The organism is Hoyosella levis, from assembly GCF_026008515.1.
In the GTDB taxonomy this organism is placed as follows: domain Bacteria; phylum Actinomycetota; class Actinomycetes; order Mycobacteriales; family Mycobacteriaceae; genus Lolliginicoccus; species Lolliginicoccus levis.
The window spans coordinates 1-114,107 of sequence record NZ_BQYM01000006.1 but is presented as its reverse complement, the minus strand read 5'-3'; the positions used below and the strand labels follow the sequence as shown (position 1 = coordinate 114,107).

Genomic DNA, 114,107 nt, shown 5'->3' with positions numbered 1-114,107 from the left:
GGAGGAAGGCTTGCCAGTCCTCGCATTGCTCGGGAAACTCAGCAAGGGTCACGGCCCGGTCGATGGCATTGCGAACGAGATCATCACGACCGCTGACATATCGGTACAGCGTGGCATGGTTGACGCCGAGACGCTGGGCGACGGAGGTCATGGTGATCGCCGCGACGCCCATCTCCAGCGCGGCAGCTGTGATCTGTTCGCTGGTCACCATTGCCGGGCGGCCCCGGCGGCGCCGTGCATCGGTTGGTTGCCGCGCGAGCTGCAGCGCGGACGGATCAGTCGCAAGCGGACTGTGGCCTTCCCCGGCGTGTTGTGCCATACCTCACAAAATACCGGACAAGTCCGAAATATCCGAAGATGCGCCCCCTATTCAGGGGACATTTCATGCGCGTCCCCTGCAGCTACTGCCCTGCAGCTACTACCCGGGCGCGCCGACCACCTGCTTGTCGAGGATTCCTGTCTCGTTGGGGCCGCAACCACTTTCGATGCTCAGGACGAGCATCCCTGCTCCTGACGGAGCGGGCACTAGCACCCGAAACCTGGCAGGAGATCCTTCCCTGGGACCATCCGTAGGTCGGATCGCCTCGACACCGATCACCTCGATGCTGCGCGGCAGTCCCGCCGCCTCGAGGCACCGGTGCAACCGCTCCCCCGCGAGCAGCCCAGCACTTTCCTGCCCCGGCTCCTGTCCGCGATTCTCGAACCCCCACGGGCCCGTGGTACTGGCGCCCGGCGGAGTAGTGGCATCGCCCGAGGTGCCGAGGAGATCGCTGATCCGGGGTGACAGCACCATCATGCCCGCGACAGCGGCAGCGCAGGCGACCGCAGCGACCACGTAGCGATAAGATCCATTCCCCCGCGGCCGCCGCGGATCCCGGGGTGCCCTGTCGCGCTCGCGCGCCGCTTCAGCCAGCGTCGAGTCGAGCTGCCGGGACAGGTGCGCGGGCAGATCATCGCCCCTCGCTCCGCTTCCGGGATGGTCCGGCGAGAGCTGACCGAGCATCTGCTGCACCTCGTCGAGCTCGCCGAGGAAGGCGCAGGCCTCGGGGTCGAGGTGCAGCCGGTCCCGGATATGCGACGCAGTAGGTCCGGCAAGCACGCCAGCATGCAGTTCGCTGATCAGCTGCCGGTCATAGGGCGGCTCGGGAAGGACTGGTTCCCGTTGTGTCCGGGTTGGCAGCGATCCACCTCCTGGTGACGAAGCTGGGCGTGCCTGGTTCTTGTTCACCACACTATGTATTGACGCGCGGGAACGCTGATCGGTTCCGTTCCGGATGAAACTCCGAAAGAATTTCTGCAAGCTTCAACCTTCCACGGGCGCAGCGGCTCTTCACCGTGCCAATCGGAATCCCGAGCACCTCCGCCGCCTCGGCCACCGGGTACCCCTCCACGTCCACGGTGACCACGGCCGCGCGCTGCTCCGCTGGAAGCAGCATCAACGCGCGATCGATGGCCTCGGCAACATCATCGCCGGAATGCGGGCCCTCCACCAACCCCACATGGTCCACGATCGATGCATTGAGCGGAATCGCAGGACGAACCCGGTTCCGGCGCATGCGGTCGAGGCAGGAATTGACCACGATGCGGTGCAGCCAGCTGCGCACAGCAGCATCCGCCCGGTATCCCGCGGCCATGCGGAAGGCCGAGAGCATGGCCTCCTGCAATGCATCGGCCGCGTCCTCGTCGCAATAACTTGTTCTCTTCGCCACTCGCCACAAGTACCGCTGATGACGATGGATAAGTTCAGCGAAAGCCTGAGTGTCCCCCGACACATGTGCGGCAATCAATTCCCTATCCGACATCGCGGACGTGGCGACCCCCCTTGTGTGTCGCACAGCACCAGAATATCGCGAAGCGGGGCCATGCACGAGTCGAGGCGTGCATAGCCCCGCAAAAGCGCTCGGGCCCCCCACGTGGGAGGGCCCGAGCAGGAACACGGGAACTATTGCTGCGCAGTCACTTCGATCTCGCTGATGTCCGCCTGCAAGCGGCCTTCGGCATCGCTGAGCTGATCGATCCATACGAGGAGGTACTGGCCGCGCGCGGCCGGATCCAGCGTGAGCGTTGTCGATTCCTCCTCGAGCACCGTGGAGCCAACCACAACCGTGTCCTCGAGCACGGGATCAGCCTCGTCGGCCACTCGGATCTCGATCCGTGACCCAGGACGAGTCGTCTCGAGCTCGACCTCCGAGAACCCGTACTCATCGTTGAAGGCGAGGACCAGTCCGACCCCGTTCTTGAAAGCCGGGAACTGCTGGAGATACTCGGAGGTCGACCACGAGGTGCTCGGGTCTCCGTCGACGGCACTATCCGCGGTCCCGGGGTTGTCTGGCTGCTGCTGGGGCGAATACACCGTCACCTCGTTCGGGGTGACCTGGAACGATACGGAGCGCCCCCCGTCCGCCTGATCGGGGCCCGGGACGCGCGGCTCGGCTGTGAACCCGAGCGGTTGCCGCTGCACCGGCGTGCTGGTCCCATCCATCAGTGCCTTGGTCAGCTGCGTCGCTGCGATCGACAGGATCACCACGGTCGCGATAGCCAGCAGTGACAGCACCAGCACCACACGGCGGGACCGCTTGCGCCGCTCCTCCGGGGTCATCAGGATCGACTGGGGCTTGATCCGGACCGCGCGGGGCCGCACATTGGCCTGGGTGGCGCGGATGACGGGGATCATGTCGGTCGATTGATCCGCCATGGTTGCCTGGTCGAGGATCTGGTGCACAGTAGCGGCCGTGCGGATCCCGCTGCTCGGATGCAGTGCCCGCAGCGCGACCGCCGAGATCTCATAGGGAACCCCCGCCCGGAGGCTACGTGGATCCGTCGGGCGTCCCTCGCCATCGAGCTCGGGTGCCGGGAGCCCGCCGATGCTCGTGCCTGGCTGAGCGAACTCGGCCCCGGCAGCCCGGCCTCGGACGAGGAGGGCATCCCCGGGCTCGGCGAGCGGCCAGAACCCCGTGACGAGCGCGTACAGGGCAGCGCCGAGGCCATGGACATCACGCGTCTGATCGGCATCGGCCGCCGTGCCCGGGAACGCGAGCACCGCGTCGCCCGCCGTATTGATGCGGATGCGGTCGGGATGATCGATGGACAGCGCCGTGCCTGATCGGTGCGCCGCCTCCGCGGCCGCGGCGAGCGCGCGCACCGCGCGCGCGGCTCCTACAGCGGCAGGCTTGCTGTCGGCGATCTCGCGCAATGGCTGCCCCAGCGTCCACTCCGAGATGACAATGCCCCCGGCGCGCCCCTTGACCACATCGAGCACCCGGGCGACGCCGGGCGAATCGATGCGGGCGAGGCGCAGTGTCCGCGACAGCAGGGCATCATGGCTCTCGGCCTCGTCGGTCTCCGCGTCATCGGATGCCGGAGCCATGACAAAGGTCAACGCGACATCGCGCTCGAGCTTGAGGTCCTGTGCCTGCCAGAAGAACAGGCCGCGCGCGCGGCCATGCTCCTCGAGGAGGCGATAGCGGCCACCCGCGACTATCGTGCCGGGCGTGAGCCGGGGCCGCCTGCCGTGGGATGGGCCCGAGCCCGCATCGTCGTGACTGCCGGTGTCAGGGTCGGTCAAGGTTTCCGAGGCGTCGTTCATTCTCTTTCCTTCAGTCAGACCAGGTGACACGTCGCCGGTTGCGTCGCGGTGCCCATGCGAAACAGAGTGCTCGGGGCCAGAGTACGACAGGTTAGCGGCAATCCCGGCGCGCTGCTCCGGAGCGTCCGGCGATTCGTCCTTGGTTGCGCTTGCCGGGGCGCCCGCAGGGGTGCCCGCGCCCCTCCGCAGCTTGCCCGCGACCCTGCCGAGCGCTCCGAAGACAACTTCTACTTCTGGCACTCCCAGCTTGTAGAGGATGGCGTAGGAGACCCCTAGGATCAGCACGGTGGCCGCGATCAGATCGATCCAGGCATTGAATCGCCCCAGGAAGTCGAGCGGAACGATGAACCTGCGGAGTATCAGGTATCCGAAGTAGGCGGCCGCGCCGGCCATGGACGCAGCGAACACCATGAACATCGAGCTGAAGGTATAGCGCAGGCGGAGGGGGCCCAGCCGGCGGCGCAGCAGCGCCGCGCCCACGATGGCCCCCGCCACGAAACCAGCCCCGTTCGCGAAATGCAGGAACGCCACGACCTGGCTGGGGTCGTTCGCCAATCGCGGAGCGAGCAGCGAAAGCCCGACCTTGACGGCCGTGATGCCGATGACGATCCACGTGGGCGTCCAGCCATCGCTGCTTGCATAGAAGACGCGCAGGTGCAGCAGCACGAGGGCATACGGCACGAGGGAGAACGCGGCGAGGGACAAGGTGTCGGCCAGCATGGCGGCATCGTCGGTGCCGAAGTTTCCGTACTGGAACAGCACCAGCGAGATGGGTGTGCTCGCCACCGTCATCACAGTGATCACGGGGATCATCGCGGCCATCGTCATGCGGGTCGCCATGGTCAGGTCGGAGATCACCGCCTGGCCATCCTGCTGGGCAGCATTGCGGCTCATGCGGGGCATGATCGCGGTGAGCACGGCCACGCCGAGCACCCCATAGGGCACCTGGAGCAGCAGCCACACGATGTTGTAGATCAGCGCCGCGCCCTCGCTCGAGCCAGATGCCACGTTGTAGGTGACCACGAAGCCGACCTGGCTGATCGCGACATACACCACGATGGCCGCGGCCATGCTGCCGAACTTCTTGAATCGCGGATCGAGGCCCCACAGCGGGCGGATGGGCACTTTGGCGCGACGAATGCTCGGAAGCAGGACCATCGCCTGCGCGACCACGCCGAGCGTGGTGCCGATGCCCAGGAACAGGACGGCGGCGGTCGACATGTTGCTCGGATCCCGCCAGATCAGGTAGAAGCCGCCGAGCGTCGCGATGGCGATGATGTTGTTGGCCACCGGTGCCCAGGCCCCGGGCGCGAAGATCCCACGGGTATTGAGGATCGCGGCGAAGACAGCGGTGAGGCCATAGAAGAGGATCTGCGGAAGCAGGAGATACGCGAGCGCCTCGGTCAGTCCCCGGTCCACCACGGAGCTACCACGGTTGAGCATCAACGAGACGAGGAACGGGGCGGTGGCCATGGCGACCACCGTTGCCCCGAGGAGGATCGTCGTGGCGAGGGTGAGCAATTGCCGGGTGAACCGCTCTCCCCCATCGCTGTCCTCGTGCTCGGCCCGCACCAGCATGGGCACGACCACCGCGGCGAGCACCGCGCCGAGCACGAGCTGCTCCACGAGGTTCGGCAATACGTTGGCGATGGTGAAAGCGTCACCGACAAAAGTGCCGAGCACAGCGGCGATGAGCACGGTGCGCAGGAATCCGGTGCCGCGGCTGATCATCGTCGGAACGGCCATCGAGCCGGTGTTGCGCATCATGGTGGTGTCGGCCTGGTCATGCCGCGATGTCGCGTTGCTGGTCCCTGCTCCCTGCCCGGCGCCGACCTCGGGCATCTTCGCGGGCATGCTTCTGGTCTGCGGGTTTGTTGATTGGTCAGGATCCGCGGGCTGTATCGGCGACCCGCCGGTCATGTCCACGGGCAGGGGTGGGAAGCTGCGTCCGGCTGGGGTCGCGCGCCTGCCCGGGTCCGTCATGCGAGGGCCCGGCGCACCGGTGCTCCGCTCGCGATGAAGCGATCGGGGGAAACGCTCCCACGGTGCCCGGGGCGTGCGGGGCCGGTCCTGCCCGGTCTCGGATCCGTCAGGGGGGTGCGTTCCATCCGTCATGGGTGCTCGTGGCCTTCGTCAGCTGGATCGGGTTGTCCGCGGAACCGGTGCCAGAGCCGGCGTCCCGCGAGGACGAGCAGCAGGGCACCTGCGGTACCGGTGAGGATCGTCATTATCCGCCCGTAGGCAGTGGAGCGGACCGAAATGCGGATGGCCTCGCCGAGCAGATGACCGTCAGGCGTGGCGAGCTGGACGTCCACGGCGAACTGGCGATTATTGGTCACCCTCGTCGGGATGGATAGTTGCCGCGAGCCGCGGGGTGGAAGCTGCTGGATGCCTAGTTCCTCGAAGGCCACGCCAGGCGGTGCCTTGGCCACGATGCGGACGCGAACGGGCACCGGCAGATCATTGCGGGCAACCAGCAGCAACGGGCTCTGGGCCGAGGCAAGCGTCTGGACACCGCCGGGATTGAGGATCGTGATCTGCTCGTGCATCCTCGCGATGGCCTGGCTGACGGATTCGGCACGCCGTGCCGCTGTGCGGGCCGCCGTCCCGGGGTCATCCCGGCCCGCTGTGGTCAGCGCGCGCACGAGATCGGCGCGCAGCGGAGCGAGGAACTCATCCGGAGTCAGTGGATTGTTGCTGTCGGACACGAGCGCGGAGGCAAGCTCCCCCACCGAGCGGGAGGCGCGCAGCACGTCCTCGAGCACGCTATCCGGAACCCGCACGTCCTCATGGCGCTGCGGGTACTGCACGGTCCCGGTGGGATGGTTCGCCCCGGGCTGGCGTGCCTCCTCGGCGATCGCGCTGAACGGGGCCGGGATGGCGTTATTAGTGAGCATCAGGGTCGCGATGGAGGACATGATCGCATCGCCCTCCGCCGGGCTGATGGCCCACTCACGAGGCGGGAGCAGCAGCGTCGCGGCAGGCGCGCCCTGGGATCCGTCACCATCGCCAGCGATGCTGGGCCATGCGATCGTGCCAATGGTGTCCTGGAGCCGGGCGAGCCGATCCTTGCTCGCGGGGTCCGTTCCCGTGGGCTCGGCGAATACCGGCACCGTGGGCTGCTCCCCCGTCGCCGCGAGCACCTGGGCCTGCCCGCCGTCGAGGAGAATGGCCGGCAGCATGGCACCACCATCGGCGGCAAGGGCTGCGAACCGCTCCCCTTGCGCTGGCCGAGCATCGACTAGCGCGGCATCATCGCTGATGACCACCGCATTGGATGGCGTGCCCGCGAGCATGTCCGCGGCCTGCGCGCTGATGACCGCCTCATCGGGAACGGTGATGCCTTGCACGGGCTGTGCCTCGAGGATGTTGGCGAGGACATCGCTGCCCCGCGTGAGCGCGCGCGCCGTGAGGCCCGGGTGCTGCAGGCGGGCCAGGGCCTCGAGATCGGCCTGGGCCGCGGGCGCGGCAACGATGCATACGTCCCGAGCGACGACGCGCAGCCGGTCGAGCCATCGTCCCGCGAGCCCCGCTCCGTTCCCGGGCGCGGTGTCACCGCCGACGAGGGATACCTGGTAGCCAGATCGCATGGCGTTGATCGTGGAGATGAGGTCGGGATCGAGCAGCAGGCAGAGCGAGGAGGAGACGAGGGCACTGCCCGGGGCCGTGGGGGCGATCGCGCGCTCGACCACGGCGAGCAGGACGTCGAGACGGCCGCCGGGCGCGAGCGACTCGGCGAGCTGGTTGTCGACGAGCGTCGGGCCGTCCTCCCCCGGAGTGCTGCCAGCCGCGATGCTCGGTTCGTCGATCAGTGGCCACAGCACCGTGAGCGGAACCGGATCGCGCTCCGCGGGGGCCGCCTCCGTTTCCCCGCGCGCATTTTCCTCGCTCTCGCGGGAATCATCTGGTGTGGGCTCGGCAGCAGGGAGCTCGAGCACCGGCAATAGGAACCGCGCCGAATGATCCCGGATAGCGAGCCCCTCATGCTGGGCCGTCACGTTCACAAGGATCGGGAAGAGCCCGGGCTCGCGCACGTACAGGGAGTCACCGTCCCCGGGGCGCAGCGGGAACGACGCGGTGAATGTCTGGCGCTCCCCTGGCTCGAGCATGTCCGTCACCGGGATGCTCGGCGTGAAGATCGGGTACTCGGCGTCGGTGAGCGACGCGGTGGATAGCAGCTGCGATCGGTTGGACACGCGTGCCGCGCGCTGGAGCCGGACCGAGAGCGCGCTGGCCGCTGAGCTGGAGGTGTTGGTGATGGTGCCCGCCACCGTGAGATCGGGGCCCGTGGAGCCCGTGACGGTCGTGGGAGTGATCGAGTCCAGCTGCACCGCGAGCGGACTGGTCATGCCCGGGCCCTGATCGGGCACCGGCTGCGCGGTGGTGATCGCGGGAGGCGAGAGGATCAGTACCAGCGCGCTCGCGAGCAGAGCAAGCAGGAGCCGGGTAGGTGCGCCAGCGCGCGAGGAACTCATGACGTCGTGGAATCCCTTGTGGTGCCAGGGTTGCTGCTGGGGTTGCTGCTGGGCGGGGGCTCCGCCGGCTTGTCCTCGGTGACCGCCTCGATGCCCGCGTCGACAAGATCCTTCATGCTGGCGATCAGCTCGCTGGCCATGCGGGCGAGCTTGCGCTCATCGGCGTAGGCGAGGCGGGAATCGAGCTCGGACAACGGAACCCAGGCGACCTCGGTCACTTCCATGTCGGCGTCGGACAGCTCGCCGCCCAGGAATCGCAAGAGGTAGTGATGCACGGTCTTGTGCACCCTGCGTCCTTCGGTGACGAACCAATAGTCGATGCTGCCGAGCGACGCGAGGACACGGCCCTGGATGCCAGTTTCCTCGGCGACCTCCCGCATTGCCGTCTCCTCGGCGGTCTCCCCTAGCTCGATATGGCCCTTCGGCAGCGACCACAGCAACCTGCCACGCCGGTCGAGCCGTCCGATCAGGGCAGCCCGGAGCATCTCGCGGCCACCCTCCCATCCGGTGATGACAAGCCCCCCGGCCGAGGTCTCTCGGACAGTGCGCAGGCGGCGCTTCCGGGCCGGCTTCTCGTTGCCCTGGTTCGAGTTCTTGGCCGGGTAGCGGTTCCGTCGCCCGCCCCGCGCGGCGCCACGTGCTGATCGGCTCTGGTCCTTGCTGCTCCCCCGGCCCTGGCCGGGCTGCGCGCCGTCGTGGTTCTCGGAACGGTCCTGGGAAGGTAGCGGCTTCACGTGGTGGGGCTGGCGAGCGGCATCCCGCGGGGTCCGCTGAACTGGTGCTGGCGCGCCGCCATCCGCTTGGGGCTGGGCCGCACCCCCCTGGCGTGGCTGACCACCTTGCGGCCGCGGGCGCCGGCGCCGCTGTGGTACACGTTCGTCAGGAGACACTTAGCCATGGTACCGGTAAGCACCGGGTGCACCGGTATGACGCAGCCATGCACTATTGAGCAGATCAAGGCCGGTGACGTGGATGCTGCGGGCAGCCCGCGGCCCGGTAGGGTGTCATGCCGTGGTGCCACAGTCCCGGAAAGACCAGCATGCGCGCGCTCTCGCGTCCGCGGTGATAGCCCTGCGACCGCACGATGCGATGCTGCGCGAGCTCGGCGAGCGTTTCCACGCCAGCGGCCACGAGCTGTTCCTGGTAGGCGGATCGGTGCGGGATGCCGTGCTCGGTCGCCTGGGCAACGATCTCGACTTCACCACGGACGCGCGGCCGACAGCGGTGCAGGAGATGCTGCGTGGCTTCGCTGACCGGCAGTGGGACACCGGTATCGAGTTTGGCACGATCAGCGCCGTCAAGCAGGGCACGCAGATCGAGATCACGACATTCCGCTCGGATACCTACGATGGCCAGTCCCGCAACCCCGAGGTGCGCTTCGGCGAGAGCCTCGACGCTGACCTCGTTCGGCGGGACTTCCGGCTCAATGCGATGGCCGTGCGGATCACGTCCACGGGAGTCGGCGAGTTCATCGATCCGCTCGACGGCCTCGAAGACGTTGTCGGTCGGCGCCTCGACACCCCCGCGGCTCCCGAGATCTCGTTCAACGATGATCCCTTGCGCATGCTTCGCGCGGCACGCTTTGCCGCCCAGCTGCGCCTCGAGGTCGCTCCCCGGGTGGTTGATGCCATGCGCGGCATGGCCGATCAGATCAACCGAGTGACGGTCGAGAGGATCCGCACGGAGCTCGACAAGCTCATGCTCGGCGCGGATCCCATCGCTGGCATCGAGATCCTCGTCTCCACCGGACTTGCCGACCACGTGATTCCCGAGATCCCGGCGATGCAGCTCGAGATCGACGAGCACCACCAGCACAAAGATGTCTACCGGCACTCGCTGACCGTTCTGAGCCAGGCGATCGACCGCGAGGACGACGGCCCGGACCTCGTCCTGCGCTGGGCGGCGCTGCTCCATGACATCGGCAAGCCGGCCACGAAGCGCAACGAACCCGCGGGCGGCGTCAGCTTCCATCATCACGAGGTGGTGGGCGCAAAGATGACCCGCCGCCGCATGCGCGCGCTCAAGTACTCCAAGAGCATGATCGAGGATGTCTCCAAGCTCGTGTACCTGCACCTCCGGTTCCATGGATACGGCAAGGGCCAGTGGACCGACTCGGCGGTGCGGCGCTACGTCACTGATGCCGGTCCTCTGCTCGATCGGCTCAACAAGCTCGTGCGTGCTGATTGCACCACCCGCAACAAGCGCCGGGCCAATGCCTTGCAGCGCGCGTACGACGATCTCGAGAGGCGGATCGTCGAGCTGCAGGAGGAAGAGGATCTGGCGCGGGTCCGTCCTGATCTTGATGGCAATGCGATCATGGAGCTGCTCGGCATCGGGCCCGGCCCGCAAGTCGGGCAGGCGTGGAGCTTTCTCAAGGAGCTACGGCTCGACCGCGGGCCCCTGGATCGGGACGAGGCCGAGGCGGCCTTGCTCGCGTGGTGGCAGGAGCGATCAGCGGAAGGGTAGTCGACGCACCCAGTGGCGAAACAGGTTCAGCGAGCGCTCGGCAGCCGAGCGCGGCGGGGCCGCCCGCGCCTCGTTGAGGGCAATCAAGGCGATCGCGAGCACATACGCCCCGGCGCCCACGAGCACGATGGACAGTGATCGCCCATCGGCGGCGATGCCGATGGAGGCCGCGGCCATCGCACCGACGAACAGCACATTGAATAGCATGTCCTGGAGGGCGAACACGCTCCCCCGCTCCCTGTCCGCGATCTCGATCTGCATAGCGGCATCGCCAGAAAGCTTGATCATCTGGCCCGCGATGCCCAGCAGGAATGCCGCGATGACCAGCGCATCATGACCGAGCATGCTCACGATCATGACCTGGGTGACCGCAGCGAGCAGCACCGCTCCCACGATCGTGCGGGTCCTGCCTAGCCAGGGCACGATCAGCGGTGCGAGCACCGCGCCCACGAGCATGCCCCCTGCAGTGACCGCGACGGCGAGGCCGAATCCAGCGAGACCACCGGGGAGCATCGAGCCGGGATCGGGTGATCGCAGGACGAGCACCATGATGAGGGTGTTGATGCCAAAGACAGCGCGATGGGCGGCGAGGGCAAGGAGCGCGGCGGTGACGCCTTTCGAGCGCCAGGCGGCGCGACCGCTCGTCGCGAGACCGGAGGCAACTGCCCGAGCCTCCCGCAGGAATCCCGGTTGGTGCCAGCGCTCCCCCGTGCGACCCCCGTGCGGGCCCAGCAATCGTGGGGGGAACCCCCACGCGAGGAACACACCGAGCGCTAGCGGCGCGACCGCGAACAAGACAGTCGTGCCCGAGCCGGTGTCCCCTGCCCCTGCCCACGTGGCGATCGCGATGGAGACGGTGGCGCCGAGCGCGGCCAGGGCCGCCCCCACGGTCACGAGGATCGAGTTGACGGGCACCAGCATCGTGCTCGGGATGGTGTTCGGCAGGGCCGCGGACATGCCCGCGAACATGAACCGGCTCGTGCCGATCGCGGCTAGCGCGATGAGGATCAGCGCCGGGCCAGGGATCGACGCTAGGAGCACGTAGCCGGCAGCGACGGTGAGCACCATGCGCACGATCATTGCCCACACGAGCACCCAGCGCCGGTCCCAGCGATCAAGGAGCACGCCCACGAACGGCCCGATCAGCGAGTACGGGAGCAGCAGCAGCACGAAGCCCGCGGCGATGGCCCGCGGGTCGGTGTTGCGCTCGGGATTGAACAGGATCGCGCCCCCGAGGGCGGCCTGGAAGAAGCCGTCGCCGAACTGGTTGAGCCATCTGGTGACCGCGAGGCGTAGCAACGGTGGTCGGCTCCGCACGGCCTCGGCGAATGCGCGGATGCGCCCTGTCAACCTGGATCCTTACGGTGGTTCGCGCGTGGACAGTCGCGAGGAAGCCCGTCGATCGGGGTGCTCCGCGCGTGGTGTGATGCCATGATAGTTAGTGTGTCGACCTGGGATGAGCATGAGGAGGAGCACACTCGGTCCGGTCGTGCTCCGTTTCCGGGCGCGCTGCTGATTGCCTCGACGGAGCTCAATGAGCCAACTTTTCGCCGGAGCGTGGTCTATCTGATCGACCACGATGACTCTGGCACCCTCGGGGTGGTGCTCAATCGGCCAAGCGAGACGGCTGTCCATGATGTGTTCCCGCAGTGGGCTCCCCTGGCGGCCAGGCCGCAAGCCTTGTTCATCGGCGGGCCGGTCAGCCGCGAGTCCGCGGTGTGCCTGGGAACAGTCCGTCCGGGGCTGTCCGCTGATGGCGTGGAGGGCCTCAAGCAGATCGAGGGCCGGACTGTGATGGTCGATCTCGACGCGGATCCCGAGTACCTCGCTCCCCTGCTGGCCGGTATCCGGGTGTTTGTTGGCTACGCGGGCTGGTCGAGCGGGCAGCTCGGGAGCGAGCTGGCCCGTGATGACTGGATGATGTTCCCGAGCCTGCCCGCGGACGTGCTCTCCCCTGCCCGCATCGATCTGTGGGGGCAGGTGCTGCGGCGGCAGTCCGACCGGTACTCGATGTTGTCGACTCATCCGATCGACGTGGATCGCAACTGATCCTCGACCGCTCGCCCGAGCGCCGTGACCGCGAGCTGGAGCTCCTCGATGCTGGCGGTCAGCGGTGGACGGAACCGCACTGACCGCTCCCCGCAGCCGATCATCAGCACGTGATGCTCCTCGCGGAGGGCAGCAATGGTCGCATCCCGGATGAGGGTGCCCGGTAGGGTGACCGCGCAGATCAGGCCCCGCCCGCGGGGATCGGTGACCGCGGGGCAGGCTGTGGCGAGCGCCTTGAGCGCGGCGAGAAGCCACTCCCCCTTGGCGCGGGCCGCTCCGATGAGGTCCTCGGATTCAAGGATCTCGAGTATGCGCTGGCACCGCACCATGTCGACGAGGTTGCCTCCAAAGGTGGAGTTGATGCGGGAGGGAACGGTGAAGACGGTGTCGGTGATCTCGTCGATCCGTCCGCCGGCCATGATTCCGCAGACCTGCGTCTTCTTTCCAAACGCGACGATATCGGGCGCGAGGCCGAGCTGCTGGTACGCCCAGGCCGTCCCGGTGGCCCCAGCTCCGGTCTGGATCTCATCAAGGATGAACAGGGCATCGTTGGCGTGGCATAGCTGCTGCATCCCGCTGAGGAAGCGAGCGGGCAGGTGATGATCGCCCCCCTCCCCCTGTATGGGCTCCGCGATGAACGCAGCCACGGAATGGGGCTGATCGCTGAACACTGACCGGGCCTGCTCCAATGATCGTTCGACCAGTTCAGCGGTGTTCCGGGCATGCCCATCGCGGTCAGTGCCCGGGTAGGGCGATCGGATCCGTGGCCAGTCGAACGCCGGGAACCGGTCCGTCTTGATCGGATCGGTGTTGGTGAGCGACAACGTGTATCCGGTGCGGCCGTGGAACGCGTCGGTGAGGTGCATGATGGACAACGCCCCGCCAGGCCGTCGTTGATGCTGCTCGTTGTGGCGTGATTTCCAGTCGAACGCCGCCTTGAGGCCGTTCTCCACGGCATTGGCTCCCCCATCGATGAAGAACAGGTGCGGCAGCCTGGGGTCACCAAGTACTCGTGCGAACGTGTCGACGAACTCCGCGTAGGCAGTCGTGTAGATATCTGAGTTCGTGGGCTTGTTGAGCGCTGCCGCCATGAGCTTTGCGCGGAAGCCGTTGTCGCGGATCAGGCCCGGATGGTTCATGCCGAGCGTGCTCGAGGCATAGAAGCCGAACATGTCGAGGTACGTGGTGCCGTCGCGCGCATCGACGAGCCAGGTGCCGTGGGAGCTCTCGAGGTCCAGCACGATGTCCAGTCCATCGACGAGGATGGACCGCCCAAGGATGTGATGGACTCTCCGGGGCGCCACCATCCCTCCATGGTATGCCCGGTTTGGGCAGGTGATCGAATCCCCGGAACGAGCCTGACCGAGGGCATGCCCAGCTAGATGAGTGTCACGTGCCTGGTCTGTGTTCATGCTGTTCATAGGCATGACCGAGCCGGTTCGCAATGATCGCGCAAGTGATCAGCTGGATCTGGTGGAAGATCATCACGGGCAGCACGATCATGCCCAGCGATTGGCCGTCGAACATGACCGCGGCCATGGGCAGCCCGCTCGCGAGCGACTTCTTGGATCCCGCGAAGAGGATGACAACCCGGTCCGCTCGATCGAACCGCAGGATCTTGCCGATGCCCGTGCTGAGCAAGAGCACGAGGGCGAGCAGCGCGATGCTGATTCCGATGATCGCCATGATGTCACCCGCGTCGACACGGTCCCAGACATGCTCGCGGGCACTCTCGCTGAATGCCGCGTACACCACGAGCACGATGGATCCACGGTCGGCCAGGCGTGTTATCCGGGCATGACCGGATAGGAAAACAGCAAGCCAGGGACGGGCGAGCTGACCGACGATGAAGGGGAGCAGGAGTTGCAGGCAGACACCGATGATTGCGCTGGAATCGACTTGGGCATGACCGGAGGAACTCATGAGCATGATCACGAGCATGGGGGTGACCAGCACGCCGAGCAGGTTGGAGGCCGAGGCGCTGACGATGGCTGCAGCCACGTTCCCCCGGGCAATGGAGGTGAATGCGATGGATGCCTGGACGGTGGACGGGAGCAGGGTGAGAAACAGGACGCCCGCATAGAGCTCGGGCGCGAGCAGGCGACCGGGCACCTGTCCGATCAGCAGCCCGAGGAGGGGAAACAGGATGAACGTGATAGCGAGGATCGTGAGGTGCAGCCGCCAGTGCGCGAGTCCGCGAAGCGCGTCCTGTGGCGTTATCCGTGTGCCGTAGAGAAAGAACAGCAGGGCGATTCCGATGCGGGTGAGCCAGGTGACGATCTCGGCGCTGGTCCCGGTAACGGGGGCAACGGTTCCGATGATGGCTGCGATGAGGATGGCGATGATGAAGCCATCGATCCCATACCGTGCTAGTCGCTTCATGCTTTGACGCCTCAAGCTAGGGATTCAGGGATGGTCGGCGACTTATATCGTCACTTGACGAAATGTGGGGGCCGGTGGTTGCGAGCCCGAGCGGACTGGAATAGCCACAGCGGCGCCGGTCATGCTCGCGAACACCCACCTACCAGCGACGATCAGTGACCAACTGGCTCGACCGCCTGCCCGGCCATGCGCGCGGACAGCCTAGCGGGCAGTCCGCGATCCTGCCGTGCTCAGTGCTCAGCCTCCGGCTGGCAAGCCTGTGCGAGGGAGCAGCCGCTGCACGAGGAGCAGGCATCCGCCGCCGGGCGCGAGGCAGACGCCTGGATTCCCATCGAAGCGCCCATGCCCGCGACCATGATCGCGCCCACGACCGTTACGGCGGCAACGACGGCCCCGAGCCACCAGCCGAGCATGACCGCGGCGGCCGCGCCGGCAAGGACGATCACCGAGGCGGCGATCATCGTCGGGCCAGCCACGCGGTTGGCGAGCGCGAACGACTCGTCATCGCGGAGCGTCTCGGGCGAGCGGACGCCGAGGAACCGATTGCGGGGGAGACGCCCAGCCACGCCAGCGATTCCAGCCAGCATGAGCAACGTCGCGAACATGACCAGGATTAGGGCAACTACGAGCACGGTTACTAGCATACGTTTGTGGGGCGCCATCGATGAATCGGTCCCGGCTGCGACTATCCTGGACACCTGTCGGCGCGCCCCCGGTAGGCCCAGCGCCGACCCGTCTCGCACTTACGTCGAACATTGAGGTAGAAGCCCACCGTGACTCAGTCGTCCACAGCCCCAAGTGACAAGACGCCCCAGCATCGCTACACGGCGGAGCTCGCGGGCGAGCTAGAACGTCGCTGGCAGAACGAATGGAGCACCCAGGGCACCTTCGATGCGCCGAACCCCACCGGGCCGCTCGCGGGGGACGTTCCGGCGGACAAACTCTTCGTCCTTGACATGTTCCCGTACCCCTCCGGCGCGGGACTGCACGTCGGCCACCCCCTCGGATTCATCGCCACTGATGTATATGCCCGGTTCCACCGCATGCAGGGCCACAATGTCCTGCACACCATGGGCTTCGATAGCTTCGGCCTGCCTGCTGAGCAATACGCCGTGCAGACGGGCACGCACCCCCGCACCACTACCGAGGCGAACATCGAGCGCTATCTCGCGCAGATCCGCCGCCTGGGCCTCGGGCACGATGAGCGGCGCCGTGTCGCGACCACTGATGCGAGCTTCTACAAGTGGACGCAGTGGATCTTCCTGCAGATCTACAACGCCTGGTTCGACCCCGAGCTCTGCCGGGCACGCCGGATCGACGAGCTTATCGCCGAGTTCGAGTCAGGTGCCCGGCAGGTGCCCGGTGATCAGGCCTGGTCAGAGCTCTCTCATGGTGACCGCGAACAGGTGCTCGAGCAGTACCGCCTCGTCTATCACTCCAATGCGATGGTCAACTGGTGCCCCGGGCTGGGCACCGTCCTCGCCAACGAGGAGGTCACCGCTGACGGCAAGAGCGAGCGCGGCAACTACCCCGTGTTCCGCAAGCACCTCAGCCAGTGGATGATGCGGATCACTTCCTACGCGGACCGCCTGCTCGACGACCTCGACGATCTGGACTGGCCGGAGAAGGTCAAGACGATGCAGCGGAACTGGATCGGTCGCTCCCGCGGGGCCACCGTCCGGTTCGCCACCGAGACCGACGCCGGGATCGAGGTCTTCACCACCCGGCCCGACACGCTCTTTGGCGCGACCTACATGGTGCTGGCTCCCGAGCATGCCCTTGTTGACACCCTCGCCGCCGATGCCTGGCCCGCCGGAACTGATCCTCGCTGGACCGGGGGAGCGGGCACTCCTCGCGACGCCATCGCCGCGTACCGCGCTTCGATAGCGTCCAAGTCCGACCTCGAGCGGCAGGAGAGCAAGGAGAAGACGGGTGTCTTCGTCGGCTCCCATGCGATCAATCCGGTCAACGGCCATCGCATCCCGGTGTTCATCGCCGACTACGTGCTCACTGGCTATGGCACCGGTGCGATCATGGCCGTGCCCGCCCACGATGACCGCGACCACGAGTTCGCGACCGTCCTCGGGCTCGACATCGTTCCCGTCGTCGCTCCGCGCGGGCAGCAGGCTCCGCCCGAGGGGGAGGCATTCACCGGGGATGGCGAGGCCATCAACTCGGCCAATGACTCTGGCCTCGACATCAATGGCCTCGCGGTCGCGGACGCGAAGAGGGCGACCATCGACTGGCTCGAGGCCAAGGGCGTGGGCCGCGGCACGGTTCAGTACAAGCTGCGCGACTGGCTCTTCGCCCGGCAGCGCTACTGGGGCGAGCCCTTTCCCATCGTCTATGACGAGGATGGGGTCACCCATGCCCTCCCCGAATCGATGCTGCCCGTGGAGCTGCCGGACCTGACCGACTACGCCCCGGTCACCTTCGACCCCGACGATGCCAGCTCCGAGCCCTCCCCGCCGCTGGCAAAGGCGGTGGACTGGGTCAACGTGGAGCTCGACCTCGGCGACGGCCCCAAGCGCTATCGGCGGGACACCAACGTCATGCCGCAGTGGGCCGGCAGCTCGTGGTACCAGATGCGCTACATCGATCCCGCCAACGAGGTCGAGTTCTGCGCGAAGGAGAACGAGCAGTACTGGGTCGGTCCACGGCCCGAGCTGCACGGACCACGCGATCCCGGCGGCGTGGATCTCTACGTCGGCGGCGTGGAGCATGCTGTCCTGCACCTGCTCTACGCCCGCTTCTGGCACAAGGTCCTCCACGACCTCGGACATGTCACCTCCAGCGAGCCCTATCGCCGGTTGTTCAACCAGGGCTACATCCAAGCGTTCGCCTACACCGACGACCGTGGCGTCTACGTGCCCGCTGAGGAGGTTAGCGAATCGGACGGGCAGTTCACCTGGACCAACCCCGCGGGCGAGACCGTCGTCGTGCACCAGGAGTACGGCAAGATGGGCAAGAGCCTCCGGAACTCGGTCACGCCCGATGAGATCGCGGAGGATTTTGGCGCCGACACGCTTCGCATGTACGAGATGTCGATGGGACCGCTCGACGCATCGCGGCCTTGGGCTACCAAGGACGTGGTGGGCGCCCACCGGTTCCTCCAGCGGGTTTGGCGGCTCGTCATCGACGAGAGCACCGGTGGCATCAAGACCACAGACGTCGAGCCGGATGACGAGACCCAGCGGATCCTGCATCGCACCATCGCGGGAGTCTCCGATGACTACGCCGCGCTGCGCATGAACACGGCTGGGGCAAAGCTGATCGAGCTGACCAATCACCTGACGAAGCACAGCCCGGATGCACCGCCCCGTGCTGCCGTCGAGCCGCTGGTGCTGATGCTTGCGCCGCTCGCGCCCCACGTCGCGGAGGAGCTGTGGAGCCGACTGGGCCACGACGATTCCCTCGCGCATGGCCCGTTCCCGATCGCCGATGAGAAGTGGTTGGTCGACGATTCCGTCGAGTATCCGATCCAGGTCAATGGCAAGGTTCGCGATCGCATCACGGTGGCCGCGGATGCCGACCGAGCGACGGTGGAGGCAGCAGCGCTCGCGGCTCCTCGCATCGCGGCAGCGCTTCAGGACAAGAAGCCCAGGAAGGTCATCGTCATTCCCGGGAAGATGGTCAACGTGGTTCTCTAGCTGCGCTTGGGGCGCAGCACGATCTCGGTGGGATGGCCGTCCCCCGGAGTGCGGATCGCATTGGCCACGGCCTGCGCGACCGTTGCCGGACGGAGGAACTCATCGGGCTCGTACTCGCGCCCCTCGCTCGCGACGATCGCCCGCTGCATATCAGTATCGATGCGACCAGGGAAGACGGACGTCACGCGCAATGCTGGTTCCTCGAGCCGCAGGGCATCAGCGAAAGCGCGCAGCGCGAACTTGGAGGCGGCGTAGGCGGACCATCCGGCATTGGCGCGCAAGCCAGCACCAGAATTGATCAGCACGACATGCCCGCCAGCAAGCCGTAGCGCTGGCAGCAGCTCCTGGGTGAGATGCACGATCGCGAGGAGATTCACCTCCATCGTGCGCTCCCAGACCGACATCGACGTGTCCTCGATCCTGCCGATGTCGGCCATGCCCGCGTTGTGCACCAGCACGTCGAGTGACTCGAGCTCGCTGGCCGCCTCGGAGACCGCGGCACGGTCAGTGAGGTCCACTGTCCACGGGGCAGCATCGGGCAGGTGGTCCGCCAAAGGCTGTAGGGCTGCTTCGTCGCGACCGCCCAGCAGGATCCGGTGCGTGGACTCGAGCTCCTGGGCAATGGCGGCACCGAGGCCCCGGCTCGCTCCAGTGATCAATGCAGTCGGCATTCCTACAGGCTATCGGTTGGAACGCTGCAGCACGCGCAGCGGGGCTGGCCTCCTCCTAGGGTCTGATACAGGATTACGACCGTGGTCCGATGAGTCCCGGCCTAGCTTTCCCTAGCGTTGTGATCATGCCACGCAACCAAGATGCCGAGCCCCGCATGAGCGTTCCAGGACCCACTATCCCGGCCGGGAGGGTGGGCAGTACCACCCGTCGCCTGACCGGGATCGACCTCGCGCGCGGGATCGCAGTGCTGGGCATGATCGTTGTGCACACGGGCATGCTCGCGGTCAGCCCCGGGGTGAACGCAGTTTTCAGCGGCAGGTCGTCGATCTTGTTCGCGGTTCTCGCTGGCGTGTCGCTCGCGCTGCTCTCGGGCGGGGAGAGAGTCCACGTCGGGGCGCGGCTAGGCGTGGATAGGGTGTCGATCGCGGTGCGCGGTGCCATTCTCCTGGTTCTTGGCATGCTGCTCGCAGTCGTGCCGAGCCACGTCCTGGTCATCCTGGTCACCTACGCGGTGTTGTTTGTCCTGGCCCTGCCCGTGCTGGCGTGGAGCTGGCAGCGCCTCGCCGGGACCGCGCTCGCGTGGGCCATCATCGCGCCGATCGCATCGTTCGTGCTGCGCGCCCACGTGCTGCCCCAGACCGACACGATCGGCGGAACATTGACCGCGCTCGATCTGCTTGATCCCGCATCATTGCTCGCAGGACTGCGCATGACGTTCATCGACGGCACGTATCCCGTCCTGACGTGGGTTCCGTTCCTCCTGCTGGGGCTGTCAGTGGGGCGATGGGGCGTGGATCGCCGCGATGCCGGCTGGAGGCTCGTGGTCACGGGCCTGGTGCTGGCGGTGATCGGATACGGCAGCTCAGCGATCGCGATGATGGCGGGTGCCCGTGATGCTCTGATCACGTCAATGGACGAGCTTGCCCCCGGCCAGGGTGCCGAGCTGCTCGAGGACGTGGCGCGCACGGGCTTCTTTGGCGCGGTATACCCGACCGATTGGCGTTGGCTGCTCGTGGACTACCCGCACTCGGGCACGACCTTCGAGATCGTCGGCAGCGGGGGAGTGGCGGTACTGCTCATCGGCTCGGCCCTGCTGGTGGCACGCTGGGCCCCGCGAGCGAGCGCGCCCATTGCAGCTGTTGGCCGGATGCCGCTGACCATCTATGTCGGCCACATCCTCGCTCTCGGCATGATGATGGTGCTTGATGTACTGACGCTGGACCTGACCCAGTTCATCCTGTTCCTGGTGGTGCCAGTTGGGGTCGCGATGGCATGGTCACGCTGGGCGGGCAGGGGACCGCTGGAGCGCATGATGACGGCGAGTTCCCGCGCGGTCACGAGCCGGATCACAGACAATAGGTAGGGGAGGTGCTCCATGCGAGTCGGGATCGCGCAGGTAGCAGCGTCGGCGTTGAGCGACGACCTCGAGCTGAATCTCGCGATGCTGCGCTCGCTCGCTGACCGCGCTGCCGAGCTGCATGCGGACATCCTCGTGACGCCCGAGCTGATGCTCACGCGCTACAAGCCGGAGGGGGCCGCGAGCCTTGCTGCGGAGGGAGAGCGACTCCGCGAGGCCGCCGCCCGTATCAGTGCGGATTCTGGGGTTGCCCTGGTGGTGTCTACCCCCGAGGTCGCCAACCAGCAGAGATTCATCACAGTGACATTGCTTGCTGGAGGCTCGGCCCTGCTTCATCACCGCAAGACGATCCTCTATGGCGCGGCAGAGCAAGCGAATTTCGAACCGGGCCGGAAGCCCACAGGAGTAATGGAGCTTGCCGGCGCGCGAATCGGTCTTGCGCTGTGCTACGAGATCGAGTTCCCCGAGCCCGCTCGCGCGGCAGCCCGTGCCGGTGCCGAGCTCCTGTGCGTGCCCACCGCCCTGACCAAAGGAGTGCCCGGTCAGGTGTCCGAGCAGGTGCCGGTGACGCTTGTTCCCGCCCGGTCGATCGAGAATCAGCTGCATATCGCCTATGCGAACTATGCCCGGCCAGAGTTCATCGGGCACAGCACGGTCACCGGTCCGCTGGGCACCCTGGTTCTCGCGGGGGCAGACCCCGACCTCGTCGTGCAAGACATCGACATCAACGCTGCTCGCGCGGGGCGAGTGGTCAACACCTACCTGCAGGATTTGCCATGAGCATGTCCATGCTGGTGCCCGACTTCCCGTTCTCCTACGACACCTACCTGGATCACCCGGCAGGGCTCGGCAGCCTGCCCCGCGATGCCCACGGCACGCCCGTCGCCATCATCGGGGGCGGGCTCGCGGGAATCATCTGCGCCCACGAGTTGCTCAAGCTCGGCGCGCGCCCGGTGGTCTACGAATCGGCGACGCTCGGTGGCCGGATGCGCACCGCACGGTTTCCCGATGCGCACGCCCCGCCCGCCGATCTTGGTGCCATGCGCTTCCCCCGATCGAGCCGCGCCTTGTTCCACTACATCGATCAAGCGGGGCTACGCACAGCGCCCTTCCCGAACCCCCTCGCGCCCGCGACACCGAGCACCGTGATCGAGCTCGGTGGAGCGCGGCACTATGCCCGGACCGCGGCGGACCTGCCCCCTCTGTTCCATGAGGTATCGCGTTGCTGGGAGCAATGCCTCCGTGCCGCGAACGGGGACGCGCTGCGCGCGGCGATAGCGCAGCGCGATCACCAGGCCATCAAGGACCTGTGGAACCCAATGGTGACAGAGCTCGATGACCAATCCTTCTACGGGTTTCTTGCCCGCTCACCTGGGTTCGCCGACCGACCGTTCCGGTACCGGGAGATGTTCGGCCAGGTGGGCTTCGGCACCGGTGGATGGGACACCGACTTCCCCAATTCCATCCTCGAGGTGCTGCGCGTCGTCCTCACCGGTGCCGACGAGGAGCACCATCGCATCATCGCCGGCGCTGACGCGCTCCCGCGAGCCATCTGGCAGCTTCCCTCTGACCACTCGTCCCACTGGCCAGCGGGAACATCGGTGGCGACGCTGCATCCCGGAGGTCCACGGATGGGAGCACGGCGCATCCACCGCGACGAGCACGGCGAGATCGCCATCACCGACATGCTCGGCAACACAGCGTCCTATGCGGCCGTCGTCGTTACCTGCCAGACGTGGCTGCTGTCCGTGCGCATCGACTGCGACGAGGGCCTGTTCCATCACGACATGTGGTCCGCGATGGAACGCAGCCACTACATGCAATCCTCCAAGACGTTCGTGATGGTCGATCGCCCCTTCTGGCGCGATATCGATCGAGGCACGGGGCAGCACGCGATGAGCATGACCCTCACCGATCGGCTCACCCGCGCCACGTATCTCCTCGAGGACGGGCCGGGCCGTCCCGCCACGATATGCCTGAGCTACACCTGGAACGATGACGCCCTCAAGTGGCTGGCGCTCGATCCGCCCGAGCGGGTGCGCCTCATGCTGCACTCGCTGCAGGCCATCTACCCAGGCGTCGACATCGCCTCCCACATCCGCGGCGAGCCGATCACGGTCTCCTGGGAGAACGACCCCAACTTCATGGGTGCCTTCAAGAACAACCTTCCGGGCCACTACCGGTACCAGCAGCGGCTGTTCACGCACTTCATGCAGGACGGCACGGCGCCGGAGCATCGCGGGATCTACCTGGCCGGGGATGACATCTCGTTCACCGCCGGGTGGGCCGAGGGAGCGGTCACAACAGCTCTCAACGCGGTCTGGGCCGTGCAGCGCCAGCTAGGAGGCCGCACCCACCCGAGCAACCCGGGCCCCGGCGACGTCTTCGATCAGCTCGCCCCCCTCGTGCTTGGCAGCTAGCCGGGCAGCAGGTCACAGTCCGGCCAACCACGGGCGGCAGGGAGCATCTGGTGTGCCACGATCAACCCGTCCCCGGAAAGCCTGGGGGCGACAGCGTTTCGATGACACCCGGAAGGTGTGATTATTGATGAAGGGGATCCAGCGTGCCCTCGCGACCGGTGCATGCGGCGCGGCGATCACCGCGGCCGCGCTTGCAGGTGGCGCGGCCACGGCGTCGGCCCAGCCGGTGAATTGCAATCAGCTTCCGATGGGAGTCGCGGGCTTGTCGGTGTGCTTCGAGGGGTTCGGTGAGCACCGGCTTGTCATGGACTGCGTGCGCGAGGTGTTCCCGCAGTTCGGGGGAAGCAGCCACGGGTTCACCACCGTGCGGGTGGAGGGGCCCTGGATGCCCGTGGGCATGCCCTCGTTCGCCACGTGCTTCGGGGAGAGCGGATGGCTGCCCATCCACCAAACGATCACCACGGAGACGCGGGGACCGCAATAGTCTGTGGAGTCTCAGCGTCTTGGGGGCCCGGCGAGTGTGCGAAGAACGACAGCTCCAGCGCGAGAAGCTGTCGTAGATCGCACACTCGCGACCCGCGATGCTAGAGCAGCAGCTAGTCCTTCCAGGCCACCACGACTGCCGAGCGGGGCTGCGCGCCGCCGCCCTCGGGCCAGTGCGAGGCAGGGTTCTCGATCGTCGCGTCATCGAGCTCGCCGGGATGCTGCACGCACACGATGTAGCGATCCTCGGTGACGATCGGGCCGCAGGTCTCCGCCCCGACCGGCACCGACAGGAACTGACGTGTCTCGCCCCGCCGCGGGCCGTCGAGCACCACGGAGAACAGCCCGTCGTTCGCGCCAAGGGCGTTGCCGTCGGTGGAGATCCATAGGTTGCCGTCCGGATCGAACGCGACGTTGTCGGGGCACGAGATGGGGGAGACCTGTTCCTTGTCGAACCCGCCGTAGTAGGTGTCGGCGGTCGCGGGATCGCCGCACACCAGGAGAAGCTTCCAGGTAAGACTCGTGCCGGTGTGGTCGTCGGTGATCTCGAGCACCTGGCCGTTCTTGTTCTCGTTGCGGGGGTTCGCCTCGTCCGCCCCGGCGTAGTCGTCCACGCCGCGGTTCTTGTTGTTGGTCAGGGCGCAGTACACCTTGCCGGTGTGGGGGCTGGCCTCGATGTCCTCGGGACGGTCCATCTTGGTCGCGCCGGCCTCGTCCGCGGCGAGGCGGGTGAACACCGCGACCTCCTCGGCGGTGAAGCCGTCGACGAGCGACTCGGCACCGTCGGCAGTGGCGCGCAGCAGCGGGACCCAGGTGCCGGTGCCGTCGAACGCGCCGTCCTGGGGCAGCGCGCCGGAGCCGTCGAACTCGCTGGCGGGGGAGTTGCCGTCGAAGCGCGCGACGTAGAGCGTGCCCTCGTCGAGGATGGTCATGTTGTGGCGCATCGCGGCGGCGCCGTTGCCCTGCTGGATTTTCTTCGAAGAGACGAACTTGTAGATGTAGTCAAAGCGCTCGTCATCGCCCATGTAGGCGATCACCGATCCATCGTCGGTGACGTGGATCGTGGCGCCCTCGTGCTTGAACCGGCCCATCGCGGTGTGCTTCACCGGGGTGGAGGCGGGATCCCAGGGGTCGATCTCCACGACATAGCCGAAGCGATTGGGCTCGTTGGGCTCGCTCGTCACATCGAAGCGCGAATCAAAGCGTTCCCAGGCGCGCTGCGAGGCACCCTCGGGCATGCCATAACGGGCGAGACGAGTGGCCGCCGGCTCCTCGGTGATCTGGTCGGCGTTGGCGAAGTACTGGTTGAAGTTCTCCTCGCCCGAGAGGATGGTGCCCCACGGGGTGACGCCGCCCGCGCAGTTGTTCAGCGTGCCACGAACCGTGGTGCCCGATGGGTCAGCGCTGGTGCGAACGAGGTCGCTGCCCGCGGCGGGGCCGACGAGCCGGAAGTCGGAGGTGGCGGTGAGGCGCCGGTTGTACTCCGAGCCCGCCGGCGCGAGCCGTCCATCGCTGGTGTTGCCGCGGACCTTGACCACCGAGATGCCGTGCGCCGCCCACGCGGTGCGGACCTGCTCCTCGGTGGGGTTCTCCTCGTTGTATCCGGGGAACATCGCTGGCTCGTTGGTGTACTCGTGGCTGACCACGAGCAAGAACTCGTTGGGGGAGCCCTCGATGGGCAGCAGGCCAGCAAAATCGTTGTTGTAGCCGAACTGCCGCTCCTGCGCCGCTGCCGTCTGGTTGGCGAAGTCCCAGGCAGGCGCGCCGTCGAGCACGGGGTCGCCCCAGCGGATCACCACATCGCTGGAATAGCCGCTGGGCACGCGCACCGCGTCCTCGGTGTTCGGGGGGACCGGCTCGAAGTCCAGGCCGCGCGGCGGGGGCGGCAGCTCGTTGCCATTGCCGCTGGTGGGGGAGGCGCTGGCCTGTGCTCCCGTTGCCGAATCGCTGGTTCCGCAAGCGGCAAGAACGGTGCTGGCGCCGATGCCGAGGGCGGCTACCGCGCCACCATGCAGCACCCGGCGACGGGTCACCGCCGCGCGCACCACATCGCCGAAGTACTCGTTGCTCGAGGTGTTGGGGATCTCCTTGGAGCACGCATCGCCGCACCGGTAGACGCAGGTGGCGTGAGCGCGGGCGGACTGGCCGTCATGCTTGACGAAGAGGGACAAGGGCTGGAGCTTCACCATGGGTCTCCTTGGGGGCGGGGGCTGGCGTGACGTTCCTGAGGGCTGCTCCTCGGGGACGCTAGAGACGCGAGGTGAGCACCAGGCACGGGGAGGGTGAACGCTCGGCTAACGCTGGCAAAGCATCGCTGGAAGCAAGCTGAACACTCTGGAACAGCAGGCAGAACGCGTGCAAGGACGATTCGGGCCTATGTCGCGAACGGGGCGCGTGTCGCAATCGCAACCGGCATCGACGCCGATTCGAGATCGAAATGCCAGGTTTGCGCGCACGGAACAGGCACACTGTTCCCGACGGTGCTGGTCCCCGTGGACGGTGGGCACCAGCAACACGAACGTGACGGAACACGCCCCGCTGATCGGGCGTCGCAGAACTGGAGTGGTAGATGTCCTACATCCCGCGCGCGCTACTTGCCGCCGCAGCGGCCGGAGCATTGATGCTGACCGGTTGCTCCAATCCACAGAGCGCGGACCAGGCCGCGGAGCAGAACCTCGACGGGCGTGGCCCCATCACCTTCGCGATGGGCAAGAACGACGCCGCCGTGGTCCTTGAGGTCATCGAGCGCTGGAACGCCGAGAACCCGGACCAGGAAGTAACCTTCGCCGAGCTGCCCGGCTCCGCGGACGACCAGCGCAACGCGCTCGTCCAGAGCCTCCAGGCGCAGGACGGCCAGTACGACGTGATGGCCCTCGATGTGGTGTGGACCGCTGAGTTCGCCGCCAACGGCTGGGCCCAGCCGCTCGAGGACGAGCTCGAGCTCGACACCTCCGGACTGCTGCCCGCCACCGTGGAGAGCGCCACCTACCGCGACACCCTCTACGCCGGCCCGCAGAACACCAACGGCGCGCTGCTGTACTACCGCACCGACCTCGTCGATGAGGCCCCCACGACGTGGGCCGAGCTGTCCGACTCCTGCGGCGCCGCGTTCGATGCCGGCATCGACTGCTACGTGGGCCAGTTCAGCAACTACGAGGGTCTCACCGTCAACGTTTCCGAGGCGATCAACGCCTTCGGTGGCGATATCGTCGGCGACGATGGCCAGACCCCGGCCGTGGACACCCCCGAGGTGCGCGCGGCCCTGCAGACCCTCGTCGACGCGTTCAACAACGGCGTGATCCCCAAGCGCGCCACCGGCTTCACCGAGGAAGAGACCAACCTCACCTTCGTCGACGGCGACGCCATGTACGCCCGCAACTGGCCCTACATGTATGCCAACGCTGCTGCCGAGGATTCTGCGGTCGCTGATAACTTCGGCATCGCGCCGCTGCCCGGCGAGGACGGCATCGGTACCTCGACGCTCGGCGGCTACAACAACGCCATCAACGTGTTCTCCGAGAACAAGGCCACCGCGCGTGACTTCATCGCCTACATCCAGAACGAGGAGAGCCAGCGGCAGTTCATGGAGGCCGCGTTCCCGCCCGTGCTCGCTTCCATCTACGATGATTCCGAGCTCGCCGAGGAGTACCCGTACCTGCCGGTGCTGAAGCAATCGCTCGAGAACGCCAAGCCGCGCCCGGTGACGCCGTTCTACGAGGCGATCTCGAAGGCAGTGCGCGACAACGCCTACGCCGCGATCAACGGTGATGCGACCGTCGACGAGGCGATCACGAACATGCAGGCCGCCATCGACGCCGCGGGTCGCTGACCCCCGACGCTCAAGGAGACACGGGATTGGCTCGATCAGCAGGGGCCGGGGACAGTGTTCCCGGCCCCGTGCTGGATGACACGCGACGCAGCAAGCCTGCTCCGGTGTCACCGGCACGGAAGAAGCGGGACTGGCGACCGGTATACCTGATCGCCCCCACCATGGTGATCCTGGCGGTTGTCATCGCCTATCCCGTGATCCGGGCTGTCTATCTGTCCTTCCAGTCTGACCAGGGCTTCGACCAGGAGACCGGACGCTTCGTCGATGGTGGATTCGCGGGGTTCGCGCATTACACGAAGTGGATCCTGCAGCAGACGACCAACTCCCTTGGCGAGACGATCGCGTGCCCGCCCGGAACCCTCTGCTCCAACTTCTGGGAATCGGTCGGCATCACCTTCTTCTTCGCCGTCGTCACAGTGACGATCGAGGTGGTGCTGGGCTTCTGGATGGCCATCATCATGGCTCGGACCTTCGCCGGCCGATCCTTGCTCCGGGCCAGCGTGCTCATCCCATGGGCCATCCCCACTGCGGTCACCGCGAAGCTCTGGTTCTTCATCTTTGCCGACCAGGGCATCGCTAACCAGATCCTGGGCCGCCGCATCGGCTGGCTCACCGAGGAGTGGCCAGCCCGCTTCGCCGTCATCATCGCCGACGTGTGGAAGACCACCCCCTTCGTGGCGCTGCTCATCCTTGCCGGCCTGCAAATGATCCCGAAGGACGTCTACGAGGCCGCGAAGGTGGACGGCGCCAACACCTGGCAACGCTTCACCCAGATCACGCTGCCGCTGGTCAAGCCCGCCCTCATGGTCGCGGTGCTCTTCCGCACCCTCGACGTCCTGCGCATGTACGACCTGCCCGCCATCCTTCATGGTGCCGGTGGTGCCTCGCCGACGACCACCGTATCCATCCTGGTGGTGGCCGATATCCGGCAAGGCAGCTTCAACAGTGCCTCAGCGCTATCCACCCTGGTCTTCCTCATGATCTTCGCGGTCGCGTTCATCATGGTGAAATGGCTCGGCGCCAATGCAATCCGCACTCAGGAAACCCAGCGGAAGGGGGCATGATGCCACGCACCAGCCAGGCCGACATGTCCTCCCGAACCACGGCTACCCGCCGCCGCCGATCACAGGCCCTGCGCACCTACATCGGAGTCGCCTTCATCCTCGTATGGGGCCTCGCGCCGTTCTATTGGATGATGGTCACCGCCTTCCGCGACCTCCGCTTCACCTTCAGCACCACGCCGTGGCCCTCCCACGTCACCCTCGAGAACTTCCGCAACGCGCTCTCGACGAGGGGCGGCAACGACTTCCTCAGCGCGATCATCAACAGCCTCATCATTGGCACCGCGACCACGCTCATCGCGCTGGGACTGGGCATCTTCACCGCCTACGCGCTGGCGCGGCTCGAATTCCGAGGGAAGTACATCGTTACGGGCGTCATTCTCGGCGCCTCCATGTTCCCCGTGGTCTCCCTGGTGACACCGCTGTTCCAGCTCTTCACCGACATCCAGTGGATTGGTACCTACCAGGCGCTGGTCATCCCCAACATCTCCTTCGTGCTGCCCCTCACCGTCTACACCCTTACCTCGTTCTTCGGTGACCTGCCGTGGGAGCTCGAGGAAGCAGCGCGTGTTGACGGAGCCACCCGAGCGCAAGCGTTCCGCATCGTCATCCTGCCGCTCGCCGCGCCTGCCTTGTTCACCTCGGCGATCCTCGCGTTCATCATCACCTGGAACGAGTTCCTCCTCGCCAGCCTGCTCTCCAACCGCTCCACCGAGCCTGTCACCGTGGCGATCGCGCGCTTCGGAGGCGACGATCCCTTCGTGCAGCCCTATGCCGCGATCATGGCGGCCGGCACCCTCGTGACCATCCCGCTCGTCATCATGGTGCTCATCTTCCAGCGGCGCATCGTCTCCGGCCTCACCTCGGGCGGAGTCAAGAGCTGATGCATCCCGTCGCCCTGCGCCAGCGCCTCGAGATCCTGCTCGGCTTCACTGGATTCTTCACAGCCATCGCCCTGCTGGGCGCTATCGCGGGGATCATCCAGGGCGAGACCGGCCTCGGACCGTCCCTGGTACTCCTCGTCTGTGCCACCCTGTTCCTCATCACCTACCGGAAATGGCAGCGCCACGCGGACCCAGCGTCGAGTGCTAGCAGGACATAGGGATAATCGAGAAATGGATCTCGCATACCGCGTCACAGGTTCCGGCCCCACCCTGGTGCTGCTGCACGGAATCGTCCACAACCGGCACGCCTGGAAGCCAGTGGTGGACCGCCTTGCCCGGGAGCGCCGCGTGGTCACCGTGGACCTGCCGAGCCATGGCGATTCGCCGCAGCTCCCCGCCTCGGACCGCATCCTGCAGACCCTCGCGGATGCGGTGGAGGACTTCCTGCCCTCGGTCGCGCCAGACGGCGAGAAGGTCCATGTGGCGGGCAACTCCCTCGGCGGATGGCTGTCGCTGGAACTGGCCGCGCGCGGTGCCGTGGCCTCCGCCACCGCGCTCTCGCCCGGCGGGTTCTTCGTCAACGATCTCGACCAGCAGCGCGCGACGCGGACTTTCCTCGGACTGCGCGCCGTTGCCCGCGCGCTCGGCCCAGTCGGCGCCCCGGCGCTGCGCAACCCCCTTGTCCGCAGCGCCGCGCTCGGGGTCTTCTTCGGCAGGCCCTGGCGCATCAACCCGCTGGAAGCGGCGCGGGACCTGGAATCACTGAAGACCAACACCATGATCGACGCGATCCAGGGCGCGGACTGGACCATCACCCCGCCCGTTGATCCCTCCATCCCGATCCTCGTGGAGTGGGGCGGGGGAGACCTCATGCTGCCGATCTACGAGATGGCTGGCGTACGGAAGGTCTTCCCCGAGGCACGGCTGATCGTGCTGCCCTGGGCCGGGCATGTGCCGATGATCGACGATCCCCGCGAGATCAGCAGGATCCTGCTGGAGGGCAGCGCGGAGCGCTAGCGTCCTCGGGCTCGAGCGTTCTCCGCCCCCCCGGGCCGCGAGAGTGCGAAAAACGACAGCTCCCGTGCTCGAACCTGTCGTTTCTTGCACAGCCGCGGGTTCTGGTCGGGCACCTACCCGTTGATGCTGTCCCGCCAGGCGACCGCCTTGATCACGGGCGTGAGGTCAAAATCGGGGCCGTTGACCGGAATGGTGAACAGCGTGGCACCGGCGTCGACGAACTCGCGGGCGTCGCTGATGTCCTCGGGAAGCTGGATGGAGCGCTCGATCTCGGCGGGATCCCGGCCCACATCGGCGCAGTGCTCGGCGAGCACGCCGGACTTGTGGGCGAAGGTCTCGGCATCGCCGAAGGAGTGCCAGATGCTTGCGTGCTTGGCGACGAGACGGAGGGTCTTGCGCACTCCGCCGCCGCCGATCAGCACGGGGATATTCCGGGTCGGCGCGGGGTTGAGCTGGGCAAAGCGTTGCTCGATGCGGGGCAGGCTTGCCGCGAGATCGTTGAGGCGGGAGCCCTTGGTGCCGAAGTCGTATCCGTACTCGGTGTAGTCGCGCTCGAACCAGCCGGAGCCGATGCCGAGGATGAGGCGCCCGTCCGAGATGTGATCGACGGTGCGGGCCATGTCGGCGAGCAGCTCGGGGTTGCGGTAGCTGTTGCACGTCACCAGAGCGCCGAACTCGATCGACTCGGTCTGCTCGGCCCAGGCGGCCAGCATGGTCCAGCATTCGAAGTGCGGCCCATCGGGGTCGCCGTAGAGCGGGAAGAAGTGGTCCCAGTTGAACACCACGTCGGCACCGGCATCCTCGACGCGCACCACGGCATCGCGGATGAGCGCGTAATCGGGCGCGTGCTGCGGCTGGATCTGCACACCAATACGTATCGGTCGCTGCATGGCTTCCAGTGTGGCAGCGGGCACACGATCGCGCAGCACCCTGGCGGCTTTTCCTAGTCGGCACCGGCGACTGTGGCGAGCGCGGGCACCTCCCGAGGATCGGGGTCGCATACTTCTGATTCCCGGTATGCCAGAACGAGGGCGGCGGCAACGCAGGCGATGGCGGCGACGAGCATGGGGGCCCGGTCGGTGCCGGTCCAGATCGCGATGTGGCCGACCAGGGTGGCGGCGATCGCTCCGCCTGCCCAGCGGCAGAAGTTGTACCCGGCGCTGGCGACTGCGCGCGGGGAGCTGGTCGTGCTCATGGCGATTCCGGTGAACAGGGTGTTGAGCACGCCGGAAGCGAGGCCGGAAAGGACCACCGCGGCGATGATCACGGGTGTGCTGCCGACGGCGATGGTGAGCAGCAGCAGCGCATAGACCAGGACCACACCGATGGTGGTGTGCCGCTCGCCGAACCGGTGCGCGAGGCGGGGGGCGAGGATGACGCCACTGAGGGCGACGGCGATGCCCCAGGCGAAGAAGATGGCGCCGATGAAGAAGGGGCCGCGGTGGAGGATGAAGGGCACCCAGGCGAGCACGGTGAAGAATCCCGCGGTGTAGAGGGCCGCGCCGATGGACGTGGAGAGCAGGGCCCGGTCCCGGAGGGCGAGCAGGGGGTCGCGGAGCCGGATGGGGGTCCGCTCGCCGTGATCGCGGGGGAGGAGGAGCGCGCTCATGATCAGTGCAGCGCCCATGAGAATGGCGGTGCCGGCGAAGGGGCCGCGCCAGGAGAGGGAGCCGAGGACAGCGCCGACGAGCGGGCCGACGGAGAGCCCGATGCCGAGCGCTGCCTCGTAGAGCAGGATGGCGCCTTGCTGCCCACCGGACGCGGCACCCACGATGATCGACAGCGCTGTAGCGATGAAGAGCGCGTTGCCGAGTCCCCAGAGGGCGCGGAGGGCAACGAGCTGGTCGATGCTGCTTGCCGCGGCGCAGAGCCCGGCGGCGAGCACGATGAGGGCGAGCCCCGCGACGAGGGTGCGCTTGGGGCCGAAGCGGTAGGCGGCTACCCCGGTGAGGAGCATGGCGATGACCTGGACACCGAGGTAGGAGGAGAACAGGAGAGTGGTCTGCGCGGGGGTGGCGCCAAGGCTCTCGGAGATCGACGTGAGGATGGGGTCGACGAGGCCGATGCCCATGAACGCGATGACGGCGGCGAAGGCGGTGATCCAGACGGGGAGTGGCTGGGCGCGGAAGACCTGGGAGAGTGATGGGTGCTCGTGTGCGGTGGTGGTTGCCATGGGCTGCTCCTGGAAGCGCGATGGGGTGCTATGCCCCTCAGCTTAAATAGATAGTTAGACTATGCAAATACGATGTGGCGAACCCCATAGGCTCGCGCCCCGAATATCCGGTATTGACACCGGATGATCTTGAGGAGCACCGTTAGATCAACTACGGCGCATCCCGAGGTGGCCCATGCCCAACGAGCTGGTCGAGAAACTTCCCACCGCGCTTCTCGAGGTCTCCCTCCTCCTCGGCGCGGCCGTATTGATCAGCCTCGTCACCCGGCGAGCGCATATCCAGCTCACCATCGTCCTCGCTGTCGCGGGGCTGCTCGCCACCGAGATGGGCGCCGACCTCGTTGTCGCCGACTTCCTCTCCGGGGATGGGTTCAAGGAACTGCTCATCAACCTGTTCCTGCCGATCCTCATCTTCGAGGCAGCGCTTGGCCTCTCCACCCGCGAGTTCATGCGAAACCTGCTCGCTATCAGCGCGCTCGCCTCCGCCGCGCTCGTCATCTCCGCGACAGTGGTCGGCCTCAGCCTCACCGCGCTGCTCGGCACGCCCATCCTCGCGGCGCTGCTCTTCGGCGTCCTCATCTCCGCCACGGACCCCGTCGCCGTCGTCGCGATCTTCCGCGAGCTCGGCGTGCCCAAGCGGCTCCTCACCCTCGTCGAGGGGGAAAGCCTGCTCAATGACGGTGTCGCCATCGTGCTCTACAACATCCTTGCCGTCGCCGCGGTCACCGGCACGCTCTCGGTCGGCGCCGGGATGTTTGACTTCGTCATCGTCGTGGTCGGCGGAATCCTCACCGGAGCCGTCGTCGGCACGCTCGCGGTGATGCTGCTGCCCTTCCTTGATCGGCTTGCCGCGGCCGCCATGTCCATCGCGGTCGCCTATGGCTCCTTCGTCTTCGCCGAGGCCATCCTTGAGGCGTCCGGGGTCATGGCCGCTGTCGCCGCCGGCATCACGGTTGGTGGCCTCCTCGAGAGCCGCGCCCAGCACGCCGCCCGCGGCCTGCTCCGCGAGCTGTGGGAATCGCTCGGCTACATGGCCAACGCGCTGCTATTCCTCTTCATCGGCATCGCTCTCGACTTCGATGTCCTCCGCGAGAACCTCCTCGCGATCCTCATCGGTCTCGCCGCGGTGCTCATCTCCCGGCCCCTCGGAGTCATCCCGGTCGTCATCACACTCGAGCGGCTCGCCCGGATCCCCAAGGTCGGTAACCGCAATTCCGCCGTCGTCGTCTGGGGCGGGCTGCGGGGAGGGGTCGCGCTCGCGCTCGCGCTATCGCTGCCCGGCGAGCTCGAATGGCGCGACGAGTTCATCGCCATGACCGGTGGAGTCGTTCTTGCCACGCTGCTGGTCAACGCCACAACGATCTCGTTCGTCGTGCACGCGCTCGGCCTCGACAAGCCCAGTCGCACGGACGAGTACCTCGAATCGCTCGGCCGCATGGTCGGCGTCCGCGCGGCCCGCGACAAGCTCGACGACCTCAACTTCCACGATGAGCTCGTCGCCGCCCACCTCGATGTCGCCGAGGCTGATGCCCGCGACCAGCTCAACCGCACCGATCTCAGCGGGGAGGAACAGGTCAACGTGCTCATGCTGCGTGGCCTGCACATCGAGCGCGAGACCTACCAGAGCCTCAGTGATGCTGGCCTCCTCCCGCCCATTGCCACCCGCACCCTCATGCAGGAGATCGACGACGAGATCGAGGAGGTGGACAGCGGAAGCCTGCGCATCGACGATGCGCGCCGTGCCCGCCTGCCCTGGTACGCGCGGCTGCATCGCTGGTCCCTCGGCAAGCTACCGCCCCCGCTCGGCGAGGACCTGCACGAGGTGAGCTACATCGAGATCTCCGCGCGCCGGCTCGCCGCGCACAAGGCAGCAGACGAGCTCGAGCTGTTCAAGACCCTCCCCAACGTCGAGGTCGCTAACGTCGACGCTGCCAATGATCTCTTCATCCACTGGGAGCAGCGGGCCAGCGAGACCCTCGAGGACATGGGCACCAGCAGCGCGCTCGACGAGCGGGTGCTGCGCCGTCGGCAGGCCAAGGCCCTCAGCCTCATCGCCATCGTCGAGGAACTCCATCACATGGCGGATTCCGGGGTGCTCTCGCGACAGGTCGCCGACGAGGCGGCAGAGCGCGTATCAGCCGAGGTAAAGCAAGCGGGGGAGTAGGCGGGAGCGCCTAGCGGTCGTCCCCGCTATTGCTCTCCAGCTGCTTGGCGACGGCTGGATTGCGGTTGGCCTTTTCGTCATCGTCGACGAGATGCTCGAACGCTGTTCCCGCTACGGCGCCATTGGTGCCTGGCATCACGCTGGGCTGGCCCAGGGATGATTTCTCATCCTCGCCCTCGTCGTCCTCGTTCTTCTCCGAATCATCCGCGGCCTCGTCGCTCTCCGGAGGCTGCGAGGTGGACTCGCCGTCGTCCGCTGTGCTGCCCACGGCAGGTTGCTCCTCGCCGGGCACAGTGCTGTCGTCTGCGGCGAGCCGCTCGGCCTCGACGTTCTCTCGTGCATCCTCGGGTGTCGAAGCGATTGGATCCCCGCTGGTGATGTCCTTGCGGTCGCGTGGCGCGTGGTTGCTCATGATGCTCCTTCCCATGCGCTCATAGTGTGCGTCAGAGAAGGAATGCCCCCCTCTGTCCGGTCCCAAACATCGGTGCTGGCCAGGATCTCAGTGACCCCGGAACGGCAGTGCCCCGAGGCCTTTGCAGGTCCCGGGGCACTGATCATGCGCGGCCAGCGTGCGCTGGCGCTGCATCAGGTGTTGATGAAGTCCTCGAGCTGGGCGCGCGCGACATCGTCGGCGAGCTGCTTCGGGGGGCTCTTCATCAGGTACGACGAGGCCGAGAAGACCGGCCCGCCCACGCCGCGATCAAGGGCGATCTTCGCGGCCCGCACGGCGTCGATGATGATGCCGGCCGAGTTGGGGGAGTCCCACACCTCGAGCTTGTACTCGAGGTTGATGGGCACATCGCCGAAGGCGCGGCCCTCGAGGCGCACGTACGCCCACTTGCGGTCATCGAGCCACTCGACGTAGTCCGAAGGGCCGATGTGGACGTTGCGGTCGTGGACCTTGCCGGACAGCGAGCCGCTCAGGTTCGAGGTGACGGCCTGCGTCTTCGACACCTTCTTGGACTCCAGGCGCTCGCGCTCGAGCATGTTCTTGAAGTCCATGTTGCCGCCGACGTTGAGCTGGTAGGTGCGGTCGAGCGCGACGCCACGGTCCTCGAAGAGCTTTGCCATCACGCGGTGGGTGATGGTGGCACCGACCTGCGACTTGATGTCGTCGCCGACGATCGGGATCCCTGCGTCCTCGAACTTCTTCGCCCAGACCGGGTCGGAGGCGATGAAGACGGGCAGGGCGTTGACGAACGCTACTCCAGCGTCGATGGCGCACTGCGCGTAGAACTTGTCCGCTTCCTCGGAGCCCACGGGCAGGTAGGAGACGAGGACGTCGGCCTTCGTGTCCTTGAGCGCCTGCACCACGTCGACGGACTCGGCGTCGGAGAGCTCGATGGTCTCCGCGTAGTACTTGCCGATGCCATCGAGGGTGGGGCCGCGCTGGACGGTGATCCCGGTGGGCGGCACGTCGGCGATCTTGATGGTGTTGTTCTCGCTGGCGTTGATGGCCTCGGAGAGGTCGAACCCGACCTTCTTGGCATCGACATCGAACGCGGCGACGAACTCCACATCACTGATGTGGTACTCGCCGAACTGCACGTGCATCAGTCCGGGGACGATCGAGTTGGCGTCAGCGTCCTTGTAGTATTCGACGCCCTGCACAAGCGAGGAGGCGCAGTTGCCTACACCCGCTATGGCGACGCGTACCTTTTTCTCACCCATGGTCGGGTTCTCCTTCTGTCTGGTGAAGCTCGCTCGGTGGCGTTGTCGAGTTGTGGGACCGGGGGGTGCTGGTCTCGGTGGAGATGAGCTCGTTGAGCCAGCGGACCTCGCGCTCGCTCGATTCGAGCGAGAGCTGGTGGAGCTGCCGGGTGTACCGGTCATGCCCGCTCATGCGGGCGATGGTCTCGCGGAGGCTCTCTCGGCGTTCCTCGACCTGTCGGCGGCGGCCCTCGAGAATGCGGATCCGCGCGTCGACCGGTGTGCGATTGAAGAACGCCAGGTGGACCCCGAAGCCGTCGTCGCTGTAGTTCTGCGGGCCGGTGTTCGCCACGAGCTCATCGAAGCGGGCATGGCCCGCCTCGGTGACCTGGTAGACCTTCCGGGCTCGCCGACGCAGTCCCTGGCCCTCGTTGAGGGGATCCTCAGCGATGAGGCCGTCCGCTTGCATTCGGCGGAGAGCGGGGTACAGCGAGCCGTACGAGAAAGCGCGGAACGGACCGAGGAGCTCGGTCAGGCGCTTGCGCAGCTCGTACCCGTGCATGGGGGACTCCTTGAGGAGGCCTAGCACTGCAAGCTCGAGCACGGCTCCCCCTCACTGGTCCCGGTGTGTTCGATCCCGCTGCGAATGCAGCGATGCGTAAGGCAACTGTATCGCAGCGATATATTCGATGCACGTATTTGTTAGCCACGGCATAACCTTCGCGCCATGATGTGTCAATCACCGCTCCATGGCCTCGTTACCAGGGCTGTCCCGGCCGGGGCCCGTGGTGCTGCCCATCACACCGGGCGCTAGGCGTGCAAAGGGCCACCAGGCCGAAGGGCGCGCGGGGCGCCGACGTACTCTGGACTCGTGCGATCGCAGCGGCAGACCGTGGACTACGCGCTCCAGCGTCGCTCCGTTCTCGCCGACGTCTACGCGGGGAGGACCGGAGTCGCCGCTGCCTGCGATGCGAGCCCCTACCTCCTGCGGGCAGCGAAGTTCCATGGGCGCCCCAGCGAGGTTGTCTGCCCGATCTGCCGTAAGGAACAACTCACCCTCGTATCGTGGGTGTTCGGTGATCGGCTCGGAACGGTCTCGGGCTCGGCACGCAGCGACGAGGAGATCGCGAGGCTCGCCCTGGTGCAGGAAGAGTTCACGGTCCATATCGTGGAGGTGTGCCGGACATGTGGATGGAACCATCTCGTGCAATCCCACGTGCTGGGCGAGGCGCCGCCGCGCCGATCCCGCCGCAAGCAACCGCGACCATCGGCCCGCACCGCGAGCGAATAGCCGCACCAAGAGCCGCCGCTAGAACGGGAGTCCAGAAGTGAGCTCGTCGAAGAAGCCCTCATCGAGGGGCAGCGCAGCCCGTCGCAAGAAGTCCCGGCTCGGCCTGGCCCTGCGGCTCCTCGCGGTAGCGCTCGTCCTGATCATCATCGTCCCGATCGCCACGTTCATGGTGTTCTACATGGCGGCGAGCGTGCCCAGGCCCGGTGACATCCCGACCAAGCAGGTTGCCACCATCTACATGGATGATGGCGAGACCGAGCTCGCGCGCATCGTTCCGGCCGAGGGCAACCGCACCGAGGTCACGATCGATGAGATCCCCCAGCACATGCTCGACGCCGTCATCGCCGCCGAGGACCGGAACTTCTACACCAACCCCGGGTTCTCGGTCTCCGGCCTTGCTCGCGCGGTCCGCGACAACCTGCTGGGCAGCGAGAACGCCGGCGGTGGATCCACCATTACCCAGCAGTACGTCAAGAACGCCCTCGTCGGCTCCGAGCGGACGCTGACCCGCAAGCTGCGCGAGCTTGTCATCGCGACGAAGATGTCCCGCGAGTGGGCGAAGGACGACATCCTCCTCGCCTACCTGAACACTATCTACTTCGGCCGCGGCGCCTACGGCATCGCCCTGGCCTCGGACTACTACTTCGGCAAGGACGTCTCCGAGCTCACCCCCGAGGAGAGCGCTGTCCTCGCAGCAGTCGTCCAGCAGCCCTCGCGCCTCGATCCTGCCCTCAATCGCGAGGAGGCCGAGACACGATGGGGCTACGTTCTCGACGGCATGGTGGAGATCGGCTCCCTCAGCCCCGCCGAGCGGGCAGCTGCCGAGTACCCCGAGTACCGGGCCCTCGAGGATGTGGGCGAGGAGAACCTCACACCGGGCCCCAACGGGTTGATCCGCACGCGTGTCATCAGTGAGCTGCGCTCGCTCGGCATCAACGAGACAACGCTCAACACACAGGGCCTGCAGATCACCACCACCATCGATTCGCTCGCCCAGGACGCGGCCGTCAATGCCGTGGACAACGCGCTTTCCGGGCAGCCCGAGAACCTGCGCTCCGCGGTCGTCTCGATCGATCCCCGATCCGGCGCCGTGCGTGCCTACTACGGCGGCGAGGACGGAGCAGGCTTCGACTACGGCCACGCCCCGCTGCAGACCGGCTCCACGTTCAAGGTTTTCGCCATGCTCGCGGCGCTCGATCAAGGCATTCCGGTCACCCAGCCCTACGACAGCAGCCCGCTGACCCTCAATGGGATCACCATCAACAACGTCGCCAACGCGAGCTGCGGACGCTGCTCCATGGCCGAGGCGCTCAAGCAGTCATTGAACACGTCCTTCTACCGCGTCATGCTCTCGCTGGACAACGGCCCGCGTGACGTGAAGGAGGCGGCCCACGAGGCCGGAATCCCGCGCGAGATCCCCGAGCTCGATTTCGAGGTCCTCACCGAGCAGGGCGATCCGCCCAACAACGGCATCGTGCTCGGCCAGTACCAGGTGCGTCCCATCGACATGGCCTCCGCGTACGCGACGATCGCCGCTTCCGGCATCTACCACGAGCCGTACTTCGTCGAGCGCGTTGTCGACGCGGAGGGACGGCTCCTCTTCGAGCGCGACGAGCCCGACGGCGACCGGCGCCTGCGCGAGGCGGTCGCCGACAATGCCACCTCTGCGATGGAACCGATCGCCGCCTACTCCAACGGCAACGCCCTCGCTGGTGGCCAGCCGTCCGCCTCGAAGACGGGCACCACCCAGCTCGGCGACACCGGAAACAACCGCGATGCCTGGATGGTCGGCTACACGCCCTCCCTGTCCACCGCGGTGTGGGTCGGCACCAATAATGGCGAGCCCCTCCTGACGTCCTGGGGCGGACAGGTCTACGGCTCCGGGCTCCCCGCCACGATCTGGAAGCAGACCATGGATGGTGCCCTCATCAACACCCCCTGGGAGGACTTCCCCGAGCCCGATCCGATCGGTGGAGTATCGGGCGTGCCCGTCTACGTACCGCCTTCCACGACCGAGGAGGAGGAGGAGACCGAGACAGAGACCGAGACAGAGACGGGTACAGAGACCACGGAGGTCTCCATCCCGATCGCTCCCGGCCTGACGATCGAGGTCCCCGTCCCCGGCGGTGGCAATAGCGGCCAGAACAACGGCGGCGAGGGCAATGGCGGCCAGAACAATGGCGGGAACGAAACCGGCGGCAATGGCGGCGCGGGGGAGGGTAGCGAGCCCGGTCAGGGCGGCACCACGCAGGGCGGCCAGGGCGGTACCAGCCAGCAGCAGAACCCCGGCGTCGGGGGCGGGCCGGTCTCCGGGCGCAATCCCGCGAGCAGCCAGGCGCCCGGCACCGCAGCGGCAACGGCTGGCGATCCCGACGGCGCCACGACTGCCTCGGGCCAGCCGCTCACCACCGCCGCGCGTGAGCCCATGGAGGACTCCACGGATACGGATGAGCAAGCAGCCCTGGCCACCGAGGCCGGCACGGGATAGTGGACCCGAGGAGCGCGGGTGCCTGAGACAGCAGGCGCCCGCCCGGCCGCACCACCAGGCTTCGGCGCCGATCAACGCGACCGGCCCACGCTCGCCCACCCCGCGGCAGCCCAGCTGAGCACCGCGATCGGAGGGCCCGCGGGCCAGCACGCCCACGTCGGCGGCGCGCGATTCTGGACACCACTCCGAGTGGTGCTCGCTCTCGCAGTGCTTGTCCTCGCTCTCGCCTGGACCGGCAAGGCGGCGTGCATCCAGCAATTCCCGGGTGGCACGGATGGTGCCCAGGTGCTCGATTGGCGCGATGGCCGCCAGTACGTGGCGCTGTGCTATTCCGACACCGTTCCGCTCTACGGCGCCCACCGGCTCAACGAGCTCGCGCTTCCCTACAAGACATCCTGGGAGCAGGAGGACCCTGACGGCACGGTAGGCCTCCGGTACATGGAGTATCCCGTCGTGACCGGCATGTACCAATACGCTGCCGCAGTGGTGGCCAGCGTATGGGCCGAGGGCGCGCGCCAGGGATGGCTGCCCGGCGCCCTCCCCGTGGTCCTCTACTTCAACGCCGTCGCGCTCGGGCTCGCCGTGGCCTGGCTGGTCACCGTGCGCTGCACCCTGGCGCTCGCTGGGCGCCGACCGTGGGATGCCGTGCTCGTCGCGATCTCTCCTATCGCCATCGTGCATGCATTCACCAACTTCGATGCCATCGCCACCGCGCTGACCATGCTGGCCATCCTGGCCTGGAGCCGTGGCCGACCGACCATGGCAGGCCTTCTCATCGGCATCGGAGCTGCCTCGAAGCTCTATCCTGTGTTCCTGGTGGGCGCGTTGCTCGTGCTTTGCGTGCGAACCGGGCGGCTGGGGCACTGGGCACGGATGCTCGTCGCTGCCATCGCGGCATGGCTGGCCGTGAATGTTCCGGTGCTCGCGCTCTATCCGCAGGGGTGGCTGGAGTTCTTCCGGCTCAACAACGAGCGAGGCATGGACCCCGATTCGATCTACAACGTGGTCAGGTCGTTCACTGGCTGGCCGGGGTTCGACGGCGTGCTAGCGGCGGGGGAGCGCCCGGTGATCCTCAACGCGGTCTCGCTGGGCGCTTTCCTGCTGGTGTGCATCGCGGTGGCGGTCATCGCGCTCACCGCTCCCCGGCGGCCACGCGTGACGCAGTTGATGTTCCTGCTCGTGGTCGGGTTCCTGATCACCAACAAGGTGTGGAGCCCCCAGTTCTCGCTGTGGCTCGTGCCGCTCGCGGTGCTCGCGGTGCCCCGCTACCGGCTGCTGCTGGCCTGGATGACGATCGATGCGCTGGTGTGGGTGCCGCGCATGTACTACTACCTCGGCACCGGGAGCAACGGATTGCCAGAGCAGTGGTTCACCGCCACGGTCGTGCTGCGCGACATCGCGGTGCTCGTGGTGTGCGCCGTGGTGGTCCGGCAGATCTACCGCCCGGGGGAGGACCGGGTGCGCCTGCATGGCCGGGACGATCCCGCGGGCGGGGTGCTCGACCATGCGCCCGATGCGCCTGCTCGCTGGCTGCCGCGCGTGCTACGCCCGCGCGGGTTCCAGCCATGGCAGGCGAGCGAGACCTAGGGGCATGAGGAGCGCGGCACGCGCCGCGGCTCGGCCGGCCCGTCGCTAGCGAGCGCATCGATGGCCAGGAGCTGGGCGACCGGGTCGGCGGCGAGGGTCTGGAAGGTGATCTGGCCAGTCCTGACGAAGGTGTCCCAGGTGGTCTGCAGGGTCAGTGCCTCGGGGGAGTAGGGCCCGCACACATCCTGGGTGCGAACAATCCTTAGCGGCGACTCCGGATGGGGCAGGAGATCGTCGACGGTGTGCGCCAGGCCTACCGCATCGGTGCCGCTGACGATGAAGGTCGTCTCGAGGCCGGTGGACCGGGCATTGCTCAATGTCGTCCGGTTCCGGGGATCAAGATCCGGGGATATCGCCACGAGATCCTTGATGACATGTGCTGCGGCTGGCCACTTGCCGATCGCGAGAATGCTGGGCAGGGCTCCTGATCCGATAGTGACCACGCTGATCTTGTCGCTGTGGATCTCGATCATTGCGCGCAGGGTGTCGAATACGTGCTGGCTCGCTCGGGAAGGGCTGGCGGCGTCCGTTCGCGGGATCGCGAGAATGCACGTGGTGTGCCCGGAATTGATGAGCTCGGCGATGAGAGGATGGTCGCTCGGAATGGTTTTTTCCGTCGGTGGCACGAGCAGGACTGGTTCGCGCATCGTGGCGGGGCTCACAGTGAGATCTGCGTCGCAGTGGACGTTCGCGCCCTGGCGTGGACTGGCCTGGCGGGGGGCTTCGCTTGGTCCCGCGAGGGCGGGAACGGGCGAAGCGGCGAGGATCGTGGCGAGAACGGCGGTGATCGCGCATGCAAAAAGGCTGCGTCGCTGGATCGGCGGCGAATTCTCTTGCTGCACGACATCCTCCACCTTGAGATGTGTTATAGGTCACACTATCAGCAGCATTGCTGAAGCGAGTTGATTCATCTCCTCTACCCCGATGGTGCGCTTCCGAAACGAGACGCGCGCGTTGCAGGGCCTTTCTGGCCCCCGATGGCGCATCCCTGGCGACGGCCGCGGGCAGTGCATCGCTCCCTGCGGGGCGTGTAGGTCATTCAAATGACAATGCATCTAGGGTATTGCGCTACCACGATCGCGGCCGTTCAATATAGGTACGCCGGTTGATATTTCGAGGCACGACAAGATCATTTTCTTTCTCGATGCTCCGTGTGCCGATAGGTTAATTTGTCATTCGCTACCGCGAAGCGTCTAGGTTGTCGAAAGGTGCGTTCTTTGTTCACGGACGAACTCAGCAAATCCCGCGGGCGAATTGCCATCGCCGGGCGCGGAGATTTCATCGATGATGCCGTCTGCGCGCTACTCGCCGCGCAGGGATTCCACGCGACGACCCAGATCAGCCTGGAACCGGCATGTCGCTACGACCTGATCGTCATCCGGCCCCCCGAGGCATTTCGGAATCCTGACATCTTCACGAGGGTGGCAGCGGCCGCGCCCCGGCACCTCATACTCGGCCAGCCAGACCCAGCAACGATCGCCAGGTTTCCCGCAGCGCGCTGGCTGCCGAGCGACATCGATCGCGCGACCTTCGTCAACACCATCATCGAGCTCATTGGGGCATCGCACCCCGCTCAGCCGCGCCACAGGCCCGGACTGTCTGCCCGCGAGCGTGCTGCCGTCATCCACTACGCGCTCGGCATGACAGTGCGGCAGGTCGCCGAGGAGCTTGGAGTGGCTCCCACTACGGTTTCGACGCACCTCGACCGTGCCCGCGCGAAGTACGTCGCAGCAGGCCGTGGAGCGGAGGGCAAGATCGGGCTGCTTCGATGCGCTCTCGAGGATGGGCTCATCCCCTGCCCGTGCAGCCGCGGTGCAAGCACCGACAATCTCCTCGCGGTGGGCTAGCGCGCGCCCATGGCTTCGCCGGAGGCCGACGGACCGCGTGGCGCGTCCGCAGTCAGGGTTCCCGATGCTCGGGGATCGGCAGCCATCCGTCCTCCACAGCACGCTTGAACAGGTCCGTCTTGGTGGGAGCGGGCCGTCCTGCCTCGGAGTACTTCTGGCGTATCCGACCCAGGTAGTCGTGCACGGTCTGCTCGGCCAGCCCTGTCAGGTGCGCCACGCGGGCCGCCTTCTCCCCAGAGGCATACAACGCGAGCACCTCCTGCTGGCGCGGGCTCAGTCCGACATCCGGCAATTGCGGATCGCCATCGATCGCTGCTGCCCAATCAGTAGTGACCACCTGCTGCCCGGCCGCTGCCATGCGCATCGCCTCGACGACCGCATGAGCCGGCTCGGACTTGCGCACCACACCGAGAACCCCGGCCCGGGCAGCGGAGCGCACCAGGTAGGGATTCTCCGCGCCCGTGAACGCGAGCACCGGCTTGCCATGCTCGCGCAGCCTCGTGACGTTGCTCATCGGGGACGAGCCATCGCCGAGCCGCAGATCCAGCACCACCAGATCCACCTCGTCGATCCGCGGGAGAAGGTCCTGCACCGTGCTGACGGTGACCACGAGCGCGAGGTCAGGTACCTCGGCGAGGATCGTCGCCAGCCCGATCGCCACGGATTCGTGATCCTCGATCAGGCCGATGCTGCGCAGCGGCATCGGTGTCGCTGGCTCGTTCTCGACAGGCATTGCGGCGCGTCCCCCTTGGTCGATCTCGCGGTTCTCGGGTCCCGGCGGGCTGCCCGGTTTGCCGGAGTGCCCGGTCATCGTAGCGCGAGGCACCCGTCACCGTATCGGAACGCGACCATGCTGGCCGGGCCACGAGAAACGCCCCCGCGAGGAGCACGAGCCCGGCCGCCCGGCCCCACACTCCGACCTGCACCACCCACAGCGAGCCGCCCGCGGGATCGATCCCCGCGCCGAGGTCATAGAAATACCGGAAAACGCCGATGCCGATCGCGAGATCAGCGAGCACGTACGCGCCGATCAACGTCCAGGGCACGCGAAGCAGCACCAGGAATGGCAGCAGCCACAGCATGAACTGCGGCGAGTGCACCTTGTGCAGCAGCAGGAACCCGCAGAGCATGGTCGCCGACACCGCGATCCACGGGTACTCGCCGGTCCGGCGCAGGATCCACCATCCCGCCGCCAGCGCCGCGGCGAAGCTCGCCAGCGCCAGGGCGGGCGAGGCCGTTCCCACGATCAGGTCATAGGTCTCGCCCTCGCCGATCAGCGGGCGCAGGCCCCAGTACCAGATCGAGTTGGTCGTGATATCAGCCGTGCGCAGGGACTGGAACTCGAACGATGCCCGCCACCCCTCGAAGCCCAGCACGGCGAACGGCGCATTGATCGCTACCACCACGAGAGTTGCCACGCCTGCCACGCCCGCGGCGCCCGGCACGTCCCATCGCCGCCGCGGATCATCCCCGCCCGTCAGCGCCCACAGGAGCAGGGGGGCGACGAAGAAGCCGGGATAGATCTTCACGCAGAAGCCCACCGCAAGGATCACGGCGGCCACCAGCGCGCGCTTGCGGGTGCCCCACCCCTGGCAGCGGACCACGATGTACACCGCCGCCACCGCGGTGAGGACGACAGCAAGATCCCAGTTGTGGAACCCATACATCACGAGGGCCGGTGCCGCGGCGAACAGCAGGGCCCGCCAGCCCGCCAGCCGGGCGAGCAGCCACGCGGTGGCCAGCCCGAACGGTGCCAGGATGATGCTGGACCACAGCAGGAAGCTGGCATCGTTGCTCGCTGGGAGCGCACCGAGCCACATCAGCAGCCCCGAGAGGACGGGATACTCGACGGTGCCGTTGAAGAGAAAGCCGTCCGGCGTGATGCTGCCGTGGATGTAGGGGAAGACCTTGGACTCGATGCCTCGGCCGAGCCAGAGCAACTGGATGTCGGAATAGCACACGGCCTGGTTCTTGAGGACGTCGAAGTTCGCGCTGCGACCCGCGGCATCGAAGACCGGGCCGGTGCAGCGCGCTTTGTTCGCGTAGGCGAGAAGGAGCGCGATGGCCGCCACGAGGAGGACCAGGGCGGGAGCGAGGTAGCGGCGCGCGAGAACAGGCATCGTGGACATTGTTGCGGAAAAGCCGGCTTGCTGCGGGCACGACTGCCCGGGGACCGGTTTCGTGTTGGCGCTAGCAATTAGCTTCTGCTGGTGCGAACTGGTAGTTTGCTGAGGTTACTGACGTAACAACCCTCCTGCCACGGACCGTCCGTGGCCGTTGAAGCCCATGGGAGGTGATGAGGTCCCGTGCGTCAATACGAAATGATGGTGATCCTCGATCCGCGTCTGGACGAGCGCACCGTTGCTCCTTCGCTCGATACTTTCCTCAATGTGATCCGCCAGGGTGGTGGCACGGTCGATAACATCGACATCTGGGGCAAGCGTCGGCTCGCCTACGAGATCAACAAGCTCGGCGAGGGCATCTATGCCGTCGTCAACGTGACTGCTGAGCCCAGCACCGTCGCGGAGCTTGACCGCCAGCTCGGCCTCAATGAGTCCGTGCTGCGCACCAAGGTTCTCCGGCTCGGCCGCTGAGCAAGCCTCGAGCGCGTGAATTGTCAGGGGTCGCGGGTAACCATGCATGTGCGGCTCCCGCGGCGCATCCCATGAAGCCCGGATAGGTCACGACATCGGCAAGCCCCAGGGCATGTCGCTGATCCTGGCCATACATCTGTGTGACATTGGATCCCCCAGGACATTCACGAACAACCAGGCTGGCTCGTCCATCCACCAGGAGGAAACATGGCAGGCGAAACTGTAATCACGGTCATCGGCAATCTCACTGCGGATCCCGAGCTACGGTTTACTCCCGCAGGTGCAGCAGTAGCGACATTCACTGTCGCGTCGACCCCTCGTCGGTTCAACGCTCAGTCGAACCAATGGGAGGACGGCGAGGCACTGTTCCTCCGGTGCAACATCTGGCGCCAGGCGGCGGAGCACGTCGCTGAATCCCTCAACAAGGGAATGCGCGTCATCGTCAACGGCCGGTTGCGGCAGCGCAGCTTCGAGACCCGCGAGGGCGAGAAGCGCACTGTCATCGAGCTCGAGGTCGACGAGGTGGGTCCTTCCTTGAAGTACGCCACCGCGAAGGTCAACCGGGTCAGCCGTCCCGACGGTGGACAGGCAGCACAGGGTGGACGCGGCGGCGGATTCGGCGCGGCCCCGGCAGCGCCGGCGAATGATCCGTGGGGCAGCGCACCACCGGCCAGCGGCTTTGCAGGTCAGGGCGACGAGCCGCCGTTCTGATCGGTCCGGGCGCCCGCCACGGACACAATCGGCCTGGGTGGGAACACCCTTCCAGGAGTTGAGCTACCAGCAGATGAGATACCTGGTGCAGCAGGAACGCGGGGGTGCGCGTTCCCGACAGCAACAGGAATCAATCGGAGAAAGACCATGTCCCACGCACGCTTGCGTATGACAACACAACAGTCATGCGTGTTCTGCGCCCCGGCGGGAGCCCGCATCGACTACAAGGATGCGGCACTGCTCCGGACATTCGTCAGCGATCGCGGACGAATCCGGGCACGCCGGGTCACTGGCACCTGCGTCCAGCATCAAATGGACGTGGCTGCCGCAGTCAAAGTTTCACGAGAAATGGCCCTGCTGCCGTACACCTCGACGGCACGCTAAGGAACGGGAGGACAATAGAATGAAGCTCATCCTCACCGCTGAAGTTGAGCACCTTGGCGCTCCTGGCGACACCGTCGAGGTCAAGGACGGCTACGGCCGTAACTACCTGCTTCCGCGAGGACTCGCAATCCGCGCCACCCGTGGCGCCGAGAAGCAGGTTGAGGAGCTGCGCAAGGCCCGTGAGTCACGCGCGGCCCGCGACCTTGACATCGCCGAGGAAGCCAAGGCGACGCTGGAGAAGATCGGCGCCATCACGATTCCGGTTCGCACCGGCGCGGGTGGCAAGCTCTTCGGTTCGATCGCAGCCTCGGACATCGTGTCGGCTATCAAGTCGGCCGGTGGTCCCACGGTGGATCGGCGCAACGTCGAAATGCCTTCAGCGCACATCAAGTCGGTTGGCAAGTACATCATCGTTGTCGGTCTGCACTCCAAGGTGTCAGCCCGGCTGAACGTCAGTATCGTGCCTGCCTGACATAGCAGATAGCGCCTAGCCCCAGGGGTCCTCGACCCCTGGGGCTAGACGTGTAGTTGTCCACAAGTGTCCTGTGGATAACTTGGGGAACTAGGCGAGGAACATTCCCCAGCGCCACGAAAAGGTGGCGAGGTGGCAAACAGCGCGTGGATAGCTAACGCACAACACGGTGCGACACGCCAGGAATCACAATCTGGCGACACGCCGTGCACAGCGTTGTCCACAGTGTGCACAGCCAAAAAGTGCAGTGTGAGCTGGTGTTATTCGCCCATCCTTCTCCTGGCTCCCGAAACTGTCCACAGGTTGTTCACAAGATATCCCCAACTATCCACAGGGTTATGCACAGAACTGTGCACAGGCAACTCTCACGTCATGCTTGAGACTCGTCCGGGTCCGTGAATCCGACACGCGGCACACCCTCGCAACCGTCGGACCAAAGCGGTACAACAAGAACGCGGCATCCACGCCGCACCGAGCCAGCACCACCCTCAGGAGGCACCAGTGGCCGCGGACGACCGGGCACCACGCACTAGCGACCACGGCCCCGCCAATGACCACGGGCCCGGCGACGACCACTTCCGCCAGCCGCCCCAGGATCTCGGCGCCGAGCAAGCCGTGCTCGGCGGAATGCTGCTCAGCAAGGACGCCATCGCCGACGTCATCGAGCGGCTCCGCCCCGGGGACTTCTACCGGCCGGCCCACCAGGATGTGTATGACTGCATCCTCGACCTCTACGCGCGCGGCGAACCAGCCGACCCCGTCACTGTCGCTGCGGAGCTCGAGCGTCGCGGCGATCTCCGGCGCATCGGCGGCGCCCCCTACATGCACACCCTCATCTCGACCGTTCCTACTGCGGCCAACGCTGGCTACTACGCCGAGATCGTCGCCGAGAAAGCCATCCTCCGCCGACTCGTCGAAGCGGGCACGCGCATCGTCCAGTACGGCTACACCGGCAGCGAGGGGCAAGACGTCGCCGCCATCGTCGACCGCGCCCAGGCCGAGATCTTCGAGGTCACCGAGCGTCGCACCACCGAGGACTATGTCGCGCTCGAGGAACTCCTGCAGCCCACCATGGACGAGATCGACTCCATCGCCTCCCGCGGCGGCATGTCCCTCGGCGTGCCCACAGGATTCGTCGAGCTCGACGAGCTCACCAACGGCCTGCACCCCGGGCAGATGATCATCATCGCCGCCCGGCCCGGCGTGGGTAAATCCACTCTCGGCATGGACTTCCTGCGCTCGTGCTCCATCAAGCACGGGATGGCGAGCGCAGTGTTCTCGCTCGAGATGAGCAAGACCGAGATCGTCATGCGACTGCTCTCGGCCGAATCGAAGATCAAGCTCGCCGACATGAGGTCCGGCCGCATGACCGACGACGACTGGACCCGGCTTGCCCGCCGCATGAGCGAGATCAGCGAGGCGCCCCTGTTCATCGACGACTCGCCCAACCTCACCATGATGGAGATCCGCGCCAAGGCCCGCCGGCTCAAGCAGAAGCACGACCTCAAGCTGATCGTGCTCGACTACTTGCAGCTCATGAGCTCCGGGCGCAAGGTTGAATCACGGCAGCAGGAAGTCTCCGAGTTCTCCCGCAGCCTCAAGCTCCTCGCGAAGGAGATCGAGGTTCCTGTCATCGCCATCAGCCAGCTCAACCGTGGTCCCGAGCAACGTGCCGACAAGAAGCCGCAAGTCTCCGACCTGCGCGAATCGGGTTCCCTGGAGCAGGACGCGGACATGGTCATCCTGCTCCACCGCCCCGATGCGTTCGAGCCCGATGACCCCCGCGGCGGCGAGGCCGACATCATCATCGGCAAGCACCGTGCGGGCCCTACCGCCACCATCACTGTCGCTCACCAGCTCCACTACTCCCGCTTCGTCGATATGGCGCGGGGGTAGGTCGCGGGGCGGGCTTGCCGGTGGCGCGGGCCCGCGCTGGAGGGGGCGCTGGCGCGCCTGGATTGCGCCGCTGGTGGCGCTGGCGCGCCAAACGCGAGGGAAAACGCTTCCCCATCGGCGTGTTGCAAGGGCGTGTCGAGCAGCTTCTATCGCGTTTGGAGTCGAGGGCGGCGAATGCTCGGCTTCCTTGGCCGAGGACTCCCGCTGCGGACAGCAAGGAGAATGCTTCACCGGCGCCGTTATCCGAGCGTTATCTCTACTTTATCGAAACGTGACTATCGCTGCGGTGGCGCTGTGACACCCGGAGCGCATCGTAGATAACGTCACCGCAGTTCAGGAAGCCGATTCGCCCGACCCACCCGCCCCACGCAGTAGCAGCGAAGAGGTTGCCTGACTGCGGTGACATCATGCTCGACACCATTTCCGATCAGGCCTGCAAACCAACCTCGGGCCCGATCGACCCGCTTCCGGAGGGAGCTTCGCGCCATGCTCGCTAGCCCCAATGTCGCCATCAGCATCGAGAACCTGTGCGACGAGATCGACGTCGTGCACATCGCGGGGGAGCTCGACGCCCTGGCGCTGCCGCGCCTGTTCACCGTCCTCGGCCACCTCGACGAGCCTGAGCAGGTCATCATCGATGTGCGTAGGGTCCACTTTCTGTCCCGGACCGGGATGAGCGCACTCTCGGACCTTGCCTCCCTGTCGTCCCTTACCGGCGCATCGATCGCGATCATTGCGTCCGAGGGCGTGCGGCAGGCGCTCGCCAAGCGCGACGGTGCACCGCTGGCCTGCGGGTCGCTGCGGGCGGCCTGCTTGCTCCTCGCTGCGGAACCAGCCCAGCCCGCCCTGCGGCTCGTGTCCTCTGCCTCGTAGCGGCAGGATCCGAGTCGCGGCCGCAGGGCCGCCAACCCCGCCAGCGCGCGAAGCCAGCCGGATCTAGCGACGCGCTCCCGAGAACCGGTCGAGGATGGCGCGGGCGCAGCGCACGGCGGTGGCGCGATCCTGGGTGAGCACGTACTCGAACTCGCGGTCCTCGTCGCGCTCGCCGCGGTGCAGGTCGCGGGCGGTGAGCACGCTGCAGAAGTGCGGGGCGAGCACTACGACGTTCCATTCCTCCACCAGTGGCTCGCCTGGCTCGAGGGGCGCGTGGTGCACGCCGTCCTCCACGATGGATCCCATTCCCACCCCGTAGACGCCGGCGAAGGCGACGCGGCCCGCTAGCGATTCCCATCGTCGGCGCGTGCGGGTGGTGAAGTTGCGGACGTGCTGGAAGGTTCCGAGCAGGATGGTGTCGCCGCCAGCTGTGGCTGCCTGGTTCTCCAGGGTGGTGCTCAGCTCGACGAGCAGTGTCTTGCGGCTCCAGTGCGTGCGGTGGTCCTCCGCGGCGATGGCGAACGGGAGCCTTCCTTCCCGCGCCGGCGCGGTTCCGATGCGCAGGGGAGTGACATTGGTCGTGTCGAGTTGCGCGGGCGAGGCCGCGGGGGGATAGGCCTGGCCCATTCCGTGGCTGGCGCCGAGGCCGATGGCGCGCTCGTGGTGGATCATCGAGTCGATGCCGTCGGCGATGACGATGGTGGTGCTGTGCTCGGCCTGCGCCGCGACGGCCTGGGCGACGTGGGCCGTCCACGCGTCGGGCTTGGTGGCGATGAGCGTGGCGGACAGGATGATGATCTCGGGCTCGATGAGGGGCAGCAGCGCCAGGGGCTTGTCGCGGGCCCCGACCTCGTCGACGGCGATGGCCTTGCCGGATTCCCGCGCCGCGGCGATAAGGCGCAGGGCGCGCGCCGGGTCCGAGGCGAGGGCGTGATCGGTGATGACGACGATCTCTTGGCGGTCGCCGCGTGGTTCGGCGGTCGGCTGGAGCTGCTCGAGCGAGCCTACGTCGACGGTGACGAGCGCGGGCACGGCGCTGGCGGGGTGCCCGTCGAGCGCGTGGGAGCGCATCCTGTCGAGGGTGGAGGTGTCGCTCATGGCCCGGGCAACGGCGCGCAATGCCGGGGACGCGGCGAGGGGCCCGTCGCCCTCGCCGCGCAGCTGCACGTCCACCGCTGCGAGGTGGCCGGTGCCGAGGTGGTGGACCGGCGCGAAGGTCGTCCGGACCGGGAGTCCCGCGTATTCCATAGCCTTCAGGCTTGCACCTGGTGCGGCGCGGGGTGCGGCCAGGTCCGCGATTGAGCGCGGATCTAGACATCCATATACCCCACGGGGTATATTTCGGGGTAGTTCCCAACACCGAGAAGGAGTCACCATGTGCTATCCCGTCAAGTGTCGCCAGTGCGGCAAGACCACCTGGTCCGGCTGTGGAATGCATGTCGATCAGGTCATGCGAGGCGTCCCCAAGGGCGAGCGCTGCGAGGGGCACGAGCCTGCCCCCGGTGTCCAGGGCGGATCATTGCTCACCCGCATGTTCGGCCGCTGAACCCCTGCCTAGCACGAACCCCTCCCGGGCTCGGGCCCTGGCTGAGCAAGAAACCTGGCCTAGCTCGGGCCCGCACCAATGAGCAGGAATCCAGCCCGGTCCGTCCGAACGCCATTGACCTGCAGTGACAGGCCATGATCGCCGTCGTAGTACCGGCGCGTACTGATCGGCTTGAACCTGTGGCTCCGTGCGATATCCCAGGATTCGCCAGGCTCGAGGTCACGGATCCCCAGCTTGAACACCTTCTCCCGCTCGTCTCCCCGCGCGCTAGCGAAGTGGAGGACATAGTCGACGGCGACGCGGGCACGAGCGGAACCGCCCAGGGTGATGCGGCAATCGAACGCCAGTTCCTCACCCATCGCGACTACTGGCGTGCGCACCGTTGGCCCGGTGACGTCTATCGCCGCGCGCGCATCCACCCCGATGCACGCCAGAGCACCGGCATGGGATCGCTTGATCAAGGTCCGCAACGCATGCCGCACCACCGATGCTGTGTTCTCATCGGGTTCCGCGAGCCACCCTTGCGCGATCCGCACGGCTAGCTCGGGATGGTCCCGGCTGATGTCGTTCACGCAGTTCGCCACCGAGCGGCGCACATACTCCGACTCATCCCGGTACAGCGCATCGAGGACCGGGACGATCGGCCCGGGGTCGTCTACCAGCCTTCGTGCTTGCGGTGCCCACGGCAGCCGTGGCCGCACCCCCTCGCTCGCGAGCCGTCGCACGTGCTCATCGTGATGAGTGGTCCACTCCATCACGATGCGGAGGCAGCGCTCGAGATGCTCGTCGAGGAACCAGCGCAGGGCTGTCTCCGCCGTCGAACGCGGCGTCAGCTCGGCCAGCAGCGCTAGCGCGTCCTCTACCTGGTCCCGTCCCCGGATGGCGACCGCCTCGGTGATCGGAAACGTCATCCAGCCCGTGAAGCGGGTGTCGCGCAGAGCGGCCCGCACGGGGCCTGCCAGACGATCGAGATCGCCAGGAAAGTCTTCGAGCACGGCATCGCGGGTGGCATTCACCCGCTCCCGGAAGCCCAGTCCATCAAGGGTGCCGGCGACTGCACGCAGCCGGGGCAGGCTGCCATCGCCACCGAGAATGGTGGCCAGTCCGGCTACAGCTTCGCGACCAAGGAGCTCATCGGCGTAGGGCATGGCAGCGATTGTGCACCGGGCCCCTGACAAGTCGGGCCCTGACAAGTCGGGCCCTGACAAGTCGGGCCCTGACAAGCCGGGCCCTGACAAGCCGGCCCCTGACAAGCCGGCCCCTGACAAGCCGGGCTCCTGGCAAGAAGCGGCCTACTCCTGCGCCTCGTTCTTGCGATTCTCCTCGCGGTAGCGGCGGCGCTGCTCCTCGGCTCGCGCCCGGCATTCGCGGAGGAACGCCTCGTCGGAATGCTCGTCCTGGGCGATATGCCGGCCTGGCCGCTCGTACTCGGGGAAGCCGGTGCTCCGGTAGCGGGGAGCGTCGTCCGCGTAGGGCCTGCCGGCGACGAGCCAGGCGACCATGCCCGCGAGCGGCAGGATGATCACCAGCAGGATCCACGCGACCTTGGGAAGGTTGCGGATACGGCTGTCGTCGGTATTGATGATGTCGATCAGGCACACCACAAGGATCACGAACGACAGCAGGAACAAGTACGGCATGGATGGCACCTCCGGATCGAGATGATCACAGCATGCTGGCGGGCCGCGCGCAACCGGAATGCAGTACGCGTTAGCGATCTTGTCGCTGGCGATGCTCCTGCCACGAGACCCGGAGGAACTGCTCCACCACGGCGAGCGTCCGGACCGACCGCCACGAGGGCAGCACATCGAACGCGTGCTGCCCGCCGTGCACCTCCACGTAGTAGGTGGGTTCGCGGGACAGCTCGCGGAGCTTCCGCGCGAACCCGCGGGCTTCCTCGATCGTCACCAGCGAGTCCCGATCGCCGTGGACGACAAGGAATGGGGGAGCATCGGCGGTGATCCGGTGCAACGGCGATGCCGCGCGGAACAGGTCGGGCTGCTGCTTGCGACGTGCGCGGAAAACGCTGCGCTGCAACAGCGCGCCGAGGGGGCGGAAGTGGTGCCGATCCTCATCGAGCAGGTCATACACGCCGTAGAAGGGCACGCACGCCGCGACGGACGTGTCGGCATCCTCGAAGCCTGGCTGGAAGAGCGGATCACCCGGCGTCAGGGCGGCCAGCGCGGCGAGATGCCCGCCAGCGGAGCCGCCGGTGATGGCGATGAACCCCGGATCGATGCCGTATTCGCTGGCATGCTCGCGGACCCAGGTGATGGCTTGCTTGACGTCGACGATGTGGTCGGGCCACCGGGACCGGGGGCTGAGCCGGTAGTCGATGTTGAAGCCTACCCAGCCGTTCGCCGCGAGGTGCGTGAGCAGCGGGATTCCCTGGTCCTTGCGGGAGCCCACGGTCCAGCCACCCCCGTGCACCTGGATGATCGCGGGCCTGCCCGTCGCCGGGGCATCGTCATCGCGGGGCAAGGTGATATCAAGCTTGAGCCCGAGCTTGCCGTGCCGCGAGTACACGACGTTGCTGATGCGTTCTACATCGCGCCTGCGCCATGGCAGCCACGGCAGCAGGACGTGCGACCCGGGATAGGGCCGGCTATCCCCCACGTCGACCTCTGGCACAGGGGGCTCGGCGGTGATCGTCGTGCCCCGGGCCAGCAGCGCGAACCGCGCCAGGATCGCAGCGCCCATCCCGAACATGATCAGGCCGGCGAGCCCTAGCGGATGCACGCCACCCACCGCGAGCAGCACCACGACGGCGATGCTCCCGCCGAGCAATGCATGCAGGGGCAGCTCGATCGCGATCCAGGCCGCCGGCCAGCTGACGATCACCGAGCGTCCCGCCGTGCGTGGCCAGAGCGCGTTGAGGGCAAGGGCAAGCATCGCTGCTCCCGTCACCAGCAGCGCGAGAGAGGAGAAGAGCTCGAGGCCGCTCACAGCGCCGCGATCACCTCGCGCGCGATCAGCTCGATGTGATCCAGGTCGTTCACATCGAGGATCTGCAGGTAGAAGCGCTCCACCCCCTCGCGGACGAATGCTCCGATCCGGTCCGCCGCCTCGCTGGGCGTGCCACAGATCCCATGCTCGCGCAGCTCTTGCGGATCACGGCCGATGATCGCCGCGCGGCGCCGGAAATCTTCCTCGGTGCTGCCCACGCAGGCCACGAGCGCGGCCGAGTAGACCAGGTCATCAGGATTGCGCTCGAGCCGCTCGCAGGTATCGCGGATCGTGGCGTAGCGGCCCCTCACGGCATCGAGCTCGGGGAACGCCGCGTTGTACTCGTTGGCGAACCGGGCGGCGAACTCGGGCGTGCGCGTCGGTCCGTTGCCCCCGATGATGATCGGCAGCTCCGACTGGAGCGGCTTGGGCAGCGCGGGATTGTTCTCCAGGCTGAAGTGCTCGCCGCGGAAGGTGAAGGTCACGCCGTCCGGGGTGTCCCACAGGCCAGTGATGATGGCGAGCTGCTCCTCGAACCGGTCGAACAGCTTTGGCGGGAAAGGGATGCCGAACGCGCGATGCTCCGCCTCGTACCATCCCGCGCCGATCCCCAGCTCGATGCGCCCGCCGGACATGTGATCGACCTGCGCGGCCTGCACCGCGAGGATCGCCGGGTGCCGGAACGTCGCGGACGTCATCAAAGTGCCCAGGCGTATCCGGGACGTTTCCCGCGCAAGGCCGGCGAGGGTGGTCCAGGCATCCGTGGGGCCTGGCAGGCCGTCCGAGCTGCCCATGCGCAGGAAGTGATCGGACCGGAAGAAGCCGTCGAAGCCATGCTTCTCCGCCAAGCGGGCGGCCGCGAGGAGAGCGTCGTAGCTCGCTCCCTGCTGGGGCTCAGTGAAGATCCGGAAATCCACAGTCATGAAACGTCCACCCTCCCAAGCGCTCACCGATTCTCGGTCGACCTAGACCGAGTCTGCCACGGCCTCGGGGATCGTGGTTGCCCCACGCGTCAACAGCAAGGTCGTGCCCACCGTGGCCGGCGCATCGATGAGCGCCGCCACTACCGCGGCAACATCGGCGCGCGGCACCCCGCCCTTCGGCAGCGGTGGGGCGGACAGCGCGACAAGGCCCGTTGGGGGATCGTTCGTCAGGCGGCCAGGTCGCAGGATCGTCCAGTCCAGCCCGTCGCGGCCGCGCAGGTCCTCCTCCGCGGCGGTCTTGGCCCGCAGGTACGCCGTCCACACCTCGCCGGCGTCGTCGGGGATGGGCTCGCCGGCGCCGAAGGTGGAGATCTGGATGAACCGGCGTGCTCCCGCGCGCTCCGCCGCGTCCGCGAGCAGGACCGCGGCCGCGCGATCCACGGTGTCCTTGCGCGCTGCTCCGCTGTTCGGGCCGGCCCCTGCCGCGAACACCGCGACATCGGCACCTTCGAGGGCGAGGGCCGCCTCGTCGACCGTCGAGTGCTCGAGGTCCAGCAGGATGGCCTCGCCGCCGAGCGCATGAATCTCGTGGGCGTGGCTCGGGTTGCGGATCAGTGCGACCGCGGAATCTCCCCGGGCGACGAGCAACTCGATCAGGTGCTGGGCGATCTGACCGTGACCACCGGCAATGACAACACGATGCGACATGAAGAGCCTTTCCATCCAGAGAAGCGTGCAATTATCCTGACGGGGATCACCAGGGGCGGGCGCGCAGCACCACGTCGACGGCGCTGCCCTTGGGGGTGCTGCGGAACTGGTGGTGCAACTGCTCCACGCGCAGTCCCGCAGCGGCATCCGCGAGGAGCGGTATGGTCGGCAGCACCGTGGGATCGGGCGGCCCGCCCACCCCGTGCTCGAGGTTCTCTCGCGCATGACCCAGATAGACCATGGTGCCAGTGGGTTCCAGCCACCGGCCCGCCGCCCCGACCACGGCGGCCAGCGTCTCCGCCGGCAAGTGCAGGTAGGACATCAGCACCAGGTCCACAGCTTCCCCTGGCTGCCACGTCGTCGCGTCGGCGACCATCCACTCGACGCGACCATCCGGATCGGAATCATGGGCATTGGCGATCGCCTGCTCGGACGAATCCACCCCGATCACCCGCCAGCCCAAGCTTGCCAGCCAGCGCGCGTTGCGCCCTTCCCCGCAGCCCAGATCGATCGCCGACCCTGGCGCGAGATCCTCGACGAGGCCGGGCAGCAGTGCCGCGGGCTCCCCGCCCCACGGCCGCGGCTCGGTGCGATACCGCTCGTTCCAATCCACGACTACCGAGGCTACTCGTTCCTGGTTCCCGTGCCCCGGCTGCTAGTCGAGCAGCGCGAACTCCGCCATCTCGAGGAGGCCATCAAGGGCGTCGGAGAGTGCGAGGGAGCGTTCGTGAACGCCCGGGGCGGTGAGGAGCTGATAGCGGTCGACGTCGCCCAGAGGGATGCAGTCGGCGAGCTCGTAGAGATGCCGCGCGGGAGTCTCGGATGCGCCGCCGAGCAGAGGCAGCTCGGGCATGGCGAGGCCGCTTCCGGGCATGTCCTGCCTCTCGGCGAGCTGCGCGAGGAGGCTGTAGAGCTCGGCGATGCGCGCCGCGAACGTGTGGAAGCCGGGCTCGACGGGTCCGTCGTTCTCGTCGGGCCAGGGCTCGATCTCCGCGCGCGGGAACGGCGCGTCATCGAGCCACTCGGTGACCCGGATGCGTTCGCGGCCGCGGCAGTCGAGCGCGTGCTGGCCGGGACCGATCTCCACGTGAGCGACGATCTCGGCGAGGGTGCCGACATCGTGCCGCTGCTCGCCGCCGCCGACCTCGGTGCCCCGCGCGATGAGCACCTGCCCGAATGTCGGCGCGCTGGCCTTCTCGAGGCAGTGGCGGACCATCGCCTGGTACCGCGGCTCGAACACGTGGAGCGGCATGGCTCCGCCGGGGAGCAGGACGGACCCGAGCGGGAACATCGGTGAGACGGTCATGCGGGAAGGAGCCCCGATATGGCGTCGATGAGCGGCGCGCCCACTAGCATCTCGGCATCGTTGTGCCCAGCTCCGGGCAGCACGACACGGGAATGCAGGTTGCGGGCGGAGTCGGCAACCTCAGCGCTCATGGAGGCGGGAATGATCTCGTCCGCGGTGCCGTAGGCGACAACAGTGGGGGCGGTGATCCGCTTGACGGCATCGAGCACGCGGAACCGATCGCGCAGCAGGCCATGCGGAAGGTAGGGGTAGTGGAGGCGGCCGACCGCCGCCAGGTCGGTGAAGGGCGAGCGCAGGACCAGGCCCGCCGGTGGATAGCGGAGCGCGAGGGAGGCCATGACGCCGCAGCCGAGGCTCTCGCCGAAATAGATCAAGCGCTCAGCCGGAACCGAGCGTTCCCTCCGCAGGTACCAGTAGGCGGCGCGGGCATCGAGCGCGAATCCCTCCTCGGAGGGGGAGCCTGGGTTGCCGCCGTAGCCGCGGTAGTCGAGAAGCAGGCTCGCGAACCCTTCGCGGGCGAGGGCTTCCGCGAGCGGCGCCCGGTCCGCCCGGTTTCCAGCGTTGCCGTGGGCGATGAGAACGGTGATGCCGCGCGGGGCGGTCCCGGGCACGGGCGATACATGCCACGCGTCGAGCGCGAGCCCATCATCCGTGTTGAGGCGTACCTCCTCGGCGGTGGGGAGCACGGAATGGGCGGCGGGCACTGCCGCGCCGTCGGGATAGTAGATGAGCTTGCGCTGCATGGCCCAGGCCACCGATCCCGCTGCTCCAGCAACGGCGAGCCCGGCTCCGCCCACGGCGAGGCCCCGCCCCCACAACCCATCGGTCAGTCCCATCCTGGTCCACCTCTCGGTCGGATCGATCACTCGCTATCCGAACCTACACCGGTGGTGGCAGGGTTGGCCTCATCATGGCGGCTGGCTCAGCCCTGGGGCGCGGCACGGAGCAGCTCGTGCGGCTTGTACTTCATGAAGCCCCGGTGCCGGGCAGACTTGACGGCCTTGACGCGGAACGCCGGGTGGTGCCGCAGGATGTCGGCGAGCTCGCCATCGACGAGGATGTCCCCGCCGGGCGCTGCGCTCGTCAGCCTGGCGGCGGTATTGACGACTTGCCCGTACAGATCGCCGAAGCGGGTGAGCGCGACGCCGTAGGCGAGGCCGATGTGCAGTAGGGGGAGCGACTCGTTGCTGTTGATGGCGCCCTGCAGGGCGATCGCGATGCGGGCGGCCGCGGCGGGCTGCTCGACGGAGAACATGATCTCGTCGCCAACGTTCTTGATCACCGAGCCGCCGTGCGCGGCAATGATCGAGGTGACGGTGTTCTCGAACGTGTTGAGCAGGCTGGCCAGGCCGGTGATGCTGTTCAGCCGGGTGAGATCGGTGTAGCCGACCATGTCGGCGAATCCCACGACGAGGGCCTGGCTGGAAGTGTCCTCGTCCGGCCCGGCGAGGTAGCGACCGGCGCGAGCAGCGAGGTGGCGGCGCCACACATAGGTCTGCATGGCGTGGACCACGGGAACCCACTCGCGGACGAGATCGGCCGCGTCGTCGAGCAGCTCAGTGGGGGAGAGGGGCGGGTCGAGGGCCATGCGTTCCTCCACCAGCTCGAGGACCCGCTCGTTGAGCAGGGGCACCTGCCATTCGGCGATGCGCGAGAAGGACTGGCCGAGGGCGCGGGTCATGCCCACGGCCAGCTCCGGGGTGAGGATCCCCGCGGCCTCGAGCTGGGCGAGGGTGCGGACCGCATTGATGTCGGACTCGGTGTAGAGGACGGAGTCGGCGTTCGGGGCCGTGGCGAAGCCAAGCGCGCGCCACAGCTCCTGCGCGTACTCGGGGCTCACGCCGGCGCGCTCGGCCACCTGGGACCGGGTGTAGCGGCGCGCCTCGCCGAGGAGGGCCTTCTCCACCTCGGACTGGATCAGGCGCATGATCAATGGCCGGGGCTCGGTCTTCTCGTCGCCGCTCTTTGTCCTGCGTGGTGGCACGAACAAGGGCTCGGTGGGCGCGTTGGCGTTCGCGTCGGCGATGTCGTCAAACGATGCCATCTCTGCCGTCCCTGGTGGTTGTCCGATCGATGAGTGCCAGTGGCCTCTATCGTCGATGATGCAGTGGGCAAACCCGTGTATTTGCCGCGTCGGCGGCGTCACGCCGCTGCGGCACGCCGCTGCGGCACGTGATCCTCGTCCCATTGGGGCCCGGATCCCGTAACAAGATCATCCCTGTGCTCGATCACCGGAACAGATAGTGATCGATATGGCTCCGGATGCGTGAACAGCGCATCGAGCAAGGAATCAGGGGTGCAGGCATGAACAGTGTGCAGGTGATGATCGACGTGTGGTCGCGGGTCGACGGACCCATGACCGTCCTCGCGGTCGGGCTGCTCGCGATCTGCGCCGCCATTTCCGCGATCGGGCTGATCGTCGATGAGGGTCACCGGGCGCGCTGGGCGTTCCCGCTCGGCCTGATCATCGCAGGCGTAGCAGGCTTCCTCGCATCGATCTTCCTCGTCGTGCCCAGAGCCTCCGCGGGCGACAGCCTCCTGCCCGAGCTCGCTACGCTTGTGACGTTCGCCGGCGTGCCCGCCACGGTCTTCGTCCTCGTCACCAGTGGCAGCATCTACCTGCTCCGGTCCGTGCGTGACCTGCTCGCCGAGAATGGCCAGGTCCACGCGCACGCCTCCTAGCGCTCGCGACCCCAGCGGCAGCCCCTATCCGTGGGCGTGGGTGCCTCCAATGCCATGCAGCATCGAGTGCACCACCGGATCATCGAGGTAATAGCGCATATTGCGGCCGTCGCGCTGCACCCGGACCCAGTTGTGGCTGCGGAGCAGGCGCAGCGCGTGCGAGACGGCGGAGCTGGACATATCGAGAGCCTCGGCCAGGCCGGTGACGGTGATGCCCGGCGCCCGGTGCATGGCTAGCAGGATCCGTAGCCTGTTCGAGTCGGAGAGCAGCGCGAACCGCTGGGCCCAGAAGTCCACATCGGGAACCAGGGTGACCGCAGCGACGGCCTCGCGGGCCCGCTGGTCATCATCAAGCGTGGGATCAGCCATATCTTCCATTGTGCCCGCGGACGCGCCTTGGGGAGCGGTACTGATCGCGGAACGCGCATGCCCCGGCCACTACGATGTGGCCGGGGCATGCGTGAAAGAGCGTCGGTGATCTTTCCGTGAGTTTCGGACGCAGCTCCGCTATTGGCGCTCGCCTCGTCATCGAAGCAAGCCATGCGGAGGTCCTGAAACAAGTGTAGGTAAATCGTGAGATATCGCTGAGCCTATTTCCGTATCGGTGATATGGCGATGGTCACGTTAAATGGGAACACGGCACTGCTTCACAGGGAAAAACCACGAAACGGGCGCCCAAGCGCCACGCTGTAGGATGCAGGCAATCCATGGGACCTCGAGGAGCATGACTTGGACGTCGCCTACTTCGTCATCCCGTTCCTCGGCGGTGTGCTCGCGCTCGGTCTGCGGGTTCCACCGCTCGTGGGCTTCCTCGCGGCCGGCTTCTTGCTCAATGCCCTCGGATACGGGGAGCTGCCCGCGTTGTCGACCATCGCGGACCTCGGCGTGACGCTCCTGCTGTTCACCATCGGGCTCAAGCTCAACGTGCGAACGCTGCTGATGAAAGAGGTATGGGCGACGGCTAGCGCGCACCTCGTGCTGTCGACCGCGATGATGGTGGGCTTCCTCGCGCTGCTGAAGATCATCGGGTTCACCGCGCTCGCTGGCGCAGGCCTGCCAATGCTGCTGGTCCTCGGTTTCGCGCTGTCCTTCTCGAGCACGGTGTTCGCCGTGAAGATCCTGGACGACCGGGGCGAGTCGAAGGCCCTCTATGGGCGGCTCGCCATCGGCATCCTCATCATGCAGGACATCTTCGCGGTCATCTTCCTGACCGCCTCCACGGGCGAGCTGCCCAGCCCCCTGGCGTTCGCGCTGCTCGCGCTGGTCCCGCTGGCCCCCTTGCTCCGGTCGATGCTCGAGGTCGTCGGGCATGGCGAGATGCAGATCCTCTACGGCGTGGTGCTCGCACTCGGTGTCGGCTATGCGCTGTTCGACTTCGTCGGCCTCAAGGGCGACCTCGGCGCGCTGATCATCGGGATGATGCTGGCACCGCATCCCGCGGCAGTGAGCATGTCGCGCGCGCTATTCATGATGAAGGAGCTCTTCCTCGTGGGGTTCTTCGTCTCCATCGGCCTCACCGGGCTGCCCACATGGGAGACTTTCGGGCTGGCCTCGATGCTGCTGGTGCTGATCTTCGCGAAGTCGCTGCTGTTCATCGGCATCTTCCGGGCGTTCCGGCTGCGCCACCGCACCTCGTTCCTCGGCGCTCTCGGCCTGATGAACTATTCCGAGTTCGGCCTGATCGTGGCAGTGCTCGCGGCGAGCAACGGGTGGATCACCGACGAGTGGCTGGTGGTGCTCTCGCTCGCGGTCGCGCTGAGCTTCGCGATATCCGCCGTCGTCAATCGCTTCTCGACCGAGACCTATGCGAGCGTGGAGCAGCTCTGGCCCGAGGTGGACGAGACACGCCTCAATGCGATGGAGCGCCCGATCCGCATCGATAGCGCGCAGGCCGTGGTGCTCGGCATGGGCCGCGTGGGGCGCGCCGCGTACGAGCGGCTCGCCGAGGAGTTCGGCCTGGATGTGCTGGGCATCGATACCGATGCGGACCGTATCCATGACCTGCGCGAGAACGGCTACAACGCGGTCGAGGGCGACGCCACCGACCAGGACTTCTGGGAGAAGCTCGCGCTCGAGGATTCCGTGGCGATCATCATCCTCGCGCTACCGCTCTATGACTCCAATGCCCAGGCCCTTGATTACCTCAAGGGGCTCGGCTATAGCGGCGAGATCGCGGCGGTGGTGCAGCATCGCGACGAGATCGAGAAGATGTATGAGCATGGCGCCGATGATGTCTTCCACCTCTACGGCGGTGCCGGGTACGCGCTCGCGGGCCGGGCCGCCCAGGTCAAGGGTCTCGAGCCGATCCTCGACGAGGATGACCCGGAGTCATTGCGGTAGTCACAGCACGAGCCGTGGCGCCTCAGGCGTTGACGGTGGGGGACCAGGTCACGCGCAGGTCATCGCGCTGGCCGAAAGCCTCGAGATGCCGGGTGATGATCTCCTGGACCTCGGCGACGTCGCTTTCCTGGTGGGCCTGCACGGTCACGGTGATCCCGCGGGAACCAGCGGCGCACACCGCTACGCCGAGATCGAACAGGATCTCCACCTGGCGGCCTTCCTGCACCACCGGCACCTTGTGCCCGAAGTGGCTCGCCAGTTGCTTGACATATCGATCCGCGCGATCGGTGGCTATCCGAGCGACTGATTCAGGCATGGGATTCTCCGTTTTTCGGGATGGTAAGCCTAATAACGAAGAATGCTACTTCTGGATTCCGCCGGGGAATATCAGCTACGTCACAGTCAATTCAGCTGGCTGGTGTTAGCTGCGTTACTCGGCCCTCTTGCCAGGAGGCGGTTCGGGGGAATCGTTCAGCGGAAAAGGGCACCGAGCGCCATTGAGCGGAGCACGATCCGTGCCCGCCCGGCTGCATCCGGAAGCTCGCGACCCACCAGGCTGTGCGCGGTGGAGTTGAGCAGGCCGAACACGCCATGGGCCTTGATCCGGGCATCCCGCGCATCGATCCGGGGATCCTTCTCGATCAGCGCGCCCACCCATAGCTCGACGTAGCGGCGCTGCATGTGCCGTATCTCGCGGCGCGCCTCCCCGGGCAGGCTGTGCAGGTCACGGTCCTGTACCCGGATGAGGTCTGGCTGCCCGAGCGCGAAGTCGAGATGGTAGTCCACGAGGTCCTCGATGGCGTGCTCCGCCGATGATGCTTGCCCGGCGACCACTCGCGCGCCCATCAGCAGGCGGCGGCTCACGCTGCTCAGCAGTTCAACGAGCAGGGCTTCCTTGCTGGGGAAGTGGCGATAGATGGCGGGGCCGCTGATCCCGACGGCAGCGCCGATATCCTCGAGGCGGACCCCGCTGAAGCCGCGCTCGGCGATGAGCCGGGCCGCGGCGCGCAGCAACTGCTCGCGGCGGTCCGCCTTGAGCCGGGAACGCCTTGTCGACTCGGTTGCTGCGGCACGCGGTGACGTGGCCGGCTGCGTCATCCCGCTCCCTTCGCTCCAGGTGAAACCACATTAACCCACGTCACGGATGCGCCGGGGCCGCTACCGTGACTGCATGCGCGATATTCTGCCGTGGTTGCGTCACCGGGTCGCACGAGACGGGTCCTGTGGTCTGGTCACCGTCATCGAGACTCGCGGTTCCGCGCCGCGCGAGCCAGGCGCGGCGATGGCGATCGATGTGCGCGGCGACGTCGCGGGCGGTGTCTCCGGGGGATGCGTCGAGGCCGATGCGCACGCGCGGGCGATCCGCGCCGTGACCACTGGCATCGCGGAGCGGGTGGAGTATGGGCCGGGCGGCGAGCTCGGCGGAATCTCGCTCACCTGCGGCGGACGGATCGAGCTTCTCGTGGAGCGCGTGGATGAATCGACCTTTCCGGGGCTCGCCGAGCTGTGCGAAGCAGTGGCAGCAGGCAAGCCAGCCACGGCAGCGGTCACGGTCACGGACGGGGCGTCTCCCGCGCAGCGACTGGGCCAGCGCTGCACCATCGCGGGAGGACGGCTGTTCGGCATCCCGTTGCACGATGACATGCTCAGGGTCGAGTTCGGATCGGTGCCGCGCATGCTGATCCTTGGCTCCACGCCGCATGTGGCGGCGATGGCGGCGATGGGTAGCTTCCTCGGATTCGCTGTCACTGTGTGCGACCAGCGTCCCGTGTTCACCACCCGTGCCCGCTTCCCCGGCGCGAACGAGGTGGTGGTGGCTCGGCCTGCCGAGTTCCTGGATTCAGAGATCCGGCATGGCCGGGTGGATGACCGCACAGTGGTGCTGGTGATGACCCATGCCGACGGCGTGGACGTGGAGGTGTTGCAGCGCGCGCTCGCGGGCGATCAGGTGCTGGGCTTCGTGGGCGCGCTGGGATCCGCTGCGACAGCGCAGCGCAGGCGGGAGGAGCTGCGGCGGCGTGGCGTGGGCGAGCCCGCGCTGCGGATGCTCGTCTCGCCGGTGGGGCTCGGTGCTGCTGGCCGGTTGCCGCAGGAGGTCGCGGTATCGGTTGCCGCGCAGCTCGTGGCTGGCGGGCATGCACAGACCGGTGGGGCCGAGCGTGTGCTCGGCCCCACCGGCGCGATGCTGCTGCAGGGCTAGCCAGCTAGAACTGGCTCCCGGCTAGTGCAGGTGTCAGTTGACGGCGATGTTGCCACCGAGGCCGAGGTTGCCGCCCAGCAGGCTGTTGAGGTCGAAACCACCGTCGGCACCGAGGTTGAGGCCGAGGTCAGCGCTGCCGGTTCCGACGTTCGCGCCTCCATCAACGTTCGCGCCGCCGCCGATGAGAGCATCGATGCTGGAGGTATCGATGGTGAACTCGCCGCCGGCGCCGCCGCCACCGGTGGCCCCACCCTGGGCACCGAACAGTGCCTGGATGTCAGCCTCGGCCTGGGCGAGGAAGTCGAGCCAAGCCTGCTCGAGATCGAACTCACCGGTGAACTGGCCGCCGCCGGTGGCGCCGCCGCCGGTGCCGCCCTGGGCGCCGAAGTTGGCCTCGAGCCACGCGTTGAAGTCAGCCTCGGCCTGGTCGATCGCGGCCTGGAGATCGAAGCCGCCCTGGGTGCCGCCCTGGCCCTCGACGTTGATGTTGAACAGCTGCTCGAGGCTAGCGGTGTCAATGGCAACTCCGCCGCCGACGTTCGCGCCGCCGTCAGCGGTGCCGCCGAGGCCGAGGAGCGCGCCGAGGTCGATGCCACCACCGGCGCCAAGGTCGCCACCGATGCCGAGGTCGCTGCTGCCGGCGCCGAGGTCGATGCCGAGGTCGCCACCGAGGTTAGCGCTGGGCTGCGCCGAGGCTGCTCCGGCGAACGGGATGGTGAGGGCGGCCGAGGTCGCGGCGATCGCGGCTACGCGGGTGAATGCCTTCATTGTGGTTCCTCCTGAAGATGTCGTTGAGTGCAGGCGTATATGCAGTGTCTCACGGGAAAGTCGGGTTTCGTGAGGGTTACCGCTGTTGCGCACTGTCAAACAGTAGATCGTTGATCCTTCTGTGATTGTTACAGGTCCGGAAAGAAATTTTCCACCGTACGCGTGTGAGTTGCATTGTCCGGAGAAACTGCTGTTCAGCGGGTATTTTGGCGTCTGGCGAAGCGTGCGGGGATCGGGTAGTCCAGTACGCGTGCACGAACTGTGATCGTCCATCCGTGAATGGCTTCACTGTGTCATGAATCTGCTACCGGCTGTGGATTCCTTTCCTTTGGGCCTGCTCAGGGGTTAATACGGATCTGCCCCCGTTCCGGATTGGCGGCCACGCGGGCGCGGTCCCGGAGTGATATGGACAACACGGAGCGCGCGCGCTAGCCTCGGTTCGGTTACTCATCATTAACTCAAATCATGGGGTGTGGGAATGGCACTAGATCGGGAAGCCAACCGATCCGCGCATCAGCGGCTCGTCGCGGAGCTCAACGAGGCGACGCGCGCCACCGCGCTCGGTGGCAGCGAGCGCGCCCGCGAGAAGCATCTCGCCCGGGGCAAGCTGCTGCCCCGCGATCGCGTGAACCAGCTCCTCGACCACGGCAGTCCCTTCCTCGAGATCGCCCCGCTCGCCGCGAACGGCATGTACAACGATGAGGCACCCGGCGCTGGCGTCATTGGTGGCATCGGGCGCATCGCTGGACGGCTCTGCCTCGTCCTCGCCAACGACGCCACCGTCAAGGGCGGCACCTACTACCCGATGAGCGTCAAGAAGCACCTGCGGGCGCAAGAGATCGCGATGCAGAACAACCTGCCCTGCGTCTACCTCGTGGACTCCGGGGGTGGCTACCTGCCCAAGCAGGACGAGGTGTTCCCCGATCGCGAGCACTTCGGCCGCATCTTCTTCAACCAGGCCAACATGAGCGCGCGCGGAATCGCCCAGATCGCCGCCGTCATGGGATCGTGCACCGCGGGCGGCGCCTACGTGCCCGCCATGAGCGACGAGACCGTCATCGTCCGCGGACAGGGCACCATCTTCCTTGGCGGACCACCCCTGGTGAAGGCCGCCACCGGCGAGATCGTCACCGCCGAGGAGCTCGGTGGCGGGGAGCTCCACGCCAAGGTATCCGGCGTCACCGACCATCTCGCTGAGGACGATCAGGACGCCTTGCGCATCGTCCGGGGCATTGTCGATACCCTCCCGGCCACCCCGCCGGTGCCGTGGAACCACCAGCCCGCCACCGGCCCCGAGCGCGACCAGTCCGCGCTCTATGACGTCGTGCCCACCGATTCGCGGATCCCCTACGACGTTCACGACGTGCTCGAGATCCTCGTCGATGGCGGGCACTACCAGGAGTTCAAGGCCGAGTACGGCAAGACACTGGTCACCGCGTTCGCCCGCATCCACGGCCATCCCGTCGGCATCATCGCCAACAACGGCATCCTGTTCGGGGAATCCGCGGTCAAGGGCGCCCACTTCATCGAGCTCTGCGACCAGCGCCGCATCCCGCTGCTCTTCCTGCAGAACATCAGCGGCTTCATGGTGGGCCGGGACTATGAGGCCGGCGGCATCGCCAAGCATGGCGCCAAGATGGTCACCGCGGTGGCGTGCGCGCGCGTGCCCAAGCTGACCGTGGTCATCGGGGGTTCCTACGGCGCGGGCAACTACTCGATGTGCGGGCGTGCCTACTCGCCCCGGTTCCTGTGGATGTGGCCCAATGCGCGGATCTCGGTGATGGGCGGCGAGCAAGCGGCCTCCGTGCTGTCCACCGTGCGCCGCGATCAGCTCGAGGCACAGGGCAAGGAATGGTCGGCCGAGGACGAGGAAGAGTTCAAGAAGCCCATCCGTGACCAGTACGAGGCACAGGGCAACCCCTACTACTCCACCGCGCGGCTGTGGGATGACGGGATCATCGATCCCGCCGACACCCGCGCTGTGCTCGGCCTTGCCCTCGACGCGTGCGCGCACGCGCCTCTCGAGCCGATCGCGCATGGCGTGTTTCGCATGTGATCGCCGTCATCCGGCACCTAGAGTGATCTTGCCGCCTTCCTGCCACGTGTGATGGCGGCAGGAAGGCCAGGCACACCGTCATGCGCAAGTGGATCATCACGTTCCGCGACTCGTTCTGGTTCCTGCCCACCGTCCTGGGCATCATCGCCCTGGCGTTGTCGCAGGTACTGATCCGCATCGATGTGACGATCCAGCGGCTTGGCCCCGACGTGGCCGGCTCGCTGTACTACACCGTCGGCGTGAGCGGCAGCCGCGATATCCTCACCGCGATCGGTGGCTCCATGCTCGCCGTCGCCGCGACGTCGTTCTCGATCACCATCTCCGTCCTCGCCATCGCGAGCTCCACCTACGGGCCGCGCCTCGTGCGCAACTTCATGGCCGACCGGGCCAATCAATTCGTCCTTGGCATCTATGGCGCCACGTTCCTGTACTGCCTGTTGGTGCTGCGCTCCATCCGTTCCGAGACCGACCAGGGCGGGGAGTTCATCCCGGATCTCGCGGTGAACGTCGCCGTGCTGGTCGCGGTGCTCGACGTAGCGGTGCTCGTCTTCTTCATTCATCACATCGCCGATTCCATCCAGGTGCCCACCCTGCTAGCCCGGGTGCGCGGCGAGATGGTCAGCGCCCTGGACGACCTCTACCCCGAGGACCAGCCCGATCACGCCGTCAGCGCTGTCGCGTCCGATCCGGGCACGGGCACTGCCGTGCGGGCGACTGGCTTCGGCTTCGTCATGGTCGTCAACGAGGCCCGGCTGCTCGATCTCGCCGACGAGCATGACTGCCGCATCGAGGTCCGCGCGGGAACGGGCACCCACCTCGTCGCGGGGGAGGCCCTCGCGACGGTGCACGGAACTGAGGAGCCCAGCGAGGACATGGCCGCTGCGATCCGGGCCGCGTTCGTCCTCGCCGAGTCCCGCAGTCCCCGCCAGGACATCGTGTTCGCCGTGCAGCAGCTCACCGAGATGGCGATCCGGGCACTCTCGCCGAGCATGAACGATCCTTACACCGCCAGCAATGCTCTTGATGAGCTCGCCGTCGGACTCGTCCCCCTCGCGCAGCGGCCCGACCCGCTTCTGGGCAGGACCGGCAACGAGGGTGCCTTGCGGCTCGTCATTGCCAGGGTGCCGCCCGCTGAGCTGATCGGCGGCGTGCTCGAGGCGTTGCGCCACTACGCGCTCGATCACCCTCTCGCGGTCAAGGCCACGATCCTGCTCGCCGAGCGCATCGGCACCTCCACCAACCAGGATCATCTCGCTGAGCTCGTGATCGACCACCTCACGCGGCTCCGCGCCGAGTACACCGATCACGCCGAGCGCGACGCTGACAAGGATGCCGCGGCCGCCCGCGTCGACGCGGCGCTATACGCGATTTCCGGCAAAACGACCCGCTGACAATGTGATCCGTGCCACCTTTGCTAGTGCCCAGCACGCGATAGGCATGAAAGCAGGTGGTCCGTGGCCGAGAACCTGGGACGTCGTCAGTTCCTTACCTTTCTCGTCGCCGCGCCCATCCTCACCGTGGGCGCCCAATGGGCCATCCCCGGCACGAGCCCCACGGCGCGCGCGCAGCCAGGAGCCCCGGGCATACCTAGCAACCCCGAGGCCGGGCAGATCGTCGACATCGGTGACCTCTTCATCACCGTCGGGCTGCCCACCGCGCTGATCCTCGTCATCGAGGTCGCCCCGGACGGCCGTATCCGCTTCGAGCTGCCCCGTGCCGAGATCGGCCAGGGAATCAACACCGCCACCGCCATGATCGTCGCCGACGAGCTCGACGTCCCTGTCGACCGCGTTGATGTGCGCCTCGCCCCGGCCAAGCCCGAGCTGCTGTTCAACCAGTTCACGGGAAGCTCGAACACCATCCGATCGCTCTGGCACCCTTTGCGGGCTGTTGCCTCGGTGGTGCGGGCCCGGCTCATCGCCGCCGCGGCCGCGCGCCTGCTCGTCCTGCCGGCCGACCTGCGCACGGAGAATGGCCGGGTCGTCGCCCGCGACGGCCGCTCCCTCGGCTACGGAGAGCTTTCCGCCGGCGCGGCCAACCCTTCGCTCGCCGATGTCACAGCCCGCCCCAAGGACAGCCACCGCACCGTCGGCACCCCCACCCGCCGCAAGGATGCGCGCGCCATGGTCACCGGGGAGCTCGCCTACACCCTCGACCTCGACATACCCGGTGCCAAGCCCGTCATGGTGCGCCGCCCGCCCACCATTAACGGCAGTCCCGAATGGTTCGACGAGGCCACCGCCCGCCAGCAGCCCGGCGTCATCGACGTCGCCATGATCCCCACCGGCATCGCCATCATGGCCGAGACCTTCGGCGAGGCACTCGACGCCACCCGCGCGTTCGACGTCACCTGGAAGCCTGGCACGATCGACGGGCTCTCCGACCCCGATATCCGCGCCCAGCTCCGCGGGGTCATCCCCGCGTATGACGACCCGCCCCTCGGCTCCGGCAGCCTCGCATCCGGCGTCCTCGACGCCGAGTACGACTTCGCGTTCGCCAGCCACGCCCCCCTCGAGCCCAACACCGCCATCGCTGACGTGCGCCCTGGCCGCGCCGAGATCTGGTCGGCCCTGCAATCCCCGATCATCACCCGCGAGCACATCGCCCTCGAGCTCGGCCTGCCGCTCGACAAGGTCATCGTGCACGTCATCCAGGCTGGCGGCAGCTTCGGGCGCCGCCTCTTCTACGACGGTGCCCTCGAGGCCGCGCGCATCTCCCGCGCCATGGGCAAGCCCGTCAAGCTGATGTGGAGCCGCATCGACGACATGCGCCACGGCCGCGCCCGGCCCGCCTCGCACCACCGCCTCCGCGCCCGCCTCAGCACCAGCGCTGTGGCGGCGTTCCACCATCGCGCCGGATACGTCGAGACTGATTTCCGCCACGGCCTCGGCGAGATCCTCACCGCCGCCTACACGCAGCTGCCCGTCGTCGGCAATCCGGTCTTCGGGCAAACCCTCTTCCACCTCACCCAGTTCACCCCCTACGAGGTCGGCGCCAAGACCCACGAGCTGTTCGAGATCCCCCTGCGCATGCCCACCGGAAGCTGGCGCGGCGTCTACTCCGGCAACACCCGCGGCTGCGAGGAGATGTTCATCGACGAGATCGCCCAGCATCTCGGTCGCGATCCCGTCGAGTACCGTCGCGCCATCATCAAGGACCACCGCGTCCGCGACGTGCTCGATACCGTCGCCCGCGAGGGCAACTGGGGGCGCGACATGCCGCCGGGATTCGGCCAGGGAGTCGGCGTGCACGAGGAATACCGCTCCGCCATCGCCGTGCTTGTCGAGATCGACGCCCGCGACCCCCGCAATCCCCGCGTCACCAAGGCCGTCATCGCTGTCGACGTCGGCAAGACCATCAACCCCTTGGGGCTCGAGGCGCAGATGCAGGGCGGCCTCAGCGACGCCATCGCCACTACTCTCAGCGCCGGGCTGCACATCGTCGATGGGCTGCCCCTCGAGGGCTCGTACTCGCAGTACCACTACCCGCGGCAAGGCGACTCGCCGCCCGACGTCACCGTGCACATCCTTGAGGGCAGCGACGAGCCAGGTGGCGCGGGGGAGCTCGGCGTCCCTGCCTCGGTCGGTGCCGTGGCCAACGCCTACGCCCGCGCGACCGGCACCAGGCCCCGCTCGTTCCCCATCAATTTCGACATCGACTTCGAGCCCTTCCCCCGCTAGCCCCCTTCCGGAGGTGCCCCCGCATGCCCAGCTATTCGTTCCGAGTCAACGGCCGTGACGTCAGGGTGGATGCTGCCCCTGGCCTTCCGCTGCTGTGGGTGCTTCGCGACAAGCTCGGCATCACCGGGCCGAAATTCGGCTGCGGCATCGACGTGTGCAAGGCCTGCACCAGTCACCTCGACGGCGCCGCGATACGGCCGTGTGTCACTCCCGTCGAGGAGGTGGCCGGGCACGACATCACGACCATCGAGGGACTAGCCAGCGGGGGGCAGCTGCACGCCGTCCAGCAAGCCTGGATCGATCTCGATGTCGCGCAATGCGGATATTGCCAGCCGGGACAGATCATGGCTGCCGTGGACCTGCTGCGCCGCAACCCGCGCCCCACTGATGCCGATATCGACGAGGTCATCAACGTATGCCGGTGCGGCACCTACCCGCGCATCCGGGCCGCGATCAAGCGCGCGGCGGGGCTGGGCTAGTCCACCCTGGCGCTAGGTCGATGGCCTCTGCCTCGAGGCCAGCCGGTCGCCGGAGCCCGGCAGGCGGGTTGTGTGCGGTCCTGTACCCCCGGACGGCCGCGAGAGGGTGCAAAAGGTAACACTTCCGAGGCGAGGAAGCCGCCGGGCTACTGGGCGGGCGGATATCCGGGGGGCGCCGCCTGCCCGGGCGGGGTGCGCCGCCGCAACAGGAAGATCACCAGCCACAGCAGGAACCCACCGAAGAGGCCCACCCCGAGCGCCGCGACAGCACCGAGCACGAGGCCGACGAACCCGAAAACCGATGACCACGCGCCCACCCCATAGATGACGCTGGAGTCCTCGCTCGTGCACAGCACCGAGTAGTCGCCGGGCGGCGTCGGCTCCGATGACCGGAGGATGACATGCCAGGAGCGGGACCCCACGGTGATGGTCTCGGAAGCGCTGAGGCCCCGCATCGGGACGGTGGCACCGCTGGCATCGGACACCTCGCACTCCAGCGACGCCCGCTCGGTATCAGCGAAGATCGTGAGGCCTTCCTCCTCGATCGATGCCTCGATTGGCTGGTTGGCGCGCGTCTCCGCCGTGACGAAGGGGAACTCGCTGACCGCGCGCCAGGCGAGGAGCGCGCCGAGCGCGATGCCCACGACGACGAGCGCGGCGACCAGCAGGTACCACCGGGAGGAGGGGGTTCGGGCGGGGGTGCTGCGCTGCGACATCTGGGACCTCCGGTGCGCTGGCTCGTGGCTCGTGCGTCCATTATCCACCTGCGCGTGGCCGGGTCGGGAGCGGAGGGGCCTGCGACCCCGGGCGGGGTGGCCCTGGTGCGCGCAGCCTGGGGAAGCGGGCCTGCCATGTGTGACCTGGACAACTCAGTGAATGACGATTAACCTAAATTCGCTACCAGCCACCCCCGATCCCGGAGTCGTACATGGGCGTTGCCGCACCACAACACACCCCGCCGACTGGCACGCGCCTGTTCGGCACCGTGCTCGTGGCCAACCGTGGCGAGATCGCGGTGCGCGTCATCCGGACGCTGCGCGAGCTGGGAATCCGCTCCATCGCCGTCTACAGCGACCCCGACCGCGATGCCCTGCACGTGCAGACCGCGGACGAGGCCGTGCGCATCGGGCCCGCGGCCGCGCGCCAGAGCTATCTCGATATCCCCGCCATCATCGAGGCTGCCCGCCGCACCGGGGCCGAGGCGATCCATCCCGGCTACGGGTTCCTCTCCGAGAACACCGCTTTCGCGCAGGCCTGCGCCGACGCTGGGATCGTCTTCCTCGGTCCCTCGGCCGCGGCCATCACTGTCATGGGCGACAAGATCACCGCCAAGACCACGGTCGCGGCCAGCGGCGTGCCGACCGTTCCTGGCATCGCGCGGCCCGGGCTCACCGACGATGATCTGCTCGCCGCCGCCCCCGGCATCGGTTTCCCCGTTCTCGTCAAGCCCTCGGCGGGCGGCGGCGGCAAGGGAATGCGCCGCGTCGATGACCCCGCCGACCTCCCCGAGGCACTGCGCTCCGCCCGGCGCGAGGCCGCCTCCGCGTTCGGCGATGACACGCTCTTCATCGAGCGCTTCATCACCAGCCCCCGGCACATCGAGGTCCAGGTCATCGCCGACGCGCACGGCACCGTGCTGCACCTCGGCGAGCGCGAATGCTCCTTGCAGCGCCGGCACCAGAAGGTCATCGAGGAAGCACCGTCCCCGCTGCTCGACGCAGCGACCCGCGACCGGATCGGCCAGGCCGCCTGCGACACCGCCCGCAGCGTGGACTACCTCGGCGCGGGCACGGTCGAGTTCATCGTCTCCGCCGATCGGCCCGATGAGTTCTTCTTCATGGAGATGAACACCCGCCTGCAGGTCGAGCATCCCGTCACCGAGATGGTCACCGGCATCGATCTCGTCGAATGGCAGGTGCGAGTAGCCGCCGGCCAGCCGCTCGACCGCGCCCAGGGCGACATCACCCTCGCCGGGCACGCCATCGAGGCACGTGTCTACGCGGAGGATCCCGCTCGCGGCTTCCTCCCCACGGGCGGAACGGTCCTCGCGCTCGAGGAGCCCGCCAGCGCGCGCGTGGACTCCGGAATGCGCCCCGGCAGCGTCATCGGAAGCGACTACGACCCCATGCTGTCGAAGGTCATCGCGCACGGCCCCGACCGGGCGACCGCGTTGCAGCGCCTCGACGATGCCCTCGCCGCGACCACCGTGCACGGGCTGGTCACGAACATCGAGTTCCTGCGCTACCTCCTCGCGAACCCGGATGTGCAGGCCGGGAACCTCGACACCGCGCTCATTGATCGAGTGATGCCCGCGTACGAGCCGGTCCCCGTGCCCGACGAGGTATTCGCGGCCGCCGCGGCCCACCGCTGGCGCGCGCACTGGCCCGAACGGCCCCGCAGCGTGTGGGATGTGCCCAGCGGCTGGCGGATCGGCGACCAGGCCCCCTACCGCGTGCGCCTCTCCGGAAGCGATCGCACGGTGCTCGTCGAGCTCACCGGAACCCCCGGTGATGCCCGGGCCCGGATCGGGGAGAACGAGCACTCCGTTGGCATCAGCGCCCAGGGCGCGCTCGTCCTCGACGGGCGGAGGCAACCCGTCACCATCACCGAGGATCACCACCACATCTGGGTGACCCTGCCGCACGGCACCTGGTCGGTGCAGGTGGTCCGCGAGGCCAGCGTGCGCCACCATGACGCGCACCGCGGCGACGCCGAGATCCTCAGCCCCATGCCTGGCTCGGTGATCGCCATCCACGTCGCAAGCGGGGACGAGGTTGCCGCGGGCACTCCGATCGTCGTGGTCGAGGCGATGAAGATGGAGCACACCCTCGCTTCTCCCGTCGACGGGACGGTGGAGCTCCACGCGTCCCCCGGCGATCAGGTCACCGTCGACCAGCTGCTTGCCCGCATCACCGCGACGACCGAATCCGACGAGACTGGCGCCGACCAGACTGGCACCGACCAGGCGAAGGAGTCCTGAACAGCCATGACAAGCTTCCTCTCCACCTCGGCCTTGCCCGACGAGTACGAGCAGCTCCGCCGCACCGTCGAGGAGTTCGCCCGCGAGGTCGTGGCCCCGGTCGCCGCCGAGCACGACGAGAACAAGACCTTCCCCTATGAAGTGGTTCGCGGGATGGGGGAGATGGGCCTGTTCGGGCTCCCGTTCCCGGAGGCGCACGGCGGCATGGGCGGGGACTACTTCGCGCTGTGCCTCGCCCTCGAGGAGCTCGGCAAGGTCGATCAGGCCGTCGCGATGACGCTCGAGGCGGCAGTCTCCCTCGGCGCCATGCCGATCTATCGCTTCGGTACCGACGAGCAGAAGCAGGCCTGGCTGCCCCAGCTGACCAGCGGTTCCAGGCTCGGCGCGTTCGGCCTCACCGAGCCAGGCGCGGGCAGCGATGCAGGCGGCACCCGCACCACCGCGCGGCTCGACAACGGCGAGTGGGTGATCAACGGCAGCAAGCAGTTCATCACGAACTCCGGTACCGACATCACTGAGCTGGTCACGGTGACCGCCGTGACCGGGACCACGGCCAGCGGAAAGAAAGAGATCTCTACGATCATCGTTCCCGCGGGCACGCCGGGCTTCACGGTCCAGCCCGCCTACTCGAAGGTCGGCTGGCACGCCTCCGATACCCACCCGCTGTCCTTCGACGACGTCCGGGTGCCCGAGGCGAACCTGCTCGGGGAAGCTGGTCGTGGCTACGCCAACTTCCTGAGCATCCTCGACGAGGGCCGCATCGCCATCGCCGCGGTAGGTACTGGCGTGGCCCAGGGGTGCGTCGACGAGTGCGTCCGCTACGCGAAGGAGCGCACTGCCTTCGGCAAGCCCATTGGCGAGAACCAGGCCATCGCGTTCAAGATCGCACGCATGGAGGCCCGCGCCGCGACATCGCGCGCTGCCTACTTCGACGCCGCCGCGCTGATGCTGTCGGGCAAGCCGTTCAAGAAGGCCGCATCCATCGCCAAGCTCGTCTCCAGCGAGGCCGCCATGGACAATGCGCGCGACGCCACCCAGGTCTTTGGTGGCTACGGATACATGAACGAGTACCTCGTCGCCCGTCACTACCGTGATAGCAAGATCCTCGAGATCGGCGAGGGCACCACGGAGGTGCAGCTCATGCTCATCGCCCGCGAGCTAGGCCTCTAGCGCCTCTAGCGCGGTGGCTGCGCGGAGCGCCGGAACTCCGTGGGCGACATTCCGGCACGGGCGGCGAAGAACTTCGTGAAGTTGGAGACGTCGCTGAACCCGAGCGAGTCGGCGATGCTGCCCGTGGTGCGCTCGGTGTGCGCGAGCATTCGCTTGCACTCGAGGATCACCCGCTCGTCGATGAACTGCTTCGCGGTCAGCCCGGTCGCGGCCCGCACCGCCCGCGTGACGGTCTTCTCCGAGTAGCCGAGCTCGCGGGCATAATCGCTGACCGAGCGGGTGCGGGCAAAGCCCTCCTCGACGGCCTGGGCGAAGCTCTCCACCGTCGAGGATGCGGTGGGAGATGCGGCACCGGGGTCGAGTGGCGCTATGTCGAGCAGCGTGATCAGCAGGGTGTTCGCCAAGTGCCGCAGGATCGTTGCCTCCGGGGGGCCAGGCTGCTCGAAAACGGTCCCAAGATGCTCGATGAGGGCCGGCACGAGCTTGCTGCCGCTCTGGCTCGGGTCGAGGTGCCAGCAGCAGCGCCAGCGCATGGGGCTGCCGGTCAAGGAGGATCGCGCGACCGGGCCGAGCACGCCGTCCTCGAGCAGCACGATGGTGGCCTCGTAGCCATAGACGTTGCCCCATTGCTGCACCTGGCCGGGGCGTACCCACCACACGGTTCCGGGGCGCAGGGCGCCGGTGCGGAAATCGACGGCATGGGTGCCGTGCCCCTCGGTGACCAGGGCGATCATGTGGAAGCGCGGGCATTGCGGCGCGATGAACTCGCCCGGGCCCATCCGGTCGCGCAGGGCCCTCAACGTCATGACCTCGACCCCGTGCCTGGCGGAGGCCCTCGATGGCATGTACGGGATCGACCGAACGGGTGCATGTCCGGGAATCACCAATTCTTGTCCCTGCTTGACCGTGATCCACGCCTCATAGGGGCATAGATTAACCCATGACGTCGGCATCCATCCCCGTTGCGGACGATGCGCCGGTCGCGCCGCCAATGTCGTCGGCGCGACCCGGCGCGCTTGCCGCCCGCGCTCTGGCCCACCGACGATTCCCCCCTCCCGCGAGCCCGGGCGTACTACAGTGGCCGGGTTGCACCTTGGTGCAGTGGCCGGGTTGCACCCATTGGTGGCGGGAAGGAACGAGCACGCATGGTTGACCAGCAGGATGTGTCGAGGGCCTCGGCAGAGGCCGCGGTTCCCGGGTTCGGCAGCGTGGACGAGGCCCGCGCCTCGGCCGCTCGCGCCTATGAGCTCGACCGCAAGCATGTCTTCCACTCGTGGGTGGCGCAGGGATCGTTCACGCCGATGGTCGTCACCGCCGCGCGCGGCTCCCACGTGTGGGACGGCAACGGCGATCGCCTGCTCGACTTCTCCAGCCAGCTCGTCAACACCAACATCGGGCACCAGCACCCGGCTGTCGTCGCCGGGATCGTCGAGCAGGCGCAGCGGCTCGCCACCATCGCCCCGCACCACGTCAACGACCAGCGCAGCGAAGCGGCCCGGCTGATCGCCGAGCGCGCCCCCGGCGGCCTCGACAAGGTGTTCTTCACCAACAGCGGGGCCGAGGCGGTCGAGCATGCGATCCGCATGGCGCGCGTGCACACCGGTCGCAACAAGATCCTCTCCCAGTACCGCTCCTACCACGGCGCCACGGCGCTAGCGATCAACGTGACCGGTGATCCACGGCGCTGGGCGAACGACCGCGCGACCGAGGGCACCGCCCACTTCTTCGGCCCGTTCCTGTACCGCTCCGCGTTCCACGCCACCACCGAGGCGGAGGAGGAGCAGCGGGCGCTGCAGCACCTCCAGCAGGTCATCGAGCTCGAGGGGCCCGGTACCATCGCGGCGATCATCCTCGAGACCATCCCCGGCGGTCCTGGCATCATTCCCCCGCCGCCCGGCTACCTGCGGGGCGTGCGCGAGCTGTGCGACCTGCACGGCATCGTCATGATCGCCGACGAGGTGATGTGTGGCTTCGGGCGCACCGGGCAATGGTTCGCCATCGATGAGGCCGGTGTCGCGCCCGACCTGCTGACCTTCGCCAAGGGCGTGAACTCGGGCTACGTGCCGCTGGGCGGGGTCGCGATCTCCGCGCGGGTAGCTGAGACCTTCGATGAGCGTCCCTACCCGGGTGGGCTGACCTATTCGGGGCATCCGCTCGCGTGCGCGGCCGCGGTCGCCACGATCACGGCGATGACCGACGAGGGCATCGTGGAGAACGCGCGACGCATCGGCGAGACCGTGCTCGGGCCAGGGCTTGCCGGGATCGCCGAGCGGCATCCCTGCGTGGGCGAGGTCCGGGGCCGGGGCGTCTTCTGGGCGATCGAGCTCGTGACGGACGCCACCACCCGCGAGCCGCTCGCCCCCTACGCGGGAACCAGTGCTGCCATGGGCCAGATGATGGTCGAGAGCAAGCGGCAGGGCCTGCTGCCCCTGATGGTCTCCAACCGGATCCACTGCGCGCCGCCGTGCACCATCACGGCCGACGAGGCGCGCGAGGGATTGCGCATCCTCGACGAGGTGCTCAAGATCGGTGATTCCTACACGGTCTGATCGACACTCTCCGCGGTGAGGTCCTCGAGGATCCCCGACACGATGCGTTGCTGGGTATCCGCTGGGACGTTGCTGGTGTGGCACCTGCGCGCGGCAACGGCGAGGCGGTGCGCGGTCTCGTTGAGCGGGTGGCCGTTGTGCGCGCGGACCCATTCGAACGTCACGGACCGGCTGCGGGACTTTCCACGGATGCTGTCCACCAGCGACGCGATCGCATGGTCCCGCACCTTGCCGGTGCCCTGCAGATAGTTCAGCGCATGCCGGCTGTCGACAAGGATCCGCAAGGCGCGTCCATCGCAGAAAGTCGATAGCGCCAGATCGATCGCGGCGAGCTCCGCGACATCGATCCGGCCGAGGTGGGCCCGGAATGCCGATTCGGCGATCCCTTCCTCGCTCACGCAGGCAATGCCGGCCCCGCGATGGCGGCTGCGCAGGGACGCGTCCGTGGCGATCACGAGGCGCCCATGCTCCTTGCGGGGTATGCCGGCGAGGCGCGATTGCTGGCGGTGCACCCGCATGTCGATCTGGGTGCCGGCGATCCCATTGAGGCGGGCGAGCCGTTCATCCTCGAGGCTCTCGCGCATCGTGCATTGCGGGAACGCGGGCGCGGCGGACCGCAGCAGGTCGCGCAGGTGCGGCTGGTGCAGGTACACGATGATGTCGCGATCATGCCCCTCGACGATCTTGTAGAGGTACTCGAACGCATCCACACCGACGAGGCCCAGCGTTGCCTCGCGCCGCCGCGCGCCCGTGCCCTCGTGCGGGCGGGAGAAGAAATGGAACGCCGAGTAATCGCCATCGCACACCACCGCGATGGCGCAGGCGGTGGTTCGGGGCTGCCCGTCGATGAGCTCCTCGGCGGTGAAGGTTCGTACCACGCCATACCAGTGGTGGCCCCTCGGGGCAGCGGAGGGCCAGCCGGTGCTCCGCATCCCGAGTCCTGCGAGCAGCATGGATCTCGCAATGCGTGCCTGGCTGGGGAGCTGGTAGCGAGCGGCCGAGATAGTGGACCGAACGCGACCAAGCAGGCGTGGCGACACGGGCAATCCTCCCTCGTGGTGCTGCCGGACGCGCGAGTTCGGCTTTACGTGGAAAGCACCTCCAGGCTACGGCAATTTGGACAGCCGTAACCGGGGATTTGCCTGAGGATTGACTGATACGTGGTGCGGGCTAGGTCGCGGAGCGAGCGCCTACCCGTGCTTGCCCCCACCCTGGCCCAGCGCGCGGGACCGGGCATCCTCGACGATCTTCTCCGCCACGTCGCGCAGCTTTTCCTGCGTGCGCTGGGACAGCGACACGAGCACCGCGAATGCCCGCTCATCGGTCACCACGAGCGAGTGCATGATGATCCCCTTCGCCATGCCGATCACGTCCCGCGAATCGAGCGCATCGAGCAACTGCACCCGCTCCCGCGAATGCGCCACCGCGATGGACGCGTGCGCCGCGAATGGCTGACCTATGTAGACGGCATCCTCATCGAAGGCATTGCCCTGGGTGGAGTACAGGTTGAGCGCGCCGAGCACCCGCCCGTCGAGGTGCAGGCGGAACGCGAGCATCGAATGCACCCCGGCATTGCTCGCGGCCTCCGCGAACCGGGGCCAGCGTGTCTCCCCGGCGAGGTGCCCGGTGCGGTAGACCCCGCCATCGAGCACCGCATCGACGCACGGGCCCTCCTGGAAGGTGTACTGGAACGAGTCGATGACCTCGACGAGCTCGGAGGTGGGCGCGGCCGTGATCACGCGATCCTGCTCGAGCAGGGAGAGCCCAGCATGATCGGTGCCCGGAATGGACTTCTGCGCCTCGCGGACGATCGCGTCGAGCGTGGCGTCATGGCCGGGTTCGCTCTCCATCGCCCGGGCGGCATCAGCTAGCAGCTCGGTCATGGCTGGCAATCCGTTCATGGCCGGTTCGCCGGATGCCGGCAGCGGTCGCGCTCGGCCGCGTCGAGCAGCGCACCGATGCGGCCGGCCTCGACGAATCGCGCGATGTATTGCTGGGAGTCGCGGAGCGTGCTCATGACGGTCACCTTCCGATCAGCGCCGGTAACGGACAGGATGTGGCGGAGCGGGCGATCAGCGACGACCACGCAGCAGCCACCCCGGTCACGCAGGTCCATGGCTAGCGCGATCACCGCCGCGATGCCCGCGGAGCCGAGGAACGTGGCCTTGGTCAGATCAATGATGCAATGCGGGGGGCAGATCCATGGAGCATGCCGGGACGCCCACGACCTTGGATCACCGATCCGCTGCGTGTCAACGTCACCGACTAAGGTGATCATGGTGGGTGCGCGACCTGCCGCGGTGACGTGCTTTCCCTGCATCGAGCTTCTCATGGGGCCTCCCATCGAAGTGCTGACGACTGGGAGCGAGCACTCGACTAGCGAGGACACGAGACGTGCCAGTGCGCGTCCCAACAAGGCTGTGTGCTCAACCAGAAACTAATATTACCTGGATCACAGCCTGTAGCGGAACCACTGAGCGATTTGTCTTTTTTGCACTGATCATGGGTAGGGGGAATAGATTGCTCGCCCCCTGGGTACTCTGCCAGAGCAAGGCAGCATCGACGCTGCCATGAGCGGGGAGCAGGTGTGAGCATCACGAGAAGAACAAGCCTGACCGACACGATCGCGTTGAGCGTGCCCGCGCGGCCGGATTACCTGGCCCTGGGCAGGCTCGTGGCCGCGAGCGTCGCCGCGCGGGCCGATCTTGACCTGACCAGCGTGGAGGAAGTGCGGCTCGCCGTCGACGAGGCATGCACCCAGCTGATCGCGGTTGCGCTCCCTGGCAGCGAGATCCTCTGCGAGTTCCAGATCGAGCCTGGCGAGGTCCATGTCACCGCCAGCGTCGACCACGATGGCACCCGTCACCCCGACCAGGATTCCATCGGCTGGCATGTCCTGGCCAGCGTCAGCACCGGCCTCGCCTACCGGCTCGAGGGGGCGCGCGCCATGCTCGGTTTCCGGGCCTGCCGCGACAGTGCCTGAACATGGAAGCTCTTGAGATCGAGCACGTCAACGAGCTCTTCAAGAAGCGCGCCGCCCTGCCAGCTGGCGATCCAGCCGCCGAGCAACTGCGCGAGGAGATCGTCACACGATGCCTTGGCCTGGCCCGCAACATCGCGAGCCGGTTCCGGTATCGCGGCGAGGATCCCGATGACGTGATGCAGGTGGCAAGCCTTGCGCTCGTAGTGGCGGTGGATCGGTTCGATAGCTCCCGCGGCAACAGCTTCATCGGGTTCGCCGTGCCCACCATCGTGGGGGAGATCCGGCATCATCTGCGGGACAAGCGTGACCTGGTGCGGGTCCCGCGCCAGATCCACGAGATGCGCGCGCGCATCTCGCAGGAACTGCCTGCGCTGGCACAGTCCCTGGGCCGCACCCCGAGCGCGCAAGACCTCGCCATTGCTGTCGGCGCCAGCATCGACGACATCACCGAGGCCATGCACGCGGGCACCATCTACCACGATGCCGGCCTCGGGGACCTCGTGAACGACAACGATGTGGATCACCTTGCTGCCGATCAGCGGCTGGAGCTCGCCGAGTTCGTAGCGATCCTGCCCGACCGGGAGAAAACGATCGTCCGCATGAGGTTCCTCGAGGATCGCACCCAGTCCGAGATCGCCGCCCACCTGGGAATATCGCAGGTACACGTCTCCCGCTTGCTCGCTCGAGCGCTGGCATTCCTCCGACAACGAGCGAAACCGCGAGTGTGATGTTTGCCACCGGGGGCGCCGGGGTACTCCCCCTTTAGCTGGCCACAAAGCGGCAAGCAGTCAGGAGGACAGGAACATGATCGTACTCGGTATCATCCTGCTCGTCGTGGGATGGCTGACCGGCATCCAGATCGTGTGGACGCTGGGCATCGTGGCGCTGGTCATCGGTGTCATTCTCGCCATCCTCGGCATGATCGGGCGGCCTGTAGGCGGCCGTAAGACGTGGTATTAGCAGAGGGGAGCGAGAACCATGCGAGGACTTGGCGGAATCATCACTCTGCTCGTCGTCATCTGGCTCATCGTGGGTGCCATCGCTGCAGGGCAGCGGGGCTACTTCAGTAGCACCAATCCGGATTGCGCAGGCATTAGCACGCTTGCCATCACTGTGGTCGCAGGTCCGCTCAACTATGCGGGCGTGAACCCAGAGGTTGGTCAATGCGACATCCCGGAGCCAAGCAACTAGACCACAACTGAACCTGCCCGCCCCGGTTGATCGACGCCTCCCAGCCGAGTCCAAACCGGGGCCGGCTACGAGACGTGGGCCCGGAAGCAGCTAGCTTCCGGGCCCACGTCGCATGTGGTCTGCAGCTATCAGACGCCGGGGATGTTGAGGATGCCGGGCAGCAGGTCCTGGAAGAAGGAAGCCGCACCGAGCAGGCCGTCGAAGATCGCGGCGTAGATCTCGGACGGAGCAACACCAAGCTGCTCCTCGCCCAGGGTCGAGAAATCAATGATGGATGGGAACATGGTGGTGCCTCCAAGCACGAGTGGTCGTATCCGGCAGGAATGCTACGGGACGCTTTGCCCACCTTCCTGCCAGTGATGGGTATCTCACAATGACCAATCCGCGCTGCTGCCGCCCGGTGAATCAGCCAACGATCATCAGATCGTGATGTGCGCGCGAGCTACGCGGCAGAGATCCGCTCGACGAGCTTGGCGCAGAACGCATCCAGGTCGCCAGGACTGCGAGACGTGGTCAGGCTGCCATCCGCCACGACCTCCTCGTCGATCCAGACCGCACCCGCGTTCATCAGGTCCAGCGCCACCGACTTGTAGGAGGTCATCGTCCGGCCCTTCGCCACGCCCGCGTCGATAAGGATCCACGGGGCATGGCAGATCGCCGCGACGGGCTTCTCCGCCTCGAAGAACTCCCGCACGAACGCGGCCGCCCCCTTGGCCAGGCGCATCGTGTCCGCGTTCACCGTTCCGCCCGGCAGGACGAGGGCGTCGAACTGCTCGGCGCTCGCCTCCGCGAGAACCACGTCGACATCGAAGGAGTCGGCGTGGTCCCAGTCATTCTCCATGGCCGTGATGCTCCCCGCTTCGGGCGAGACGAGCACGGGCGTGCCGCCAGCGTCCACCACCGCTTGCCAGGGCCGCGTCAGTTCCACCTGCTCGACGCCATTGGTGCACAAGAACGCCACCCTCGTGCCGGAGATATCGAATGTGCCCATGTCAGAACTCCTTTCATCCGCGGTTGTGTTGATCTCGACCGTACGCCGGGTGCTGGCACCGGGCGTTCTCGCCGCAGCTGGCTCACTGGGATGCGATGCCCAGTGGAGACTTTTCCCGCTCCAGCGAGGAGAAGTTTCCACTGGCGGTGCAGGGCCGGGCCGCATCGCGCGGGAAAACCCTTGCGGTTGACGCAACGTCAACGCTTACTGTCGAGATGTGCCCAGGAAGTACCCAGCAAGAGGCTGGGGAAACCAGACTGGAATGACACGCGAGGAGGTGCACATGGACTGGCCCATCCAGGAGGTCGCGCGGCTCAGCGGGATCACCACCCGCACGCTGCGCCACTACGACCAGATCGGCCTGCTCGCGCCGAGCCGCACCGCATCGAGCGGATTGCGCCACTACGACGCGACCGCGCTGATGAGGCTCCAGCGGATCCTCATGCTCCGCCAGCTCGGGCTCGGCCTGTCCGCGATAGCCGACGTGCTCAACGGCCAGGACGAGGACATCACCGCGCTCCGCGGCCACCTCGGATGGCTCGAGGCCGAGCAGGAACGCATCGCCCGGCAGATCCACGCGGTCAAGCACACCATCACCACCCACGAGGAAGGAACGACCCCCATGGCACACGACATGCTCGACGGATTCGACCACACCCAGTACAAGAAGGAGGTGGAGCAACGCTGGGGCGCGAAGGCCTATGCCGACGGCGACCGCTGGTGGCGCGGCCTCAGCACCGCGGACAAGGCCGGCTTCATGGCAGAGACCCGAGCCCTCGCCCAGGCATGGAAGGAATCATTCGCGGACGGCGACGATCCCGACAGTGATGCGGCGCAGCGGCTCGCGGCCCGCCACGTCGAATGGCTCACCGCCGCCTACCAGGGAAAGGCGCCCGGCAAGGAGCACCTCATCGGACTCGCCCGCATGTATGTCGACGACCCACGGTTCGCCGCCAACTACGAGGCGGCGCCCGGTGATGGTGGGGCCATCCACGCCCGCGATGCCCTCATCCACTGGGCGGAGAACAACCTTGCGGAGAACAACTGTGCCGAGTAGTGCTCCCGGAAGACAGATCCGCGACCCGCGGGCGGAGCTGGTGATTCTTCTCGCGGGCGGGGTCGGTCTCGTGGCTGCGCTGCTGCTGGATTCGGGCCCGCTGCTGGTGCCCTCAACCTGGTAGCGGTGTCACGCAATAGCTAGGGGCCCGCCAGCCAGGCAGGCGGGGGAGCCAGGCGGGGGAGCCTGGCCGGGTTCAGGCCTGCGGGAGGCAGAACTCGCGGACCAAGCGATTGAAGACGTCGGGTGCTTCCAGGTTGCTCATGTGTCCGCAGTCGTGGATCACCGCGAGCTGCGCTCCGGGTATCGCCCGCTCGAACTGGTGGCCCACGATCTCCAGCGGCGACCGGGCATCCTGGGCGCCCCACACGAGGAGAGTCGGGACAGCGATGCGGGGGAGGACGTCGCGTTGATCGGTTTCCGCCATGAGATCCAGCGCGTGGGCCATGGATCTGCGGCGCACGCTCGCGGTGATCTCAGCGAGCAGCGACTCGTATTGCCTCGGGGTTCCGCTGCTGAATAGTCCCGGCAGTGTCGGGTCGAACTTTTCACCGTGGAGGGCGGCGTGGAATCCGTTGACCCTGGCGTTGACCTCATCCGCGGGCAGCGAACCTTTCCAGCCCGCGTAGGTATCCGCCAGGACCATGCGGGAGACGAGTTCCGGATGGTGCCGGTAGAGCTCGATCACCAGCGTTCCGCCCCAGGACAAGCCCACGATGTTGGCCGGGCCGACACCGAGATGCGTGATGAGATCGGCGAGGCAGTGCGCATAGTCGGCGACCGTGAAATGCTCCGGCACGTCATCCGAGCCGCCAGCCCCCGGTTCATCCCAGGCGATCACGGTGAAGTCGGCAGCGAGTGCCTGTAGCTGGGGCGTCCAGCTGCGGTGGTCGCCTGCCGCGCCATGGACAAGGACTAGTGGCGGTCCGCTGCCCGCCCTGGAGCAGGTGATCGTGATTCCGTGCGCGCGCACTTGCTCCATGTACTCAAGCTACGCCCTGCGGAAGGGGGCGAAAAGGTGCACCAATCAGCCCTCAGAGCTCACCGATGTAGTGGGCCTCCCGCGCCCGGATGCGCTCGACGTAGGGCCGGGTCTGCGTGGTGTACTCGCCGCCCTCGGGGAGGCCCTCGAAGCGCTGCACCGCACCGAACCCGGCGTTGTACGCGGCGAGCGCGAGATCAAGGGGGTCGCCCTCGAGCTGCCCGGCGGCGACGCCCTCGCTGGCGCGGCGATGGTTGTCGCACATGAACGCGGCCTGCGCGGTGATGGCGTCCGGAATGCTGTAGGGGTCGGCCATGCCGTCCTCGTCGGCGTCGATTCCCCAGATCTCCCAGGTGGAGGGGATGAACTGGGAGGGCCCCATGGCGCCGGCGGGGGAGAGGGCGTCGCTGCGGAAGCTGGACTCGGCCTCGATCTGCGCGGCGAGCAGTTGCGGGGTGATGGCCTCGCACTGCTCGGCGGCACGCAGGATCCACTCGCGGTACTCGTCGTTGAAGCCGTTGGTGACGGTGCGCGGGGTGTAGTTGGGGAACCCGCGGTCGCTGTCGAAGTAGGCGGCGCATCCGGCCACGCCGAGCGCCCCCACGAACAGTGCCACGGGCCAGCTTTGTCTCATCGTCATCGAGTGTGTCCGCAGCGGGGGCCCGCCGCCATAGGAAAGTACTGAGAATGCTGCTCGATCAGGACACGATCTGGCATTGCTCGTGCTGCCGATCACGACCAGAATGGGGAGTGGTATAGATCACAGATCGAGCGCGGGGAGAGACGCATGCACGCTGTCATTGGCGACCACCTCCACATCAAGAGCGCCACCGTCGGCCGCCCCGAGCAGGACTGCGAGGTCCTCGAGGTGCGCGGGCCGAGCGGCGAGCCACCGTACCGGGTGCGGTTCGACGACGGGCACGAGTCGTTGCTGTTCCCGGGGACGGATTGCCTCGTCGAGCACCGCGACTAGGGGAGCCCCCGGCGCGATCTAATCGTCCAGGAACCAGCCCTCGCGCATGCCGGGCGCGCGGCCCGGCTCGATGTAGAACTCCATGCCGAAGACCGCGGCAAAGATCTCGGTCGGCATCGCCATGAAGCCACCGATATCGGTGGCCTGGCTGGCGTGTGCTTGCATCGCGGCCCGGCGCTGGCCGAGGAACTCCGAGACGTCTATCTGCCAATGGATGTCGGCCTCGGGGGAGCCCAGGGGGTTGCCGTCGTCGGCGGGGGCATCGGGATCGAAATCGGGAGTCTCCCCGGCCGCGACGAGCGCATCGCGCCACATGCGCAAGCGGTCGCGGTTGAACGTGGATTCGAGCAAGCGCGGTGCCCGCGCGGCTAGCTTCGCGGCGCGATGGACCACCTCATGGACCTTGATGTGGTCGGGGTGGCCGTATCCGCCATGCCAGTCGTAGCCGGTGACGATGCTGGCGTGCTCCTCGTCGAGGATCTTGGCGAGCCGGGTGGCAGCTTCCTCGAGGTCGGCCTGGTGGAAGCAGCTGGGGTCGTTGTTCTGCTCCCAGCCGTTCATGCCGGAGTCGGAGTAGCCGAGCCATGCGATGCGGCTCGTACCAGTCGCGAGCGCGGATGCCTCGGCCTCGGCGCGGCGGCGGTCCACTAGTGACTCGCCCGGCGCGAGATCCTCGGGGACCTCCCCGTGGTCGCCATTGGTGCAGTAGACGACCACTACGCGGTGACCGTCCCGCGATGCCCGCGCCATGGAGCCGGAGGTCTGCGAGCTCTCATCATCAGGGTGAGCATGGACGAAAACGACAGTGGTCACCCCCGCTATCCTGCCGGACTGCTGCCTGCCTGTCCCGTCATGAGCCTCGGCATGCCGGTTGCGGCCATCGGGCCGTGCGCGCGGCCAAGCAGCTAGATCAACCAGATGAAGTACCCCGTCACCGCGAGGAACAGCAGGTAGGTGATGGGGTGCACGTCCCGCCAGCGGCCCTTGAGCACCATGACGATCGGGTAGAGGAACAGGCCGAACGCGATGCCGTTGGCGATGGAGTAGGTGAGCGGCATCGCGACGACCGTCATGAACGCGGGGATCGCGTACTCGAGCTTGCCCCACTCGATGTCGCCGAGAGCCTGCGCCATCAGCACGCCCACGATGATCAGCGCGGGCGCGGTCACCTCCGGGGTGATCACCGCGAGCAAGGGCGAGAAGAAGATCGCGAGCAGGAAATAGCTGGCCGTCACCACCGAGGCAAGGCCAGTGCGGGCGCCGGCGCTGACCCCGGAGGACGACTCGATATAGGACGTGGTGGTCGACGTGCCGAGGACCGCGCCGCCCATGGTGGCCACCGAGTCCGCCATGAGTGCCTTGTTGGCGCGGGGCAGCTTGCCGTTGTGCAGGAACCCGGCCTGGTTTGCCACGGCGATCAGCGTGCCGGAGGTATCGAAGAAGTCCACGAACAGCATGGTCAGGATGACGATGATCATCTCGGTGGTCCACAGCTGGTCGAGCGAGCCGAGGGCCTGGCCGAAGGTCGGTCCAATGCTGGGCACGGAGCTGACGACCCCATCGGGCGCGGGGGTCAGGCCTGTCACGACACCCGCCGTCGCGGTGAGCAGCAGCCCGTAGAAGACCCCGCCCTTGTAGCCGCGGATGAGGAAGGCGGCGGTGACGAGGACGCCGAAGATCGCGAGCAGCGTCCCCGGGCGGGAGATGTCGCCGAGCCCCACGAGTGTTGCCTCGCTGGCCACGACGATGCCGGCGTTCTTGAGGCCGATGAACGCGATGAACAGGCCGATGCCCGCGCCCGTGGCGAACTTCAGGTGCAGCGGGATCGCATTGACCAGCACGCCGCGGATGCCGGTGACGGCGAGGATGAAGAACAGCACGCCCGAGACGAGGGTTCCCGCGAGCGCGGTCTGCCACGGAATGCCCATGACCAGCACGACGGTGAAGGCGAAGAAGGCGTTGAGCCCCATGCCGGGGGCAAGCGCGATCGGATAGCGCGCCCACAGTCCCATGACCAGCGAGCCGAGCGCGGAGGCGAGCGCCGTGGCGACGAACACGGCATTGACATCCATGCCGGTGGTGCCGAGGACCTGCGGGTTGACGAACAGGATGTACGCCATCGCGAGGAATGTCGTGGTGCCGCCCACGACCTCGGCGCGCACAGTGGTGCCCTCGGCGGACAGCCCGAAGTACTCATCGGTCGCCCGGTGGGCCCGCGCGGTCCGTGATCTGCCCACTGGCTCCTCCTAGGTACCGTCCCCGTTTGCTGCGTTCTCCATCGCAACAGGGATCACCGATGAGTGTGGGGCTCATTGGTGACGCCGGCATTGCAGGCCCGCAACATTCGCGACCGCGTGCCGGACGTCACACCACTACATGCTGGTAGCGGCCCTGTGGAGGATGTGGGCGATGCCCTCGGTGATGCGCCCGGCGAACGCGACGTTCAAGGACTCATCGGGCACGTGCGCGTTGCTGTCGGGGCCGAGGGCGCCGGTGATCACGAACTGGGCGCCGGGATGCGCCTCGTGCAGCAGCCCCATGAAGGGGATGGACCCGCCGACGCCGAGAGCGCGCCATTGACTGCCGAAGACAGAGTCGCTCACCTTATCGAGGGCCCCGGCCAGCCACGGCGCGGTGGTGGGCGCGTTCCAGCCGTTCGCGGCCTCGCTGTCGCTGACGCTCACCCGCGCCCCGCGCGGCGGGTCGGCCGTCAGCGAGCGGGTGATCGCGTCCACGGCGGTATCGGCGTCGACGGTCGGAGGGAGCCGGAAGCTCAACCGCAGCGTCGTGGACGGCCGCAGCACGTTCCCCGCATCGGCGGGCATCGGCAGCCCATCCGCGCCGATGACTTCCAGCGATGGGCGCCAAGTGTTGAGCAGGTGCAGCTCCACTTCGTCCTCGCTGTCGAGGACCACGCCCTCCTGCAGCGGCAGCATCGCCTGCCACGCGCCCGGCAGGGTCGCGGCGGCGGCCTCGGTCTCGGCGATGCGGTCGGCGGGGATGTTTCCGTGCAGCTCCGGCAGCAGGATCTCGCCGGTCGCGGGGTCCTCGATACGGTCGAGCAGCGCCCGCGCGATGCGGAACGACGATGCCACCGGGCCTCCGGCCATGCCCGAATGCACGCCCGAGCGCAAGGTGGAGACTGACAGCGTCACCGAGGCGAGCCCCCGCAGCGACGTTGTCAGCCACATGCGCTCGTAGTCGCCGGCACCGGAATCCAGGCACACCACCAGGGAGACGGTGCCCAGGATGCCGGCGAGATGGTCGAGGTACGCGGGAAGATCAGGGCTGCCGGATTCCTCGCTCGTCTCGAGCAGCAGCACGCACCGCGGATGCTCGCCGCCAGCGGCCTGCACCGCCTCGATCGCGGTGATCGCGGCGAAGCCGGCATAGCCATCGTCGACGGAGCCGCGGCCGAACAACCGGCCCTCGCGCATCACCGGCTCCCACGGACCCAGGCCCTCCGACCAGCCGTCGAGGCCCGGCTGCTTGTCCAGGTGCCCATACAGCAAAGTCGTTCCTAGCGCGGTCGAGCCGGGCGTGGCGGGAACATCCACCACCAGCACCGGGGACCGGCCCGGCAGGCGCTCCACCACGATGCTCGCGCCGGGGATGTCACGAGAGGCGATCCAGGCGCGCGCATGCTCGATAGCCGCGTCGAGATGCCCCGTCTCGTCCCAGCGGGCATCGAAAGCGGGGGAGAGCGCGGGGATCCGCACGAAGTCCATCAGGCTCGGCAGCGCGTCCCGCCACCGCCACGACGTCTCGTCCCGAAGCACACCAGAATCCATGCCGCCAGCAACCATGCCCCCGATGCTAGCGCCGGGAGCACGAGGGAGCCGCCGACCGCCGGGATTGGGTGGTTCTCGCTAGAATCCGCGATGCACGCACAACGTGGGGGAGAAGAGGCGGGGATGGCGCGCAGCGCATGGCGGCAGCAGCTCGGGGACTTCGTGGAATCGCGCCGGGCACGGGGCGTGATCACGGTGCTGATCCTGCTCAACGCCGTGATCCTGGGCCTGGAGACCTCGGATTCGGTGCGGGCGGCAGTGGGGCCGGTGCTCACGGCGCTGAACCAGGCGATCCTCGCGGTGTTCGTGGTGGAGATCGCGACGAAGCTGCTCGCGTTCGGGCCGCGGTTCTTCCGATCCGGCTGGAACGTGTTCGACTTCATCATCGTGGCGATCGCGCTGGTGCCGACGTCCGGCCCGCTGGCGATCCTGCGCACGCTCCGCATCCTGCGCGTGCTGCGGCTGCTCTCCACCGTCAAGCGGCTGCGCATGATCATCGAATCACTTATCCAGGCGATGCCCGGCATCGGGTGGACAGCAGCACTGCTCGGCATGATGTTCTACATCTTCGGCGTCATGGGCACCGAACTGTTCGGCGATCGCTTTCCCGACTGGTTCGGCAACCTCGGCCGCAGCATCTACAGCCTCTTCCAGGTGATGACGCTGGAGAGCTGGTCGATGGGCATCGCCCGCCCCGTCATGGAGGAGTACCCCTACGCGTGGGTGTACTTCGTGCCGTTCATCCTTATCTCGAGCTTCATGGTGCTTAACCTGTTCATCGCGATCATCGTCAGCGCCACCCAGGAGGTGCACGACGAGGAGGTGCGCGCCGAGCGGGCCGAGGAGGACCGGCAAGCCCACGACGAGCGCACGGAGATGCTGGAGCTGCTGCGCTCGGTGAACGCGCGCCTCGCGGAGCTGGAGCAGCGGCTGGGGCAGTGAGCGCCGCGCATGGGTCCGGCCCGGCAGTATTCAGTGCCGGGCCGGTTAGTAGGGAGGGTGCGGACTAGCCGAAGCCGAAGAACGCACCAAGGTTGCCGCTGCCGCCGGTGGAGCCACCGGAGCCGCCTGCGCTGCCGCCGCCGCCGAGGGTGAAGTCGCCGAACGTCGCGGTGGCCGAGCCCTCGGCGCTGCCGTCGCCGCCCGAGGTAGTTCCGCCACCGCCCGCGCTGGCTCCGCCGTCGAGGGAGAAGCTGCAGCAGGTGAAGGAGAGCCCACCGCCGCCGCTTGCGTTTCCGCCGAAGCTGAATCCGCCGGCGAGGGCACTAGCTGGGGCGAGGAGCAGTGCGGTTGCTGATGCTGCTGCGACGAGGCTGGTGCGTGCGCGCGTGGAGAGTGATCGTGCCATGGGTGCTACCGCCTTTGCGTGTATCCGAAATGGGTCGTGCTTCATTTCATTGTGGCTTCCTATAGCGACACCTCCCCATGCCATCGGCGTTGTGGGTCAGGTCCAGGATAGCAATAATCGATATGTTTTTCCTGAGATGATTGAACCATTTATTAATGACAGAATCTTGCAAAACATGCATCTGGCCTGCGTGTTTGTTACATGATGTGCATATTATGGCAGCACTGGAAGCGGCGAATCGAGCCGCCCCCACCCGATCTACGGGTAAGAAATCACAACGCTTTGTCGTCAATTGTTTCCCGAATTCTCGCAGCAACATCCCGCGCGCTCTCGGGCGTGATATTCGCATGCCACGTGCCGTCCGGGTACGTCACGACCAGCGGCCCGAGGTTGCACGGCGTGAGGCATCCGCTCGCCGACATCAGCACCGGGGCATCGAGCAGCTCGCGCACCAGCGCCCGATGCACCTCGCCCGCGCCGTGCGCCGTGCAGCGCGGGCCCCGGCACACCACCACGTGCGCCTGGTGCGCGGGGATCTCCGACCACTCCGGGCTCCGGAACGCCCGCGGGCTCGCCCGCACATCCCGGCCCCCGTCGGCGATCAGCTCCACGACTGAGGCCGCCAGTCCTGCTGTGGCATCAAGGCCGTCAGTGATCCGCACCTCGAGCTCGCTGTTGCCGCGCGTCTCCCGCCAGTTCGCCACCACGCGCGCCAGCCAAGTCTCCAGGTACCGATCCCGCGGAACCGCCAGCGGTACCAGCACGACAGCCGAGTAGTAGCGGGTTGCGAGATCAAGCTCGTCATGCACCGACGGCTCGCCCTGGTCCAGCACCGCCCAGCGCGCCCCCACCGCCTCGGCAAGCGATCGCACCGATCGTTCATCGACGCCAGAGGGCGTGGGCCGTGCCACCAGGATCACCCTTGGCTCCTGCTCCGCGCTCATACGGACCTCCTCGGCCGGGGGATCACCATGGGTGTCCCGGACAACGGATCATCAACAACGATGCAGTCCACGCCGAAGACCTCCCGCACCAGCTCAGGGGTGACCACCTCGCGCGGCGGGCCGCTCGCCACTACCGCGCCCCCACTCATCACCACGAGCCGATCGGCGTAGCGCGACGCGAGGTCCAGGTCATGCAGCACGGCAATGATCGTGCGCCCACGCGAGCCCCGCAGTCCAGCGAGCAGGTCAAGCACCTCCAGCTGGTGCGCGAGGTCCAGGAACGTGGTGGGCTCATCGAGCAGCATCACGGGTGCATCCTGAGCGAGGGCGAGGGCGATCCACGCGCGCTGCCGCTGCCCGCCGGAGAGCTCATCAACCCGATGCTCCGCCATGTCGGACAGCCCCGCTGCGTCGAGCGCGCTCCGGACCGCGTTCTCATCCGCGGTGGACCATTGCCGGAACCAGCTCTGGTGGGGGTGTCGCCCACGGGCCACGAGCTCGGCCACGGTCACCCCCTCGGGGGCGAGCGGGTGCTGCGGCAGCATGCCGATCGCGCGGGCGAGCTCGCGGGCCGGCAGCTCGGCGAGCACGCGGCCATCGAGCAGGACTGATCCGGCGCGGGGCCGCAGCAGGCGCGCCATGCCACGCAGCAGCGTGGACTTGCCACACCCATTGGGGCCCACGATCACCGTGAACGTGCCGGGCTCGACAGCGAGGGTCACGTCATCCACGATGCGCTGATCGCCATAGCCGAGCGCGAGGCTGGTTGTCGCGAGAGCCATCAGAAGCTTCCTTTCCGGGCAGCACGAGCAAGCAGGACGAGCAGCACGGGCGCGCCGAGGCAGGCAGTGAGGATGCCCACGGGCAGTTCCACGGGAAACAGGTGCTTCGCCGCGAGATCAGCGCTGATCACCAGCACTGCCCCGATTGCTGCAGAGAGGAAGGGGCCACCCGTGCGGCCGCCGAGCAGTAGCCGCGAGATCTGCGGGGCCACCAGGGCAACGAACGCGATCGGTCCCGCAGCGGCCGTGGCGAGCGCGGCGAGCCCGCACGCGACCGCCACCAGCCCGATTCGCAGCGCCGCCGCTCGGCCCGCGAGGATCTGCGCGAGATCATCGCCAAGCTCGAGCACCGGCAAGTGCCGGGCCAGCACCGCCAGCAAGGGCACGCCAACGACCAATGCCATCGTGATCACGTGAACATGCGTCCAGCCACGATTCGAGAGGCTTCCCGTCAACCAGATCGCGGCCGAGTGGGCAGCGTAGTTGTCGGCACGAGTGAGGATCAGAGCGATCAGCGAGGAGCCGAGCGCGCCCACGCCGATGCCGACGAGGATGATCCGGTAGCCCGTGGCGCCGTGCCCGTATGCAATGCCGGTCACGAGCATGCCAGCGATGGCGGCACCCACGAGCGCGCCCACCATGGTGACCACTGCCGAGCCGCCGATCAGCAGCAGCGAGACCAGCGCCCCCAGCGAGGCGCCCGTGCTGATGCCCAGCACATCGGGGCTGGCCAGGGGGTTCGCGGCGATGCGCTGCAGTATCTGCCCCGATGCTCCGAGCGCGGCACCGACGAGCACCGCAACGATCGCCCGTGGAAGGCGGGTGCTGACCACGACGTCATGCTCGATGAGCGTTCCGCCGCCCACCATGATGCGTGTGATGTCGTCGCTGGTGAGGCGAAGCTCGCCCAGCCCCAGCGACCACCAGGCCAGCCCGGCCGCGAGCAGCAGCGCAATGATCCCGATGCTGGTGCTAGGCCGATCCACGATGATCGACGCGCTGCCATGGCGCAGCACCCTCGCGCGCGCTGGGAGGATATTCACAGCGCCGCCACCTTTCGCCGCCCGACCAGCGCGAGGAAGAACGGCGCACCTATCAGGCCCGTGACGATGCCGACCTGCAGTTCCTGCGGCGCCACGAGCAGGCGGCCACCAGCGTCGGCGGCGATGAGCACGAGCGGGGCGAGCAGCATGGACATGAGCGTGACCACCCGGTAGCCGGTACCCACCAGTGCACGTGCGAGGTGCGGCACCACGAGTCCGATGAACACGATGGGCCCAGCAAGGGCAGTAGCGGATCCGGCGAGCAGCACCACCGCGACCGCGCACGTGATCCGTGCCAGGGCCAGGCGGGTCCCGAGGCTGCGCGCGATGTCATCACCGAGCGCCACGGCATCGAGGGTGCGGCCCGCCGCGAGCGCCAGCACCGCGCCGACCAGGATGAACGGCAGTATCGCCACCGTGGCGTCGAGATCGGCGCGGGTCAGCGAGCCCACCACCCAGAACCGGAAATCCTGGAAAGCGCTGCGGTCGAGCAGGCTGATGGCGGACGTGATGGACGCGGCGAGCGCGGACACTGCCGCCCCGGTCAGCACCAATGCCAGCGGCGTGGCTCCGCCCCGTCCCCTCGCTCCGAGCAGGTAGACGAGCGTGGCAACGATCGCGCCCCCGGCCAGCGCGAACCAGATATAGCCAGTGACGCTGCTGATACCGAGCATCCCGATCGCGATGACAGCGCCGAGCGCAGCGCCAGCGTTGATGCCCAGCACGCCCGGCCCAGCCAGTGGATTGCGGGTGAGCCCCTGCATGATCGCCCCGGCCCCGCCCAGCGCCAGCCCCGCGAGGAGACCGGTGACGAGTCGAGGCAGCCGGATGTGCGCGACGATCCGGTCGACCGTGGTGCCCTGGTAGTCGAGCAGTGCCCCCGCCACTTGCCGCGGAGAGAGCGGATGCGTGCCGACGAGCAGCGATCCGCCAGCGACCAGCACGAGCAGGCCCGCCACGCTAGCGAGGACGATTGTTTGCCGCTGGGGCGCGACGGCGCGCGGTGCCGCTGGGCGCCGGCCCGTGATGGCGGCACCCTGGATCGCCATCAGTCCTCCATGAGGCCGGGATGCAGGATCGCCGCGACCTTCTCGGTGGCGCTCGCGGCTCGCACGCTGGCGGCCCGGTCCGCGAACAGGAAGGGGTGCACCTGGTCCTCGCGCACGGCTGTCAGGGTCGCGAGGGCTGGGTTGTCGCGGAGGCGTGCCACGTCGGGCAGCGCATCCTCGTCGGTGTAGGAGGCATCGCAGCAGGTGCTGGTGAGGATGACGTCGGGATCGCGGGCCAGCAGTTCCTCCTCGCCGATGGTGATGTTGCGCTTGCTGGTCAGGTCCGCGAACGCGTTGGTGCCACCGGCGGCCTCGATGATGCGGGTGACGAAGTCGGTGCCGCTCGCGATGCCGAGGGTGCCGTCGGCACGGGGCGAGACCACCGCGACGGAGGGCCGGGGGGCGCCCTCCACAGCTTCGGCGACAGCGGCGATGCGGGCCCGCATATCGGTGATGACGGTGCTGGCCTGCTCGGGGGTGCCCCAGAGCGCGCCGAGGTCGCGCAGGTCGGCGTAGATGCTGTCGAAGGTGACAGTGGCCGGGTCGATCGCCTCGTCGGCCAGGCCGTCAGCGCTGGGGCATAGCGGGCTGAGGATCCAGGTGCTGATGCCCAGCGTTGCGAGGCTCGCGCGCGTCCCAACGCTGCTGGAGGAGGATTCGGAGAACACTCCGTTGAACCCGGAGAGGATGAAGTCCGGCTGGGCGGCGAGCAGCTCGTCGCGGCTGGGGAGCGCCTCGGCGTAGGGCACGGAAGCCTGTGCCGCGGAATGCTCGGGCAGCACCTCGGAGTCGAGGTAGGCGGTGCCGACGAGCCGTTCGCTGGCGCCGAGCGCGTGCGCCACCTCGATGGCGGGCTGGTAGGCGGCGTAGATGCGTTGCGGTGGCTCGTTGACGGTGACGTCGATGCCGCAGTTCGTGCGAGCGGTCGTGGCTGCTCCGGTGGCTCCGGGGGAGGGGGCGCAGCTGGCAATGAGCAGGGGGAGCGCCAGGAGCGCGAGGAATTTCGCGCAGGCGTGATGACGGGTGGTCAAGGTGACCGCCTTCCAGGTCCTCGTGGAATCGGATATCGCTGGTCGTGGCCGGTCTCCTGGCTGATGGGCTTGTCACGCAGCACGATCTGCCTTCCCAGGGCTTGTCGCTCGATGCCCCAGTGGCTCCCCGGCTGGATTGCTGGAGAACGATCGCGTGCTACCCGATCACAGTGGCGAGGGCCGCACCGGTCTTGCACCGGTTTCCCGTCCACCACGACGACTCGACCCTAGCAGCGTGGCGCTGGCCGATACCCGGCCCGAGAGCTGCAGAAGCCTATGGAACTCAACTCCTGGCGCTGGTTCCGGGCACTAGTTGTTGCGATTCGTAGGCTTATGCTGGCGCGGCACTGCCAGGCAAGACTGGCCGTCGGCGCCCGGACGTAGGCTGCACCCATGCCCGAGCACACCGCCACGCTGCGCGACAACACCCTCACCCTCGCCCGCGACTACGCCGCCCAGGACGACACCCTCTGGACCTTCCTCACCGAAGCTCCGCTGCTGATGCAATGGTCACCCGTCAACCCCGACCGCGACCTCACCACCCCCGGCCCCGCCGAGACCCGCGAGACTCCTGACGACGAGCCCATCGACACCACCGTCCAGGCCGTGTCAGCACCGCATGAACTCGCCCACGCATGGGGCGACGACACCCTCGAATGGAGCATCACCCCCACCCTCGAAGGCGCCACCCTCACGCTTGCCCACCACCTGAACGACGCCAGCCCGGCCGAGGCCGCCCACGTCGCCACCGCCTGGCACCTGTGCCTCGACGACCTCGCCGCAGCGCTCGGTATCACCATCCCGGACTCGGACCCAGACGCGCTGCTCGAGCGCTACCAGCACGAGATCGGCGGTGCGTAGGACGCCGGACGACACCCTCACGGCGCGAGATATGCGCATTTCAGACGCTGCGCCCGCGAACTCCCGATCTAGCACTACAGTCTTTGTGGACCACCAGATCTAGGCGCCAAGCGCAGGAGGCACCGATGCCCAAGACCGTCCCGGAACCCTTGCGTGATCCCAAGAACGATCATCTGCTTACCCCCAGCAACTGCGTCGTCGTGCTCATCGACTACCAGCCCGGCCAGTACTCCACCATCACGTCCTCGACCAGGGAAGAGATCGACCTCAACGTCATCGCCCTGTGCAAGCTCGCGACCGCGTACGACGTGCCGGTCATCGTCTCCACCGTCGGAGTCGATCTTGGCCGCAACGAGGGCACCAATCCGACGATCCTCGCAGAGCTCCCCGGCGTGACCGAGATCGATAGGACCGGGGTGAACGCCTGGGAGGACACGGAGTTCCGCGAAGCCGTCGAAGCCACGGGCCGGCGCAAGGTCGTCATCGCTGGACTGTGGACCGAAGTGTGCCTCACCTTCCCCACCTTGGACATGCTCGCCGAGGGCTACGAGGTCTACCCGGTGGCGGACGCTGTCGGCGGGATCTCGCCCACGGCCCACAATCGCGCTTTCGATCGCATGATCTCGGCCGGAGCGCGCCCGGTCAACGCGATTTCCTTCGGCAGCGAGCTGATGCGCAACTGGGCCCGGCCGGACGCGGACAACCTGCGCAAAGTATTGCAATGGTACTTCCCCGAGCGTGAGCGGCTTGGCCTCGCCTAGCGCACATTGATCGCTGCGGGGGCGCTAGCCCGCGCGGCGCCGCAAACGCGATAGAAACTGCGGAAAACCCAGGTCGGCTTCTATCGCGTTTGACGGTATCCGGTGCTATTGCCCTCGAGGGCCGCTCTCGGACACCCGAGGTCCAGGGCCGGTACCTGACCCCCTGCGGCCGCCCCCGCTAGCCCGCGCTGGTGGGGTGCGCGGTATCGCTGCCGGTGGCGTGGCGCACGAACCCGCCGATGTCGTCGATGGCACGGGTGGCGGCGCGCAGCAGGCCGCTGTGCAGGTGCACCACGTGCCAGAGCCCGTCGAGGACGGTGAGGGTCACGTCGACGCCCGCTTCCCGCGCGTGGGCGGCGAGGCGCTTGGCGTCGTGGAGGAGGATCTCGTCGCTGCCCACATGGATCAGGATGGGGGGCAGTCCCGCGAGGTTGGCACGGAGGGGGTCGAGCTCGTCGGTGAGGGTCCCGCCAGCGATGTAGCGACGCGCGCATTCCCGCAGCCAGGGGGCAGTGAGCATGGGATCGCGGGTCTCGCTGAGATCGGAGACGCTGAGGTCTACCCAGGGCGAGATGAGGACGAGCGCGGCTGGCATGGGTGCCTCGGAGGCGCGCAGCCGAAGCGCGGTGGCGAGCGCGAGCCCGCCGCCCGCGGAATCGCCGGCTATGACGACGCGGCCGGGCGGGATGCCGTCGGCGAGCAATGCCCCATAGGCCGCTACGGCATCCTCCACCGCGGCCGGGTAGGGGTCCTCGGGCGCGAGGCGATAGTCCAGCATGGCTACGGCGGCGCGGGCGGATCGAGCCAGGTACGCGGCGATCGGGCGGTGGGTGGCCGGCGAACCGACGGTGTAGCCACCGCCATGCAAGTACAGCACCACGGTCCCCGGGTCGGAGGTGGTGTGCGTGATCTGCTCGGCACTGCGGCTGCCCAGCGAGATGGTCCGGCGCGTGATGCCGCCTGGCCGCGCCGAGATGAGCGAGGCGCCAGCAATGAGGTGGCGTTGCAGCCGGAGGGGCATCCGGGCCGAGAGGATCGGCCGGACCGCGGTACGCACCGCGAGCCGCATCACCGCTGGATCGACCTTGGGCATGCTCACCATTCCCTCACGATACGTCCGGAACGGTTGCCCCGGTGCAGTTCTCCCGGACCAATTCCCTCGCGCAGGTTCGCGGCAATGCGGCCCCAGCTCGGCTATCTGGCCCGCCCGCGCGATGATCCCGGAGTAGCGTCGGGGCCATGAGTGGAGTTATCGCCATCAGCGGGGCAACAGGGCAGATCGGCGGCCGGGTCGCCCAGCGGCTCGCCGGATCGGGCGCGCGCCAGCGATTGATCGTCCGTGATCCCGAGAAGGTGAAGCTGCCGGGCGTGGATATCGCTCTCGGCGACTTCGGCCATCCCGATACGATCCGCCAGGCCCTCGACGGCGTGGACACGTTCTTCTTCGTCTCCGCGCCGGAGACCCGCGATCGCGCCGAGGTGCAGCGCCGGGTCGTCGAGGCCGCCGCCGAGGCAGGGGTGCGCCGCATCGTGTACGTGTCATTCGTCTCGGCCGCGCCGGAATGCACGTTCACGTTCGGGCGGGATCACTGGCATACCGAGCAGGCGATCCGCGCCGCCGGGGTGGACTTCACCTTCCTGCGCGACAACCTCTACCAGGACGTCATTCCCTTGTTCGCCGGGGAGGACGGCATGATCCGTGGGCCAGCCGGCGATGGCAAGATCGGCGCGGTCACCCGTGATGACGTCGCGGATGTCGCTGCGGCAGTGCTCACCCAGGACGGGCACGACGGCGAGTCCTATGACGTCACCGGCCCGCGCGCGTTCACCCTCCACGAGGCGGCCGAGATGATCACTACCATCACCGGCAAGCACACCACTTACTATGCCGAGAGCCTCGACGAGGCCTACGCCTCGCGCGAGCGCTTCGACGCCGAGAACTGGGAGATCGACGGCTGGGTCACTTCCTACGCTGCCGCCGCCACCGGAGAGCTCGACATCGTCACTGATGTGGTGCAGCGCATCGCCGGGCACCCGGCCACCGATTTCCGGGACTTCCTCGCCACGTGATCACCCCCGGCTTGTGCCATGATCTCCGCATGGCCGCGCTAATCACTGACCTCAGCGACCGCTACGCCTGGGCTGTCGCGCGCCACGTGCCCGCGGCACTGCGCGCCGACATCGATTCGGACGTCCGCGCCCTGATCGAGTCGGCCATCGCACGGCAGGATGAGCGCGACCCGATCAAGGCCGAGCATGATGCCCTCGTCGAGCTCGGTGACCCGCACCGGCTGGCTGCCGAGTACACCGGGGCGCCGCAGCACCTCATCGGGCCCGCCTTCTACTTCGACTACCTCCGGCTCATCAAGCTGCTCGGCGCGATCGTGCTGCCGATAGCCGCGCTCGCCATCAGCATTCCCCAGATCCTCGCCACCCCGGATGACTACCTCGCTGTTCTCGCGGGCACGGCCTGGGGAACCGCGATGGTCGCGATCCAGCTGCTCTTCTGGACCACCCTGGTGTTCGTGCTCCTGGATCGGCATGCCTCCCGATCACGAGATATGCGCTGGCGGCCTGAGCAACTGCCCCGGAGCGGCGCTTCCAGCCAGCGTGCTGACGCAGCGTTCTCCATCATCGCCATGGCAGCGCTGATCGTTTTCCTTGTGTGGCAGCAGCTTGCTCGCGAGATCCCGTTCGTGGATCCGGCGCTGTGGCGGGCATGGCTGCCGATCATCCTGGTGCTTGCCGCCGCCATGCTGGTCCTGCACGTCCTGCGGCTCGCGCGCGGCACGTGGACGATACCGCTGGCCGTCGCTCACATGCTCGCGGACATCGCGCTGCTCGCCACCCTCGTGCACGCCGCCTCCCGTAGCAGCCTCCTCAATCCTGCCTATATGGAGCAGGCCGGCGTGCCCCAGGCCAGCCCGTGGATCATCGTCACCCTCATCGGCGCGTTCGTCATCGGCGACGCCATCAGCATCATCGCTGACCTGCGCCGCAGCAGGCCCGCGCGCGCCGCCGCCCACCCGACAGAGCAAAGGCAAAGCCATGACCAGCACCCCATCTAGAAGCGTTGTCATCACCGGAGCTAACGGAGGTATCGGCCTCGCCACCGCGATCGAGCTCGCCCAGCATGGCTTCGACGTCATCGGTACCGTTCGCACCGAGGCCGCCGCGGATACCGTTCTCGATGCCGCGGACCAGGCCAACGTGCGGATCCGCACTATCGAGTGCGACGTCACCGACGACGAGCAGGCCCGTGATGCGTTCGACCGCATCAACCTGCTCACCGATGGCGGGCCCTGGGCGCTTGTCAATAATGCGGGAATCGCCCAGCCAGGTGCTATCGAGGATGTGTCCGGCGACCTCGCGGAGCGGCAGCTCGCGATCAACGTCCTGGCTCCGGCCCGCCTCATGCGTCTCGTCATGCCCGCGATGCGCGAGCGCGGGGACGGACGCATCATCAACATTTCCTCGATGTCCGGACGCGTCGCGCCGCCCTTGATCGGGTGGTACTCCGCCAGCAAGTACGCGCTCGAGGCCATCTCCGACGCCGCCCGCCGGGAGGTCGCGTCATTTGGCATCAAGGTCGTGCTCATCGAGCCCGGCAGCTACGGCACCGGCGTCTGGAGCACCGCGATGGCGCAGTTGCCCGACCGCGAATCATCCGCCTACCGCGACTCCTACGACCTCGCTGACCGTGTCGAGCAGCAGTCCGCGAGCTATCCGACGCCCACTCCCGTCGCCCGCGCTGTCCGCAAGGCGCTGACCAGCAAGCATCCCCGCGCCCGGTACCTCGTCGGCACGGATGCCGTGGGTGCTGTCCTCCTCGATGCCGTCGTGCCCACGGCTGTCAGCGACTACGCGATGCGCCTTGGGACGGGCCTGGCCCGCGCCCCGAAGCCGTTCGACCGGGTCGTCGACGGCATCGTCAAGCGCGTGCTCTAGGCGGCGGGCAGTCGGCAGCGGGAATCTGCGAGTGAAAGTCAACAGATCGTTCCCCGAAATCGGACATCTGTTGACTCTTGCTCGCAGATCCGGCGGTGGGGCGCTCCGCGCGCCCGGCTAGCGATCGGGATGGTCGATGTCGGCTCCGGTGGCGAGGTCGCCGCATTCGACGCCGAGCACGTGCTGGCCGCGCAGGTAGTGGCGCGCCCCAGCATCGGAAGCACCATCCTCCGCAAGGCTGGCGAGCAGTGGTTGCCAGTGGTCGCGGCCGATGATGACAGGGTGCCCGGGCCGCCCCTGGAAGAGGGCGCGGGTGATGCCCCAGGAGCCGGGGTGGTTGTCGATGAGCCGGGCGAGCACCGCGGGCCCGACGTCGGGTGTGTCAATTGTGTGTAAAACGATGCTGCCGCTTTCGCCGTTTTCACTGGTGAGGGCGGTCACTGCGGTGATGGAAGCGTGCACGGTGGCACTGAGCCCGGTGCGCCAGGCGGGGACGTGGATCTCGGTGGTCCCGGGTGGCAGGGATGGCCGCGCTGCTCCGGTGGCGACGAAGACGTGCGTGCAGCCTCCTTCCTGCAGCGTTGTGGCGGCGGTGCGGAGCCAGTCGCCGTCGTGGGCGAGGATCTTGGGCTGGCCGTAGCGGCTACCGGCACCCGCGGCGAGGACGATGCCGGTGCAGGAGTGCGGCATGGCGGCGTCCCTTTCTCGTCCGTGCGCGGCGCGCGGTGTGGTTTCCCGTGAAACCTTGAGGCAATACTGCCTGCTCAGGCTGATGCCATGTCCATTGTTGCGTCATTGCGCCGCGAGCACTCGCGGCCTGCTGCCCGGCGGCACCCTGTTGATGAGGTCTTGCCGGTCCGGGTGCTCGCGGTGCTGGGCGCGCAGCATGTCGTGGCGTTCTACGCGGGCGCGGTGCTGGTGCCATTGCTGATCGCGATGGCGATCGGGCTGGACGGCGAGGCCCTGACGATGCTGATCATGGCGGACCTGTTCACCTGCGGGGTGGCGTCGATCCTGCAGGCGGTGGGGGTGCTGCGCATCGGGGTGCGGCTGCCGCTGGTGCAAGGGGTGACGTTCGCGAGCCTGGCGCCGGTCATCAAGATCGCCAACGACAACGGCGGGGGCCGCGAGGGCCTGCTGCATGTCTACGGCGCAGTGATCGTGGCCGGTGTGTTCACCTTCTTGATCGCTCCGTACTTCGCGCGGCTGGTGCGGTTCTTCCCGCCCGTGGTGACGGGCTCGGTGATCCTGATCATCGGGGTGTCGTTGCTGCCGGTGGGAATCGGGAACGCGATCACGAGCCCGGTGACGGGGCTGCCCGACCCGGGAAATGGCCGGTGGATGGCGTACGCGCTGGGCACGATCGCGCTGATCGTCCTGCTGCGCCGAGTGTTCCGCGGCTTCCTGGGAACCATCGCGGTGCTGCTCGGGCTGGTCGTGGGCACCACAGTGGCGTGGCTGCTCGGCGATACGCGCTTCGACGAGGTCAGGGATGCTGCCTGGGTGGGGTTCGTGCCACCGTTCGCGTTCGGCTGGCCGCAGTTCGGGGCGGTGGCGATCGTTTCGATGATCATCGTCCTGATGATCACCTCGGTGGAGTCGACGGGCTCGGTGCTCGCGGCGGGCGAGATCGTGGGCAAGCGCATCGGCCGCCAGGACATCGCGGCAGCGTTGCGCGCGGATGGCGTGGCCACGGTGGTGGGCGGCTCGTTCAACTCGTTCCCGTACACGGCTTTCAACCAGAATGTCGGCCTCGTGCGGCTCACGGGTGTGAAGTCGCGCTGGGTGGTCGCGGCGGCCGGGGTGATCATGATCCTGCTGGGCTTGTTCCCCAAGGCAGCGCAGGTGGTGGAGTCCATTCCGGCTCCAGTGCTCGGCGGGGCGTCGATCACGTTGTTCGCGTCGGTGGCGATCGTGGGAATCCAGACGCTCGCGAAGGTCGACTTCACGGACCAGCGCAACCTCATCATCGCCGGTACGGCTCTTGGCCTGGCCTTGTACGTGGAGGAGGGGCAGACGCGCCGCGAGTCCGGCGGCGTGGTCATCCCGGGCGTGGAGACGGCCGTGCCGGGCTGGCTGGAGATCCTGTTCACCACGGGCATCACGATGGGCGCGATCGCCGCGATCGTGCTGAACATCGTGTTCTTCCACATCGGGCGGCGCGGGCAGGCGGTAGCGGGGGGCGGCGAGATCACGCTCGCCGATGTCAATCGCATGGATGAGGAGCAGTTCCACGCGACGTTCGGTCCGCTGGTGCATGGCACATGGTGGGTCACGCGGCGGGCCTTCGGCCAAGCACCCTTCGCGGACGCGCATGACCTGCGGGCAGCGTTCCAGGAGGCGATGCTGATGGCCTCGGACGCGGAGAAGCTGGAGCTGCTGCGGGCATTCCCTGATCTCGGCGCCGAGGATGAGACGGGCACACCGATCGCGGCGGACCACGTGGCGTTGTCCACGCTGCAGCAGGGCGAGCACCTGGCAGTGGTGAAGCTGGCGACGGCGTACCGGATGCACTTTGGATTCCCGCTGATCATTTGTGCCCGCGAGATCGACCGTTTTGATGCGGTGCTGCGCACGGGAGCGTCACGCTTGGACAACCAGCCCGCGAGCGAGCGCGCGTTCGCTCTTGTGGAGGTGGCCAAGATTATGAACTACAGGTTTGATGATCTCGTGGCGGAGGCTAATCCGGTGACCGATTCGTACCTGGCGCGGCTGGAGTCGCTGCGGTGACGGTGGGCGCGATGTCCCTGGCCGCGTTCAATGACGCGGACAAGGATGCTGCGGCGCGCTTCCTGGCCCAGGCCTGCGAGGCGCCGCACTGGGCACGGCGCGTGGTGGCGCTCCGGCCGTTCGCCAGCGTCGAGGAATTGTGCGAGCAGGCCGTGGCGGAGCTCGCGGCAACCGATGATGCTGATCTTCGCGCGGGGCTCGCCGGGCATCCACGCATCGGTGATCGTGTGGGGGAGGGGCGCTCGGCGGCGGAGCAATCCCGGGTCGCGGCTGCCGGTGAGGCGGTGCGGGCACGCCTGGTCGAGGCGAACCGTCGCTACGAGGAGCGGTTCGGGCACGTGTACCTGGTGTTCGCGCACGGGCGTAGTGCCGAGGAGCTGCTCGCGGTGCTCGAGGGGCGGCTGGGCAATGATCCCGGCGTGGAGTGGCGCGTGGCGCGCGAGGAACTGTGCCGGATCACGGCGTTCCGGCTCGCGGCGATGCTGGGCACGGAAAGCTAGCAATCTCGCAGGAAGGAAGCGGCATGGGGATCGTGTTGGGGCCGAACCAGTACGGCAAGGCGGAGAACCGCGTGGTGCGCATCTATCGGGACTCGCCGCGCCATGGCATCCGCGATATGACGGTCTCCACGGCGCTGCGTGGTGATTTCGCCATCGCGCACACCGAGGGCGATCAGTCGCCCGTGCTGCCGACCGATACGCAGAAACAGACGGTGTATGCGTATGCGCGGACGCATTGCGAGGGCAGCATCGAGGAGTATGGGCTGGCCCTGGCCCGGCATTTCGTCGATGACGTGGAGCCCGTGCAGGGGTCGCGCATCGAGATCGAGGAGCTCGGGTGGGAGCGGGTCCCGGTGGGGGAGGGTGGCCATGACCATGCGTGGACGCGCACGGGGCCCGAGATCCGTACGGCGGCGGTGACGGTGTCGGGATCTGGCGGGGAACGCCACGAGCATGTGATCGGTGGCATCAAGGACCTGGTTCTGCTCAAGTCGACGGGTTCGGAGTTCCGGGGCTTCCTCGAGGATGAGTTCACGGTTCTCGAGCCGACGGATGATCGCGTGATGGCCACCTCTTTGGTGGCGCAGTGGCGGTTCGCTGGCGCGGATGTGGCGTGGGACGAGGCGTACGCCGCGATCCGGCAGATCATCGTCGAGACGTTCGCGACGCAGCACTCGAAGGCGCTGCAGCAGACGCTCTATGCGATCGGGCGCCGGATCCTGGAAGCCCGCCCGGAGGTGGTGGAGGTGCGCATGTCCGCGCCGAACAAGCATCACTTCGTGTATGACCTGGCGAGGTTTGGCATCGAGAACAACAACGAGGTCTTCCACGCCGACGACCGGCCCTACGGGCTGATCCAGGCGACGGTGGCGCGCGACGATGCTCCTGCCGCGGGCGATGCGTGGGTGCCGCAGCTGGCGTGGCTGAAGTAGTCGGGCAAGCGGAGCGCGATCGTTGCGCGTTCTGGGGCAAATTCGGGTGGTCACAGTGTATTTTTGCTGGCAGAGATGTTGTGTAAACAAACAGTGACACCGTAGTTACTTCTGTCACTCTAGTGGCGTGGCACCTATCGTCATGACGTCACTTTCCCGTACAACAGTCATAACGTTGAGGTATCAACGACTGTTGAAACGGGGGTAGGTCATGACGCGCGACACCATCGCCATACCAGGCGTCGGCCAGCTCCTCGGCAACGAGGAACTGCTGTTCGTCGTGGTCACTGGGGGCTTCGGGCTGTTCCTCCTGCTCGCCGGCTCCGCCCTTGCCCTCCATATCGGCCGGACCACCAGGGCACGGACCCACGCCCACCTCGCGCCACCCCGGTCAGCAACGGGCAACCATCACGCGGCCGAGACCCGCGCGCCCCGCACCAGCACCTCCGAGATCGCTGGCTCGCGCAATGCCATCATCACGGCGAACACCAGCGAGTCCGGGTCCGAGGCGGCCGCGACCGATCGAGCCAGTGGTGGCCACGAGGAAGGATCCACCACCAGGAAGTCCGCGTCCTTGCCCGCATCGAGATTGCCGAAGGCGTCCTCCATGTCGAGTGCTCTCGCCCCGGCCAAGGTGGAGCTGAACAGCAACGCCGCGGGCTCCAGGGAGACCGCGCGATCAGCGCTCGCGCACATGTGGACCTTGAAGCAATCGTTGGCGACCCGGCTCACCAGCCACTCGTCGCCCGCGCCCACGTCCGAGCCGAGCGCCACCGTGATCCCGCGCGCTGCCATCCGCTTCCATGGCATCGTCCCCGAGCCCAGGAACAGCTGCGAGGTGGGGCAATGGGCGACCGAGGCGCGCGTCTCCGCGATGCGATCCAGCTCGCTCTCGCTGCAGTGAACCGCGTGGGCGAGAATGCTGCGCCGCCCCAGCAGCGACTCACCCGCTAGCCCGCCGCCTGGACCGAACCGGCCGTCATAGGTATCGAGGTACGAGCCCGTGCCGAAGTCGCGCAGCACCGAATCGATCTCGCCCACCCCCGGTGCATCGTTCTCGCTGAGATGCGTGTGGAAGTACACCCCGTCCTCGCGATGTTGCCGATGAAGCTCGCCCATCCAGCGGAATGACCTCCGCGTCACCGACAGCGCGAACCGGGGCACCAGCGCCACCTGCAGCATCGCCCGATCCGGCCGACCAGGAGCGTCCGCGCAATGCCAGCGGGCAATCTCCGCCCGGCACAAGCGCTCCGCCTCCTCCTCCGAGGTGATCAATGGCCCGGCCGAGGCTGGACCACGCGTCTGCACCCCGCGGCCGCTCACCACCCGCAGCCCTGCCCGCGATGTCTCCTCGAACAACGCGTCCTGCGCCACCGGGAACGCCGAGCCGAACACCATCGCTGCCGTCGTTCCCGCCGCGATGCGCGCCGCGCAGAACTCCCGCGCCGCCTCCCGCGCGAAGCCAGCATCGGCGAAGCGGGCCTCGGCCGGGAACACGCACCGATCAAGCCAGCTCAGCAACGTGCCGCCGCCATGCGCGTCCGTGGTGTAGACCTGCGGAAAATGGATATGCGCGTCGACGAAGCCGGGCAGCAGCAGGCAGCCACGCCGATCCACTACCGTCGCCCCAGCGAGATCGGGCGGAACCTCGCCGAACGGGCCCGAGTAGGCGATCCGACCGTCATCGTCCACGACAAGCGCGCCATCTGGCTCGCTGACCAGGGCTTCCCGCGCGCCATCAACATCGGGCCTACCGGCGATATGCAGCACATGACCTCGGTACAGGAGCACGAGGCACACTCTTGCACACCAAGATGACGACCTTTGCGCCCGGAACGACACCAGTGTGTAATGCGGGATCACTACATTCACAGGTATGTCGGTGACCAAAGTAATTCGCAACGCGCACATCGTCACCATGGACGAGCAGCGGCGAGAGCTCACCGGCAGCGTTGTCATCGAGGGCAACCGCATCACCTCTGTGGGCGACGAGCCCGCCGACCTGCCCGAGCGCGCCACCATCATCGACGGCCGCGGCTGCCTGCTCACCCCGGGGCTCGTCAACACCCACCACCACCTCTACCAGTGGATCACCCGCGGCCACGCCGCTGAACTCGACCTGTTCAACTGGCTCGTCACCCTCTACCCCCGCTGGTCCGAGCTCACCCGCGATACCGCCTACACCGCAGCGATCGCCTCCCTCGTCCGGCTCGCCGCCACCGGCTGCACCACCACCACCGACCACCACTACGTCTTTCCCCTCACCGGTGACAAGGGAGCCCGCGCCGACATGCTCGGCAGCGAGATCACCGCTGCCGCCGCGATCGGCATGCGCTTCCACCCCACCCGCGGCTCCATGGATCTCGGCCGCTCCCAGGGGGGCCTGCCCCCTGACTCGCTCGTCGAGCCACTCCGCGACATCCTTGCCGCCAGCGAGAAAGCGCTCACCGAATGGCATGACGCCTCGCCCGGATCCATGCTCCGTATCGGGCTCGCGCCCTGCTCCCCGTTCTCCGCGAGCGCCGACCTGATGCGCGAGACCGCGGCGCTCGCCCGCGAATATGGTGCTCGCCTCCACACCCACCTCGCCGAGACGCGCGAGGAAGTCGCGTTCTGCCACCAGAACCTTGGCGGCAGCCCCCTCGACTACGTCGCCGAGCTTGGCTGGACCGGCCCCGATGTCTGGTTCGCGCACGCCGTGCACCTCGAGGACCGCGAGATCGTGCTGCTCGCCGAGACGCGCACCGGAGTCGCGCATTGCCCCACCTCCAATGCCCGCCTCGGAGCTGGCATCGCCCGCCTCCGCGACCTCGTGCGCGCCGGGGTGCCCGTGGGGCTCGGGGTCGATGGCGCAGCGAGCAACGAGGGCACCTCCCTGATCGAGGAGGTCCGCCACGCCCTGCTGTTCGCCCGTGCCCGGGACGGCGCCGCCGCGATCACCGCGCGCCAGGCGCTCGAGCTCGCCACGCTAGGAGGAGCGCGCCTGCTCGGCCGGGCCAACGACATCGGATCCATCGAGGAGGGGAAGCTCGCCGACCTCGCGCTCTGGCGGATGGACACCCTGTCCCACTCTGGCATCGACGATCCGGTCGTCGCGCTCGTCATGGGCGCGGCGCCCCCGCTCGAGCGCCTGATCGTCGACGGGCGCATCATCGTCGAGAAGGGGGAAGTCACCACAGTGGATGCCGAGAAGGCGGCCAAGGTCGTGCTCACCGCCCAGCTCGTCATGGCCCGCGGGCACAACGGATAGGCCAGCTCGTGGACCTGCACAGCATCGACACCATCGTCGAGCCCCGCGCGCGGCACGAGCTTCCTCCGCCCGCGCTGCGCGACAGCATCCTCGCCGGGGGGACGTGGTTGTACAGCGAGCCCCAGCCAGGCACCAACCGTTTGATCGACATCACCGCGCTCGGCTGGCCACCGCTCACGATCGCCGAGAATGGCCTCGACATCGCCGCCACCTGCACCATCGAGCAGCTCATCGAAGTGCCCTACCCCTCGGCCTGGACCGCCACCAGCCTGTTCCGGGAGTGCGCGGACGCCCTCGTCGCGTCCTTCAAGATCTGGGCCTCGGCCACCGTTGGCGGCAATATCTGCCTCGCTCTGCCCGCCGGATCGATGATCGCGCTCGCCGCGGCCCTCGATGCCACCCTCACCATTTGGCGGCCCGACGGCACCGACCGCACCACCACCATCACCGAGCTCGTCACCGGAAACCATTGCACCACCCTTGAGCCTGGCGAGATCCTTCGCTCGATCCATCTGCCCGCGACCGCTCTGCGCCAGGAGGTCTCTCTGCGCCGCATCGCCCAAGCACCTCTCGGTCGCTCCGGGGCGCTGCTCATTGGTCGTGCCACCGAGCATGGCCCGGTGCTCGCCCTCACCGCCGCGACAGACCGCCCCATCATCGTCGGGCCGGGCAGCCCCGCTGACACACGACAGGCCATCGATGAGATCAGCAGTGACCGCTGGTACAGCGACCCGCATGGCACAGCCGATTGGCGCAAACATGTCACCACGCTGCTCGCCGAGGACATCATGGCCGACCTCGCCGTGCGGGAGGAGTGATCATGCACGTCAACGGCCGCGAGATCACCACACCGCCGCTCCCCGGCCAATGCCTGCGCACCTATCTGCGCGAGCACGACCACCACGATGTGAAGAAGGGCTGCGACGCCGGTGACTGCGGCGCCTGCACCGTCCACATCGACGGCAAGCCCCAGCACTCGTGCATCACCCCGGCCCACCGCGTCACCGGCGCAACCATCACCACCCCCGCTGGACTGGGCCAGCCTGGCAGCCTCCACCCCGCGCAGCAGGCCTTCCGCGCCGCCATGGGCTTCCAGTGCGGCTACTGCACCCCCGGCATGATCATGACCGGCGCCGCTCTCACCGATGAGCAGCGCGCGGACCTGCCCCGCGCCATGAAGGGCAACCTCTGCCGCTGCACCGGCTACCGCTCCATCCGCGACGCGCTCGCGGGACGAACCGTTCCCGCCGGAACCACGCTGCCTCCCGCAGCCGATCGCGTTGTCACGGGTACCGAGCCTTTCACCCTCGACACAACTATCCCAGGATTGCTGCACCTGGCGGTCGTGGCTAGCCCCCACCCGCACGCGCGCATCAACAGCATCGACACCACCACCGCGCGCGCCATGCCCGGCGTGGTCGCCATTTTTACCCACGACGACAGCCCGCCGCTGCGGTTCTCCACCGCTCGCCACCATCACTACGTCGACGATCCCGAGGACGCCCGCATCCTCGACGACATAGTCCGGTTCGTGGGCCAGCGCGTGGCGGCCGTCGTCGCCGAGACACCTCGGGACGCGCACCGCGCGGCCGCCGCGATCACCGTCGAGTACACGCTGCTCGAGGCCGTGCACGATCCCGAGCAGGCCACCCAGCCCGGTGCGCCCGTCCTCCATCCCGCGCTAGCCCCGGCCAATATCGTGGCCGAGCTGCACGGCGAGACCGGCAGCATCGCCGAGGGCATCCGGGCAGCGGAGGATGCGGGCGGAGCCGTGGTCCGTGGGACCTGGCGCACGGCCCGCGTGCAGAACGTCCACATGGAGACCCACGCCACCATCGGCTGGATCGATGACGATCAGCGCCTCGTCCTGCGCACCAGCAGCCAGGTGCCGTTCCTCGTGCGCGATGAGCTCGCCCGCATCCTCGACCTGCCCCGCGAACAGGTCCGTGTCCACACCGCGCGTGTTGGCGGCGGCTTCGGTGGCAAGCAGGAAATGTTCACCGAGGACATCGTTGCCCTCGCCGTTCTCCGCACCGGCCGACCTGTCCAGTACGAATACAGCCGCTCCGACGAGTTCGACCGTGCCGCCCACCGCCACCCCATGCGCATCGAGGTCACCGCCGCCGCGGCCCCGGACGGCCAGCTCACCGCGCTTGCGGTCGATGTCCTCTCCGATGCGGGTGCTTATGGCAATCACTCGCCGGGCGTAATGTTCCACGGCTGCAGCGAATCGGTTGCCCAGTACCGGTGCGCCAATAAGCGCGTCGACGCCCGCGCCGTCTACACCAACAACCCGCCCTCGGGTGCCTTCCGTGGATATGGGCTCGGGCAGCTCATGTTCGCCATCGAGCAAGCGCTCGATGACCTCGCCCGCCGGGTTGGTATCTCCCCGTTCGACCTGCGCCGCCGCAATGTGGTGGTCCCCGGCGATCCGTTCGTCGACGCCGCGCCGCATGACGACGACCTCACCTTCGGCAGCTATGGCCTTGACCAATGCCTTGACCTCGCCGAGGCAGCCATCGCCCGAGGGCGGGAGGGATGCGTGCCGACCACACCGCAGGAGCGAGTGGGGGAGGGCATGGCGATCGCCATGATCGCGACCATCCCGCCGCGTGGGCACATCTCCGATGCCAGCGTCACCCTCGAGCGCGATGCCACTGTCACCGTGCGGGTGGGTACCGCCGAGTTCGGCAATGGCACCACCACCATCCATGCCCAGCTCGCGGCCCAGGCGCTTGGCATCGAGCCTGGTGCGATACGCATCATCCAGTCCGACACCGACGCCGTTGACCACGACACCGGGGCATTCGGCTCCGCCGGGACCGTGGTCGCCGGAAAGGCCGTGCACCAGGCCGCCACCGCGCTCGCCCGCCGCATCGAGCAGTTCAATGGAGGCCTGGCCGCGGTCGCTGCCGAGCACGGACCGCTCACCGAGCATGCCCGCCAGGATGGCACCCCTCGGTCGGTCGCCTTCAATGTCCATGCGTTTCGCGTGGCCGTGGACATCCGCACCGGGGTTGTCCGGATCCTCCAGTCCGTGCACGCCGCCGATGCGGGAACAGTGCTCAACCCCGAGCAGTGCCGCGGCCAGATCGAAGGCGGCATCGCCCAGGGGATCGGCTCCGCGCTCTGGGAGGAAGTGCCCACCGAGGGCGGCGCGAACACCGTCAACACCCTGCGGAACTATCACATCCCCCAGCTTGCCGACATCCCCGACAGCGAGATCTACTTCGCCGACACCTACGACCAGCTCGGCCCTCTCGGTGCGAAATCCATGAGCGAGTCGCCCTACAACCCCGTCGCGCCCGCCCTGGCCAACGCCATCCGTGACGCCGCTGGGGTGCGCCTGCACGAGCAACCGATGAACCCCGCGCGGGTGTGGCGAGCGGTGCAGCGATAGGGGCAGGAGCCAGCTAGATATCGAGATCCCGGCGCATGCACGTCCTGGGCCACTGATCGAGGCCGCGCGCGGTTTCGATCCGCCGGATCTCAGCGAGTCCAGGTGATAGGGCTGACTGCGGGATGCTGGCGAAGCCCAATCGCTCGTAGTAGGGGCCGTTCCAAGGAACGTTCGTGAACGTCGTGAGCGTCAACGCGCGAATACCCTGCCGGCGGGCGGTCTTGCCGATGTGATCAATCAAGCGCCTACCGATTCCCCGTCCCGACTGAGCAGGGTCGACCGACACTTGCTCGATATGCATGGCTCCATCAAGGGGAACCGCCAGGGCATAGGCGACCGGCAGGTCGTTGGCATCGCACCACACCCATGCCTCGTGACGCCTCGCGTGCTCGCGAAGCACCGACAGGGCGAGGGGAGGGTCGTCGGCGACACGGTGCATCCCAATCGCAGCGAACATGCGGCCGGCTGCTCGTTCGATGTCCTGCATCAGTGGCAGGTCGTTCTCCTGCGCGTAGCGGATCACCGCCCCAGGCTAGCGCCCGGCGTCACGGGAGGTCATTCAGGGAAATGCCGCGTGAACAGTGGATTTGTGATTGGGATCGGGGGTGTGTAACTTTCTTGGAGCCAGCCGGTGCGCGGGCCCCGCCGAGAGCGGGGGACGGGCGCCAGGGCGGACCTTGATCGCGGGAGGCGTTGTTGCCTCCCGGGGCGCGGGGATGCTAGTGTGGCTGGCTGTGCCTGGGGGAGCTTCCCCGCCGTGTGGCGG

Annotated in this window: 108 protein-coding genes and 1 riboswitch (1 of these 109 running past the window's edge); of the genes, 52 read left to right on the top strand and 56 right to left on the bottom strand. The window is 67.4% G+C overall.

Annotated features, from left to right (window positions below; all coding sequences use genetic code 11):
* From QC765_RS08185 to QC765_RS08160, 6 genes are all read right to left on the bottom strand, one after another.
* Positions 1–319, bottom strand: the 5' end (the start) of a protein-coding gene (locus tag QC765_RS08185; RefSeq protein WP_278313954.1) for a TetR/AcrR family transcriptional regulator. 419 nt of this gene lie to the left of the window's left edge; only the first 319 of its 738 coding nucleotides appear in the window; the start codon lies at positions 317–319; its stop codon lies beyond the left edge, outside the window.
* Between the two features lie 99 nt (positions 320–418).
* The gene (locus QC765_RS08180; protein ID WP_278313952.1) at positions 419–1,228 is read right to left on the bottom strand and encodes an RsmA family anti-sigma factor; all 810 of its coding nucleotides are present in this window, start codon (positions 1,226–1,228) and stop codon (positions 419–421) included.
* A 4-nt stretch (positions 1,229–1,232) separates the two neighbouring features.
* Positions 1,233–1,802 (bottom strand): RNA polymerase sigma factor SigM, encoded by a 570-nt coding sequence (gene sigM / locus QC765_RS08175; RefSeq protein ID WP_373876707.1) that lies wholly within the window; start codon positions 1,800–1,802, stop codon positions 1,233–1,235.
* A 140-nt stretch (positions 1,803–1,942) separates the two neighbouring features.
* Positions 1,943–5,440 (bottom strand): murein biosynthesis integral membrane protein MurJ, encoded by a 3,498-nt coding sequence (gene murJ / locus QC765_RS08170; protein ID WP_278313950.1) that lies wholly within the window; start codon positions 5,438–5,440, stop codon positions 1,943–1,945.
* Positions 5,441–5,697: 257 nt separating this feature from the next.
* Positions 5,698–8,061, bottom strand: a complete 2,364-nt coding sequence (locus QC765_RS08165; protein WP_278313949.1) for a DUF6049 family protein — start codon at positions 8,059–8,061, stop codon at positions 5,698–5,700.
* Positions 8,058–8,795, bottom strand: a complete 738-nt coding sequence (locus QC765_RS08160; RefSeq protein ID WP_278313948.1) for an NUDIX hydrolase — start codon at positions 8,793–8,795, stop codon at positions 8,058–8,060. The genes QC765_RS08165 and QC765_RS08160 overlap by 4 nt, the downstream gene beginning before the upstream one ends.
* A gap of 238 nt (positions 8,796–9,033) precedes the next feature.
* On the opposite strand from QC765_RS08160, the gene QC765_RS08155 reads away from it, so the two are divergent.
* Positions 9,034–10,527: a CCA tRNA nucleotidyltransferase gene (locus QC765_RS08155; protein ID WP_373876712.1), complete on the top strand. Its 1,494-nt coding sequence runs from the start codon at positions 9,034–9,036 to the stop codon at positions 10,525–10,527.
* Here the strand turns inward: QC765_RS08155 and QC765_RS08150 are convergent.
* The gene (locus QC765_RS08150) at positions 10,513–11,877 is read right to left on the bottom strand and encodes an MFS transporter (RefSeq protein ID WP_278313947.1); all 1,365 of its coding nucleotides are present in this window, start codon (positions 11,875–11,877) and stop codon (positions 10,513–10,515) included. The genes QC765_RS08155 and QC765_RS08150 overlap by 15 nt on opposite strands.
* 93 nt (positions 11,878–11,970) lie before the next feature.
* On the opposite strand from QC765_RS08150, the gene QC765_RS08145 reads away from it, so the two are divergent.
* Positions 11,971–12,576 (top strand): YqgE/AlgH family protein, encoded by a 606-nt coding sequence (locus QC765_RS08145; protein WP_278313946.1) that lies wholly within the window; start codon positions 11,971–11,973, stop codon positions 12,574–12,576.
* On the opposite strand, the gene lat is transcribed toward QC765_RS08145, so the two are convergent.
* From lat to QC765_RS08130, 3 genes are all read right to left on the bottom strand, one after another.
* Entirely contained in the window at positions 12,549–13,883 is a 1,335-nt protein-coding gene (lat, locus tag QC765_RS08140; RefSeq protein ID WP_278313945.1) for an L-lysine 6-transaminase, read from the bottom strand. The genes QC765_RS08145 and lat overlap by 28 nt on opposite strands.
* 82 nt (positions 13,884–13,965) lie before the next feature.
* Positions 13,966–14,958: a bile acid:sodium symporter family protein gene (locus QC765_RS08135; protein ID WP_278313944.1), complete on the bottom strand. Its 993-nt coding sequence runs from the start codon at positions 14,956–14,958 to the stop codon at positions 13,966–13,968.
* A gap of 230 nt (positions 14,959–15,188) precedes the next feature.
* Positions 15,189–15,590: an SdpI family protein gene (locus QC765_RS08130; RefSeq protein ID WP_278313943.1), complete on the bottom strand. Its 402-nt coding sequence runs from the start codon at positions 15,588–15,590 to the stop codon at positions 15,189–15,191.
* Between the two features lie 141 nt (positions 15,591–15,731).
* On the opposite strand from QC765_RS08130, the gene leuS reads away from it, so the two are divergent.
* Entirely contained in the window at positions 15,732–18,608 is a 2,877-nt protein-coding gene (gene leuS, locus QC765_RS08125) for a leucine--tRNA ligase (RefSeq protein ID WP_278313942.1), read from the top strand.
* On the opposite strand, the gene QC765_RS08120 is transcribed toward leuS, so the two are convergent.
* On the bottom strand, positions 18,605–19,279 hold the full coding sequence (locus QC765_RS08120; RefSeq protein ID WP_278313941.1) for an SDR family oxidoreductase: 675 nt from the start codon (positions 19,277–19,279) through the stop codon (positions 18,605–18,607). The two genes, leuS and QC765_RS08120, sit on opposite strands and share 4 nt — an antisense overlap.
* Before the next feature lie 125 nt (positions 19,280–19,404).
* Between QC765_RS08120 and QC765_RS08115 the strand changes: the two genes are divergently transcribed.
* The 4 genes from QC765_RS08115 (at position 19,405) to QC765_RS08100 (ending at position 23,541) form a co-directional block, all read left to right on the top strand.
* Positions 19,405–20,643 carry a heparan-alpha-glucosaminide N-acetyltransferase domain-containing protein gene (locus QC765_RS08115; RefSeq protein WP_278313940.1) on the top strand — a complete coding sequence of 413 codons (1,239 nt, stop codon included), beginning with the start codon at positions 19,405–19,407 and terminating at the stop codon, positions 20,641–20,643.
* Positions 20,644–20,655: 12 nt separating this feature from the next.
* Complete coding sequence (locus QC765_RS08110) at positions 20,656–21,417, top strand: nitrilase-related carbon-nitrogen hydrolase (RefSeq protein ID WP_278313939.1); 762 nt, start codon at positions 20,656–20,658, stop codon at positions 21,415–21,417.
* A complete protein-coding gene (locus tag QC765_RS08105; protein ID WP_278313938.1) occupies positions 21,414–23,057 on the top strand; it encodes a flavin monoamine oxidase family protein in 1,644 nt (547 codons plus the stop codon). The genes QC765_RS08110 and QC765_RS08105 overlap by 4 nt, the downstream gene beginning before the upstream one ends.
* Before the next feature lie 127 nt (positions 23,058–23,184).
* Positions 23,185–23,541, top strand: coding sequence for a hypothetical protein (locus tag QC765_RS08100; protein WP_278313937.1), 357 nt, complete (start codon positions 23,185–23,187; stop codon positions 23,539–23,541).
* A gap of 112 nt (positions 23,542–23,653) precedes the next feature.
* Here QC765_RS08100 and QC765_RS08095 read toward each other — a convergent pair whose 3' ends face one another.
* Positions 23,654–25,729 carry a PhoX family protein gene (locus QC765_RS08095; protein WP_373876706.1) on the bottom strand — a complete coding sequence of 692 codons (2,076 nt, stop codon included), beginning with the start codon at positions 25,727–25,729 and terminating at the stop codon, positions 23,654–23,656.
* 380 nt (positions 25,730–26,109) lie between these two features.
* On the opposite strand from QC765_RS08095, the gene QC765_RS08090 reads away from it, so the two are divergent.
* The 5 genes from QC765_RS08090 to QC765_RS08070 all read left to right on the top strand — a co-directional run bounded on the left by QC765_RS08090 (position 26,110) and on the right by QC765_RS08070 (position 30,331).
* On the top strand, positions 26,110–27,369 hold the full coding sequence (locus tag QC765_RS08090) for an ABC transporter substrate-binding protein (RefSeq protein WP_278313936.1): 1,260 nt from the start codon (positions 26,110–26,112) through the stop codon (positions 27,367–27,369).
* A gap of 71 nt (positions 27,370–27,440) precedes the next feature.
* Entirely contained in the window at positions 27,441–28,433 is a 993-nt protein-coding gene (locus QC765_RS08085) for a carbohydrate ABC transporter permease (protein WP_373876711.1), read from the top strand.
* A 23-nt stretch (positions 28,434–28,456) separates the two neighbouring features.
* Positions 28,457–29,314, top strand: a complete 858-nt coding sequence (locus tag QC765_RS08080) for a carbohydrate ABC transporter permease (protein WP_278314050.1) — start codon at positions 28,457–28,459, stop codon at positions 29,312–29,314.
* Positions 29,314–29,532 carry a hypothetical protein gene (locus QC765_RS08075; RefSeq protein ID WP_278313935.1) on the top strand — a complete coding sequence of 73 codons (219 nt, stop codon included), beginning with the start codon at positions 29,314–29,316 and terminating at the stop codon, positions 29,530–29,532. Before QC765_RS08080 ends, QC765_RS08075 begins: the two co-directional genes overlap by 1 nt.
* A 13-nt stretch (positions 29,533–29,545) precedes the next feature.
* Complete coding sequence (locus QC765_RS08070; protein ID WP_278313934.1) at positions 29,546–30,331, top strand: alpha/beta fold hydrolase; 786 nt, start codon at positions 29,546–29,548, stop codon at positions 30,329–30,331.
* Between the two features lie 113 nt (positions 30,332–30,444).
* Here QC765_RS08070 and QC765_RS08065 read toward each other — a convergent pair whose 3' ends face one another.
* Positions 30,445–31,221: an LLM class F420-dependent oxidoreductase gene (locus QC765_RS08065; RefSeq protein ID WP_278313933.1), complete on the bottom strand. Its 777-nt coding sequence runs from the start codon at positions 31,219–31,221 to the stop codon at positions 30,445–30,447.
* 53 nt (positions 31,222–31,274) lie between these two features.
* The gene (locus QC765_RS08060; RefSeq protein ID WP_278313932.1) at positions 31,275–32,504 is read right to left on the bottom strand and encodes an MFS transporter; all 1,230 of its coding nucleotides are present in this window, start codon (positions 32,502–32,504) and stop codon (positions 31,275–31,277) included.
* 175 nt (positions 32,505–32,679) lie between these two features.
* Here QC765_RS08060 and QC765_RS08055 point away from each other — a divergent pair, with 175 nt between their 5' ends.
* Entirely contained in the window at positions 32,680–34,668 is a 1,989-nt protein-coding gene (locus QC765_RS08055) for a cation:proton antiporter (protein ID WP_278313931.1), read from the top strand.
* A gap of 10 nt (positions 34,669–34,678) precedes the next feature.
* On the opposite strand, the gene QC765_RS08050 is transcribed toward QC765_RS08055, so the two are convergent.
* The 3 genes from QC765_RS08050 to QC765_RS08040 form a co-directional block, all read right to left on the bottom strand.
* The gene (locus tag QC765_RS08050; RefSeq protein WP_278313930.1) at positions 34,679–35,080 is read right to left on the bottom strand and encodes a hypothetical protein; all 402 of its coding nucleotides are present in this window, start codon (positions 35,078–35,080) and stop codon (positions 34,679–34,681) included.
* Between the two features lie 173 nt (positions 35,081–35,253).
* The gene (locus QC765_RS08045; RefSeq protein WP_278313929.1) at positions 35,254–36,339 is read right to left on the bottom strand and encodes an inositol-3-phosphate synthase; all 1,086 of its coding nucleotides are present in this window, start codon (positions 36,337–36,339) and stop codon (positions 35,254–35,256) included.
* The gene (locus QC765_RS08040; protein WP_278313928.1) at positions 36,332–36,922 is read right to left on the bottom strand and encodes a PadR family transcriptional regulator; all 591 of its coding nucleotides are present in this window, start codon (positions 36,920–36,922) and stop codon (positions 36,332–36,334) included. The genes QC765_RS08045 and QC765_RS08040 overlap by 8 nt, the downstream gene beginning before the upstream one ends.
* Positions 36,923–37,189: 267 nt before the next feature.
* On the opposite strand from QC765_RS08040, the gene QC765_RS08035 reads away from it, so the two are divergent.
* From QC765_RS08035 to QC765_RS08025, 3 genes are read left to right on the top strand one after another with little or no spacing between them, the layout of a single operon-like run.
* On the top strand, positions 37,190–37,609 hold the full coding sequence (locus tag QC765_RS08035) for a DUF5318 family protein (protein WP_278313927.1): 420 nt from the start codon (positions 37,190–37,192) through the stop codon (positions 37,607–37,609).
* Between the two features lie 37 nt (positions 37,610–37,646).
* Positions 37,647–40,097 carry a transglycosylase domain-containing protein gene (locus QC765_RS08030; RefSeq protein WP_278313926.1) on the top strand — a complete coding sequence of 817 codons (2,451 nt, stop codon included), beginning with the start codon at positions 37,647–37,649 and terminating at the stop codon, positions 40,095–40,097.
* Positions 40,098–40,115: 18 nt separating this feature from the next.
* Complete coding sequence (locus tag QC765_RS08025; RefSeq protein WP_278313925.1) at positions 40,116–41,684, top strand: glycosyltransferase family 87 protein; 1,569 nt, start codon at positions 40,116–40,118, stop codon at positions 41,682–41,684.
* Here the strand turns inward: QC765_RS08025 and QC765_RS08020 are convergent.
* A complete protein-coding gene (locus QC765_RS08020) occupies positions 41,681–42,526 on the bottom strand; it encodes a hypothetical protein (RefSeq protein WP_278313924.1) in 846 nt (281 codons plus the stop codon). The genes QC765_RS08025 and QC765_RS08020 overlap by 4 nt on opposite strands.
* A 375-nt stretch (positions 42,527–42,901) precedes the next feature.
* On the opposite strand from QC765_RS08020, the gene QC765_RS08015 reads away from it, so the two are divergent.
* Positions 42,902–43,531, top strand: a complete 630-nt coding sequence (locus QC765_RS08015) for a helix-turn-helix transcriptional regulator (protein ID WP_278313923.1) — start codon at positions 42,902–42,904, stop codon at positions 43,529–43,531.
* Positions 43,532–43,583: 52 nt separating this feature from the next.
* Here the strand turns inward: QC765_RS08015 and QC765_RS08010 are convergent, their stop codons facing one another.
* Both QC765_RS08010 and QC765_RS08005 read right to left on the bottom strand, forming a co-directional pair.
* Entirely contained in the window at positions 43,584–44,234 is a 651-nt protein-coding gene (locus QC765_RS08010) for a response regulator (RefSeq protein ID WP_278313922.1), read from the bottom strand.
* Positions 44,152–45,660, bottom strand: coding sequence for a glycosyltransferase 87 family protein (locus QC765_RS08005; protein ID WP_373876705.1), 1,509 nt, complete (start codon positions 45,658–45,660; stop codon positions 44,152–44,154). The genes QC765_RS08010 and QC765_RS08005 overlap by 83 nt, the downstream gene beginning before the upstream one ends.
* 177 nt (positions 45,661–45,837) lie before the next feature.
* Between QC765_RS08005 and rpsF the strand changes: the two genes are divergently transcribed.
* The 6 genes from rpsF (at position 45,838) to QC765_RS07975 (ending at position 50,461) form a co-directional block, all read left to right on the top strand.
* The gene (rpsF, locus tag QC765_RS08000; RefSeq protein ID WP_278313920.1) at positions 45,838–46,125 is read left to right on the top strand and encodes a 30S ribosomal protein S6; all 288 of its coding nucleotides are present in this window, start codon (positions 45,838–45,840) and stop codon (positions 46,123–46,125) included.
* 207 nt (positions 46,126–46,332) lie between these two features.
* Entirely contained in the window at positions 46,333–46,836 is a 504-nt protein-coding gene (locus QC765_RS07995; RefSeq protein WP_278313919.1) for a single-stranded DNA-binding protein, read from the top strand.
* A 168-nt stretch (positions 46,837–47,004) separates the two neighbouring features.
* The gene (rpsR, locus tag QC765_RS07990) at positions 47,005–47,220 is read left to right on the top strand and encodes a 30S ribosomal protein S18 (protein WP_278313918.1); all 216 of its coding nucleotides are present in this window, start codon (positions 47,005–47,007) and stop codon (positions 47,218–47,220) included.
* A 19-nt stretch (positions 47,221–47,239) separates the two neighbouring features.
* The gene (gene rplI, locus QC765_RS07985) at positions 47,240–47,692 is read left to right on the top strand and encodes a 50S ribosomal protein L9 (protein ID WP_278313917.1); all 453 of its coding nucleotides are present in this window, start codon (positions 47,240–47,242) and stop codon (positions 47,690–47,692) included.
* Positions 47,693–48,193: 501 nt separating this feature from the next.
* Positions 48,194–49,588, top strand: a complete 1,395-nt coding sequence (dnaB, locus tag QC765_RS07980) for a replicative DNA helicase (protein WP_278313916.1) — start codon at positions 48,194–48,196, stop codon at positions 49,586–49,588.
* 486 nt (positions 49,589–50,074) lie between these two features.
* Entirely contained in the window at positions 50,075–50,461 is a 387-nt protein-coding gene (locus QC765_RS07975; protein ID WP_278313915.1) for an STAS domain-containing protein, read from the top strand.
* A gap of 63 nt (positions 50,462–50,524) precedes the next feature.
* Here the strand turns inward: QC765_RS07975 and QC765_RS07970 are convergent, their stop codons facing one another.
* Positions 50,525–51,709, bottom strand: a complete 1,185-nt coding sequence (locus QC765_RS07970; protein WP_278313914.1) for a DICT sensory domain-containing protein — start codon at positions 51,707–51,709, stop codon at positions 50,525–50,527.
* Positions 51,710–51,836: 127 nt separating this feature from the next.
* Between QC765_RS07970 and QC765_RS07965 the strand changes: the two genes are divergently transcribed.
* The gene (locus tag QC765_RS07965; RefSeq protein ID WP_278313913.1) at positions 51,837–52,007 is read left to right on the top strand and encodes a DUF8730 family Cys-rich protein; all 171 of its coding nucleotides are present in this window, start codon (positions 51,837–51,839) and stop codon (positions 52,005–52,007) included.
* Between the two features lie 59 nt (positions 52,008–52,066).
* Here QC765_RS07965 and QC765_RS07960 read toward each other — a convergent pair whose 3' ends face one another.
* From QC765_RS07960 to QC765_RS07920, 9 genes are all read right to left on the bottom strand, one after another.
* Positions 52,067–53,155: a DNA alkylation repair protein gene (locus tag QC765_RS07960; RefSeq protein WP_278313912.1), complete on the bottom strand. Its 1,089-nt coding sequence runs from the start codon at positions 53,153–53,155 to the stop codon at positions 52,067–52,069.
* A 144-nt stretch (positions 53,156–53,299) separates the two neighbouring features.
* Entirely contained in the window at positions 53,300–53,647 is a 348-nt protein-coding gene (locus QC765_RS07955) for a PLD nuclease N-terminal domain-containing protein (RefSeq protein WP_278313911.1), read from the bottom strand.
* A gap of 70 nt (positions 53,648–53,717) precedes the next feature.
* On the bottom strand, positions 53,718–54,953 hold the full coding sequence (locus QC765_RS07950) for an alpha/beta hydrolase (protein ID WP_278313910.1): 1,236 nt from the start codon (positions 54,951–54,953) through the stop codon (positions 53,718–53,720).
* Entirely contained in the window at positions 54,950–55,870 is a 921-nt protein-coding gene (locus QC765_RS07945) for an LLM class F420-dependent oxidoreductase (protein WP_278314049.1), read from the bottom strand. Before QC765_RS07945 ends, QC765_RS07950 begins: the two co-directional genes overlap by 4 nt.
* Before the next feature lie 48 nt (positions 55,871–55,918).
* The gene (locus tag QC765_RS07940) at positions 55,919–56,584 is read right to left on the bottom strand and encodes an NAD(P)H-binding protein (RefSeq protein WP_278313909.1); all 666 of its coding nucleotides are present in this window, start codon (positions 56,582–56,584) and stop codon (positions 55,919–55,921) included.
* A gap of 46 nt (positions 56,585–56,630) precedes the next feature.
* A complete protein-coding gene (locus tag QC765_RS07935; protein ID WP_278313908.1) occupies positions 56,631–57,197 on the bottom strand; it encodes a class I SAM-dependent methyltransferase in 567 nt (188 codons plus the stop codon).
* 42 nt (positions 57,198–57,239) lie between these two features.
* Positions 57,240–57,890, bottom strand: a complete 651-nt coding sequence (locus QC765_RS07930) for an LON peptidase substrate-binding domain-containing protein (protein WP_278313907.1) — start codon at positions 57,888–57,890, stop codon at positions 57,240–57,242.
* Positions 57,887–58,726, bottom strand: a complete 840-nt coding sequence (locus tag QC765_RS07925; RefSeq protein WP_373876704.1) for an alpha/beta hydrolase — start codon at positions 58,724–58,726, stop codon at positions 57,887–57,889. The genes QC765_RS07930 and QC765_RS07925 overlap by 4 nt, the downstream gene beginning before the upstream one ends.
* Before the next feature lie 86 nt (positions 58,727–58,812).
* Positions 58,813–59,934, bottom strand: coding sequence for an adenylate/guanylate cyclase domain-containing protein (locus tag QC765_RS07920; protein WP_278313906.1), 1,122 nt, complete (start codon positions 59,932–59,934; stop codon positions 58,813–58,815).
* A 260-nt stretch (positions 59,935–60,194) separates the two neighbouring features.
* Between QC765_RS07920 and QC765_RS07915 the strand changes: the two genes are divergently transcribed.
* Positions 60,195–60,572 carry a hypothetical protein gene (locus QC765_RS07915; protein WP_278313905.1) on the top strand — a complete coding sequence of 126 codons (378 nt, stop codon included), beginning with the start codon at positions 60,195–60,197 and terminating at the stop codon, positions 60,570–60,572.
* A gap of 24 nt (positions 60,573–60,596) precedes the next feature.
* Here QC765_RS07915 and QC765_RS07910 read toward each other — a convergent pair whose 3' ends face one another.
* On the bottom strand, positions 60,597–60,941 hold the full coding sequence (locus tag QC765_RS07910) for an ArsR/SmtB family transcription factor (protein WP_278313904.1): 345 nt from the start codon (positions 60,939–60,941) through the stop codon (positions 60,597–60,599).
* A gap of 360 nt (positions 60,942–61,301) precedes the next feature.
* Between QC765_RS07910 and QC765_RS07905 the strand changes: the two genes are divergently transcribed.
* On the top strand, positions 61,302–62,912 hold the full coding sequence (locus tag QC765_RS07905) for a cation:proton antiporter domain-containing protein (RefSeq protein WP_278313903.1): 1,611 nt from the start codon (positions 61,302–61,304) through the stop codon (positions 62,910–62,912).
* A gap of 22 nt (positions 62,913–62,934) precedes the next feature.
* Here the strand turns inward: QC765_RS07905 and QC765_RS07900 are convergent, their stop codons facing one another.
* Both QC765_RS07900 and QC765_RS07895 read right to left on the bottom strand, forming a co-directional pair.
* Complete coding sequence (locus tag QC765_RS07900) at positions 62,935–63,228, bottom strand: DUF2218 domain-containing protein (protein ID WP_278313902.1); 294 nt, start codon at positions 63,226–63,228, stop codon at positions 62,935–62,937.
* A 155-nt stretch (positions 63,229–63,383) separates the two neighbouring features.
* Positions 63,384–64,010: an SACE_7040 family transcriptional regulator gene (locus tag QC765_RS07895; RefSeq protein ID WP_278313901.1), complete on the bottom strand. Its 627-nt coding sequence runs from the start codon at positions 64,008–64,010 to the stop codon at positions 63,384–63,386.
* 73 nt (positions 64,011–64,083) lie between these two features.
* Between QC765_RS07895 and QC765_RS07890 the strand changes: the two genes are divergently transcribed.
* Positions 64,084–65,112: an XdhC family protein gene (locus QC765_RS07890; protein WP_278313900.1), complete on the top strand. Its 1,029-nt coding sequence runs from the start codon at positions 64,084–64,086 to the stop codon at positions 65,110–65,112.
* A 33-nt stretch (positions 65,113–65,145) separates the two neighbouring features.
* On the opposite strand, the gene QC765_RS07885 is transcribed toward QC765_RS07890, so the two are convergent.
* Positions 65,146–65,880, bottom strand: a complete 735-nt coding sequence (locus QC765_RS07885; RefSeq protein ID WP_278313899.1) for a hypothetical protein — start codon at positions 65,878–65,880, stop codon at positions 65,146–65,148.
* 478 nt (positions 65,881–66,358) lie between these two features.
* Here QC765_RS07885 and QC765_RS07880 point away from each other — a divergent pair, with 478 nt between their 5' ends.
* The 4 genes from QC765_RS07880 to QC765_RS07865 all read left to right on the top strand — a co-directional run bounded on the left by QC765_RS07880 (position 66,359) and on the right by QC765_RS07865 (position 72,095).
* A complete protein-coding gene (locus tag QC765_RS07880) occupies positions 66,359–67,936 on the top strand; it encodes a carboxyl transferase domain-containing protein (RefSeq protein WP_278313898.1) in 1,578 nt (525 codons plus the stop codon).
* An 80-nt stretch (positions 67,937–68,016) separates the two neighbouring features.
* Positions 68,017–69,327, top strand: a complete 1,311-nt coding sequence (locus tag QC765_RS07875) for a DUF2254 domain-containing protein (RefSeq protein WP_278313897.1) — start codon at positions 68,017–68,019, stop codon at positions 69,325–69,327.
* Between the two features lie 63 nt (positions 69,328–69,390).
* Positions 69,391–71,616, top strand: a complete 2,226-nt coding sequence (locus QC765_RS07870) for a xanthine dehydrogenase family protein molybdopterin-binding subunit (RefSeq protein ID WP_278313896.1) — start codon at positions 69,391–69,393, stop codon at positions 71,614–71,616.
* Positions 71,617–71,639: 23 nt separating this feature from the next.
* Positions 71,640–72,095 carry a (2Fe-2S)-binding protein gene (locus QC765_RS07865; protein WP_278313895.1) on the top strand — a complete coding sequence of 152 codons (456 nt, stop codon included), beginning with the start codon at positions 71,640–71,642 and terminating at the stop codon, positions 72,093–72,095.
* A gap of 146 nt (positions 72,096–72,241) precedes the next feature.
* Here QC765_RS07865 and QC765_RS07860 read toward each other — a convergent pair whose 3' ends face one another.
* A complete protein-coding gene (locus QC765_RS07860; protein WP_278313894.1) occupies positions 72,242–72,811 on the bottom strand; it encodes a hypothetical protein in 570 nt (189 codons plus the stop codon).
* Between the two features lie 212 nt (positions 72,812–73,023).
* On the opposite strand from QC765_RS07860, the gene QC765_RS07855 reads away from it, so the two are divergent.
* Positions 73,024–75,075 (top strand): acetyl/propionyl/methylcrotonyl-CoA carboxylase subunit alpha, encoded by a 2,052-nt coding sequence (locus QC765_RS07855; protein WP_278313893.1) that lies wholly within the window; start codon positions 73,024–73,026, stop codon positions 75,073–75,075.
* Positions 75,076–75,081: 6 nt separating this feature from the next.
* Positions 75,082–76,245 (top strand): acyl-CoA dehydrogenase family protein, encoded by a 1,164-nt coding sequence (locus QC765_RS07850; RefSeq protein WP_278313892.1) that lies wholly within the window; start codon positions 75,082–75,084, stop codon positions 76,243–76,245.
* A 5-nt stretch (positions 76,246–76,250) separates the two neighbouring features.
* Here QC765_RS07850 and QC765_RS07845 read toward each other — a convergent pair whose 3' ends face one another.
* Positions 76,251–77,051, bottom strand: a complete 801-nt coding sequence (locus QC765_RS07845) for a helix-turn-helix domain-containing protein (RefSeq protein WP_278313891.1) — start codon at positions 77,049–77,051, stop codon at positions 76,251–76,253.
* A gap of 339 nt (positions 77,052–77,390) precedes the next feature.
* On the opposite strand from QC765_RS07845, the gene QC765_RS07840 reads away from it, so the two are divergent.
* Entirely contained in the window at positions 77,391–78,794 is a 1,404-nt protein-coding gene (locus tag QC765_RS07840; protein ID WP_278313890.1) for an aspartate aminotransferase family protein, read from the top strand.
* Here QC765_RS07840 and QC765_RS07835 read toward each other — a convergent pair.
* From QC765_RS07835 to QC765_RS07825, 3 genes are all read right to left on the bottom strand, one after another.
* Positions 78,782–79,834 (bottom strand): ribonuclease HI, encoded by a 1,053-nt coding sequence (locus QC765_RS07835; protein ID WP_278313889.1) that lies wholly within the window; start codon positions 79,832–79,834, stop codon positions 78,782–78,784. The genes QC765_RS07840 and QC765_RS07835 overlap by 13 nt on opposite strands.
* Before the next feature lie 150 nt (positions 79,835–79,984).
* Complete coding sequence (locus tag QC765_RS07830) at positions 79,985–80,677, bottom strand: GAF and ANTAR domain-containing protein (RefSeq protein ID WP_278313888.1); 693 nt, start codon at positions 80,675–80,677, stop codon at positions 79,985–79,987.
* Between the two features lie 14 nt (positions 80,678–80,691).
* Positions 80,692–81,126, bottom strand: a complete 435-nt coding sequence (locus tag QC765_RS07825) for an STAS domain-containing protein (protein ID WP_278313887.1) — start codon at positions 81,124–81,126, stop codon at positions 80,692–80,694.
* Between the two features lie 255 nt (positions 81,127–81,381).
* Here QC765_RS07825 and QC765_RS07820 point away from each other — a divergent pair, with 255 nt between their 5' ends.
* The 4 genes from QC765_RS07820 to QC765_RS07805 all read left to right on the top strand — a co-directional run bounded on the left by QC765_RS07820 (position 81,382) and on the right by QC765_RS07805 (position 82,968).
* On the top strand, positions 81,382–81,777 hold the full coding sequence (locus QC765_RS07820) for an ATP-binding protein (protein WP_278313886.1): 396 nt from the start codon (positions 81,382–81,384) through the stop codon (positions 81,775–81,777).
* Between the two features lie 2 nt (positions 81,778–81,779).
* Entirely contained in the window at positions 81,780–82,505 is a 726-nt protein-coding gene (locus QC765_RS07815) for a sigma-70 family RNA polymerase sigma factor (protein ID WP_278313885.1), read from the top strand.
* Positions 82,506–82,581: 76 nt separating this feature from the next.
* A complete protein-coding gene (locus tag QC765_RS07810; RefSeq protein ID WP_192039562.1) occupies positions 82,582–82,737 on the top strand; it encodes a hypothetical protein in 156 nt (51 codons plus the stop codon).
* An 18-nt stretch (positions 82,738–82,755) separates the two neighbouring features.
* Positions 82,756–82,968 (top strand): hypothetical protein, encoded by a 213-nt coding sequence (locus QC765_RS07805; RefSeq protein ID WP_278313884.1) that lies wholly within the window; start codon positions 82,756–82,758, stop codon positions 82,966–82,968.
* A gap of 128 nt (positions 82,969–83,096) precedes the next feature.
* Here the strand turns inward: QC765_RS07805 and QC765_RS07800 are convergent, their stop codons facing one another.
* Together QC765_RS07800 and QC765_RS07795 are read right to left on the bottom strand one after the other, a co-directional pair.
* On the bottom strand, positions 83,097–83,252 hold the full coding sequence (locus QC765_RS07800; protein ID WP_278313883.1) for a hypothetical protein: 156 nt from the start codon (positions 83,250–83,252) through the stop codon (positions 83,097–83,099).
* A 158-nt stretch (positions 83,253–83,410) separates the two neighbouring features.
* The gene (locus QC765_RS07795) at positions 83,411–83,959 is read right to left on the bottom strand and encodes a type 1 glutamine amidotransferase domain-containing protein (RefSeq protein WP_278313882.1); all 549 of its coding nucleotides are present in this window, start codon (positions 83,957–83,959) and stop codon (positions 83,411–83,413) included.
* 283 nt (positions 83,960–84,242) lie between these two features.
* Here QC765_RS07795 and QC765_RS07790 point away from each other — a divergent pair, with 283 nt between their 5' ends.
* Entirely contained in the window at positions 84,243–85,016 is a 774-nt protein-coding gene (locus QC765_RS07790) for a MerR family transcriptional regulator (protein WP_278313881.1), read from the top strand.
* A 196-nt stretch (positions 85,017–85,212) separates the two neighbouring features.
* On the opposite strand, the gene QC765_RS07785 is transcribed toward QC765_RS07790, so the two are convergent.
* Entirely contained in the window at positions 85,213–85,998 is a 786-nt protein-coding gene (locus QC765_RS07785) for an alpha/beta fold hydrolase (RefSeq protein WP_278313880.1), read from the bottom strand.
* Positions 85,999–86,050: 52 nt separating this feature from the next.
* Positions 86,051–86,632: a lytic transglycosylase domain-containing protein gene (locus QC765_RS07780; protein WP_278313879.1), complete on the bottom strand. Its 582-nt coding sequence runs from the start codon at positions 86,630–86,632 to the stop codon at positions 86,051–86,053.
* A gap of 153 nt (positions 86,633–86,785) precedes the next feature.
* Between QC765_RS07780 and QC765_RS07775 the strand changes: the two genes are divergently transcribed.
* Complete coding sequence (locus QC765_RS07775; RefSeq protein ID WP_192039567.1) at positions 86,786–86,971, top strand: DUF1918 domain-containing protein; 186 nt, start codon at positions 86,786–86,788, stop codon at positions 86,969–86,971.
* A gap of 18 nt (positions 86,972–86,989) precedes the next feature.
* Here the strand turns inward: QC765_RS07775 and QC765_RS07770 are convergent, their stop codons facing one another.
* The 3 genes from QC765_RS07770 to QC765_RS07760 all read right to left on the bottom strand — a co-directional run bounded on the left by QC765_RS07770 (position 86,990) and on the right by QC765_RS07760 (position 90,777).
* Positions 86,990–87,784: a PIG-L family deacetylase gene (locus tag QC765_RS07770; protein ID WP_278313878.1), complete on the bottom strand. Its 795-nt coding sequence runs from the start codon at positions 87,782–87,784 to the stop codon at positions 86,990–86,992.
* A 92-nt stretch (positions 87,785–87,876) separates the two neighbouring features.
* The gene (locus QC765_RS07765; protein WP_278313877.1) at positions 87,877–89,208 is read right to left on the bottom strand and encodes an NCS2 family permease; all 1,332 of its coding nucleotides are present in this window, start codon (positions 89,206–89,208) and stop codon (positions 87,877–87,879) included.
* Between the two features lie 135 nt (positions 89,209–89,343).
* Entirely contained in the window at positions 89,344–90,777 is a 1,434-nt protein-coding gene (locus QC765_RS07760) for a M20/M25/M40 family metallo-hydrolase (protein ID WP_278313876.1), read from the bottom strand.
* A gap of 75 nt (positions 90,778–90,852) precedes the next feature.
* Between QC765_RS07760 and QC765_RS07755 the strand changes: the two genes are divergently transcribed.
* Positions 90,853–91,704: an ion transporter gene (locus QC765_RS07755; RefSeq protein WP_278313875.1), complete on the top strand. Its 852-nt coding sequence runs from the start codon at positions 90,853–90,855 to the stop codon at positions 91,702–91,704.
* A gap of 64 nt (positions 91,705–91,768) precedes the next feature.
* On the opposite strand, the gene QC765_RS07750 is transcribed toward QC765_RS07755, so the two are convergent.
* The 6 genes from QC765_RS07750 to QC765_RS07725 form a co-directional block, all read right to left on the bottom strand.
* Complete coding sequence (locus QC765_RS07750; RefSeq protein WP_278313874.1) at positions 91,769–92,110, bottom strand: hypothetical protein; 342 nt, start codon at positions 92,108–92,110, stop codon at positions 91,769–91,771.
* A 272-nt stretch (positions 92,111–92,382) separates the two neighbouring features.
* Positions 92,383–93,054: a (2Fe-2S) ferredoxin domain-containing protein gene (locus tag QC765_RS07745; RefSeq protein WP_278313873.1), complete on the bottom strand. Its 672-nt coding sequence runs from the start codon at positions 93,052–93,054 to the stop codon at positions 92,383–92,385.
* Entirely contained in the window at positions 93,051–93,836 is a 786-nt protein-coding gene (locus QC765_RS07740) for an ABC transporter ATP-binding protein (protein ID WP_278313872.1), read from the bottom strand. The genes QC765_RS07745 and QC765_RS07740 overlap by 4 nt, the downstream gene beginning before the upstream one ends.
* Positions 93,836–94,879 carry a FecCD family ABC transporter permease gene (locus QC765_RS07735; RefSeq protein WP_278313871.1) on the bottom strand — a complete coding sequence of 348 codons (1,044 nt, stop codon included), beginning with the start codon at positions 94,877–94,879 and terminating at the stop codon, positions 93,836–93,838. The genes QC765_RS07740 and QC765_RS07735 overlap by 1 nt, the downstream gene beginning before the upstream one ends.
* On the bottom strand, positions 94,876–95,928 hold the full coding sequence (locus QC765_RS07730; protein WP_278313870.1) for a FecCD family ABC transporter permease: 1,053 nt from the start codon (positions 95,926–95,928) through the stop codon (positions 94,876–94,878). Before QC765_RS07730 ends, QC765_RS07735 begins: the two co-directional genes overlap by 4 nt.
* On the bottom strand, positions 95,928–96,959 hold the full coding sequence (locus QC765_RS07725; protein ID WP_278313869.1) for an ABC transporter substrate-binding protein: 1,032 nt from the start codon (positions 96,957–96,959) through the stop codon (positions 95,928–95,930). The genes QC765_RS07730 and QC765_RS07725 overlap by 1 nt, the downstream gene beginning before the upstream one ends.
* A 29-nt stretch (positions 96,960–96,988) precedes the next feature.
* Positions 96,989–97,190: riboswitch (cobalamin riboswitch) on the bottom strand.
* Between the two features lie 162 nt (positions 97,191–97,352).
* Here QC765_RS07725 and QC765_RS07720 point away from each other — a divergent pair.
* Together QC765_RS07720 and QC765_RS07715 are read left to right on the top strand one after the other, a co-directional pair.
* Positions 97,353–97,820, top strand: coding sequence for an SRPBCC domain-containing protein (locus tag QC765_RS07720; RefSeq protein WP_278313868.1), 468 nt, complete (start codon positions 97,353–97,355; stop codon positions 97,818–97,820).
* Positions 97,821–97,945: 125 nt separating this feature from the next.
* Entirely contained in the window at positions 97,946–98,581 is a 636-nt protein-coding gene (locus QC765_RS07715) for a hydrolase (protein ID WP_278313867.1), read from the top strand.
* Between the two features lie 178 nt (positions 98,582–98,759).
* Here QC765_RS07715 and QC765_RS07710 read toward each other — a convergent pair whose 3' ends face one another.
* Positions 98,760–99,683, bottom strand: coding sequence for an alpha/beta hydrolase (locus QC765_RS07710; protein WP_278313866.1), 924 nt, complete (start codon positions 99,681–99,683; stop codon positions 98,760–98,762).
* A gap of 137 nt (positions 99,684–99,820) precedes the next feature.
* Here QC765_RS07710 and QC765_RS07705 point away from each other — a divergent pair, with 137 nt between their 5' ends.
* From QC765_RS07705 to QC765_RS07695, 3 genes are read left to right on the top strand one after another with little or no spacing between them, the layout of a single operon-like run.
* Positions 99,821–100,651 (top strand): SDR family oxidoreductase, encoded by an 831-nt coding sequence (locus QC765_RS07705; protein ID WP_278313865.1) that lies wholly within the window; start codon positions 99,821–99,823, stop codon positions 100,649–100,651.
* A 29-nt stretch (positions 100,652–100,680) separates the two neighbouring features.
* Positions 100,681–101,649, top strand: a complete 969-nt coding sequence (locus QC765_RS07700; protein ID WP_278313864.1) for a hypothetical protein — start codon at positions 100,681–100,683, stop codon at positions 101,647–101,649.
* Complete coding sequence (locus tag QC765_RS07695) at positions 101,630–102,529, top strand: SDR family oxidoreductase (RefSeq protein ID WP_278313863.1); 900 nt, start codon at positions 101,630–101,632, stop codon at positions 102,527–102,529. The genes QC765_RS07700 and QC765_RS07695 overlap by 20 nt, the downstream gene beginning before the upstream one ends.
* 117 nt (positions 102,530–102,646) lie before the next feature.
* Here QC765_RS07695 and QC765_RS07690 read toward each other — a convergent pair whose 3' ends face one another.
* Entirely contained in the window at positions 102,647–103,219 is a 573-nt protein-coding gene (locus QC765_RS07690) for a nucleotidyltransferase family protein (protein WP_278313862.1), read from the bottom strand.
* Between the two features lie 87 nt (positions 103,220–103,306).
* Between QC765_RS07690 and QC765_RS07685 the strand changes: the two genes are divergently transcribed.
* From QC765_RS07685 to pucL, 3 genes are read left to right on the top strand one after another with little or no spacing between them, the layout of a single operon-like run.
* Positions 103,307–105,259 carry a solute carrier family 23 protein gene (locus tag QC765_RS07685; RefSeq protein WP_278313861.1) on the top strand — a complete coding sequence of 651 codons (1,953 nt, stop codon included), beginning with the start codon at positions 103,307–103,309 and terminating at the stop codon, positions 105,257–105,259.
* The gene (gene uraD / locus QC765_RS07680; RefSeq protein ID WP_278313860.1) at positions 105,256–105,759 is read left to right on the top strand and encodes a 2-oxo-4-hydroxy-4-carboxy-5-ureidoimidazoline decarboxylase; all 504 of its coding nucleotides are present in this window, start codon (positions 105,256–105,258) and stop codon (positions 105,757–105,759) included. The genes QC765_RS07685 and uraD overlap by 4 nt, the downstream gene beginning before the upstream one ends.
* Before the next feature lie 23 nt (positions 105,760–105,782).
* Entirely contained in the window at positions 105,783–106,691 is a 909-nt protein-coding gene (gene pucL, locus QC765_RS07675; RefSeq protein ID WP_278313859.1) for a factor-independent urate hydroxylase, read from the top strand.
* 408 nt (positions 106,692–107,099) lie between these two features.
* On the opposite strand, the gene QC765_RS07670 is transcribed toward pucL, so the two are convergent.
* The gene (locus QC765_RS07670) at positions 107,100–108,482 is read right to left on the bottom strand and encodes a guanine deaminase (protein WP_278313858.1); all 1,383 of its coding nucleotides are present in this window, start codon (positions 108,480–108,482) and stop codon (positions 107,100–107,102) included.
* Positions 108,483–108,567: 85 nt separating this feature from the next.
* Between QC765_RS07670 and QC765_RS07665 the strand changes: the two genes are divergently transcribed.
* Genes QC765_RS07665 through QC765_RS07655 form a run of 3 tightly spaced genes read left to right on the top strand, consistent with a single transcriptional unit; the run spans position 108,568 to position 113,341 of the window.
* The gene (locus QC765_RS07665) at positions 108,568–109,941 is read left to right on the top strand and encodes an 8-oxoguanine deaminase (RefSeq protein ID WP_278313857.1); all 1,374 of its coding nucleotides are present in this window, start codon (positions 108,568–108,570) and stop codon (positions 109,939–109,941) included.
* Between the two features lie 8 nt (positions 109,942–109,949).
* Entirely contained in the window at positions 109,950–110,759 is an 810-nt protein-coding gene (locus QC765_RS07660; protein ID WP_278313856.1) for an FAD binding domain-containing protein, read from the top strand.
* Between the two features lie 2 nt (positions 110,760–110,761).
* Complete coding sequence (locus QC765_RS07655) at positions 110,762–113,341, top strand: molybdopterin-dependent oxidoreductase (RefSeq protein WP_278313855.1); 2,580 nt, start codon at positions 110,762–110,764, stop codon at positions 113,339–113,341.
* 13 nt (positions 113,342–113,354) lie between these two features.
* On the opposite strand, the gene QC765_RS07650 is transcribed toward QC765_RS07655, so the two are convergent.
* The gene (locus QC765_RS07650) at positions 113,355–113,864 is read right to left on the bottom strand and encodes a GNAT family N-acetyltransferase (protein WP_278313854.1); all 510 of its coding nucleotides are present in this window, start codon (positions 113,862–113,864) and stop codon (positions 113,355–113,357) included.
* Positions 113,865–114,107: the final 243 nt, after the last annotated feature.

Bases quoted from the DNA above. Each gene is read 5' to 3' on its own strand.
- sigM (WP_373876707.1), bottom strand. From the start codon at position 1,802: ATGTCGGATAGGGAATTGATTGCCGCACATGTGTCGGGGGACACTCAG.
- murJ (WP_278313950.1), bottom strand. From the start codon at position 5,440: ATGCCCGCGAAGATGCCCGAGGTCGGCGCCGGGCAGGGAGCAGGGACC.
- QC765_RS08165 (WP_278313949.1), bottom strand. From the start codon at position 8,061: ATGAGTTCCTCGCGCGCTGGCGCACCTACCCGGCTCCTGCTTGCTCTG.
- QC765_RS08155 (WP_373876712.1), top strand. From the start codon at position 9,034: ATGCTGCGGGCAGCCCGCGGCCCGGTAGGGTGTCATGCCGTGGTGCCA.
- lat (WP_278313945.1), bottom strand. From the start codon at position 13,883: ATGGTGGCGCCCCGGAGAGTCCATCACATCCTTGGGCGGTCCATCCTC.
- QC765_RS08135 (WP_278313944.1), bottom strand. From the start codon at position 14,958: ATGAAGCGACTAGCACGGTATGGGATCGATGGCTTCATCATCGCCATC.
- QC765_RS08120 (WP_278313941.1), bottom strand. From the start codon at position 19,279: ATGCCGACTGCATTGATCACTGGAGCGAGCCGGGGCCTCGGTGCCGCC.
- QC765_RS08115 (WP_278313940.1), top strand. From the start codon at position 19,405: ATGCCACGCAACCAAGATGCCGAGCCCCGCATGAGCGTTCCAGGACCC.
- QC765_RS08110 (WP_278313939.1), top strand. From the start codon at position 20,656: ATGCGAGTCGGGATCGCGCAGGTAGCAGCGTCGGCGTTGAGCGACGAC.
- QC765_RS08105 (WP_278313938.1), top strand. From the start codon at position 21,414: ATGAGCATGTCCATGCTGGTGCCCGACTTCCCGTTCTCCTACGACACC.
- QC765_RS08100 (WP_278313937.1), top strand. From the start codon at position 23,185: ATGAAGGGGATCCAGCGTGCCCTCGCGACCGGTGCATGCGGCGCGGCG.
- QC765_RS08095 (WP_373876706.1), bottom strand. From the start codon at position 25,729: ATGGTGAAGCTCCAGCCCTTGTCCCTCTTCGTCAAGCATGACGGCCAG.
- QC765_RS08090 (WP_278313936.1), top strand. From the start codon at position 26,110: ATGTCCTACATCCCGCGCGCGCTACTTGCCGCCGCAGCGGCCGGAGCA.
- QC765_RS08080 (WP_278314050.1), top strand. From the start codon at position 28,457: ATGTCCTCCCGAACCACGGCTACCCGCCGCCGCCGATCACAGGCCCTG.
- QC765_RS08075 (WP_278313935.1), top strand. From the start codon at position 29,314: ATGCATCCCGTCGCCCTGCGCCAGCGCCTCGAGATCCTGCTCGGCTTC.
- QC765_RS08070 (WP_278313934.1), top strand. From the start codon at position 29,546: ATGGATCTCGCATACCGCGTCACAGGTTCCGGCCCCACCCTGGTGCTG.
- QC765_RS08065 (WP_278313933.1), bottom strand. From the start codon at position 31,221: ATGCAGCGACCGATACGTATTGGTGTGCAGATCCAGCCGCAGCACGCG.
- QC765_RS08060 (WP_278313932.1), bottom strand. From the start codon at position 32,504: ATGGCAACCACCACCGCACACGAGCACCCATCACTCTCCCAGGTCTTC.
- QC765_RS08055 (WP_278313931.1), top strand. From the start codon at position 32,680: ATGCCCAACGAGCTGGTCGAGAAACTTCCCACCGCGCTTCTCGAGGTC.
- QC765_RS08050 (WP_278313930.1), bottom strand. From the start codon at position 35,080: ATGAGCAACCACGCGCCACGCGACCGCAAGGACATCACCAGCGGGGAT.
- QC765_RS08045 (WP_278313929.1), bottom strand. From the start codon at position 36,339: ATGGGTGAGAAAAAGGTACGCGTCGCCATAGCGGGTGTAGGCAACTGC.
- QC765_RS08010 (WP_278313922.1), bottom strand. From the start codon at position 44,234: ATGCCGCTGCGCAGCATCGGCCTGATCGAGGATCACGAATCCGTGGCG.
- QC765_RS08005 (WP_373876705.1), bottom strand. From the start codon at position 45,660: ATGTCCACGATGCCTGTTCTCGCGCGCCGCTACCTCGCTCCCGCCCTG.
- QC765_RS07995 (WP_278313919.1), top strand. From the start codon at position 46,333: ATGGCAGGCGAAACTGTAATCACGGTCATCGGCAATCTCACTGCGGAT.
- rpsR (WP_278313918.1), top strand. From the start codon at position 47,005: ATGACAACACAACAGTCATGCGTGTTCTGCGCCCCGGCGGGAGCCCGC.
- rplI (WP_278313917.1), top strand. From the start codon at position 47,240: ATGAAGCTCATCCTCACCGCTGAAGTTGAGCACCTTGGCGCTCCTGGC.
- QC765_RS07975 (WP_278313915.1), top strand. From the start codon at position 50,075: ATGCTCGCTAGCCCCAATGTCGCCATCAGCATCGAGAACCTGTGCGAC.
- QC765_RS07970 (WP_278313914.1), bottom strand. From the start codon at position 51,709: ATGGAATACGCGGGACTCCCGGTCCGGACGACCTTCGCGCCGGTCCAC.
- QC765_RS07965 (WP_278313913.1), top strand. From the start codon at position 51,837: ATGTGCTATCCCGTCAAGTGTCGCCAGTGCGGCAAGACCACCTGGTCC.
- QC765_RS07960 (WP_278313912.1), bottom strand. From the start codon at position 53,155: ATGCCCTACGCCGATGAGCTCCTTGGTCGCGAAGCTGTAGCCGGACTG.
- QC765_RS07955 (WP_278313911.1), bottom strand. From the start codon at position 53,647: ATGCCGTACTTGTTCCTGCTGTCGTTCGTGATCCTTGTGGTGTGCCTG.
- QC765_RS07940 (WP_278313909.1), bottom strand. From the start codon at position 56,584: ATGTCGCATCGTGTTGTCATTGCCGGTGGTCACGGTCAGATCGCCCAG.
- QC765_RS07930 (WP_278313907.1), bottom strand. From the start codon at position 57,890: ATGACCGTCTCACCGATGTTCCCGCTCGGGTCCGTCCTGCTCCCCGGC.
- QC765_RS07925 (WP_373876704.1), bottom strand. From the start codon at position 58,726: ATGGGACTGACCGATGGGTTGTGGGGGCGGGGCCTCGCCGTGGGCGGA.
- QC765_RS07920 (WP_278313906.1), bottom strand. From the start codon at position 59,934: ATGGCATCGTTTGACGACATCGCCGACGCGAACGCCAACGCGCCCACC.
- QC765_RS07915 (WP_278313905.1), top strand. From the start codon at position 60,195: ATGAACAGTGTGCAGGTGATGATCGACGTGTGGTCGCGGGTCGACGGA.
- QC765_RS07910 (WP_278313904.1), bottom strand. From the start codon at position 60,941: ATGGCTGATCCCACGCTTGATGATGACCAGCGGGCCCGCGAGGCCGTC.
- QC765_RS07900 (WP_278313902.1), bottom strand. From the start codon at position 63,228: ATGCCTGAATCAGTCGCTCGGATAGCCACCGATCGCGCGGATCGATAT.
- QC765_RS07895 (WP_278313901.1), bottom strand. From the start codon at position 64,010: ATGACGCAGCCGGCCACGTCACCGCGTGCCGCAGCAACCGAGTCGACA.
- QC765_RS07890 (WP_278313900.1), top strand. From the start codon at position 64,084: ATGCGCGATATTCTGCCGTGGTTGCGTCACCGGGTCGCACGAGACGGG.
- QC765_RS07885 (WP_278313899.1), bottom strand. From the start codon at position 65,880: ATGAAGGCATTCACCCGCGTAGCCGCGATCGCCGCGACCTCGGCCGCC.
- QC765_RS07880 (WP_278313898.1), top strand. From the start codon at position 66,359: ATGGCACTAGATCGGGAAGCCAACCGATCCGCGCATCAGCGGCTCGTC.
- QC765_RS07875 (WP_278313897.1), top strand. From the start codon at position 68,017: ATGCGCAAGTGGATCATCACGTTCCGCGACTCGTTCTGGTTCCTGCCC.
- QC765_RS07865 (WP_278313895.1), top strand. From the start codon at position 71,640: ATGCCCAGCTATTCGTTCCGAGTCAACGGCCGTGACGTCAGGGTGGAT.
- QC765_RS07860 (WP_278313894.1), bottom strand. From the start codon at position 72,811: ATGTCGCAGCGCAGCACCCCCGCCCGAACCCCCTCCTCCCGGTGGTAC.
- QC765_RS07855 (WP_278313893.1), top strand. From the start codon at position 73,024: ATGGGCGTTGCCGCACCACAACACACCCCGCCGACTGGCACGCGCCTG.
- QC765_RS07850 (WP_278313892.1), top strand. From the start codon at position 75,082: ATGACAAGCTTCCTCTCCACCTCGGCCTTGCCCGACGAGTACGAGCAG.
- QC765_RS07845 (WP_278313891.1), bottom strand. From the start codon at position 77,051: ATGACGTTGAGGGCCCTGCGCGACCGGATGGGCCCGGGCGAGTTCATC.
- QC765_RS07840 (WP_278313890.1), top strand. From the start codon at position 77,391: ATGGTTGACCAGCAGGATGTGTCGAGGGCCTCGGCAGAGGCCGCGGTT.
- QC765_RS07830 (WP_278313888.1), bottom strand. From the start codon at position 80,677: ATGACCGAGCTGCTAGCTGATGCCGCCCGGGCGATGGAGAGCGAACCC.
- QC765_RS07825 (WP_278313887.1), bottom strand. From the start codon at position 81,126: ATGAGAAGCTCGATGCAGGGAAAGCACGTCACCGCGGCAGGTCGCGCA.
- QC765_RS07815 (WP_278313885.1), top strand. From the start codon at position 81,780: ATGGAAGCTCTTGAGATCGAGCACGTCAACGAGCTCTTCAAGAAGCGC.
- QC765_RS07810 (WP_192039562.1), top strand. From the start codon at position 82,582: ATGATCGTACTCGGTATCATCCTGCTCGTCGTGGGATGGCTGACCGGC.
- QC765_RS07805 (WP_278313884.1), top strand. From the start codon at position 82,756: ATGCGAGGACTTGGCGGAATCATCACTCTGCTCGTCGTCATCTGGCTC.
- QC765_RS07800 (WP_278313883.1), bottom strand. From the start codon at position 83,252: ATGTTCCCATCCATCATTGATTTCTCGACCCTGGGCGAGGAGCAGCTT.
- QC765_RS07795 (WP_278313882.1), bottom strand. From the start codon at position 83,959: ATGGGCACATTCGATATCTCCGGCACGAGGGTGGCGTTCTTGTGCACC.
- QC765_RS07790 (WP_278313881.1), top strand. From the start codon at position 84,243: ATGGACTGGCCCATCCAGGAGGTCGCGCGGCTCAGCGGGATCACCACC.
- QC765_RS07785 (WP_278313880.1), bottom strand. From the start codon at position 85,998: ATGGAGCAAGTGCGCGCGCACGGAATCACGATCACCTGCTCCAGGGCG.
- QC765_RS07780 (WP_278313879.1), bottom strand. From the start codon at position 86,632: ATGAGACAAAGCTGGCCCGTGGCACTGTTCGTGGGGGCGCTCGGCGTG.
- QC765_RS07775 (WP_192039567.1), top strand. From the start codon at position 86,786: ATGCACGCTGTCATTGGCGACCACCTCCACATCAAGAGCGCCACCGTC.
- QC765_RS07760 (WP_278313876.1), bottom strand. From the start codon at position 90,777: ATGGTTGCTGGCGGCATGGATTCTGGTGTGCTTCGGGACGAGACGTCG.
- QC765_RS07755 (WP_278313875.1), top strand. From the start codon at position 90,853: ATGCACGCACAACGTGGGGGAGAAGAGGCGGGGATGGCGCGCAGCGCA.
- QC765_RS07750 (WP_278313874.1), bottom strand. From the start codon at position 92,110: ATGGCACGATCACTCTCCACGCGCGCACGCACCAGCCTCGTCGCAGCA.
- QC765_RS07745 (WP_278313873.1), bottom strand. From the start codon at position 93,054: ATGAGCGCGGAGCAGGAGCCAAGGGTGATCCTGGTGGCACGGCCCACG.
- QC765_RS07740 (WP_278313872.1), bottom strand. From the start codon at position 93,836: ATGGCTCTCGCGACAACCAGCCTCGCGCTCGGCTATGGCGATCAGCGC.
- QC765_RS07730 (WP_278313870.1), bottom strand. From the start codon at position 95,928: ATGGCGATCCAGGGTGCCGCCATCACGGGCCGGCGCCCAGCGGCACCG.
- QC765_RS07720 (WP_278313868.1), top strand. From the start codon at position 97,353: ATGCCCGAGCACACCGCCACGCTGCGCGACAACACCCTCACCCTCGCC.
- QC765_RS07715 (WP_278313867.1), top strand. From the start codon at position 97,946: ATGCCCAAGACCGTCCCGGAACCCTTGCGTGATCCCAAGAACGATCAT.
- QC765_RS07710 (WP_278313866.1), bottom strand. From the start codon at position 99,683: ATGGTGAGCATGCCCAAGGTCGATCCAGCGGTGATGCGGCTCGCGGTG.
- QC765_RS07705 (WP_278313865.1), top strand. From the start codon at position 99,821: ATGAGTGGAGTTATCGCCATCAGCGGGGCAACAGGGCAGATCGGCGGC.
- QC765_RS07700 (WP_278313864.1), top strand. From the start codon at position 100,681: ATGGCCGCGCTAATCACTGACCTCAGCGACCGCTACGCCTGGGCTGTC.
- QC765_RS07695 (WP_278313863.1), top strand. From the start codon at position 101,630: ATGACCAGCACCCCATCTAGAAGCGTTGTCATCACCGGAGCTAACGGA.
- QC765_RS07690 (WP_278313862.1), bottom strand. From the start codon at position 103,219: ATGCCGCACTCCTGCACCGGCATCGTCCTCGCCGCGGGTGCCGGTAGC.
- QC765_RS07685 (WP_278313861.1), top strand. From the start codon at position 103,307: ATGTCCATTGTTGCGTCATTGCGCCGCGAGCACTCGCGGCCTGCTGCC.
- pucL (WP_278313859.1), top strand. From the start codon at position 105,783: ATGGGGATCGTGTTGGGGCCGAACCAGTACGGCAAGGCGGAGAACCGC.
- QC765_RS07665 (WP_278313857.1), top strand. From the start codon at position 108,568: ATGTCGGTGACCAAAGTAATTCGCAACGCGCACATCGTCACCATGGAC.
- QC765_RS07655 (WP_278313855.1), top strand. From the start codon at position 110,762: ATGCACGTCAACGGCCGCGAGATCACCACACCGCCGCTCCCCGGCCAA.